The organism is Psychrosphaera haliotis (genome assembly GCF_009728465.1).
In the GTDB taxonomy this organism is placed as follows: Bacteria; Pseudomonadota; Gammaproteobacteria; order Enterobacterales; family Alteromonadaceae; genus Psychrosphaera; species Psychrosphaera haliotis.
Genome location: NZ_WOCD01000005.1, coordinates 1 through 115343, shown reverse-complemented (window position 1 = coordinate 115343; position 115343 = coordinate 1). Strand labels below are relative to the sequence as shown.

At 39.6% G+C, this 115343-nt stretch carries 85 protein-coding genes, 3 tRNA genes, 4 rRNA genes and 5 pseudogenes (1 of these 97 running past the window's edge); 61 read left to right on the top strand and 36 right to left on the bottom strand.

The features are described from left to right. From GNP35_RS11060 to GNP35_RS11015, 10 genes are all read left to right on the top strand, one after another. Positions 1 to 1322: the 3' portion of a PAS domain-containing sensor histidine kinase gene (locus GNP35_RS11060; RefSeq protein WP_155696176.1), read on the top strand. The gene continues 466 nt to the left of window position 1, outside the view; only the last 1322 of its 1788 coding nucleotides appear in the window; its start codon lies off the left edge, out of view; it ends in the stop codon at positions 1320 to 1322. A gap of 41 nt (positions 1323 to 1363) precedes the next feature. After that, entirely contained in the window at positions 1364 to 1567 is a 204-nt protein-coding gene (locus GNP35_RS11055) for a sensor histidine kinase (protein ID WP_196492497.1), read from the top strand. A 1-nt stretch (position 1568) separates the two neighbouring features. Further along, positions 1569 to 2222 (top strand): response regulator, encoded by a 654-nt coding sequence (locus GNP35_RS11050; protein WP_155696174.1) that lies wholly within the window; start codon positions 1569 to 1571, stop codon positions 2220 to 2222. Positions 2223 to 2500: 278 nt separating this feature from the next. Then, positions 2501 to 2866: a hypothetical protein gene (locus tag GNP35_RS11045; RefSeq protein WP_155696173.1), complete on the top strand. Its 366-nt coding sequence runs from the start codon at positions 2501 to 2503 to the stop codon at positions 2864 to 2866. A gap of 124 nt (positions 2867 to 2990) precedes the next feature. Then, positions 2991 to 5207: a bifunctional diguanylate cyclase/phosphodiesterase gene (locus GNP35_RS11040; RefSeq protein ID WP_155696172.1), complete on the top strand. Its 2217-nt coding sequence runs from the start codon at positions 2991 to 2993 to the stop codon at positions 5205 to 5207. Positions 5208 to 5373: 166 nt separating this feature from the next. Continuing rightward, positions 5374 to 6504, top strand: a complete 1131-nt coding sequence (locus tag GNP35_RS11035; RefSeq protein ID WP_155696171.1) for an S-(hydroxymethyl)glutathione dehydrogenase/class III alcohol dehydrogenase — start codon at positions 5374 to 5376, stop codon at positions 6502 to 6504. Positions 6505 to 6592: 88 nt separating this feature from the next. Further along, positions 6593 to 7345, top strand: a complete 753-nt coding sequence (fghA, locus tag GNP35_RS11030) for an S-formylglutathione hydrolase (protein ID WP_414153695.1) — start codon at positions 6593 to 6595, stop codon at positions 7343 to 7345. 103 nt (positions 7346 to 7448) lie between these two features. Next, on the top strand, positions 7449 to 8588 hold the full coding sequence (locus GNP35_RS11025) for an FIST signal transduction protein (protein ID WP_155696170.1): 1140 nt from the start codon (positions 7449 to 7451) through the stop codon (positions 8586 to 8588). A gap of 1 nt (position 8589) precedes the next feature. Further along, positions 8590 to 10473, top strand: a complete 1884-nt coding sequence (locus GNP35_RS11020) for a putative bifunctional diguanylate cyclase/phosphodiesterase (protein ID WP_155696169.1) — start codon at positions 8590 to 8592, stop codon at positions 10471 to 10473. Positions 10474 to 10608: 135 nt separating this feature from the next. Next, positions 10609 to 12417 (top strand): fasciclin domain-containing protein, encoded by a 1809-nt coding sequence (locus GNP35_RS11015; protein ID WP_330997795.1) that lies wholly within the window; start codon positions 10609 to 10611, stop codon positions 12415 to 12417. A 135-nt stretch (positions 12418 to 12552) separates the two neighbouring features. On the opposite strand, the gene GNP35_RS11010 is transcribed toward GNP35_RS11015, so the two are convergent. Next, positions 12553 to 12756: a DUF2986 domain-containing protein gene (locus tag GNP35_RS11010; RefSeq protein WP_155696167.1), complete on the bottom strand. Its 204-nt coding sequence runs from the start codon at positions 12754 to 12756 to the stop codon at positions 12553 to 12555. A 171-nt stretch (positions 12757 to 12927) separates the two neighbouring features. Between GNP35_RS11010 and GNP35_RS11005 the strand changes: the two genes are divergently transcribed. Both GNP35_RS11005 and GNP35_RS11000 read left to right on the top strand, forming a co-directional pair. After that, complete coding sequence (locus GNP35_RS11005) at positions 12928 to 13275, top strand: hypothetical protein (RefSeq protein WP_155696166.1); 348 nt, start codon at positions 12928 to 12930, stop codon at positions 13273 to 13275. Positions 13276 to 13347: 72 nt separating this feature from the next. After that, positions 13348 to 13911: a CBS domain-containing protein gene (locus tag GNP35_RS11000; RefSeq protein WP_155696165.1), complete on the top strand. Its 564-nt coding sequence runs from the start codon at positions 13348 to 13350 to the stop codon at positions 13909 to 13911. A 58-nt stretch (positions 13912 to 13969) separates the two neighbouring features. Here the strand turns inward: GNP35_RS11000 and GNP35_RS16330 are convergent. Both GNP35_RS16330 and GNP35_RS10995 read right to left on the bottom strand, forming a co-directional pair. Beyond that, positions 13970 to 14335 (bottom strand): annotated as a pseudogene (locus GNP35_RS16330) (methyl-accepting chemotaxis protein); the annotation flags it as partial. After that, positions 14263 to 15507, bottom strand: coding sequence for a methyl-accepting chemotaxis protein (locus GNP35_RS10995; RefSeq protein ID WP_330997794.1), 1245 nt, complete (start codon positions 15505 to 15507; stop codon positions 14263 to 14265). The gene GNP35_RS10995 and the pseudogene GNP35_RS16330, both read right to left, overlap by 73 nt. 277 nt (positions 15508 to 15784) lie before the next feature. Here GNP35_RS10995 and GNP35_RS10990 point away from each other — a divergent pair, with 277 nt between their 5' ends. Continuing rightward, the gene (locus GNP35_RS10990) at positions 15785 to 18139 is read left to right on the top strand and encodes a TonB-dependent receptor (RefSeq protein ID WP_155696164.1); all 2355 of its coding nucleotides are present in this window, start codon (positions 15785 to 15787) and stop codon (positions 18137 to 18139) included. A 5-nt stretch (positions 18140 to 18144) separates the two neighbouring features. Here GNP35_RS10990 and GNP35_RS10985 read toward each other — a convergent pair whose 3' ends face one another. Continuing rightward, positions 18145 to 19059 carry a LysR family transcriptional regulator gene (locus GNP35_RS10985; RefSeq protein ID WP_155696163.1) on the bottom strand — a complete coding sequence of 305 codons (915 nt, stop codon included), beginning with the start codon at positions 19057 to 19059 and terminating at the stop codon, positions 18145 to 18147. Between the two features lie 92 nt (positions 19060 to 19151). Here GNP35_RS10985 and GNP35_RS10980 point away from each other — a divergent pair, with 92 nt between their 5' ends. From GNP35_RS10980 to GNP35_RS10965, 4 genes are read left to right on the top strand one after another with little or no spacing between them, the layout of a single operon-like run. Continuing rightward, on the top strand, positions 19152 to 19961 hold the full coding sequence (locus GNP35_RS10980) for a class II aldolase/adducin family protein (RefSeq protein ID WP_155696162.1): 810 nt from the start codon (positions 19152 to 19154) through the stop codon (positions 19959 to 19961). A gap of 39 nt (positions 19962 to 20000) precedes the next feature. After that, positions 20001 to 20657, top strand: a complete 657-nt coding sequence (locus GNP35_RS16105) for an AMP-binding protein (RefSeq protein ID WP_155696161.1) — start codon at positions 20001 to 20003, stop codon at positions 20655 to 20657. Between the two features lie 32 nt (positions 20658 to 20689). Further along, positions 20690 to 22042, top strand: coding sequence for an AMP-binding protein (locus GNP35_RS16100; protein WP_196492496.1), 1353 nt, complete (start codon positions 20690 to 20692; stop codon positions 22040 to 22042). A gap of 11 nt (positions 22043 to 22053) precedes the next feature. Then, on the top strand, positions 22054 to 22932 hold the full coding sequence (locus tag GNP35_RS10965; protein WP_155696159.1) for a bile acid:sodium symporter family protein: 879 nt from the start codon (positions 22054 to 22056) through the stop codon (positions 22930 to 22932). Here the strand turns inward: GNP35_RS10965 and GNP35_RS10960 are convergent. Further along, positions 22929 to 23831, bottom strand: a complete 903-nt coding sequence (locus GNP35_RS10960) for a LysR family transcriptional regulator (protein ID WP_155696158.1) — start codon at positions 23829 to 23831, stop codon at positions 22929 to 22931. The genes GNP35_RS10965 and GNP35_RS10960 overlap by 4 nt on opposite strands. Positions 23832 to 23963: 132 nt before the next feature. Here GNP35_RS10960 and GNP35_RS10955 point away from each other — a divergent pair, with 132 nt between their 5' ends. The 5 genes and pseudogenes from GNP35_RS10955 to GNP35_RS10935 all read left to right on the top strand — a co-directional run bounded on the left by GNP35_RS10955 (position 23964) and on the right by GNP35_RS10935 (position 28593). Continuing rightward, complete coding sequence (locus GNP35_RS10955) at positions 23964 to 25184, top strand: acyl-CoA dehydrogenase family protein (RefSeq protein WP_155696157.1); 1221 nt, start codon at positions 23964 to 23966, stop codon at positions 25182 to 25184. Between the two features lie 9 nt (positions 25185 to 25193). After that, positions 25194 to 26016 (top strand): annotated as a pseudogene (locus GNP35_RS10950) (SDR family oxidoreductase). A 3-nt stretch (positions 26017 to 26019) separates the two neighbouring features. Further along, positions 26020 to 27090, top strand: coding sequence for a phosphotransferase family protein (locus tag GNP35_RS10945; protein ID WP_155696156.1), 1071 nt, complete (start codon positions 26020 to 26022; stop codon positions 27088 to 27090). 2 nt (positions 27091 to 27092) lie between these two features. After that, positions 27093 to 27791, top strand: a complete 699-nt coding sequence (locus GNP35_RS10940) for a histidine phosphatase family protein (protein WP_155696155.1) — start codon at positions 27093 to 27095, stop codon at positions 27789 to 27791. A gap of 52 nt (positions 27792 to 27843) precedes the next feature. After that, positions 27844 to 28593, top strand: coding sequence for an SDR family oxidoreductase (locus GNP35_RS10935; protein WP_155696154.1), 750 nt, complete (start codon positions 27844 to 27846; stop codon positions 28591 to 28593). A gap of 56 nt (positions 28594 to 28649) precedes the next feature. Here the strand turns inward: GNP35_RS10935 and GNP35_RS10930 are convergent, their stop codons facing one another. The 3 genes from GNP35_RS10930 to GNP35_RS10920 all read right to left on the bottom strand — a co-directional run bounded on the left by GNP35_RS10930 (position 28650) and on the right by GNP35_RS10920 (position 31362). Next, positions 28650 to 30260 (bottom strand): HAD family acid phosphatase, encoded by a 1611-nt coding sequence (locus GNP35_RS10930; RefSeq protein ID WP_155696153.1) that lies wholly within the window; start codon positions 30258 to 30260, stop codon positions 28650 to 28652. Positions 30261 to 30286: 26 nt separating this feature from the next. Further along, positions 30287 to 30955 (bottom strand): DUF3299 domain-containing protein, encoded by a 669-nt coding sequence (locus tag GNP35_RS10925; RefSeq protein ID WP_155696152.1) that lies wholly within the window; start codon positions 30953 to 30955, stop codon positions 30287 to 30289. Between the two features lie 322 nt (positions 30956 to 31277). Continuing rightward, positions 31278 to 31362, bottom strand: a tRNA-Leu gene (locus tag GNP35_RS10920). Between the two features lie 264 nt (positions 31363 to 31626). Here GNP35_RS10920 and GNP35_RS10915 point away from each other — a divergent pair. Continuing rightward, positions 31627 to 32094 carry an RDD family protein gene (locus GNP35_RS10915; RefSeq protein ID WP_269139955.1) on the top strand — a complete coding sequence of 156 codons (468 nt, stop codon included), beginning with the start codon at positions 31627 to 31629 and terminating at the stop codon, positions 32092 to 32094. Between the two features lie 88 nt (positions 32095 to 32182). Here GNP35_RS10915 and GNP35_RS16575 read toward each other — a convergent pair whose 3' ends face one another. Genes GNP35_RS16575 through lptF form a run of 3 tightly spaced genes read right to left on the bottom strand, consistent with a single transcriptional unit; the run spans position 32183 to position 34375 of the window. Next, on the bottom strand, positions 32183 to 32296 hold the full coding sequence (locus GNP35_RS16575; RefSeq protein ID WP_414153694.1) for a hypothetical protein: 114 nt from the start codon (positions 32294 to 32296) through the stop codon (positions 32183 to 32185). Then, positions 32268 to 33260, bottom strand: coding sequence for an LPS export ABC transporter permease LptG (gene lptG / locus GNP35_RS10910; RefSeq protein ID WP_155696150.1), 993 nt, complete (start codon positions 33258 to 33260; stop codon positions 32268 to 32270). Before lptG ends, GNP35_RS16575 begins: the two co-directional genes overlap by 29 nt. Next, positions 33260 to 34375: an LPS export ABC transporter permease LptF gene (gene lptF, locus GNP35_RS10905; protein WP_330997793.1), complete on the bottom strand. Its 1116-nt coding sequence runs from the start codon at positions 34373 to 34375 to the stop codon at positions 33260 to 33262. The genes lptG and lptF overlap by 1 nt, the downstream gene beginning before the upstream one ends. Before the next feature lie 245 nt (positions 34376 to 34620). On the opposite strand from lptF, the gene pepA reads away from it, so the two are divergent. Genes pepA through GNP35_RS10890 form a run of 3 tightly spaced genes read left to right on the top strand, consistent with a single transcriptional unit; the run spans position 34621 to position 39540 of the window. After that, on the top strand, positions 34621 to 36126 hold the full coding sequence (gene pepA / locus GNP35_RS10900; protein WP_155696149.1) for a leucyl aminopeptidase: 1506 nt from the start codon (positions 34621 to 34623) through the stop codon (positions 36124 to 36126). 37 nt (positions 36127 to 36163) lie between these two features. Further along, complete coding sequence (locus GNP35_RS10895; RefSeq protein WP_155696148.1) at positions 36164 to 36637, top strand: DNA polymerase III subunit chi; 474 nt, start codon at positions 36164 to 36166, stop codon at positions 36635 to 36637. A 32-nt stretch (positions 36638 to 36669) separates the two neighbouring features. Then, the gene (locus GNP35_RS10890; RefSeq protein ID WP_155696147.1) at positions 36670 to 39540 is read left to right on the top strand and encodes a valine--tRNA ligase; all 2871 of its coding nucleotides are present in this window, start codon (positions 36670 to 36672) and stop codon (positions 39538 to 39540) included. A 52-nt stretch (positions 39541 to 39592) separates the two neighbouring features. Here the strand turns inward: GNP35_RS10890 and GNP35_RS10885 are convergent, their stop codons facing one another. Continuing rightward, entirely contained in the window at positions 39593 to 40552 is a 960-nt protein-coding gene (locus GNP35_RS10885; RefSeq protein ID WP_155696146.1) for a GGDEF domain-containing protein, read from the bottom strand. A gap of 177 nt (positions 40553 to 40729) precedes the next feature. Between GNP35_RS10885 and GNP35_RS16325 the strand changes: the two genes are divergently transcribed. The 3 genes from GNP35_RS16325 (at position 40730) to GNP35_RS10875 (ending at position 41868) form a co-directional block, all read left to right on the top strand. Beyond that, entirely contained in the window at positions 40730 to 41350 is a 621-nt protein-coding gene (locus tag GNP35_RS16325; protein WP_330997792.1) for an SPFH domain-containing protein, read from the top strand. Further along, positions 41250 to 41582: an SPFH domain-containing protein gene (locus GNP35_RS15775; protein WP_330997849.1), complete on the top strand. Its 333-nt coding sequence runs from the start codon at positions 41250 to 41252 to the stop codon at positions 41580 to 41582. The genes GNP35_RS16325 and GNP35_RS15775 overlap by 101 nt, the downstream gene beginning before the upstream one ends. A gap of 85 nt (positions 41583 to 41667) precedes the next feature. Further along, on the top strand, positions 41668 to 41868 hold the full coding sequence (locus tag GNP35_RS10875; RefSeq protein ID WP_155696145.1) for a type II toxin-antitoxin system antitoxin: 201 nt from the start codon (positions 41668 to 41670) through the stop codon (positions 41866 to 41868). Between the two features lie 115 nt (positions 41869 to 41983). On the opposite strand, the gene mazG is transcribed toward GNP35_RS10875, so the two are convergent. From mazG to rlmD, 3 genes are read right to left on the bottom strand one after another with little or no spacing between them, the layout of a single operon-like run. Next, positions 41984 to 42823 (bottom strand): nucleoside triphosphate pyrophosphohydrolase, encoded by an 840-nt coding sequence (gene mazG / locus GNP35_RS10870; RefSeq protein WP_196492495.1) that lies wholly within the window; start codon positions 42821 to 42823, stop codon positions 41984 to 41986. A 46-nt stretch (positions 42824 to 42869) separates the two neighbouring features. Then, on the bottom strand, positions 42870 to 45098 hold the full coding sequence (gene relA, locus GNP35_RS10865) for a GTP diphosphokinase (RefSeq protein WP_330997791.1): 2229 nt from the start codon (positions 45096 to 45098) through the stop codon (positions 42870 to 42872). 14 nt (positions 45099 to 45112) lie between these two features. Beyond that, on the bottom strand, positions 45113 to 46477 hold the full coding sequence (rlmD, locus tag GNP35_RS10860; RefSeq protein WP_155696144.1) for a 23S rRNA (uracil(1939)-C(5))-methyltransferase RlmD: 1365 nt from the start codon (positions 46475 to 46477) through the stop codon (positions 45113 to 45115). Positions 46478 to 46549: 72 nt separating this feature from the next. Between rlmD and barA the strand changes: the two genes are divergently transcribed. Continuing rightward, complete coding sequence (barA, locus tag GNP35_RS10855; protein ID WP_155696143.1) at positions 46550 to 49336, top strand: two-component sensor histidine kinase BarA; 2787 nt, start codon at positions 46550 to 46552, stop codon at positions 49334 to 49336. A gap of 1 nt (position 49337) precedes the next feature. Here the strand turns inward: barA and GNP35_RS10850 are convergent, their stop codons facing one another. After that, positions 49338 to 49820, bottom strand: coding sequence for a DciA family protein (locus tag GNP35_RS10850; RefSeq protein ID WP_155696142.1), 483 nt, complete (start codon positions 49818 to 49820; stop codon positions 49338 to 49340). Positions 49821 to 49852: 32 nt separating this feature from the next. On the opposite strand from GNP35_RS10850, the gene GNP35_RS10845 reads away from it, so the two are divergent. The 8 genes and pseudogenes from GNP35_RS10845 to GNP35_RS10810 all read left to right on the top strand — a co-directional run bounded on the left by GNP35_RS10845 (position 49853) and on the right by GNP35_RS10810 (position 59771). After that, positions 49853 to 50776, top strand: a complete 924-nt coding sequence (locus GNP35_RS10845; RefSeq protein WP_155696141.1) for a M23 family metallopeptidase — start codon at positions 49853 to 49855, stop codon at positions 50774 to 50776. Positions 50777 to 50884: 108 nt separating this feature from the next. After that, a complete protein-coding gene (secA, locus tag GNP35_RS10840) occupies positions 50885 to 53587 on the top strand; it encodes a preprotein translocase subunit SecA (RefSeq protein ID WP_155696140.1) in 2703 nt (900 codons plus the stop codon). 84 nt (positions 53588 to 53671) lie between these two features. Continuing rightward, positions 53672 to 54094: an 8-oxo-dGTP diphosphatase MutT gene (gene mutT, locus GNP35_RS10835; protein WP_155696139.1), complete on the top strand. Its 423-nt coding sequence runs from the start codon at positions 53672 to 53674 to the stop codon at positions 54092 to 54094. 110 nt (positions 54095 to 54204) lie between these two features. Next, positions 54205 to 55303 (top strand): peptide chain release factor 2 gene (gene prfB / locus GNP35_RS10830; RefSeq protein ID WP_155696138.1). Its coding sequence is split into 2 segments (ribosomal slippage): positions 54205 to 54279 and positions 54281 to 55303, totalling 1098 coding nucleotides; the frame shifts between segments, so codons are not numbered across the junction. 123 nt (positions 55304 to 55426) lie between these two features. Continuing rightward, positions 55427 to 57008 (top strand): annotated as a pseudogene (gene lysS / locus GNP35_RS10825) (lysine--tRNA ligase). A 216-nt stretch (positions 57009 to 57224) separates the two neighbouring features. Beyond that, entirely contained in the window at positions 57225 to 57938 is a 714-nt protein-coding gene (locus GNP35_RS10820; RefSeq protein ID WP_155696137.1) for a tetratricopeptide repeat protein, read from the top strand. Between the two features lie 82 nt (positions 57939 to 58020). After that, the gene (locus GNP35_RS10815; RefSeq protein WP_155696136.1) at positions 58021 to 59157 is read left to right on the top strand and encodes a sensor histidine kinase; all 1137 of its coding nucleotides are present in this window, start codon (positions 58021 to 58023) and stop codon (positions 59155 to 59157) included. Next, positions 59154 to 59771: a response regulator transcription factor gene (locus tag GNP35_RS10810; protein WP_155696135.1), complete on the top strand. Its 618-nt coding sequence runs from the start codon at positions 59154 to 59156 to the stop codon at positions 59769 to 59771. The genes GNP35_RS10815 and GNP35_RS10810 overlap by 4 nt, the downstream gene beginning before the upstream one ends. A 19-nt stretch (positions 59772 to 59790) precedes the next feature. On the opposite strand, the gene GNP35_RS10805 is transcribed toward GNP35_RS10810, so the two are convergent. Beyond that, on the bottom strand, positions 59791 to 60273 hold the full coding sequence (locus GNP35_RS10805) for a thioredoxin family protein (RefSeq protein WP_155696134.1): 483 nt from the start codon (positions 60271 to 60273) through the stop codon (positions 59791 to 59793). 76 nt (positions 60274 to 60349) lie between these two features. Here GNP35_RS10805 and GNP35_RS10800 point away from each other — a divergent pair, with 76 nt between their 5' ends. Next, entirely contained in the window at positions 60350 to 61546 is a 1197-nt protein-coding gene (locus tag GNP35_RS10800) for a L,D-transpeptidase (protein ID WP_155696133.1), read from the top strand. On the opposite strand, the gene GNP35_RS10795 is transcribed toward GNP35_RS10800, so the two are convergent. The 3 genes from GNP35_RS10795 to mtnN are packed head-to-tail and all read right to left on the bottom strand — an operon-like array spanning position 61543 to position 63599. Beyond that, a complete protein-coding gene (locus GNP35_RS10795) occupies positions 61543 to 61926 on the bottom strand; it encodes a rhodanese-like domain-containing protein (protein ID WP_155696132.1) in 384 nt (127 codons plus the stop codon). The genes GNP35_RS10800 and GNP35_RS10795 overlap by 4 nt on opposite strands. Positions 61927 to 61935: 9 nt before the next feature. After that, positions 61936 to 62889: a cobalamin biosynthesis protein gene (locus tag GNP35_RS10790; protein WP_155696131.1), complete on the bottom strand. Its 954-nt coding sequence runs from the start codon at positions 62887 to 62889 to the stop codon at positions 61936 to 61938. Positions 62890 to 62903: 14 nt separating this feature from the next. Continuing rightward, positions 62904 to 63599 carry a 5'-methylthioadenosine/S-adenosylhomocysteine nucleosidase gene (gene mtnN, locus GNP35_RS10785; RefSeq protein WP_155696130.1) on the bottom strand — a complete coding sequence of 232 codons (696 nt, stop codon included), beginning with the start codon at positions 63597 to 63599 and terminating at the stop codon, positions 62904 to 62906. 199 nt (positions 63600 to 63798) lie between these two features. Between mtnN and GNP35_RS10780 the strand changes: the two genes are divergently transcribed. The 5 genes from GNP35_RS10780 to dnaJ all read left to right on the top strand — a co-directional run bounded on the left by GNP35_RS10780 (position 63799) and on the right by dnaJ (position 72667). Beyond that, complete coding sequence (locus GNP35_RS10780) at positions 63799 to 64407, top strand: DUF2726 domain-containing protein (protein ID WP_155696129.1); 609 nt, start codon at positions 63799 to 63801, stop codon at positions 64405 to 64407. 149 nt (positions 64408 to 64556) lie between these two features. Further along, a complete protein-coding gene (locus GNP35_RS10775; RefSeq protein WP_155696128.1) occupies positions 64557 to 66131 on the top strand; it encodes a CYTH domain-containing protein in 1575 nt (524 codons plus the stop codon). A 133-nt stretch (positions 66132 to 66264) separates the two neighbouring features. Then, on the top strand, positions 66265 to 69249 hold the full coding sequence (gene glnE, locus GNP35_RS10770; RefSeq protein ID WP_155696127.1) for a bifunctional [glutamate--ammonia ligase]-adenylyl-L-tyrosine phosphorylase/[glutamate--ammonia-ligase] adenylyltransferase: 2985 nt from the start codon (positions 66265 to 66267) through the stop codon (positions 69247 to 69249). A gap of 179 nt (positions 69250 to 69428) precedes the next feature. Beyond that, positions 69429 to 71354 (top strand): molecular chaperone DnaK, encoded by a 1926-nt coding sequence (gene dnaK, locus GNP35_RS10765; RefSeq protein ID WP_155696126.1) that lies wholly within the window; start codon positions 69429 to 69431, stop codon positions 71352 to 71354. A gap of 173 nt (positions 71355 to 71527) precedes the next feature. Further along, positions 71528 to 72667 (top strand): molecular chaperone DnaJ, encoded by a 1140-nt coding sequence (gene dnaJ / locus GNP35_RS10760; protein ID WP_155696125.1) that lies wholly within the window; start codon positions 71528 to 71530, stop codon positions 72665 to 72667. 104 nt (positions 72668 to 72771) lie between these two features. Here dnaJ and GNP35_RS10755 read toward each other — a convergent pair whose 3' ends face one another. The 8 genes and pseudogenes from GNP35_RS10755 to GNP35_RS15765 all read right to left on the bottom strand — a co-directional run bounded on the left by GNP35_RS10755 (position 72772) and on the right by GNP35_RS15765 (position 82936). Continuing rightward, positions 72772 to 73614, bottom strand: coding sequence for a tetratricopeptide repeat protein (locus GNP35_RS10755; protein ID WP_155696124.1), 843 nt, complete (start codon positions 73612 to 73614; stop codon positions 72772 to 72774). A 314-nt stretch (positions 73615 to 73928) separates the two neighbouring features. Next, positions 73929 to 75929 (bottom strand): methyl-accepting chemotaxis protein, encoded by a 2001-nt coding sequence (locus GNP35_RS10750; protein WP_155696123.1) that lies wholly within the window; start codon positions 75927 to 75929, stop codon positions 73929 to 73931. Between the two features lie 151 nt (positions 75930 to 76080). Next, positions 76081 to 76842 (bottom strand): sporulation protein, encoded by a 762-nt coding sequence (locus GNP35_RS10745; RefSeq protein ID WP_155696122.1) that lies wholly within the window; start codon positions 76840 to 76842, stop codon positions 76081 to 76083. Between the two features lie 119 nt (positions 76843 to 76961). Beyond that, entirely contained in the window at positions 76962 to 77903 is a 942-nt protein-coding gene (locus GNP35_RS10740; protein WP_155696121.1) for a sterol desaturase family protein, read from the bottom strand. A 15-nt stretch (positions 77904 to 77918) separates the two neighbouring features. Continuing rightward, the gene (locus GNP35_RS10735; protein ID WP_230961419.1) at positions 77919 to 80222 is read right to left on the bottom strand and encodes a TonB-dependent receptor family protein; all 2304 of its coding nucleotides are present in this window, start codon (positions 80220 to 80222) and stop codon (positions 77919 to 77921) included. Next, entirely contained in the window at positions 80222 to 81502 is a 1281-nt protein-coding gene (locus tag GNP35_RS10730; protein ID WP_155696120.1) for an imelysin family protein, read from the bottom strand. Before GNP35_RS10730 ends, GNP35_RS10735 begins: the two co-directional genes overlap by 1 nt. Before the next feature lie 94 nt (positions 81503 to 81596). Further along, positions 81597 to 82343: pseudogene (locus GNP35_RS15770) on the bottom strand (DUF4856 domain-containing protein); the annotation flags it as partial. Between the two features lie 38 nt (positions 82344 to 82381). Then, on the bottom strand, positions 82382 to 82936 hold the full coding sequence (locus GNP35_RS15765; RefSeq protein ID WP_230961418.1) for a hypothetical protein: 555 nt from the start codon (positions 82934 to 82936) through the stop codon (positions 82382 to 82384). A gap of 25 nt (positions 82937 to 82961) precedes the next feature. On the opposite strand from GNP35_RS15765, the gene GNP35_RS15760 reads away from it, so the two are divergent. Then, positions 82962 to 83231 (top strand): hypothetical protein, encoded by a 270-nt coding sequence (locus tag GNP35_RS15760; RefSeq protein WP_230961417.1) that lies wholly within the window; start codon positions 82962 to 82964, stop codon positions 83229 to 83231. Between the two features lie 173 nt (positions 83232 to 83404). Here the strand turns inward: GNP35_RS15760 and rluA are convergent, their stop codons facing one another. Beyond that, positions 83405 to 84073, bottom strand: a complete 669-nt coding sequence (rluA, locus tag GNP35_RS10720; RefSeq protein WP_330997790.1) for a bifunctional tRNA pseudouridine(32) synthase/23S rRNA pseudouridine(746) synthase RluA — start codon at positions 84071 to 84073, stop codon at positions 83405 to 83407. 113 nt (positions 84074 to 84186) lie between these two features. Continuing rightward, positions 84187 to 87062, bottom strand: a pseudogene (gene rapA / locus GNP35_RS10715) (RNA polymerase-associated protein RapA). Positions 87063 to 87328: 266 nt separating this feature from the next. Here rapA and GNP35_RS10710 point away from each other — a divergent pair. Genes GNP35_RS10710 through GNP35_RS10700 form a run of 3 tightly spaced genes read left to right on the top strand, consistent with a single transcriptional unit; the run spans position 87329 to position 92375 of the window. Beyond that, a complete protein-coding gene (locus tag GNP35_RS10710; RefSeq protein WP_155696119.1) occupies positions 87329 to 88756 on the top strand; it encodes a PhoH family protein in 1428 nt (475 codons plus the stop codon). A 39-nt stretch (positions 88757 to 88795) separates the two neighbouring features. Beyond that, positions 88796 to 90280: a PAS domain-containing protein gene (locus GNP35_RS10705; RefSeq protein WP_155696118.1), complete on the top strand. Its 1485-nt coding sequence runs from the start codon at positions 88796 to 88798 to the stop codon at positions 90278 to 90280. 19 nt (positions 90281 to 90299) lie between these two features. Next, the gene (locus tag GNP35_RS10700) at positions 90300 to 92375 is read left to right on the top strand and encodes an ATP-binding protein (RefSeq protein WP_155696117.1); all 2076 of its coding nucleotides are present in this window, start codon (positions 90300 to 90302) and stop codon (positions 92373 to 92375) included. Positions 92376 to 92435: 60 nt separating this feature from the next. Here GNP35_RS10700 and GNP35_RS10695 read toward each other — a convergent pair whose 3' ends face one another. The 3 genes from GNP35_RS10695 to nadK all read right to left on the bottom strand — a co-directional run bounded on the left by GNP35_RS10695 (position 92436) and on the right by nadK (position 96134). Further along, positions 92436 to 93416, bottom strand: a complete 981-nt coding sequence (locus GNP35_RS10695) for a hypothetical protein (protein ID WP_155696116.1) — start codon at positions 93414 to 93416, stop codon at positions 92436 to 92438. 71 nt (positions 93417 to 93487) lie between these two features. After that, positions 93488 to 95161: a DNA repair protein RecN gene (gene recN / locus GNP35_RS10690; protein WP_155696115.1), complete on the bottom strand. Its 1674-nt coding sequence runs from the start codon at positions 95159 to 95161 to the stop codon at positions 93488 to 93490. A gap of 91 nt (positions 95162 to 95252) precedes the next feature. Continuing rightward, the gene (nadK, locus tag GNP35_RS10685; RefSeq protein WP_155696114.1) at positions 95253 to 96134 is read right to left on the bottom strand and encodes an NAD(+) kinase; all 882 of its coding nucleotides are present in this window, start codon (positions 96132 to 96134) and stop codon (positions 95253 to 95255) included. Positions 96135 to 96232: 98 nt separating this feature from the next. Between nadK and hrcA the strand changes: the two genes are divergently transcribed. Beyond that, a complete protein-coding gene (gene hrcA, locus GNP35_RS10680) occupies positions 96233 to 97249 on the top strand; it encodes a heat-inducible transcriptional repressor HrcA (protein ID WP_330997848.1) in 1017 nt (338 codons plus the stop codon). A gap of 60 nt (positions 97250 to 97309) precedes the next feature. Continuing rightward, on the top strand, positions 97310 to 97912 hold the full coding sequence (gene grpE, locus GNP35_RS10675) for a nucleotide exchange factor GrpE (RefSeq protein ID WP_155696112.1): 603 nt from the start codon (positions 97310 to 97312) through the stop codon (positions 97910 to 97912). A 125-nt stretch (positions 97913 to 98037) separates the two neighbouring features. On the opposite strand, the gene GNP35_RS10670 is transcribed toward grpE, so the two are convergent. Next, positions 98038 to 98673: a DUF2959 domain-containing protein gene (locus GNP35_RS10670; RefSeq protein WP_330997847.1), complete on the bottom strand. Its 636-nt coding sequence runs from the start codon at positions 98671 to 98673 to the stop codon at positions 98038 to 98040. Between the two features lie 156 nt (positions 98674 to 98829). Here GNP35_RS10670 and dapB point away from each other — a divergent pair, with 156 nt between their 5' ends. The 5 genes from dapB to trxA all read left to right on the top strand — a co-directional run bounded on the left by dapB (position 98830) and on the right by trxA (position 105682). Next, positions 98830 to 99630: a 4-hydroxy-tetrahydrodipicolinate reductase gene (dapB, locus tag GNP35_RS10665; protein ID WP_155696111.1), complete on the top strand. Its 801-nt coding sequence runs from the start codon at positions 98830 to 98832 to the stop codon at positions 99628 to 99630. A 194-nt stretch (positions 99631 to 99824) separates the two neighbouring features. Further along, positions 99825 to 100961, top strand: a complete 1137-nt coding sequence (gene carA, locus GNP35_RS10660) for a glutamine-hydrolyzing carbamoyl-phosphate synthase small subunit (RefSeq protein ID WP_155696110.1) — start codon at positions 99825 to 99827, stop codon at positions 100959 to 100961. Between the two features lie 27 nt (positions 100962 to 100988). Further along, positions 100989 to 104207 carry a carbamoyl-phosphate synthase large subunit gene (gene carB, locus GNP35_RS10655; protein ID WP_155696109.1) on the top strand — a complete coding sequence of 1073 codons (3219 nt, stop codon included), beginning with the start codon at positions 100989 to 100991 and terminating at the stop codon, positions 104205 to 104207. A gap of 2 nt (positions 104208 to 104209) precedes the next feature. Continuing rightward, on the top strand, positions 104210 to 104689 hold the full coding sequence (gene greA, locus GNP35_RS10650) for a transcription elongation factor GreA (RefSeq protein ID WP_155696108.1): 480 nt from the start codon (positions 104210 to 104212) through the stop codon (positions 104687 to 104689). Positions 104690 to 104833: 144 nt separating this feature from the next. Next, a complete protein-coding gene (gene trxA, locus GNP35_RS10645) occupies positions 104834 to 105682 on the top strand; it encodes a thioredoxin (RefSeq protein ID WP_155696107.1) in 849 nt (282 codons plus the stop codon). Between the two features lie 52 nt (positions 105683 to 105734). Here the strand turns inward: trxA and GNP35_RS10640 are convergent, their stop codons facing one another. Together GNP35_RS10640 and GNP35_RS10635 are read right to left on the bottom strand one after the other, a co-directional pair. Then, on the bottom strand, positions 105735 to 107078 hold the full coding sequence (locus GNP35_RS10640) for an NAD(P)/FAD-dependent oxidoreductase (RefSeq protein ID WP_155696106.1): 1344 nt from the start codon (positions 107076 to 107078) through the stop codon (positions 105735 to 105737). Positions 107079 to 107081: 3 nt separating this feature from the next. Continuing rightward, complete coding sequence (locus GNP35_RS10635) at positions 107082 to 107645, bottom strand: GNAT family N-acetyltransferase (protein ID WP_155696105.1); 564 nt, start codon at positions 107643 to 107645, stop codon at positions 107082 to 107084. 670 nt (positions 107646 to 108315) lie between these two features. On the opposite strand from GNP35_RS10635, the gene GNP35_RS10630 reads away from it, so the two are divergent. From GNP35_RS10630 to GNP35_RS10605, 6 genes are all read left to right on the top strand, one after another. After that, positions 108316 to 109848, top strand: a 16S ribosomal RNA gene (locus GNP35_RS10630). 108 nt (positions 109849 to 109956) lie between these two features. Continuing rightward, positions 109957 to 110033: transfer RNA gene (locus tag GNP35_RS10625), tRNA-Ile, on the top strand. Between the two features lie 113 nt (positions 110034 to 110146). Then, positions 110147 to 110222: transfer RNA gene (locus tag GNP35_RS10620), tRNA-Ala, on the top strand. Positions 110223 to 110520: 298 nt separating this feature from the next. Further along, positions 110521 to 113399, top strand: a 23S ribosomal RNA gene (locus GNP35_RS10615). A gap of 131 nt (positions 113400 to 113530) precedes the next feature. Further along, a 5S ribosomal RNA gene (gene rrf / locus GNP35_RS10610) occupies positions 113531 to 113645 on the top strand. 1229 nt (positions 113646 to 114874) lie between these two features. Next, positions 114875 to 115343 (top strand): 16S ribosomal RNA (locus GNP35_RS10605); the annotation flags it as partial.

The window sequence follows — 115343 nt, the reverse complement described above, 5'->3', positions numbered from 1 at the left end:
GTCATGGGAAGTTAATTCCTAAAGTGTCAAAAGTTACCGCCATGCCAATAAAAACTTTTGATAATGAAATGGTTATTATCAAAATTGAACCAAAATCCAGGGTGCTCAACGTAGCGAATGAGTCTTACCACCTTCTTAAGAATATAGATATTACACGCCATGCAGCAGGCACAGCTTATTGGGAACTAGAAATCGACTCTAATTTACTCTTTTTTAGCAGTTTAGTTGCAGAGCTCTTGGGGCTAGATAATACATTATCGTCGCCTATGTTATTAAAGGATTTAGAAGAGGTTGCTGATTGTGCTGTATTTAAATTTGCTGAGCAAATGTTTGCAGGAGAACCCGGGAAACATTCGTTTCATTCCCAAAAAATGATAATTGACCGCAGTGGCAATCAAAAGTTTGTTGTTATGCAAGCTCATTACTATGAAACAGATAAAGTTATTCTAGGTACGTTGTATGACATGACGTCAATCAAAACAACTGAAATCAAGTTGAGACAACGAGAACAGCAAATGAACCAACTTATTGATTCAATACCGGAAAGCATTTTGGTGTTACAGAAATCAAAAGTTGTATTTTTAAACCGAGCCGCGGTTAAATTATTTGCTTTCTCCGACATATCTGACGCTAATGATATGCGACTATCGGAATTTGTATCGGACAATGATAAGTCGTTACTGAGAGATAGAATCAAATACATGCTAGCGGGTAAAAAGAGAAGTTATGGTTTTACATCATTCAGGTTACGCAAATCTACTGGCGAATTTTTTGATGCAGAAGTAGCAGTAAACTTGATCATTTATGAAGCGGTAGAGTCAATTCAGTTTGTAATCCGTGACCTCACAGAGGTATTGCGAGTTAAGAACGCCTTAGCAAAAGCAAACTTTAGGCTGAGTGCTTTATCCTCCAAAACATTACAATTGATAGAAGCAGAGCGAAAACAAATAGCAGGAGAACTGCACGATGATGTTGGTCAGTCACTAACGGCCATACTATTGGCAACAAAGTGGGTTAGTCGCCGACTAGAAGAAAAAGCGTTATTGGAAAAAGTATCTGATATCCATTTAATCGCTAGTCAAAGCTTGGATACAGTAAGAAATCTATCCCTATTATTAAGACCTGCTCAGTTAGATTCGCTAGGGTTTTCACCAGCCATAAAATGGCAAATGGATAAACTATTATCAATTGATGATATTCACTATGAAATTGATGATGCTGGATTTCGTGAGCTAAAAGATAAACAAGCTGAAATCGTTGGTTTTCGTATTGTGCAAGAATCTTTAACAAACATAGTTAAGCATGCAAAGCGAAATCTGTAAAGGTTAAGTTAAGTAGTGATCATGAAGTATTGATAATACAAGTGAGCGATGATGGTATAGGTTTTGATGTTCACGCCCAGAGTGATAGTGTGGGACTAATTAATATGAAAGAACGAGTTGAGCTTGCTGGTGGTGACTTTAAAATTTTTTCAAAACCACTATTAGGTACTGATATTAAAGTAGAAATACCGTTGCGAAATTCATTTTCAGAGCTAAAATCAACAGATGTCTACAGTGGAGAGTAATATGGCAGAAAAGAAAAAAGTGGTTTTGGTTGATGACCACCATCTTGTAAGAGCTGGCTTGAGAGCTTTGTTAGAAGATTTGAATTATTATGAGGTTGTTGCTGAAGGTGCTGACGGAAGTGAAGTGCTTGCTTTGATAGAGAAAACAAACCCTGATGTTGTTATTCTTGATATCGCTATGAAAATAAAGTCAGGGCTAGATGCCTTAATTGATATAAAAGCCTTATACCCAACGTTACCCGTTATATTACTAACGATGCACAACACGAGTGATTATTTACAAACAGCGATAGAAAGAGGCGCAAGTGCCTATTTATTAAAAGATTCAGCAGAAGTTGAGTTAGAGTTAGCTCTTAACGCTGTTTTAAAAAATGAAATTTATATAAGCCCTAAGTTGTCCGAGCAATTACTTGAGACTTTGAATGCTGACAGAAAGAGTGAAAAAGTCATTGTCTCTAAGGTCCTAACGCCAAGACAAACAGAGATTCTGAAAATGCTTGCCGATGGCAAAGGCACCAAGGAAATTGCTTTTGATCTTGGCTTAAGTGTAAAAACCATTGAGTCTCACCGTTCGCAGATCATGGAAAGGTTACAAATTAGAGACCTAGCGTCGTTAGTACGTTTTGCAATTAAAAACGGCGTCACCACATTATAGCTAACCTTTTACCTAATTAAGATACAGGCTAAGGGACTGGAGTATAACTTTTAAGAATACACCTGATATATAACTGATTAATAAAGCTTTAGTATCGTTGCATTAATCAAATACTCTCCAACCTGATACAGCCACTCGCGGTTTTGAGTGGCTTTTTTTTGCTTCAAATAGGGGAATGACCTAATAGTAATAGGCATTCCCTCATTCATAATTTCGGTGTAACAGCCATACTCAAATTCGATTCCAAATTTTATTGGATCGATTGGTGGAGATATAATATGAATGACTTTATGAGAACTCCTGATTCAAGCGAAATTATAAGGCAACCAAAGATTGAGCTGGATAGTGAAACAAAGAATCACCTGCTTTCTTTAACCTCAGCAAATAACTCATCAATGAGATCGTTGGCGGTGCGTAATTTACAATTCTATCCAGAACACCTAGACGTATTATTGGCATTGATAAAAACAGAATCTGAAGAAGTGGTTATAAATGAAGTACGAAACTCTTTACTCGCCTTACACAAAATCGATTCCATGAAAGATGTAATTGAGCATGAGTTACAAAAGCTTGCAGATAAATACAGTGATGACGCAGACATAACTAGGTTTTGTGGAGAGCTTTTAAATAATATAAATAATTGAACACCTAGAAGGACTTAGTAGAATAAATTCTAAGAATTAAGTTCGCTTTGTGCATTTGACGCACTATTATAGTAACTCGTTATAGTTTTTATAGAAGTGGCGTTTAAAGTGTATCGGGTGATCAATGGCGACAGATAAAGCAATAGAATCTAAATTTGGTTACTTAAAAAAAGAACTAAAAAACGCAAAAACACAACTTACATTTTCAATAATTGTCTTGTTTATTGTATCCATGTGGTACAGCCATAACACCATAAAAGTGCACAAAGACTATCAATCTTCATTAATGAGTTCAGTTTCCCAGCAAGTCGTTAATGAATACCAAAACCATATCGCGCATCGCAGGCAGCAAATTGATAGATTTCAATGGCGACATCAAACAGAATTGCTAGATTTATACCGTCAAGGTGCACTTACTGAACGCGAGGATTATTTATTTTTACTCAAAGAGCTCCGTAATGAAATTTCAGGCGTAAGACTTTTCTCTATTTTTGATAAACAAGGCGTTGGCGTTTTTCGCAAAATTACGGGTGACTTTTTAGATGACTGTCAGCAGGAAATAGATTCTACAATTAATAATAATGGCCAAGAAGCGATGTTCTTGCATAAAGACTCGTCATCTGTTCATTATGATATTTTACAATCATTGATAGGCGCACAAGACCTTTTGTACCTATTTGTCGCGTTTGAGCCTACTGCCCTCAAGTCCATTTTAGAGCGTTATAGATTGCCGCAACAAGAGTTATTCTTATTGCGTAATGACCGACACGTGGAAATTGAACTAAAGGAGTCAAGTAATAGTACATTTAGCAATGTTGTTATGAGCGAAGCTGAGTTTAGTAACTTTTCAAGTCTAGTAAAAATCCCTAAGACTCGTTGGAGTGTCGGGGTTAGACTATCTGATAATTATGCTAATGAACTATTTTGGAGCAATTACCAATGGTCTTTTATTGTTTGGGCTGTTGTATCTCTGGTTCTCTTTTTGAGTTATATCTCTCAAAAGAAAAAAAGTGTGGGGCAAATGACTGCACTTAAGCAGCTAGAGTTTTCTAAATCTCATGATACTTTAACTGGATTGATGACGAGGGATGTATTCTCTCAATATTTTAATAATAAACGCTCATCAATATCTGAAAATCAAGGCGTTGCTTTTGTTATTGATATTGACAAGTTTCAGGTTTTTAATAATTCATTAGGCTTTACTAAAGGCGATTCAGTTTTGCGTATGCTGGCTGAGGAAATTAGAAAAGTGATACCTATTGGAGCTAAAATATCTCGAATCAGTAATGATCAGTTTGCTGTTCTGGATTCAAATATGAACCATACCAAAGCTCAAGATTATGCCCATTTCTTAAAATCCCATATTGAAAATTTAGATCTGTCGAATATCGAAGAGAGCTTGTCACTTACGAGTTGTATCGGCGTTGTTAAAATCAATGCAGAAGTGGTTGATAGCGAGCATTTGATGAGCTCATTGCTGTTGACATTAAAACTAGCAAAAAACAAAGGCCGAAATCAGGTTTTATTGTATCAATCGGATGATCCCGAATTAGTCCAGCATGCACAAGAAATGGAGATTTATCATGCTATTCAGCGAGCTTTAAACGAAGATAGCTTCCAACTTTATAGGCAAGAAATTAGATCAAACTTGAGCAATTGCGAAAACAGTGTTTATGAAGTGTTGCTAAGAATGTTTGATTCAATGGGCAATATTGTCAGTCCGGCTTTATTTATTCCAATTGCCGAACAACACAGCCTAGCAGCAGAGCTAGATAAGTGGGTTATCGCTAGAGCCTTTAAAAATATGGCGATAAGTAAAACAAAAGACCACTATTGCATAAACCTTTCGGGGCAAACGTTGGCTGACCCAAGCATGGTTGGCTATGTAAAACAAAAAATTGAACAGTTTGGTGTGTTACCACAGCAAGTTACGTTTGAAATAACCGAGACCTTTGCAATTACTCATTTAGAGTCTGCTATTTATTTTATCGGTGAAATTACAAAGTATGGCTGTCAGTTTGCTCTTGATGACTTCGGTAGCGGCTTATCTTCATTTAGTTATTTGCAAAAACTGCCAGTACAAAAATTAAAAATTGATGGTGTTTTCATCAAAAATATCACTAAAAACTCAAGAAACCAGGCATTTGTCAGCACAATGGTAACGTTAGCAAAGTCAATGGAAATGGAAACTGTTGCAGAGTTTGTTGAAACCGAGGAAGAGTTTACTATGCTCAAGGAGCTGAACCTCGATTTCTGTCAAGGTTATTTCTTCCATAAACCCGATCGCTGGATTGTTAATGAAATGTTGGAATTGGCTTCGAATAACCATTTGCAACAATAGTGGCTCGATTGTTGTTATTGTTGCTACTGAGAAAAAGTGAATTGGATTAGCAGGCATTTTATTTTAATTTTTGATGGATATACTTACCACATAGTCACTTTCTAAATTACTTCAATGAATGAAAAGTTGAGGTAGTTACGTACATAAATTTAATTAAGGAATACAAATGACAGCGCAATTTATCAAGTCTAAAGCTGCAGTAGCATGGGGCCCAAATGAGCCGTTAAAAATTGAAGAAGTTGATGTAATGCTTCCTAAAGCAGGTGAAGTATTAGTAAAGATTGTTGCTAGCGGCGTATGCCATACTGATGCTTTTACACTGTCCGGCGAAGACCCGGAAGGTATATTTCCTGCGATACTAGGCCATGAAGGTGGTGGTATTGTTGAGCAAATTGGTGAGGGCGTAACAAGTGTATCTGTTGGCGACCATGTCATTCCTTTATACACACCAGAATGTGGTGAATGTAAGTTTTGTACTTCAGGTAAAACGAATCTTTGTCAAAAAATCCGTGAAACACAGGGTAAAGGCTTAATGCCAGATGGTACGACTCGTTTTTACAAAGACGGCCAGCCAATATTTCACTATATGGGTACTTCAACATTTTCAGAATACACCGTAATGCCAGAGATTTCGTTAGCTAAGGTGAATAAAGACGCGCCGCTAGAAGAGGTGTGTTTATTAGGTTGTGGTGTAACAACGGGAATGGGCGCTGTTATGAATACAGCTAAAGTAGAAGAAGGTGACACGGTTGCTATCTTCGGTCTTGGTGGTATTGGTTTGTCAGCAGTAATTGGTGCAACAATGGCAAAAGCAGGTCGTATTATTGCCATTGATATTAACGAAAGTAAATTTGATTTAGCCAAAAAGTTGGGCGCAACTGATTGTATTAATCCGAAAGATTACGATAAGCCAATTCAAGACGTAATTGTTGAGCTAACAGACGGTGGCGTGGACTACTCTTTTGAATGTATAGGCAACGTTGATGTAATGCGCTCTGCTCTTGAGTGTTGTCATAAAGGTTGGGGAGAGTCAGTAGTTATAGGTGTGGCTGGAGCTGGACAAGAAATTTCAACACGACCATTTCAACTGGTAACTGGACGTGTATGGCGTGGTTCAGCATTTGGCGGTGTAAAAGGGCGTTCTGAGTTACCTGATTACGTAGAGCGTTATTTGGCCGGTGAGTTTAAACTAAGTGACTTTATAACACATACAATGGGCTTAGATGGAATTAATGAAGCTTTTGATTTAATGCACGAAGGCAAAAGTATCCGCACTGTTATTCATTTTGATAAGTAGTCATCATGTTAAAAAATATTACTTCAACTAAAGTTTTGGTGGTTGGCACAAGCAATATAAACACCAATCTAGCTCAGTTTCAGGGGAAATGCAGTTTGCTGTGTTTCTTCCTCCTGGTGTTAGTGAGAACAACAAGATGCCGGTTTTGTATTGGTTATCAGGCTTAACCTGTACCGATGAAAACTTCATGCAAAAAGCAGGTGCTTTGAAGTTAGCGGCTGAGTTAGGCGTGGTTATTGTTGCACCAGATACGAGCCCTAGAGGCGAAGCAGTAGCTGACGATGATAGCTATGACCTGGGTCAAGGCGCCGGCTTTTATCTGAATGCGGTTAAGAAGCCCTGGGCAAAACATTACCAAATGTACGATTACGTTGTAAAAGAATTACCTAAATTAATAGAACGTGAGTTTCCAGTCACAAGTAAAAAGTCGATTTCGGGTCATTCAATGGGAGGGCATGGTGCGCTTACTATAGCCCTAAAGAATCCTACGGAATATGCATCTGTTTCGGCATTCAGTCCAATTTGTAATCCTAGTAATTGTCCTTGGGGTATTAAAGCCTTTAGTGCTTATTTAGGTGAAGAAAAAAGTCTTTGGGCACAATACGATGCTGTAGAGTTGATTAAAAGCTCTAATGACTTTGTTCCGACACTGATTGATCAGGGTTTAGATGATAACTTCTACCCTGAACAACTCAAAACGCTAGAACTGAAAAAAGTAGCAGACGAGTACGACTACGATGTAGAAGTGAATCTGCGAGAGGGTTATGACCACAGTTATTACTTTATTTCGAGTTTTATAGATGTACATTTACAGTTTCATTTAAAGCACTTGTTAATGTAAAACTTTACAATAGCGTCATTAAATTATAAAAAGTCGGTAATCACCGGCTTTTTTGTTTTGTACTAAACTTAGAAGGTCTGAACGAACTAAAAGAAAGTAAGTAATGAAATCAAGTCAGTACCATTATCAGAATCGTGTTTGGCAAACATCTAAAAGCCTCCCTTTAGCAAGTCCTGCGCAATTAGTATTAACTTTTGGTTGTCGCCAGTTAGCCAGTTCGAAAGAGTTTCAAAGTGAGCTCCGTTTGGCATTTCCTGATGCTGATATCATAGGTTGTAGCACCAGCGGAGAAATTATTGATACGGAAGTGTTTGATGAAACCATGGTGGTCAATGAACTAACTTTTGAACATACCGAAACACAATGCCGGAGTATAAACCTAGATGACTTTGCTAGTTTTGATGCCGCTATTTCTTCTCTCGCTGAAAGTTTACCTTTTGAGCACTTAAAGCATGTACTGGTTATATCCGATGGTCAAAATGTAAATGGTACTGATTTAGCTGAGAAGTTGATGACAAAGTTGCCTACCAAAGTGACTATTTCAGGCGGTTTAGCTGGCGATGGAGATAGGTTTAATGAAACGATTGTTTGGCATAATGACAAAGTAAGTGCAAAACAGATTGTGTTATGCGGCTTTTATGGTGATCAACTCCAGGTCGGTTTTGGTAGTGCTGGCGGGTGGGTTCCTTTTGGGCCAGAACGATTAATTACAAAATCAGAAGCAAATGAGCTTTATGAATTAGATGGCCAATCTGCGTTAGAACTTTATAAAGAGTACTTAGGTGAGTTTGCATCAGAATTGCCAGCCTCCGCTCTTCGGTTCCCTTTATGCCTTAAAAATGAGAACAATGGTGACTTTACTGTACGTACTATTTTGAATATCGACGAGTCATCAAACAGTTTAATTTTCGCTGGGGATATTCCAGAAGGGCAATATGTCACCTTAATGCGAGCAAATACTGGAAAATTAATAGATGGAGCGCAGCTATCAGCTCAACAATCTCTGGATATTGCTGGGTGTGATGATCCTGACTTCGCTCTGCTAATCAGTTGTGTTGGCCGAAGGCTAGTATTACAGCAAGAGTCTGAATACGAGCTTGAAAGTGTTCAAGAAGTGTTAGGAGAAGGTTGTACATTAGGTGGCTTTTACTCTTATGGAGAGCTATCGCCAAGAGGCTTCGAAAATCGTTGTTTACTGCACAATCAAACGATGACGGTTACTACATTTAAAGAACACAATTGATATGCACCGTTTACTAAAACGTCAAATTAAAAAATACTTGTTAACAAATGAACCCGACGAGGAATTAACTCGTTTTTTAGCTTCCATCGACCAAGCTTATCAACAGAATGAGCGCGAACTGTCTTTAATAGATCGCTCACTAGAATTGGCTTCTACCGAACTGTCTAGTCGAAATGAGTCTTTACGACGTGAAGTTGAAAAACAGCAATTGATTCAAAAAGAACTGTCGCTTTCTTTGGCCGCTTTAAATGCAACATTTGATTCAACGGGTGAAGCTATTCTTGCTATAAACCTAGAAGGAAACGTGACTAAGTATAACCAAATGGCGGGACAACTTTTTAACAGTAATATACTTACTCGTGAACCTTTGTCGCTAATCAAGTTAAAAACTGTGATTTCCCAATTAGACGACACCTCTCGGCTAGGTCATAAGTTTAGACAAATAAAACATAATCCATTAGTTGAATTATATGGGCAGTTAAGGTTGAAGGATGGACGTTTTTTTGAATATCACACATCTGCGCAAATCCAAGGGGAACAAATTTTAGGCCGAGTTTGGTGTTTTAGAGACATTAGTGAGCTTAAGCATAATGAGGCAATGGTTCAGCATCAAGCTTTTCATGACGCCCTTACTGGCCTGCCTAATAGAGCACTACTAGATGATCGATTATCGCACGGCATTACATACTGTAATCGCTTCAATACTCATTTGTCGGTTTTGTTTATTGACTTAGACGACTTTAAAAAAGTAAATGATAATGCTGGACACCAAGCTGGTGATGCAGTGTTAAAGGAAGTAACAAGACGCATAAAAACATGTATTAGGGATGTTGATACTATTGCCCGCTTAGGTGGCGATGAGTTTGTTGTACTACTCGAAAACCTTCAAGAGTCTAAAATATCTACTGTTATTAGCCATCGAATTATAGATGAAATTGTGAAGCCATTTGTTGTAGGTGATAGCGAATTTTATATCTCATCTAGCATTGGTATTAGCATGTACCCTAAAGATGGTATCGACAGCGAAGAGTTACTCCGTAAGGCCGATATGGCAATGTATCATGCTAAGGCGTTAGGTAAGAATAACCACCAGTATTTTGATAGTGAGCTTGAGCGTTCATCAAATCAGCAATTACAAGTTGAAAACCATTTAAGAGAAGCAATAGGAAACGACGAGTTTCATTTGAATTATCAACCAAAAATTGATTTGAAGAGCAATGCTATTATTGGTTTTGAAGCTTTATTACGTTGGAACAGAGCTGGTGGAATGAATACCCCTGATATATTTATTCCAGTAGCAGAACAAACTGGATTAATAAACGAAATAGGTGATTGGGTTTTGAAGCAAGTTTGTTCTGATGTCAAAAAATGGCTTGAACTTGGATATGGGTTATTACCAGTTGCGATAAACGTTTCACCTGTGGAATTCAGAAATAAAAAGCTGGTTGAGCAGATAAAAGCCACCATTATTGAATATGGCATACCGCCCGAAGCTATTGAAATTGAAATTACGGAATCATTATTCTTGGATAATATCTCGTTTGTGAAAGAGATATTAAAAGACTTGAGAGACTTTGGCATCAGTGTGGCGGTTGATGATTTTGGAACCGGTTATTCGTCTTTACAATACCTTCATGAGCTGCCAATCGATATACTTAAAATAGATAAATCGTTTATTTTGGATTTAAGTAATCAACCACATAATGCCGCGATAGCCGATAGTATTATTAATCTTGCCCACAACCTTGGGCTAAAAGTGGTGGCGGAAGGTATCGAAAACCAAGCCTCCATGTCATTTTTGAAACATCGGGGTTGTGATATTGGGCAAGGTTTTTTTATGTATAAACCTATGAGAAGTGAAGAGTTGATGGAACTTATTGTTTGATTTAACCAATATGCTACGGTTGTATTTTTGAAATAGTTCAAGTCTAAAAAATAGTCTTTTTTTTGAAAAAAAAGTTGATCGAACGGAAATAAGCTTGCGTAAAAATTGAGCAAACTAAGCATGAGGAATTTTAAAGTGATAAAAATAAAAGCTCTACTTCTAATAACATGCAGTATTTTTTTTATTCAAGCTTGTAATGATAGTGACGATGAAGTGCCAGTAGCAACAATAGTTGATGTGGCCAAAGCAAACGGGAATTTTACTACCCTAATAGCAGCACTCGAAGCTACAGGTCTAGACGAAACTCTTTCAGACACAGATAGCACATACACAGTATTTGCGCCTACCGACGCTGCATTTGCGTTGCTTGGTGATGATGCAATAACTTCTCTGCTCAACGATACCGACACCTTAAGCAATATTTTAACCTATCATGTTATCAGTGGAGAAGTCAGCTCAGTTGCTGCTGAAGCCGCTGTTGGAATCACCGTAGAGATGGTAAATGAGGATTCCATTGGTATTTCTCTAGACGGCGACAATTTGTTAGTGAATACAGCGACAGTCACTACTGTGGACATAGAGACGGACAACGGAATTATTCATGTAATTGATGCTGTGTTAATGCCACCCGCGGCAAAAGGTACACCAATGGATAATATTGTTGAAACCGCTGTAGCGGCAGGAAACTTTACAACGCTAGTATCAGTGCTTGAAGCCACTGAGCTGGATGACGTATTAGCGAGTGAAGATAGTACATTCACAGTATTTGCACCAACAGACGCTGCTTTCGCGATGATAGATGAAGAGACTTTGGGTCTTTTATTGGATAACCCGAACGTACTAGCTAGTATTCTTTTACAGCACGTTGTGGCCGGAGTGGAAGTAGATTCAGTTAATGCATATGCTTTAAATGGAACCTCAGTAACAACAGCATCTCAAGCGGCCATTGACGTTAGCATTAATGCTTCAACTGACATGCTGTTGTTTGGTGGTGCAAACGTTATTTCAAAAGATATTTATACATCAAACGGAGTAATACACGTTATCGATGCTGTTGTTATTGGTGATGTGGCGTTACCTGAACCACCAATTAGTTTGGTAGATGTAGCGAGAGAAAATGGTAGCTTTACAACACTTGTTGCAGCTATTGAAGCTACTGGTTTAGACATTGTATTGGCTGATACTGACTCAACTTATACTGTTTTTGCACCAAGTGATGCTGCGTTTGAGAAGCTTCCGGAGGGAACAGTAGCTGGCTTATTGGCAGATACAGAAACACTATCTGACATATTGCTTTACCACGTTTTAGCGGGAAATGTGACATCTGATACGGCAATTACAGTCGCGCAGTCAAATAGCAGCTTAATCACCATGGAGAATACTGATAACGTTGCCTTATCTTATGTGGACTCAACGTTGTTTGTTAATAATGCGTCAGTAGTGACAACAGACGTCATGGCAGACAACGGTACAATCCATGTGTTAGATACAGTAATCATGCCTCCAGTAGAAAAAGGGGAGCCTACTCAAAGCATTGTTGATGTTGCGGTAGCTGATGATCGTTTCACTACACTTGTTGACGCTCTAACTGCAGCTAACCTAGTTGATGTTTTGGCGAATGAGGAAAGTACATTCACGGTATTTGCACCAACGAATGATGCTTTTGACAAAATTGATAGTGCAGCGTTGAACGCGCTATTGGCTGACACTGAAGCGCTAAGAGAAGTATTGTTACAACACGTTATCACTGCTGAAGTTAACTCTGTGAGTGCCTACTCATTAAACGGAACAAATGTTGGAACTGCTTCGGGAAATGACGTAGGTATTTTAATAGATGCAAATACAGGCTCATTACAATTTGGTGGTGCAAACGTAATAATAACGGACATATATACTACAAATGGCATTATCCACGTTATTGATACTGTAGTGGTAGAACCATAAGGTTTAAATCAAGTTTAGGCGGGAGCTAGCTTTACGTTTACACTTATTACTAAAGCCGAAGTGCTTATTATACAAGTACTTCGGTTTTTAGCTTTTTGTAACCACCTACTTTACATTTGATATGCTACCAAATTTTTAATCTGCCTCTGTAGCCCTTTGGTCTTTGATACTATCAGCTTTGCCATCATTAGCTTCTGCGCCAGACGCAGGCTCTTCCGGTACTAAATTCTCTCTGTCGGCTTTACTAATATATTTTTCTTTCTTCTTGGGATTTCGCTTTTCGTTACGCTTTTTTGCTTTGCGTTTAAGTGTTTCGTTAATTTTCTTTTTTCGATTCATTTTTGCGGGCTACCAAGTCTAAAGATCAATGGCATTATAATGCTAATGTAGCGTAATGGTAATGAACTTTTCACTTTACAGTTAATCAAAGAATAGACTAATCTTTAAAATAAGATTGAATACTAACAAAACAGCCCCACTTAAATAGATAGTGAATTGTTTGAGTTAATTATGAAAAAAACCTCATTGTTTCTGTTAATTGTTTTTGTCAGTAATTTTATTACTGCTTTAGCTTTTGCACAGGCTGACATTAATGAGGCCGCGGCAGAACGCTATAGTCAAACATTTAACCAACAACTAACACTGAACAGTGCAGCTAGCCAAAATCTAATAAATCTAGTTGAGCAAATCAACAGCGAATCAAATGATGATTTTGAACAAGACTCACATTTAGCGCATAGCTCAAGTTTAATAGCGAAACGTAATGCCATTGCTCCTCTTTCGTTTTTAAACGATTCCTCCAGTGCAACCAAACATCTATATTACATTGCAAGAGCACCACCTCACGTCATTGACTAAAAATCAAACTTTTAAAACTACAAACATATTTTAATTAGTCAAATTGCACTCTAAGAGTGCGAGAGGTAAGCAATGAAAGAATTACAATTATATAATGTTGATCAAAGTGACAACGTTTTTATTCACGCTCTTGATAAAAAATTAACAATTACATCTCCAGCCACAGAAGTTTTTAATGACTTTCAGGAGCATGAGCCTGTAAAAGTAAATGGTGACGTAAAGGCAAAAGATGCTTTGATTTTAATGAAAAGAGCAGATACTGAAATGAAGCTTGTTGTATCTAGTCATGGTGATTTTTTAGGGTTGATTAGTAGCAATGAGCTCAATGAGCAAAATATTATCTCTGAGGTATCTCGTGGAGTTAGTAGGGATGACGTGTTAGTCCAAGATTTGATGATATCTAAGTACAAGTTACATGCCTTTGACTATGAAGAACTATCACGCGCTAATGTAAGCGATGTTGTCTCTTCGTTACGTAACTATGGTTTGAGGCACTGTTTAGTGGTTGAGAGAAACCAACATCAAATTAAGGGTGTTATATCGGCTAATGATATTGCGAGAGCCTTGCAAGTACCTTTGAGCTTAAACGAAAGATCCTCATTTGGGCACCTGTATAACGCTATTGCCAATCATTAATTAATAAATAGAGTAAAAGTAGGATTGTCTACTTTTACTCTGGTTTAGCATAGCCGTTTTATTCTCTGAATGTTAATACCATAGATTGCAATTTGTCTGTTCTATTGGTTATTTCCGAGCTTGAATTTAAAACCGATTCCGCTTGCTGTAAATTGTTCTGAGATGCATCGCTAATGTTAACAATGTTTTTACTGATTTCTTGTGAAACTAAGCTTTGTTCTTCTGTGGCTGTGGATATTTGCATGGCCAAATCTGCAATTTCTGCTATTGATTGATAAACATCTTGAACCATTTTCTGAGATTGTTCAGCCTTAAGTACGCAAACATCCGCTGAATCCTTTCCTTTATCCATCATGTCCGACCAAGAAAGTAGAACAGATTGAATTTCAGATATAGATTTTTGAATCTGCTCTGTCGCTCCATGGGTCCGGCTAGATAGCGCCCGAACTTCATCAGCAACAACGGAGAAACCTCTGCCGTGTTTTCGCCTGCTCGTGCCGCTTCGATAGCAGCGTTTAGCGCCAGTAAGTTTGTTTGGTCAGCAATACCTTGAATCTCTTGCATGATATCGCCAATTTTTTCTGCCTCACTAGCTAACTCTGTGGCAGAGTTTGCCGACTTGGATACTTCCGCGGCTAGTATATTAACTTGTACCATGGTTTCACCCATCACTGAGCTAGCTGTTTCACAATTCTTGTGGGCAAATTTGACTCTGTCATTTGTGCTCGTTGTATTTTTAGCGACTTCCTCTATGGTTGCCACCATTTCCTCTACGGCGGTAGCGACTAAATGTAGCTCTTCCGTTTCACGCTCTACGCCGTCTTTAGAGGTATTGGCAGCCTGTTGAAGCTCAACTGTTTTTTGATTTAGCTCAGCGCTATTGTCAACTACACGACCCAAAATCGTTTTTACCTTTCCTTGCAAAATCTTATTCCGAAAATCGAAAGGGCTTAAGGTGCCGTTACCGGAATATATCAATCGAGAAATGCTATCTAATTCTTCTTTCGCTTTTTGACTGGCTTTAGGAATATCAACGAGTTCTTGCTTAAATAATACAAATGGACTCACAACAAAGCCAAGTACAAAAGCCGGGTGTAATGTAGCTAAATAAGCAAATAACAGGGTTACTAACCCAAAAAGTATCAGGCGAGTCTTGTAGCTATCGAACGGCCGAGTCACTGATTTTCCTGCTCTAAGCGAGTTATAAGCAGATTGGGCCTTCACTTTAAGTTCAGGTTTTAAATTGGTGCGGACAGATTGAAAGCCAATAACCTGTTTGTTTTCATAAATAGGCGTTACAAAAGCATCTACCCAATAATAGCGACCATCTTTACAGCGGTTTTTTACAGCACCTCGCCAAGAACGGCCAGCCTGTACGCTATTCCAAAGGTCCGCAAATGCTTCTTTTGGCATATCTGGGTGTCTAACAATATTATGATTCTTACCGACCAGCTCACTATACTCAAACCCGGCAACTCTACAAAAAGCAGGATTTGCATAAGTTATTACGCCACGAAGGTCTGTGGTAGAAACTAATTCTTCAGATTCGGCAAAACCGACTTCTTTATCAATGATGTCTGCATTTCGTTTATTCATAAAAATTAAATATTTGGCTTTAAGAAGTTTAGGTTAAACCAAAGTGTAGACTTTTTTTAGGATCTTGCAGACAATCACTAATAATTACAGATTACAATTATTGCTTAATTGGACCCCTGTGTACTTAGACTATTAATCTAATTCATGTATTTTTATAACTAATCATCATTTTTAATTTCCTATTTAAACCGCAACTATGATTTGCGCAAAAAAAGCGCAGTTAAGTACAAAAATTAAAATAATCATAAGTACGAACATATAAGAAAGGGGAAGAGTGATGTTAAGGAACTCTAAAATAGCAATTGCAGTGCAAATTGCGTTGTTAAGTTCAGTAGTGCAAGCAAAAGATACAAAATTAGAAAAGTCAGACAAAGTTGATTCAGGCTTAGAAAGAATCACGGTAACTTCAAATAAGCGTATTCAATCCATTCAAGATATTCCAACCTCCATACTAGCCTTTTCAGGTGAAACTCTCGAAGAAAATAACATCAGCAACTTGCTCGACATGTCGGAGAGTCTGCCAAACGTACATATCGCGGAAACTTCTAGTAGTAAACGAATTGTAATACGAGGAATTGGCTCTGGTACAAATGCGGGATTTGAACAATCTGTTGCTATGTATAAAGACGGTATCTATCTTGGCAGGGGTCATCAAGCTAAATTTCCATTGTTAGACATGCAGCGTGTGGAATTAATAAAAGGTCCACAAGCAATAATGTTTGGTAAAAACGCAATAGGAGGTGCAATTAGTATGATTACTCATTCGCCAACTGATGAGTTTGAAGGCGCAGTAAACCTCGGTTTAGGTTCTGAAAATGAACGGAGGCTATCTGCAATACTTAATTTACCTTTAACGAGCGATGTGGCGTTACGTTTTGCTGCATTTAGTCACCAAGATGATGGTTACCTTTATAATCAAGCTAGAGATGAAGACGAGGTTTCAAATAACTCAAAAGGATTTAAGTTGGCTGCCAAATGGGCAATAAACGACGAGTTAAGTTCAGAGTTTAGATTTGAAAGTGGTAATTTCGAATCAAAAGGCTCTAGGTATCAATATATAGTGGATACCGAGAATAGAGACGCACAAATTGCCGACGCTCCAGCAAATCCAAATAATGTTGGCTACCGAAGCTTCTTATTGTCCGATATGGGCGGCTTAGATTATGTAAGTTCTGTGTCTGGTTCACAACACCCAGAGGGTTTAGACGAACGAAATGATACTGACATGAGCAATGCTTCACTGCAGTTTACTTATGTCAAAAGTGGTTATGAATTTCAGTCAATTACTACCTTTAGCGAATATGATTGGAGTGCTGTTTTTGATGCGGATTATTCAGAGGTTTCTTTAATCAAACAGACTTATATAGAAGATTTTGAGCAGTTTAGTCAAGAGTTTAGAGTTTCATCACCTTTAGGTGAAACCTTAGAATATGTTGCCGGTGTTTATTTTGCTTCCAATGAGTTAACTCATCCAAATGATGTGTTACTAGGTGCATCAATATTGATTCCAACTTTGCCGGGTACTTCAATAGGTACCAATGCTTTATTCGAGCAAGAACAAACCAGCTACTCGGGTTTTGCTTCATTAGGTTGGAACTTTGACAACAATTGGAAAGCGACATTTGGATTACGCTACCAAAATGAGGAAAAAGAAGTTTCTAGTGAACAGGGCGTTTATGCACTTTTTGAAGCCAATACACCAATAGAAGTACAAGGCTTTGCCACTGCAGCTGCGCCTTTGTTGGCGACAAGTTTAGCTGGTTCGGGCCAACATAAATTTGAAACCTCTCGCTCAGAGTCACACTTGTCACCTAGCTTAAGTCTAGAATATAGAGGCTTTCAAGACACAATGATGTTCGCTTCAGTAAGTCAGGGAGTTAAAGCGGGTGGCTTTGATGGTTCGGGACTCAACTCCTCAATGGGAAATTCACCTGACGCGGAGTCTGGGTTTGAATATGATGAAGAGGAGGCAACTAATTTTGAATTTGGAATAAAGTCTCAAGTGATAAAAAACAAACTAGAACTTAATGCAACTATATTTAATACTAATTATGAAAACCTTCAGGTGTCAGAGTTTAATGGTAATGCGTTTATAGTAAAAAATGCGGCTGAAGCGACGGCAAAAGGCATTGAAATTGATTCACGCTGGCATATTAGTGATGCGTTTGAATTTCAGATGTCAGTTGCATTGTTAGATTTTAAATATGATAAATATGAGGGAGCGTCGCCAACAGTAAAACAAGCTGAGCTTCTTGGTTTGGATACGCAAAACTTAAGTGGTCAAACAGGAGCTTATGCCCCTGATTATTCTGGAAACTTAACATTAAATCACCATACAACAGTAATGGGGAACTATCAGTTGAAAACAAGCTTGTCAGTGGCCTTTACTGATGATTTTTACTTAGAGCAGGATCTTGATCCTATTGCGGTACAAAAAAGTTACCAAAAGATAAATGCGAGAATAGAGCTAACTCACCCAAATGACCTGTTCTCAATTGCGTTGTTTGCAAAAAACATTTCAGATGAACAAACTTATTCGTTAGCAAACGATGTGCCGGTAATAAGTTACGCTCATCGTTTCTTAGTAGAGCCGCCTCGAAGTATTCACTTGCAAGCTTCGTATCGATTCTAGTGTTATTAGCGAGGCAGGTCTAGTTGTTCAGCAATGGCAAATAGTTTGTCTCGCATCCACCGGTTCACCAGATCATGGTCTGATTGTTTATGCCAATACATATGGACAGGTAAAACGGGCACAGAAAATGGCAGAGGGACAACACAAACGGGCATTTTTTCTTTTAAAATATTGGCATAGGCATTTGGCATCGTGAGCAACATATCGCAACGACTAATAACACTGGTTGCTGCAAAAAAGTGCTCGCATTGCAAAACAATGTTTCGTCTAGTTCCTAATTTAGCGAGTGTAATGTCCACTAAGTCTACGGCTGAGTCTTTCAGCGTCACCAACACATGTTTTGCCTCAACATACTGTTCAAGAGTTGGCTTTTTTAATATTGGGTGATCCTGCCTACAAATTAACGAAAAGCTCTCATTACAAACCAATTCATGATGAATATTTTCACTAGTTGGCGTAAGGACGTCGATAACAATATCTAACTCACCTTGCTCCAGTGCATGCTCCATTTCAACACGGCTAGTTTGTCTGCTATGAACGGTAATTTTTGGCGTGTTTGTCACTAGATCTGTTATTAGATCGGGAAAAAAAATAGATTCAAGAATATCTCTAAAACCAAACTTTATATTTCTAGAGTGATTGCGGATATCAAAATCAGATTGAGGCATCAAGGTAGAATTAAGTGCCGTTAAAGCCTTTTCAATTTGAGGGAAAATGTTTTGACAATAAGCCGAAGGAACCATTTTTCTGCCATGGCGAATGAATAACGGATCGTTAAACCTATCTCTTAGGCGAGCCATTGCATGACTAACGGCAGGTTGTGTTAAATGTAGCTTTGTTGCCGCTGCGGTAATAGAGCCTTCTGTGTATACCGCTCTGAGCACTATAAACAAATTTAAGTCAATTTTACTATGAAGCATATTTATAGTATTCCATGAAATTACATCACTTTTATTAGTCTTGTTGATATTTAAACTGAAGTCAATATTACTTTTAACGACGAGATAAAAAAATGACACAAGACTCAATAAACCAAGATATTAGTAAAATGACGATAGGAGCCGACAAATTCAAAATCCCTATGCCACCTCAGTTTGACGATCTAAAGAGTCAACAGCTGTACGAAAAACAACGCTTAGCCGCTAGTTTTAGGGTGTTTTCACTAAAGGGGTTTGATGAGGGGTTAGCTGGCCATATTTCACAGCGTGATTGTATTGATGAGGATACATTTTGGGTTAACCCACTGGCGATGCATTTTTCAAAAATTAAAGCATCTGATTTAGTGCGCGTTGATCACAGTGGGAAAATAGTTGAAGGCAACTTTGCAATTAACAATGCAGCTTTTGCTATTCATTCTAGGATTCATGCTGCTAGGCCAGACGTAAAAGCTATAGCTCATGCTCACACAACCTTTGGTAGAGCATTTTCCTCGTTGGGGCAACTACTAAAGCCTATTTCTCAAGATGCATGCCTATTTTATGAAAATCATGGCTTGTTTGAAGAGTTCACGGGGGTTGTCGCAGAGCTCGATGAGGGCGATCAGATAGCGAGGGCTTTAGGTGATTATACGGCTGTTATATTGCAAAACCATGGTTTATTGACGGTAGGAAAAAGTGTTGATGCGACGGTAGCGACCTTCTGCTCAATGGAGGCATGTTGCCAAAGCCAGTTACTAGCACAAGCTGCTGGAGACGTGAAATTAATAGACCATGAAGTCGCTTTAAAAACCAGACAGGCGAATGGTGCAGATATTGTCACTTGGGGAAATTTTCAACCTATATATCAAGTGATTGAAAATCAGGATGACAGTTTTCTAGAGTAAAATATTGATTATTAGGCGGTTTTCAGAGGAGAGTGAACAATGAAACCACAGACGGTTAACGACTTGAGTATAGATGTAGCATTAATTCAAACTGCACGAGATATCGCGAAATTAGACGCATCGTGCATTGATGAGAAAAATTTACCTGCCAGTTTATATGATGCTGTTTCACAAGCATCAGAGAACTTCCCTAATGAGATTGCAATTAAGTATATATTGGATGGTGACTGTTTATCCCAAGACCAGATCCCGTTTAGCAAAAAAGTCATTCACCATATTTTTAGAGTTTTTAAAAATAGTAATGTGGCGAACCCTTACAGGGAAATAACTTATAGAAATTTGGCTGAACAAGTTACGCAACTCGCGAATGGGCTACGTTCTTTAGGCATTCAGAAGCGTGATGTTACTTCTTTAGTGATGCCAAACTTTCCTGAAGCTTATATTTCGTTATGGGGAGCGGCGACAGCGGGAGTTGTCAGTCCTATCAATCCTCTTTTGGACTCGTCTATTATCCGAGAAATAATGCTTGCCTCAAAAACCAAGGTAATTATTGCACTTGGCCCGGTACCTGGCAGTGATATTTGGGAAAAAGTATTAGAAATAAAAGACCATATTCCAAACTTGAGAGCCGTAATTAGTGTTTTTGGCCCGTCGATTCCAGTTGGCAAAACAACAAAGTTCAGATCATTAGCTTGATGGATTTGTTAAGCACACAGAATAGGGAGTTTTTGGATTTTGATCCTCCAAGCCAACAAGATACTTGTGCTTATTTCCATACTGGAGGCACGACAGGCTTACCAAAGTTAGCAAAGCATAGCCATTTAAACCAATTAACAAATGGAGCGCAGGTCAATTTAATTTCTCCTGCTGAGCCCGGCGACACTATTTTTGTTGGCTTGCCTATTTTCCACGTAAATGCAGCGGTAGCAACAGGTATCGCGCCTATAATGAATCGCTCTAAAATATTACTGGCTAGCCCAGCAGGGTATAGAGGTAAAAATATTATTTCTCACCTGCCCGATTTAATTGAGGGTTTTCAAGTCGGCTTAATGATGGCTGTACCAACTGTTTATTCGAGTTTATTACTGGAGCTCGAGAAAAATTCGTTAGCAAGTGAAAAATTGCAATCATTAAAGTTGGCTATCAGTGGCGCGGCTCCCTTGTCTAGCGAGCTAAAAAAGCAATTCATAAGTAAGTCTGGAGTTAACTTAATTGAAGGTTACGGGCTAACAGAAAGCTCATCAGTTTGTACATTAATGCCGGTAAAAAATATCAACAAAAAAGAGTCTGTGGGTTTGAAAATACCTGGTATGACATTAAAGATACTAAGTTTTTCAGAGCAAAATAACGAAGTAATGGAATGTTCAAACGATCAAGTGGGTGAAATAGTAATAAATGGCAATAACGTATTTAGCGGATATGTAGAGAATATTCATAATGAGAACCTGTTTGTAGAGTATGAGGGCCGTCGTTATATTAGAACTGGCGATTTAGGCTCATTAGATGAACATGGTTATCTGTCTTTGGCGGGCCGTCAAAAAGAAATAATTATTCGAGGGGGTCACAATATCGATCCAAAAATGATTGAAGACATAGCGTATCAGCATCCACTTGTGTCATTAGCTGCCGCAGTCCCTAAGCCTGATACATATGCTGGTGAGGTTCCCGTTCTTTACGTAACGCCTACGAGTGATTCAGATAAAGAAAGGCTGCAGAAAGAAATTACTGTATTTATGAAAGATAGGACGCCTGAACGCGCTGCTATACCAAAAGAAGTATTGGTAATTGGTGAAATGCCATTAACGGCAGTGGGTAAAATATTTAAGCCAAAACTAGTCTGTGACCAAATTACAGCGGTTATCAATGCTCACTTGACTGATATTCTAAAGAGTGAAGATTATATAGTGCAAACCTCACCAACAAAAAAACGGGGAATATTCTCGGTTATTCATTTGCAAGCATATTTAAGTAAGGAGCTTGTTGAAAAGGTTGAGGATAAATTGACACCATTTGCTTTCCAGTATCAAATAGAAATTCAAAATAATAATAAAAGCACTCATATAGAGGCTACGACACTTTAAGGTGTAAATTTATGTCAAACTCGGTATTTATAGATTTGTTATTACCTTTTTCTTTAGCATTAATAATGTTTGGAATGGGCCTAGGTTTAACGAAACAAGATTTTAGTAGGTTATGGCAGACACCTAAGTCTGTATTTGTAGGCTTAATTGGCCAACTTCTATTGTTACCGCTTTTGGCATTACTAATATGTATATTATTTGAACTGCCAGCCCCTTTGGCCGTTGGCTTGATGATTTTGGCAGCTAGTCCGGGGGGCACCACTTCCAATGTATTAAGCCAGCTAGCGAATGCCAATTTGGCATTGTCAGTAACGCTAACGTCTATTTGTACACTAGTTTGTGTTTTCTCTACTCCTTGGATAATCCACTTTTCACTACAATATTTTGTTAGTACAGGGGCGCCTGAATTTTCACTTTTAGGCACATCTATGGGACTGATCTTGATTACGCTGCTGCCTGTGTTGGTGGGGATTTGGGTTCGTCAAACTTACTCTAGCTTTGCTATACGATACGAAGTCTATTTTCGTCGATTTTCATTAGGGTTTATGATCACAATGATTTTAGCTCTTTTAATAAAAGAACGAGAGATGCTAGTAGATGCGTTTCAACAAGTGTTTTGGGCTTGTATGGCACTCAGTCTAGGTTCAATTTTACTAGGTGTTTTAATTGCTAAAGTAACTAAAATGTCAGATAAAGATGCAGTGACATTAGGCATAGAGGTGGGAATACAAAATGCGACAATGTCTATCTTAATCGCAATTAGCTTCTTGCACGAACCAACGTATGCTATCACCGCAAGTGTTTATGGCTTATGTATGTATTTAGCACCTCTACCACTTATTTTTTGGTATAAAAATAAACTTAAAAAGGGCATAGCGGTTAGCAGTTAAAACGCTAACCTTATTTGATCTCGCAACCAGGCAATTGCCTCGTCATCCTCTGTATTTTGATGCCAATATAAATGAGTCTTCACGGGCGGCAAGGGTATTGGCATTCGACAAATCATTAAGGTGTCGTCAACGAGTTGCCTAGCCAAAATTCCCGGAAGTGTAAGTAGATAATTACTGCCCTTAAGAAACTCTTTTGCAGTGCTATAGCTTTGGCAACGAACGTCAATTTCTCTATTTTCACCAAGCTCTAATATAGCGAAATCCTCAAGGACCTTTCCGGTCGCTCTACTAGAAACACTTACATGTGGACAATTTAAATATTGCTCAGTAGATAAGGAGCCTCCACTGTTGTGGTGTTTAGACATAAGAACACAATATTCGTCACTAGATAGCTCCAAGTGTTTAATTGGCAGTTTTTTCGGTAAGGCAATGTCGATTGCTACGTCTATCTGTTTTGTTGCTAGATGGCGAGACATCTCGTGCCTACTCAATTTGACGCTGGTTATTTTTATTTTAGGTGCTTGTGCTGTTATACGTTGATAAATTTTAGTTAGGACAAGTGGTTCTAGGGCTTCTGGCATTGCAAGTTTAAACGTCTGTTTTGAAGAAGATAAACTAAATTCTCCACAGGATTGAAGTATACGCCGCAGTTGATTTAACGTTTCAATTAGCTGAGGAGCCATGCGTTCGCACGCCGTTGTCGGTTGCATTTGGCTGCCTTGACGGATAAACAAGTCATCGCTGAGAGCCGTACGTAATCGCTTAATTGCATGGCTTACCGCTGAAGGGCTAATAAATAGCGATTTAGCTACTAAAGTCATGTTTCGTTCTAAATATAGAGTTTCAAAAACCTTAAGTAGATTTAAATCTAATTGTTGAATTGTCTTTGTATCTAACATACGCCTCTTCAGAGTTTACTAGTGTGAATTAAATTCATACTATGCTATCAGTTAAGTTCACTTCATTCATCTTTGTATTTGTTTTAATCTCAATGAATACTTTTTAACGATGATCTTAAGATCTAGGAAAATATGAACTTTGAACAGAATACAAAAAGCCAAGCCTATTTAATTAAACTAAAAGAGTTTATGAATGCTCACGTCTATCCTCTAGAGAGTGAAATTTTAAAGACGAATCAGCAACTCAATGAAACATCTGACTGGCACCAGTGGCAAGTTCCTCACCAAATTGAAGAGTTAAAAGTAAAAGCTAAAGAAGCTGGGTTATGGAATTTATTTTTGCCAGACAAAGATCTTGCTGAAGGCTTGACCTGTTTAGAGTACGCACCATTGGCAGAAGAAACTGGTCGATTTATGTTTGCTCCAGAGATTTTCAATTGTAATGCGCCGGACACGGGCAATATGGAAGTACTTTATCATTTTGGTAACAAGCAACAAAAAGACCAGTGGTTAACACCATTATTAGCTGGAGATATAAGATCTGTTTTTGCTATGACTGAGCCTGACGTAGCTTCTTCTGATGCAACAAATATGGAAGCAACTATAGAAACTTCGGGATCTAATCTAATTTTGAATGGTAAAAAGTGGTGGACGACGGGATTAGGTCACCCCAATGTAAAGATTGCTATTTTCATGGGATTGTCGAATCCCGAAAATGATAAGCATAACCAACACTCCATGGTTTTAGTTCCATTAGATACAAAAGGGGTAAAAATCAAACGAATGCTAAGTGCTTATGGCGATTTTGATGCCCCTTATGGTCATGGCGAAATAGAATTTAATGACGTTATTGTACCTAAAGAAAACCTTATTATGGGGTTAGGCAAAGGTTTTGCTATTGCTCAGGGGAGATTAGGGCCTGGTCGTATTCATCATTGTATGAGAGCGATTGGTGCGGCTGAGCGATCATTAGAGTTGATGATTAAAAGAGGATTATCAAGAGTTGCTTTTGGTAAGCCAATTATAAAGTTAGGCGGAAATTTGGAGCGAGTTGCTAAGGCCAGAATGGCTATAGAACAAGCCCGTTTATTAACGTTACACGCAGCTTGGAAGATAGATACTTTAGGCGTAAAAGCCGCGATGACGGAAATCTCAAGCATTAAGGTTGTTGTTCCAAATATGCTTCAAGAAGTAACCGATATTGCTATTCAGATGTTTGGCGGCGCGGGTGTTGGCTCTGATTATCCAATAGCTAGTTTTAACCAAATGGGTCGTATTTTAAGATTGGCAGACGGTCCAGATGAAGTGCATATGGGTATGGTTTCTAGACTTGAATTGGCAAAATATAAATAGGTATTGCGTATGAGATATTTAATTACCGGTGGGGCTTCGGGGCTGGGGAAGTCGCTCGCAATAAGTATAGCTAATCAAAAAAAGCCAAATACAAAAATTTGTATAGCCGATATCCATAGCGCAAGGGCTAATGAAACTGTGCAGCACTTGATGCACTTGGGTGTAGAGGCGTTCTATCAACCTTGTGATATAACGGAAATAAGTGATATTCAAACACTTAGAGTTGCCCTTTCAGAGCGGTGGCAAGGTGTTGACGTCATTTATAATAATGCAGGTGTTGCTACTGGTGGTTCATTGGAAAGTGAATCGATAGAGCAGTGGCAATGGATATTGGATATAAACTTACTTGGGATGGTAAGAATAAGCCAAGTTTTTTTAGATGATTTTAAACAGCAAGGTCATGGTTATTTTGTAAATATTGCATCGCAAGCTGGTTTAACACCGATCCCTTTAATGAGCAGCTATAACGCCGTAAAAGCAGCAGTAGTTGGCTTGTCAGAAACAATGAAACTGGAGCTCAGCCAGTATAATGTTGATGTCAGTGTTGTGTGCCCTAGCTTTTTTAAGACTAACCTAGAAGAGTCTTTGCGTACCACTGAGCCGTCAGTACGAAAGTTCATGTCAAAGGTATTTGATCGAGCAGAAACTTACCTCTCAACAAATTGCGGATAAAGTTGTTACCCAAGTTGAACAAAAGCGTTTCTTAATCATCACTCACAAAGAGGGCATTAAAGCCTTTCGTCTTAAACGATGGTTACCGAATCAGTTATATATAAAAATTTTGTTAAAACAAACGGCTGGCTTTTTAAAAAATAACAGTAAGAAGAGATAAGTCATGGATAAAAGCATTATAGACAAAGGCAACGATGTAAGGGCTGGTGAAGAGTTACCTCTTTCGACTGTGAATGTTTGGTTAAAAAGTGAAATAGCCGATTTAAGTGGAAACGCAGAAGTCACTCAGTTTTCCGGAGGGGCTTCTAACTGGACCTATTGTTTAGATTACCCTGATAAATCCTTAATATTGCGTCGCGCACCTAAAGGCACTAAGGCTAAAGGTGCCCACGATATGGGACGAGAGTTTAGGTTGCAGTCGGCATTAAAACCTGTTTATAAGTATGTACCGAATATGATTGCTTTTTGTGAAGATGAGAGCGTTTTAGGTACAGACTTTTATGTAATGGAAAAGTTAACAGGAATTATTCCAAGAAAAAATTTACCTAGAGGTTTGGCAACAAGCAAGCTACAAACTGAACAACTTTGTAAAAACGTTCTAGATTGCCTTATAGAGTTACATCAAGTTGATTATAAAGCAGCAGGTCTCGAGCATTTAGCTAAAGGGGATGGATATATAAAGCGACAAGTTCAAGGTTGGAGTAGCCGGTATCGTCAGGCAAAAACATGGAATGTTCCTAGTGGGAATTGGATCATGGAATGGCTAGAAAACAATATGCCAGCGCGGGAAACTATTTGCTTAACTCATAACGATTTTCGCTTTGACAATGTAGTACTAGACCCCGCGGACTACACAAAAGTTGTTGGAGTATTAGACTGGGAACTAGCTACCTTAGGTGATCCGCTCATGGATTTAGGAAATACTTTAGCCTATTGGGTAGAGCCGGGTGACGATTTTCTTGCTCAAGCTACTAGACGTCAACCTACACACTTAGAGGGAATGTTGACTCGCAACGAAGTAATTGAATATTACACAAGAAAAATGGGGCTTAAAGTTGATGACTTCACATTTTACGAAGTTTATGGACTGTTTCGATTAGCTGCGATTGTTCAACAAATTTATTTTCGCTATCACAACGGGCAAACAGATAACCCGGCGTTCAAAAATTTCTGGATATTTGTTCATTATTTAATGCATCGCTGTAAAAAGGCAATTAAAAAAAAGGGTAAATAACAGTGTCTACGATTTATTTAATTAGGCATGGGCAAGCAAGTGCTAAATCGGAAAACTACGATTGCTTATCTGCGTTAGGTGAAGAGCAGTCTCAATTGCTAGCGCCTCATTTAAAAAGTTGTGTTGGCAATCTCAAAATTATTGTTCGCGGTGACATGCAAAGACACCTACAAACAGCGGCGCACTTTGAAAACTTATTAGAAACAGGAAGTGCAGAAATAAGAATAAACCCTGGTTGGAATGAATATGACCACCAAGACATTTTGGCCGCTTATAACCCACAACTAAGAACACCAGCAGGTATTAAAGCCTATCTTGAAGCCAACAAGCTTACCAAAAAGGAATTTAAGAGTGTGTTTTTAGATGCGATGAAGCAATGGTTAGATGGCAACTCATCAACAACCTATGCTGAATCTTGGATACAGTTTAAGGCTAGAGTGCTAAGCAGTTTTGAGGATATTAGGCTAAACGGAAACGGTGACATTGTTGTATTTACGTCTGGAGGCCCAATAAGTCTAATAACAAGCCATTTGCTAGGCTTGCCGCACGAAAAATTTATGAATATAAACTGGAGTTTAGTAAATGCAGGTGTAACTAAAATTTTAGTTAATTCTAAAACTGGCCATTGCACACTGTCGTCTTTAAATGAGCATAGTATTTTTGATGTTGAGTCGACAAGAAACAGGATAACTTACACCTAGTTTGAAGATTGAGAATTTGTAAAGAGACCAATCAAAACATAAGAGAATAATAATGATAAGAAAAAACATTTTGATTACAGGGGCTAGTTCGGGTTTGGGTATGGGAATGGCCCTTGAATTCGCGAAGCAAGGAGCAAATTTAGCACTTTGTGCCAGACGAATAGAGCGTTTAGAGGAGCTTAAGGAAACACTTTTAAATGTTAACCCAAACATTAATGTGTATTTAGCAACATTAGATGTTAACGACCACGAGCAGGTTTTTAGTGTTTTTGAAAACTTTAAAGTATCAATGGGACAAATTGACCGAGTGATCATAAATGCAGGGATGGGCAAAGGGGCGTCAATAGGCACAGGTTACTTTGAGGCAAATAAACAAACAGCGGAAACTAACTTTGTAGCTGCATTAGCGCAAAGTGAAGCTGCGATGACTATTTTTAGGAAACAAAATGCGGGTCATCTGGTTACAATCTCTTCAATTAGTGCAGTTAGAGGCTTTAGACGAGCAATGACGGTTTATGCTGCAACTAAAGCTGCAATTACCTCTTTGAGTGAGGGAATAAGAATAGATGTAATGAATACGCCTATAAAAATAAGTTGTATACACCCTGGTTTTATCCGCACAGAAATCAATGAAAAGGTGAAGAATGTACCTTTTATCGTTGACTTAGAAACGGGTTGTAAGGCACTTGTTAAATCAATAAACAAAGAGCCAAAAAATAGCTATGTACCATCCTGGCCATGGTCAATTTTGCATTGGGTATTGAGAGTTGCGCCGCTTTCTGTAATAAAAAAAATGAGCTGATATTCGTGTGTGCCTGCTAAATCCAAAAGAGGGTTTAACAGGCATTTAAATGTTTGCTACCAAGAGCCATACATTGCGTTAGGTAGTAAAATAAGGTCACCTTTTGATTTAGCTATCAAGTCTTGAACATTCACTTTGTGTTGAACAACACCACGAAAGTCTTCGATATTATCACCAATTTGCATCAATATAGTTTGATTAGAGAATTGGCTACTACGCTTGCCTTTAGAGGCATAACAACTTGCTGTGCCTTGTTCAATTTGCTGGCGACGTAAGTCCTTATCATTTTTTATATGTTGATGATCAATTGCTTTCTTATCTGCGGCAGTTCTTCCTATTAAACAGGTGTTTTCAGCAGACACAGGTAAGCCAAGGCTTCGCATGTTTTGCCATGTGTGAGCGTCTAACTTTCTATCGCGATTAGTAATCAAGGCTAGTTTTCCGCCCTTTGCTATTACTGTATCAATAAACTCTTTTACGCCAGGGACTAACGTCGCTTTTTCTGAACGAACCCAGTTTGCCCAAGACAACGGAGTATAGTTACTGCCTGTGCGATCGAGGTTTGCCTGGTAAGCGCTATTGTCTAAAACCGTTTCATCAATATCCATAACTACCGACCATGAGCCATTCGGTAAGTCACGAACGTTCAAATGTTTACTTGCTTGTTGATAAATTGTACTTGTTAAATAGGCGTACTCTTTACTTGTTGTATGCCACTTTACTGAGTTTGTCAGCTCACGTTTTTCTTTAGTTAGTTTTAATGAAACGGCACAATGGTCGCTTAACATCGCCTTTGGATCCATATTTTTATATGAAGCTACACTCGCTTTTTTGGCTATGTTTGAAGACAGATTACCAACCCAAATATGATCGATAGGTGCTGGATAGTATGGATGACAACCAATTAGGTCAGCAGTTGTATTTTCTAACGTTGAGGCGCTATTGTCAGTATTTACCGTTAATTGACCGGTTAATTTATTGTAAGGCGCTGAAAGTCTGTGATTAAAGTCACCAACCATGACATAAGGAAGCCCTGCTTTTTCTTTTGACTCGACCCAGCTATCTAAAATAGGAGCCTGTTTAGAGAACACTTGGCAAGATCTTGAATCTGAACGACTATAATCATCAACAAAACAGCCACTTTTCATATGAACATTTAATATCGATAAAAGGCCATGCGGAGACTCAATGGTAAGCTCAAGACCGTAACGTAAGCCTCTCGAATCTAATGCAAGTTCAGGTAGAGATTTAACTTGTTGTACCTCAATTCCTTTTCGTACTGCAAAGCCGACCTTTTGTTGACTAGACATGCGGCCAGACTCTCTGCATTTGTATGATTCACTGTCTGGTCTATCAGAAATAAAGACTTGCCAGTTTTCTTTAGGGAATATCTGTTCAATTGCTTCTTTTGATGCGACTTCCTGCAATCCTACAACGTCAGTGTTTAATGACTGTGCGTAGGCTTTCATTTCGTTAAGTTCACTCTCGCTTCTTGGCCTACAACCGTCACTAATTGGATATGCTAAGTGTTCGATATTCCATGAACTAATTGTTAATTCTTTGTTTCCCATACTTGAAGAGGCGGCGTTCGGCATAGTTTCTGGTGCTGGTTTAGCGATGGCAGAATACGCACCAAAAAGAAGAGCAATTGCAGTTAAATGTTTCAATTTAGTTCCTTAAAAAAAGTAATTGGCTAGTGAGATCTAAAATCATCGGGTTGCCCCTGATAAGTCTCTATTTTTGTTATGTCCATTTTATAAGCTGAAGTGCCTACAATATCTTCAAATAAACCTTGCTGTAGAATACCACTGAAACTGTACGCCTGTTCTAAACTAGAACTGGTAAAACCCGGCGTTAATCTAGCAAAGATAATTTGATTTGGTGGAGGGGGTGGAAAATGTATGCAAGCGCCGTAATAAGGCACAATAAAGATAAGACTTGGGGTTTTATCTTCGTGAAATTCAATTGGCACATAAAAACCGTCAATACTGACTGACTGTTGTTCAAAACTTGCAATAGTATTAGTTGAAAACATAGCATCGTGGTATTTCTCATCAGTAGAGGCTTCAATAGAACGCAAAACTTGAGCGCTGACCTGACCGATGGTTTCAGACCCTTGTGATGCAGGTTGTTGATAACGCTTAAGGATCGACTTTTCTAGTTTTGGTAATAAATCTGTCCATTTTAAACGCTGTAATGGCTGCGAATTGAACCTTTTTAATAACTCGGTTTGATCTGTCGAGTACAACAAATGTGTGCCTAACGAAGCTTTTATAGTTTCTGTTAAATTTGGAAGTTGCACATAACTTTTGCCCACAAAAAAAACACCTAAAAAGAATAAAACAACTGCGGCTATTTTCATTGATTAGAAATATTCCAGTTCAATAGATTGTAAAATGATATGTTATATCATAAGGTGTCAGCATTAGGAATTGAAGACCAATAACTCATTGGTGACAGTTTTTGCACAGGTTACACTTTTCCTTGTAAATCCAGCTTAAAAGTCTGGTAAACCCTTTGTTTGGGCTCTGTATGAGCCCAAAGCTTTTTCTTATTACCTTTCTGAAAGTCATTAAGTGTGAGTTCTTAGGTGAGTGTCACTAGGTGTGCGTCGCCAAATAGGACAAAAGCTAAATTTCAGGCACAAAAAACCGACTATTGAGTCGGTTATTGTTTTCAAAGAATGGTACCGGTGGGCGGACTTGAACCGCCACTCCCGAAGGAAACGGATTTTGAATCCGTCGTGTATACCAATTTCACCACACCGGCAGTACGTATTCTTTGATAGATTATGAATCTATTATATTTAAATCTTCAGAGCAATGGTATTGCGTTGAAGCGAGAGGATTATAACTAGCCTAATTGCACATGCAAGTTATTTGTTTATATGAAGGTTTAATTGAATAGATATTATGCAACTTGAATAAAAGGTTTTTGCAAATATGCTTTGTTGATACACTTTCAGAATTATCAGATGAAATATTTGGACGTAAATAGTTTGGAAACGAATAATAGAGCAGGTTTTTTAAACGACTGGCCGCAATGGTTTATGATTGGTTAGCCGTGATTGCGTTATCAATGTTAGTCACTATTATCAATTTAATCATTGTCTCTTACGGAGCCGATTTTGGGCTATTTGATTTGACGTCGTATGATGATCCTTCCGCTTATTTAAATGATCAAACGTGGTTTCAAGTAGAGTTAGTCTTGTGGGTTTGGCTCTTTTACGCCTGGTTTTGGCATGATGGCGGGCAAACAATTGGCATGAGAGCGTGGCGTTTAAAGTTACAGCGCTTAGATGGTCAGCCTTTAGAGCTAACAAGAAGTTTTAAAAGGGCGGCATACTCACTGTTTGGACTTGGCAATCTCATGTTGCTGGTTAATCCAAAGAAAAAGCTATCGGTTCAAGATGCATTAACAAAAACTGAGATGATAGTATTAACGAAAGAACAAAATAAGCAGATATACCTACGTGGTATTGAAGATCCCGAAGAGCGCTAATAACTGTAGCAAATAAACCGAATGCGATGGACCTTTTGGAATTGGAACATCGCATAAACGTTTCTTGTTTTTCTTCTTAGTTCTTTAGTTACTTTTGCTTTTTTGTAAGCAGGTGCAAGGATATTAAAAAGAATACAAAGGTTGGGGCAAATGCTCCTAATACTGCCGGAAGTTCATAAACTAGGGCCATTGAGCCAAACACTCTGTCCACTAAAAAGAACGAAAATCCAGTGAGAATACCGAGTATGATTCTTGCGCCCATCGTGACAGAAACGCAGAGGACCAAAAATAAACGATAACGCCAAAAGTAGCATTACAGCAACATTAAATGGCTGAAAAATCTTACGCCAAAACGCTAATTCATATCGACTCGCATTTTGACCATTATTATTGAGGTAGTTTAGATAATCGGTTAATTCAGATAGTGCCATACGCTCAGGCTTGACCGATACAATGCCAAGTTTATTAGGCGCTAAGTCCGTTGGCCAAGGTAGCTCGGCTTTAAAAGAAGTTGTAACGTCTCGGTCGTTCCATTCTTTGATTTGTACATTTGCAAGTAACCATTGGTTATTTTCAAACTTGCCAGTGTCCGCTTTTAGTTGACGCGTTAATTTTAAATCGCTGTTAAAGTCGAATACAGAAACACCAAGTAGCTCACCAGATTCTGTTACTTCCCTGATATTAACGAATGTGTCTGCTTCTTTTGCCCATATTCCTTCATCGGCTGCATATATATCACCGCCACTTATCGCTTGGGTCTTTAATTCATTCGCTTTTTTTATCGATGCAGGTACACCCCATTCAGAAAATACCATCATCGCCAGGATTAAAATTGTACTTGTTTTTAAAACGGCACCAACCACATTGCCTTTTGACAGTCCAACAGCCTGCATAACAACAAGCTCTGAACTAGACGCTAAAGCTCCCAATCCAACTAAGCCACCTATCATGGCCGCCATTGGGAAAAAGGCTTCAAAATCTTGAGGTATTAAAAACAAAGAATATAAAGCCGCTGTAACAGCCGTAAAGTCGGCACGACCGATATACTTTAATTGCTCGATAAAACGAAAAAGTGAACTTATCCCCACTAAAATACCAAGCGTAACCATGATAGAACTAATTACAGTGCGGCCTACGTAGCGCTCAATTATAGACATGCCTAACATCAATTAGCTTCCTTTCGTTGTTTACTCTTTGTGGCTAACCAGAACTGCCTTAACTTACCACCGCTAGACCTATCCCGAAGTAGCAATAACGTAGCGGTAAATATGCCAATAATATGAATCCACCATAAACCAACTGACAGCGGGATACGACCATCTTCAAGGGCTGACTTTGCTAGTAGTAGTAAAATGTAATAGGCAAAGAAAATAACAAGTCCTGGTAGAATCTTACCAAAGCGACCTTGTCTTGGGTTTACTGAGCTAAGTGGCACTGCGATTAGCGCTAAAATTGGAATGGTCAACGGAATAGCAATTCGCCACTGGAATTCCGCTTGCGCTTCAACATCATCAGAGTTCATTAATTCTATCGTGCTCTTTGCTGCTAAATTGCGACTTCTTCGCTCAACAGCTTGTTCTTCCATTAATATTTGGTATTTTGAAAAGTTAAGGCGTTGTAGGTCTGAGCGCTCATTAAAATAATAGCGGTGTCCCGCAGAGAGAATCAAATCTTGCTGGCCATTTGGCAGGTCTTGTAATTTTCCAGATTGTGCAAAAACAACGCTCTCTACACCCGATTCACTGGCTTGCGCTACAAAAACCTTTTTCATTTCTGATGTGCTGCGCTCAATGTCATGAACAAAAACAACGGAGTCGCCTTTCCCGGCTTTTTGAAATCGCCCGGCGGTAAGTGTTGATAACACGCCTTCTGCGGCAGCATTCTCTCTAACTTGGTATTCGTATTCAGCTGAAATAGGCGCTAGGTATAGAGTGATCGCACCACCAACTATTGCAAGCATAGTGGCAAACAAAAGAGCAACTCTAGCTACATACCACTCGGAAACGCCCGTCGCCTTTAAAACACTCATTTCTTGGTCAGCGTATAGTCGACCATAGGCTAGCATTACGCCTAAAAAGGCGCTTAGGGGAAGGATTACAGCCGCAAGTTGTGGGAAGCGTAAGCCAATGATTGATGCCACTAAATAACCGGGGATTTTGCCTTCTGTTGCGTCAGCTAAAACGCGAACAAAAGTTTGGCTCATGAATATACTCATAAGAACTATAAAAACCGCAAACTGAGACTTAAAAATTTCTGCAGTTAAGTAACGTAAAATTATCACTCACAAACCTTATAAAACTTGTACTTTTACTGGAATAATGCCGATTTTTGAGTAAACTTCTTATTTTCGCAAGAAATCTTTTTTATAGCAGGCTAAACTCATGCTATAACAATCGGACAACAAGCCTTTTTCTAGACTTAAACTTTTGTGCAAGGCTAGATTATAATGGTAAATCAGTGAAACACCGATAAAAATTTTAAATTTAAGTGGAATACTAAAGGTTCACTTATGTTTTTGGAGAGATCATGGAATTTAGTGTAAAAAGCGGCAGTCCCGAAAAACAACGCAGTGCATGCATTGTTGTAGGTGTTTACGAACCTCGTCGACTTTCTCCGGTAGCGGAACAGTTAGATCAAATTAGTGAAGGATATATTAGTAACCTTTTACGTCGTGGCGACTTAGAAGGCAAACCTGGTCAAGTTCTATTATTACATCATGTACCTAACGTTCTTAGCGAACGTGTATTATTAGTAGGTTGTGGTAAAGAACGTGAACTAAACGAGCGTCAATATCGTCAAATCATTAAGAAAACTATAGATACATTAAACGAAACCGGCTCAATGGAGTCAGTTTGCTTCTTAACTGAGATGCATGTAAAAGGTCGCGATACTTATTGGAAAGTTAGGCAAGCAGTTGAAGCAACCATGCATAGCTTGTATAGCTTTAACCAGCTTAAAAGCAAAAAAGACGAAGCTCGCCGTCCACTACGTAAACTTGTATTCAACGTACCTACGCGTCGTGAATTGGCGTTAGGTGAGTCTGCTATTGAACATAGTTTGGCAATATCAAATGGTTCAAAAATGTGTCGTGACGTTGCTAATATGCCACCAAACATTTGTAATCCTGCTTACCTTGCTGACCAAGGTAAAACGTTAGAAGAATTTGATAACGTATCGGTTTCTACTGTTGGCGAAAAAGAAATGGCTGAACTAGGAATGAACTCCTACTTAGCGGTTGGTCGTGGCAGTGATAATGAATCTATAATGACCATCATTGATTACAAAGGTGGTAACGAAGGCGATGCACCAATTGTCCTTGTTGGTAAAGGCTTAACATTTGACTCAGGTGGTATTTCAATTAAACCATCTGCTCAAATGGACGAAATGAAATATGACATGGGTGGAGCCGCTGGTGTTTTAGGCGCAATGCGCTCACTAGTAGAACTAGGGCTTCCTCTAAATGTTGTCGGTATTTTAGCGGGCTGTGAAAACATGCCAAGCTCAAACGCTTATCGTCCGGGTGATGTTTTAACAACGATGTCAGGCAAAACGGTAGAAGTTTTAAATACTGATGCAGAAGGGCGCTTAGTGTTATGCGACGCGTTAACTTATGTTGAACGTTATGACCCTGAGTTAGTTATAGATGTTGCTACGTTAACGGGTGCTTGTGTTGTTGCGTTAGGCAAGCACGCAACTGGTTTATTAAGCAGCCATAACCCGTTAGCGCACGAGCTATTAAATGCATCAGAGCAATCTGGTGATAGAGCATGGCGTTTACCATTATGGGACGAGTATCAAGACCAATTAGAAAGTCCGTTTGCAGACTTTACTAACTTAGGTGGTCGAGATGCAGGAACCATCACAGCTGCATGTTTCTTGTCTAGATTTACTAAGAAGTATAACTGGGCACACTTAGACATTGCAGGAACAGCTTGGGTAAGTGGAGGTCCTAATAAAGGGGCAACCGGTCGTCCAGTTCCTATGCTTACACAGTTCTTAATGAACCGTGCAGGTATCGCGGTTGAGCAATAAGCTCAATCGTTTTTATAATTTATAAAGTTGGGCCGTTATGAACGTAATTTTTTGGTTGTTGTCAGACAAACATAGTTTGCCTCAAACCGATGAAGCCAAAAATATTTTGCCTCACTGGCATTATGCCTGTGTTCTAACGGCAGACTTATATCGACAGCACAAAAAAGTGTTGTTAGGCGCGCAGGATCAAGATCATGCTCATCAATTAGATGAGTGGCTCTGGCAATTTGAAGCAAACCGCTTCATACCTCATAATTTACCAGGAGAAGGCCCACATTATGGTACTCCGGTAGAAATAAATTGGCAGCCAAGTCCTCAACGCCGTCAGTGTTTTGTAAATACGAACAATCACATTCCTGATTTTTATCAGCAGTTAAAAGGGATAACTGAGTGGCACGACTTTGTGCCAGCTGATGATGTTGGTAAAGCCGCAGCACGCGAACGTTATAAAACACTTAAGCAAGCAGGTTTTGAAATCACAACCTCGCCTATCCCTGACTCAATCGTTTAATCGAAACAAAATAATTCAAGGCTCTTCTTAAAATGGATAAAACCTATAATCCAAGCGACATCGAACAAACCCTATATCAAGAATGGGAAAACAAAGGTTACTTTAAGCCAAGTGGCGAAGGTGACAGCTACAGTATTGTTATCCCACCACCAAATGTCACTGGTAGTTTGCATATGGGGCACGCATTCCAACATACGATTATGGACGCGTTAACTCGATACAAGCGCATGGATGGTTTTAATACATTATGGCAAGTTGGTACAGACCACGCTGGTATCGCAACTCAAATGGTTGTAGAGCGTAAACTTGCTGCAGAAAATAAACCAACTCGTACTGAAATGGGACGTGAATCATTCATTGATAAGGTATGGGAATGGAAAGGCGAGTCTGGCGGTAATATTACTAAGCAGATGCGTCGACTAGGTAACTCAGTAGATTGGGAACGTGAACGCTTCACAATGGACCCTGGTTTATCAAAAGCCGTTGAAAAAGTATTTGTTGATTTATACAACGACGATTTAATTTATCGTGGTAAGCGACTTGTAAACTGGGATCCAAAACTTCAAACGGCGATTTCTGATTTAGAAGTTGAGAATAAAGATAAAAAAGGCCACATGTGGCATTTCCGTTATCCATTAGCTGACGGCCAGAAAACCGCAGACGGAAAAGACTACGTAGTAGTTGCTACTACACGCCCAGAGACTTTATTAGGTGATACGGCGGTAGCGGTAAACCCAGAAGATCCTCGCTATAAAGACTTAATCGGTAAGTTCATTGAATTGCCATTTGTTGCGCGTCGTATTCCAATTGTGGGTGATGAACACGCAGACATGGAAAAAGGCACAGGTTGTGTAAAAATCACGCCAGCCCACGACTTTAATGACTATGAAGTAGGTAAGCGTAATCAATTGCCTATGATTAATGTTTTAGACTTTACTGGTCATATTCGAAAAGAAGCGAATGTTTACAATACCAATGGCGAAGAAAGCGACGAGTATAGTACAGAACTCCCTGAGCAATTTCATGGCTTAGAGCGCTTTGCTGCTCGTAAAGCGATTGTTGCCGCAATGGATGAAATTGGTTTATTAGAAGAAATAAAAGAACATGACTTAACGGTGCCTTATGGCGACCGTGGTGGTGTTGTTATTGAACCAATGTTGACAGACCAATGGTACGTGCGTGTTGAATCTATGGCTAAAGTAGCCACAGAAGCTGTGCAAAATGGCGACATTGAGTTTGTGCCTAAGCAATATGAAAACATGTATTTTGCTTGGATGCGTGAGTTGCAAGACTGGTGCATTTCACGTCAATTGTGGTGGGGACATAGAATCCCGGCATGGTATGACAATGACGGCAAAGTTTATGTTGGTGCTAGCGAAGCGGAAGTTAGAAAAGCAAATAACTTAGGTGATGATGTTGCACTAAGACAAGACGACGATGTTCTTGATACTTGGTTCTCATCAGCACTTTGGACCTTCTCTACAATGGGTTGGCCAGACAATATTGAAGATCTTAAAACCTTCCACCCAACTGACGTATTGGTAACCGGTTTTGACATTATTTTCTTCTGGGTTGCTCGTATGATCATGATGACCATGCACTTCATTAAAGATGAAGACGGTAAACCACAAGTACCATTTAAAACAGTTTATGTGACGGGTCTAATCCGTGACGAAAACGGCGACAAAATGTCAAAATCTAAGGGTAACGTAATTGACCCATTAGATATTATTGACGGCATTGAATTAGAAACGTTAGTTGAAAAACGCACTGGTAACATGATGCAGCCTCAATTAGCAGCAAAAATTGAGAAAAGCACTCGTAAGCAATTCCCTGAAGGAATGACGTCTAGTGGCACTGACGCTTTACGATTTACTTTGTCTGCATTGGCGTCTACTGGCCGTGATATTAGTTGGGACATGAAGCGTTTAGAAGGTTATAGAAACTTCTGTAACAAGCTTTGGAATGCCAGCCGCTATGTTCTAATGAATACTGAAGAGCATGATTGCGGCAAAGACTTACCAGCAAACAGCCCAGAGTTAGAATACTCACTGGCCGATCGCTGGATTCAAAGTCAGTTACAAAAAACAGTTGAAACAGTGCGTGGTCACTTAGACGCTTATCGTTTTGATTTAGCATCAAGCGCTATGTATGAGTTCACGTGGAATCAATTCTGTGATTGGTACTTAGAATTAACTAAGCCAGTTATCTTTAAAGGAACTGAAGCGCAACAAAAAGCGACACGTAAAACGCTTGTTGATGTGCTAGAAGCTCTGCTTAGATTAATGCATCCAATTATGCCATTTATCACAGAAACGATATGGCAGCGTGTTGTTCCACTAACGTCTTTAGGCGAGTCTAAAGCTGACAGCATCATGTTAAGTCCGTTCCCTCAATATAATGAGAGTGCGGTTGATGAAAAAGCTTTAGCTGACGTAGAGTGGTTAAAGCAGTTCATTTTAGTAATTCGTAATATTCGTGGCGAAATGGACTTATCACCAAATAAACCGATTAGCGTTATTTTAAGAAACACGTCTGAGCAAGATCTCTCTAGACTTGAAGAAAATAAAGCCTTCTTAATTGCATTAGCAAAATTAGAAGACATTAGTGTTTTAGCTGACGGCGAAAAAGCACCAGCTTCAGCAAGTGGTGTTGTTGGTAGCATGGATGTATTAATCCCAATGGCTGGCCTAATTGATAAAGAAGCTGAAATGGCGCGTTTGAATAAAGCCATTGATAAAAACAAAGGTGAGTTGAAGCGTGTTACAGGCAAGCTATCAAACCAAAAGTTTGTTGATAATGCGCCGCAAGAAGTGCTTGAGAAAGAACAAGCTAAACTTGCAGAATACCAGCAGAGCCTTGAGAAATTAGAGCAACAGTTGGTAGAAATTGAGAATATTTAAATAAAATAGACTTAGTTTAAAAACCTAAAAACGATTAAAGCCAGTATGAATTTTATTCTGCTGGCTTTTTGTTTGCCTTATTTTCAAACATAATTGTTTTAGCTTCATGAATCCAATCATTACTTGTTTGAATGTGCTCTGCAATTTGGCTGGCACCAATAGAAAGCTCCACGGATTTAACTGAACCGTCAGCCAATCTAAAGGTAATGTCGCTATTGATTCTCTGTATGTAATCTAACGCGGGTCTAAACTCTGTATTTGGTAAAACAATAATAAACTCATCTTCAAAATAGCGAGCAACGGCATCGTTGTTTCTAATTTCATCAAGCAACCTTGAAGCGACGGCTCTTAGAGCTCTATCGCCATACTCTTTGCCATAAAACTTGTTGATCGACTTCAACTGTTCAATATTCGTTAAAATTAAAGTGGCAGGGACTTTATGTCTATTAAACTGCTCAATACTAAATCCGATTTGTTTTCTCAACGCGTCATATTTTAGTGCACCACTAACTGCATCTATTGAAGACAGTTTGTCTATCTCTTTATAGGCGTTTCTAAGTTTTACTAAAGCAACATCTAATGCATCTTCCGTTTCTTTTAACTCAAACACATCTTGTATCGAAAAAATAAAAAAGCTTGGTTTATTAAGTTCATCTCTTACTAGTGAAGCCGTCAGTTTTGCCCAAACTAAATGTCCTAATTTATGTCGGTAGCGCTTAACACGAATGAAGTTTTTTCGAGTATGACCAGCCAAAATGGATTTTGACCATGCCAATCGCTCTTTAATATCTTCAGGCATCGTTAAGTCTTCAAACGTGAGATCAATTAATTCGTTGTAGCTATACCCTAAAATTTCACAAAGTTGACGGTTAATCTTTATAAACTTGCCGGAAAGTGAAACAACGGCGATACCAACGGCAATATGATCAAACCCCAGCCTGTAAACACTGTCTATATTTGTTGAATCAATAGAATTATTGTAAGGACTATCGTTAGAAAAATTTGTTTTCATTTAGTTATTATTATCCATGAGTTGATTTATAAGCATAGTGCGATAATTGAAAAACCTCCAGTGTAATTACCTAATTAAGGTAAAAGTTAAAGCAAACAAAATGATCATTGATCATTTGCAATTCATAAAAATAGATACTAAAGTGATATCAAAATGATATCTATTTAAGGAAGTGATATGAATGAAAAAAGTGGTTTTTCAGTAAATGGTTTTGTAGCCGCGCCAGTGCTGGCTTTATTAACCATCGGAGCGGTAAAGTCAATCAGCATCCCTTTTCAAGTAGCAGACCTATTGTTAATTGTTACGGCAGCTATACTGATTTTAAGTTGGGCCGGTTTTTTTATGGTGCAACCCAAACAAGCGCGAGTGTTAACCATGTTTGGTTCATATATGGGAACGGTTAAGGAAACAGGCTTGAGATGGACCATTCCATTTTTTATACGCCGAAATATCTCATTACGCATTCGTAACTTTGAAAGCGGCAAACTTAAAGTTAATGATAACCAAGGTAACCCGATAGAAATAGCGACTGTGGTAGTTTGGTCAGTAGAAGACAGTGCCAAAGCCGTGTTTGAAGTTGATGACTATGAAAGTTACGTGAGCATTCAGTCGGAAGCTGCGTTAAGGAATTTGGCGACGTCTTACCCTTATGATATTTATGAAAAAGACGAAGTCGCATTGCGTTTCTCATCCTCAAATTATCTCAGATGCGCTATCCAAAGAAGTACAAAGCCGATTAGAAGATGCAGGCGTAAAAGTCATAGAAGCTCGAATAAGCCATTTGGCTTACTCACCTGAAATTGCCAATGCGATGTTACAAAGACAACAAGCAACAGCCATTATCGCAGCGCGTGAGAAAATAGTGGAAGGCGCCGTTGGTATGGTTGACATGGCATTAGAGCAACTGTCTGAAAAAGGTATTGTTGAGCTTGATGAAGAACGAAAAGCGGCAATGGTGAGTAACCTATTAGTTGTATTATGTGGTGATCAAAATACTCAGCCAATTATAAACGCAGGCTCACTGTATTAGTAGCTAAGTTTAAACTTAGAAAGAAGAGTGATAGTGTATTTATTGCTCTTCAAAATGCTAAAAAGTACAAACTAAAAGGTATATAGTGACTAAAAAAAAGAGCTTCCCACTACGAATTAATGAAGACGTATTTCTTGCCATGCAGCGCTGGTCAGATGATGAGTTACGTAGTTTAAATGCGCAAATTGAGTTTGTTTTGCGAAAAGCATTAGTTGACAGTGGACGAGTAAAGCTAACCCAAAAAGTAGTTACAGAGTTAGTTGATGACGTGGAAAAGAAATCATAAAGTTAAGGAATAGTAATGAAACACCTCATTATACTGTTTTGCCCAATTTTAATGGAGTTTGAACCTGCAAGAAACAGGTTCACTTTAAATCAAGGTGGTGGCAAGTTTAACTTTACTAAGATTTAGGCTCACTAGCCTTAACTCTCAACCAAAGTTCTTCCATTTCATCTAGAGACATATCTGACAGAGGTGTTGAGTGCTCTTCAGCGAGCTGCTCAACGCCTTTAAAGCGTCTTGAGAACTTGTCATTTGCCTGCCGAGTTATTTGTTCAGGGTTTAGCCCTAAATGCCTAGATACATTTGTTAAAGCAAAAAACAAATCGCCAAGCTCATCTGCAATACGCTCTTTGTTGGTATTACTGTTATTTTTCTCTTTGTTCTTTTCTATTTCAACACGAAGCTCAGCAATCTCTTCTTCTACTTTATCCAGCGCTCCGTTTACATCGGGCCAATCAAAACCAACATGAGCAACACGTTTTTGAATTTTATAAGCTCTATTTAGGGCAGGCAATGCATTAGGAATATCATCGAGAACTGAGGTTTTACTCTGTTTAGAATTAGCATTTCGTTCTTGTGTTTTTATCTGTTCCCAGTTGTATTTTATTTCACTGTCATTCAGGGTTTGGTTTGAAAGTTCACCAAAAACATGAGGATGACGGCGAATAAGCTTTTCGCACATGAGGCTGGCAATTTTTTCAAAATCAAAAAGTTCTTGTTCTTTTCCAAGCTGAGCATAAAACACCACTTGGAATAAAAGATCGCCAAGCTCTTTTGGCAACTCTTCAAAGTCTTCCTGCTCTATCGCTTCAGCAACTTCATATGCCTCTTCTAATGTATGCGGGACAATGGTTTTAAAGGACTGTTTTAAATCCCAAGGACAACCGCCGTTTGGATCTCGCAGTTGAGACATGATCCATATAAGTTTGTCGATAGCGGGCTTGTCGGTGTTCATCATATTTTTTAATTCTCTGTATTTGCTAAAAGTGCTAGTACTTATAGCCCTATGACCTTTTAACTTTCATGACTTCTTCTACTTGGCTTATTTTATCTAGTACTCTATTAAACGCACTCAAATTATAAACCTCTAACTTTAAGCCCATTGTCACTACTTGATTATTTACGTCTGAGTCGGTGCTCATTGCCAACACGTTTACTTTGTCATTGGCTAAAATAGTGGTGATGTCGCGTAATAATCCGCTTCGGTCGTTGGCAAATATTTTTACGTTAGCAACAAAGCCACCAGAGTATTGTTCCGCCCAAGATGCTTCAATAAATCGCTCAGGGTGCTCATCCATCACTATCTTAAATTGTTCACAATCCGAGCGATGTATTACTACGCCTCTACCTTGTGTAATATAACCAACAATGTCATCACCCATGATTGGATTACAACAGCCGGCCAGTTGATTCATTAAATTACCAACACCATGCAAAACCACGCCATTTTGGTTTTTCTTAGACTTTTTCCGAGGCTTTTGAATTAACCTAGGATCAATTTCAGGTTTAGGTTGATTGGTTGCCTTGGACTCGATGTAATTAATAACTTGGTATAAGCGAACGTCACCGGCGCCTATCGCGGCAAGGAGATCATCTAGTGAGTTCATATTAAAGCGCACAACCGCGTGGGACGTTTCGCTCCAATCAATATCTAAACGGTTAAGCTCGTGCTCAACCATTTGTTTACCTTCAACAATATTCTTGTCTTTGTCTTGCTGTTTAAACCAGGTTTGAATTTTTGCTCGCGCTCTAGAAGAGTGAACATAATCTAAGTTAGGGTTTAGCCAATCACGTTTAGGGTTTGGCTCTTTGCCGGTAATGATCTCTATTTGATCGCCGGTTTTAAGCTGGTAAGTAAAAGGAACGATTCGGTTAAATACTTTAGCGCCAATGCAACGGTGGCCAACATTTGTATGCACATAATAAGCAAAGTCTAACGGTGTTGAGCCACTTGGTAAGTCAACAACATCACCGTCTGGTGTAAATACATAAACCCGATCTTCAACAACCTGATTATGAAGCTCTTCGGCAAAGTCGTTGGTATCGGCCATCTCCTCTTGCCATTGCAGTAACTTTCTTAGCCACGCAATTTTCTCTTCATAACTCGACATCTTAACGTGTTTGTTTTTGCTGTCGCTTTCTTTGTATTGCCAATGTGCAGCAACACCTAACTCGGCCTCTTCGTGCATTTCTTGCGTTCGAATCTGAATTTCTATTGGTTTACCGTGTGGACCAATAATCACTGTATGAATAGACTGATAACCATTTGGCTTAGGCGTTGCTACATAGTCATCAAACTCAGAAGGAATATGTCGCCAGTTCGTATGTATAACACCTAATGCACCATAACAGTCTTGTAGTTTGTGAGTAACCACTCGCACTGCGCGGATGTCAAATAGTTGAGAAAAATCGTAGTCTTTCTTTTGCATCTTTTTATAGATGCTATAAATGTGTTTTGGACGGCCATAAACCACAGCCTCGACGCCAATGTCCGTCATTTTTTCAGACAGGCTATTCACAAAGTCTTCTAAGTACTGTTGTCTGTCAGCACGTTTTTCTTCAAGGCTAGAAGCAATGTTTTTATAAACCGTAGGCTGCAGATATCTAAATGAATAGTCTTCCAGTTCCCACTTTAACTGACCAATACCAAGCCGATTAGCAAGTGGCGCAAATATGGTTTGAGTTTCTTTGGCGGCTAAGACACGAGTTTCCTCATCGCCACTTTTAATGTCTCTTAGATAAACAACTTGCTGACTTAACTTAATTACAACCGCTCGTACATCTTCCACCATTGCCGTTAGCATGCGACGGATTTTTTCAGCTTGAGCTGCAGAGTGTTTTATACGAGATGACAACAAGCCTAAGTTTGCCATTTTACGCACTGAGTCAAGCAGCGCTAAGGTAGAGCTACCAAACTTGTTAGTGATTTTTTCTTTGAGTTTTTTGTCAGTGGCTTGAGGGCCATAATACGGATACAGCAGAGCAGCAATTAGGCTTTCATCATCCATGCTTAGCTCAAGCATGATCTCAACAATTTGTAAGCCATGGCGGACAAAGTCAGTATCATGGACTTTATGCGCTTTTGGCGATTGTTGCTCGGCAAGTAGCCAATTTACGCCATTGCCAATTACCTCTACCGTGTGTGATTCGAGGCCCGTGTTCATCAGCCACTCATTTATGTCGTGACTGGATAATACGTTTTCTAAATTGTGAACTCGGGTAACTGAAACCACACCTATTCCTTACTTCATTTTTCTAATAACACCATAGCTTCCATATGAGCCGTATTTGGAAACATATTAAGAATGCCGGCTTTTTTCAACTGATAATCTGCCGCTAGCAATATTTTTAAGTCTCTTACCATAGTAGTTGGATTACAAGATATATATAAGATTTGTTTAGGTTTTATTTTAGGGATAGTTTGCATAACGGCCAAAGCGCCATCTCGCGCTGGGTCTAGCAATAATTTATCTATCGGTTTAAGCCAGGTTGGCGGGCGTTTTTCGTCAAAGACAGAAAGGTCAGCTTGATAAGCTTCAACATTCGTTAAGTCATTTAATTGAGCGTTATGTTTAAGCTGTTTTACCATGTTGCTCACACCTTCCACGCCAATTACTTGTTTACTGCGTTTTGCTAGCGGCAAAGTAAAGTTACCTACACCACTAAATAAGTCTAAAACCGTGTCATTTGCAGTTGGTTTTAGCCAATCCATTGCTTGTTGAACCATTTGGTCATTGACGGCTTGGTTTACCTGAATAAAATCTTTAGGCGAAAACTCAAATTTTACGTTATCCGTTGAATAATGAAGTTGTTCACCATTGGCCGCGGTATGTTGATGTAAAACGTCATAGCGACTATCACTATATTCCACAATCAGGTGCACATTAAGGCCAACAGCAAAGTCGATAAGGCGTTGCTGGTCAGCAAGGGAAAGCACTTCAGTAGCGCGTAAAATAGCGCATTGATAATCATCTAAGTCAAAGAGTTGGATATGCGTAAGGTTTTGTCCAGTTTCTAGCTCCAATAACGTTGGTTTAATGGTTAAGGCTATTTTTTCCAGTGCAGGAGCTAAAATTGCGCAACTGTTGATGTCTACAATATGTTTAGATTTAGACTCTCTAAAACCTAACGTTAGCTTTTTCTTGCCCGTCCACCACAATGCAAGCCTTGCTGCACGGCGGTAACCCCAAGATTCGCTTGTAATAGCTGGTTGCCAAACACCTTCAATAGAGCCTAACTGTTTTTCCATTAACTGTTTTAATACGTTTTCTTTTTCAGTAACTTGATCTTCATTAGCTAAATACTGCAACTGACAACCGCCACAAGTGCCAAAATGCTCACATTCTGGGGCGATGCGTTTTTCACTTTCTTCGATAATTTCTATGATTTGCCCCTGAAGGACCTTATCAGTATAAGTAAGAGGTTTTATTTTGGCTGTTTCACCAGTTAATAAGCCGGGAACAAAAGCAACTTTGCCATGCGGGTTAGACACAATTGACTTCAAACTTAAGTCATATTTTTCGGCGACACCACTAAATTGAGCGAGCTGTTTACCAGCGGAAGCGTGCTTTCTTGATTTAAGTTGTTTAGTCGGCTTGAAAAATTTCGCCATTGTTTGTGTACCCGCTTTGAGTTAAGTTAGATAAATACTAAAAAGAAACGTTATTATACTCGAAAAAACCTAATGAAATCTCACCTTTCCATGCGTCATTGGGCGTTTGTTGTCATTATTTTACCAACTCTGTTCATCAGCCTGATTTTAGGCAGTATTTTAATTTATAAAAGACATACAGAACTTGAGAATGTATTAATCGAAAGAGGTTTATCTCTTGCAGAGCCACTGGCTATGTTAGCGGGAAAATCTATTCAGCAACAAGACAACGAATTTTTAAGTCGTTCCCTTGATTTAGCTCATCGACGAGGTAGCCCTGCAGTCAATAATATCTCTGTTTTTACAGCGGACCATAGTTTACTTGTATCTACCAATGAACACGTTGATATTAGAGAAACTAAGTTATCAAAAGGTAAAACGGTTTCCTCTAAAAGTACCGTTGAGCGTTATGGCGATATTGTATTTGTTAGAACGCCAATTTGGGGGGAGAACTTAGACAGCTCAAAAGCCTTTGTTATTAAAGGCGATGACCGCACTCTCTATGGCTACTTGGTTTTAGAATTGAGTAGGAACAAGGTATTACTTCAGCAACAGTCTTCACTCCTGCTTATGATCAGTATTTTGATCATCGCTTTATTTGTTAGCTTCGCGTTTGCGCAATACTTTATTAAACGACTAATCAATCCTATTCATAGAATAAACAACGTAATCGCCAAAATTGTTCAAGGCGATACAAAAGTACGCTCAACAGAACTTTACCTAGCCGAACTGAACACCTTGAGAGACGGCATTAATACATTGGGTAAAAAAATACATTTGGCTAATGAACAGGCTGAACATAATATCAGTGAGCATACTCAAGAACTGACGCAAACGGTTGAGTTACTCGAGATTCAAAATGTAGAACTGAGCATTGCGAGAAAAGACGCCCAAACCGCAAATAATGTTAAATCTCAATTTTTAGCCAATATGTCACATGAATTGAGAACACCATTAAATGGGGTTCTTGGGTTTACTCGACAGCTGAAAAAAACGCCGTTAAATGATAATCAGAGTGACTTTTTAGAAACCATTGAATCATCCGCGAAAAATTTACTCAGAATTATTAATGACATACTCGATTTTTCGAAGCTAGATGCGGGGAAAATGGAGCTAGAATCTATTCCATTTTCTCTAAGAGATACTGTCAATGATGTCATGACACTGATGGCGCCTACTATTTTTGACCGCGGAATTGATGTTCATTTAGGAGTAGAGTCATCTACACCAGATTCTTTAAGAGGAGACCCAGACCGAATTAAACAGGTTCTCCTAAACCTTATGGGTAACGCTTTAAAATTTACTCATCAAGGCTTTATCCGTTTAGATGTTCAATATAAAGGCGGTGATGAACATGGACACAAAATTAAATTTGTTGTTTCTGATACTGGAATTGGCATAGATAAAACCGTTATCCAAAAGTTGTTCTCTGTGTTTGAACAGGCTGATAGTTCAGTCACCCGTCGTTTTGGCGGAACAGGTTTAGGTTTAAACATTTGTAAGAAACTCATTGAAGCTATGGGCGGAAATATCAGTGTTAAGAGTGAAAAAGACCAGGGCAGTAGCTTCTATTTTGACATCGTTGTTAAAGAAAATAACATAAGCGTTGCCGAACCCATTGATGTTGCGGACATCGCAGGGAAACGAATTTTAGTATTTGACAATAATGACCAGTCGTTAAATGACATTAATTTATTATTGTCGGATTTTACTGAGCTTCAAATCACAACCTGTGAAAACCAAGCTAACTTCTCTAAATGGCTAAAAGAGCCTTTTGATGTGGTTTTAATCTCTAGGAACGTTTCTCCAAGTACAATCGGACTGTTACAACAGTTTGTATCTGAAGCAAAAGAGAACTGCGAAAATGTTATCGCAATGATAGGTAGTATTTCGCCTAATTTAAAAGAAGCCCTCATTGGTTCTGGCGCAACAGCTTGTGTAAGTAAACCTATAAACCACAAAAAGTTGATAGATAGCCTAAGCGCACCTTTTAGAACTTATCAACAAACTGAGCAAACCAAGTCTATTTCTTTTAACGGCTTGAAGGTTTTAGCGGTTGATGACAATAAGTCTAACTTAAAATTGTTAACCACTATTTTGACAGAGATGTCGGTCGTCGCAGATACAGCATATGATGGTTTGCAGGCAGTTGAAATGGCGAAAAAGTATCGTTATGACGCAATTTTTATGGATGTGCAAATGCCTATAATGGACGGTATTACAGCTTGCCGTGAAATTAGATCTTCGTCATTAAATGAAGATATACCTATTATTTCAGTTACTGCGCATGCAACTGCCGATGAGCAGGTCACTATTTCTGAATGTGGCTTTAACGACTATTTAGCTAAACCCATCGACGAACAGGTTTTACGCCAGATACTTATTGAGTTCTCCGGTGACGCATATAATGTTTCAAACAATAAAGCGGCAAAGCAAGACGCAGTCTTAAAAAGTGGTGCAGCGCCAGATTTTGCAGGGTTCCATCACATTAACTGGCCAATGGCATTAGAAAGAGCAGCTGGCAAACGAGACTTAGCAGTACAGATGCTTGATATGTTGATTAAGAGTATCCCTGACACAGTTGATCAAATTAATGGTGGTTTAGCGTCTAACTCTGTTGATGATGTGCTTACCGCCGTTCACAAATTTCATGGCGCTTGTTGTTATACTGGGTTGCCAAAAATAAAGAGTTTAGCTGAGCAAATAGAAATTAATTTAAAAGCAAATCGACAAATTAAGAATGTAGAGCCTGAATTGTTTGAATTGTTAGATGAGATTGAGTTATTAAGAAATGAATCAATGAGCTGGCAACTCAGCTAAATTATTTTTTCCTATGGCTCATCAGGCGTTCAAGAGACTGTCTTAGCTTTTCGTCACTTGATTTTGAAATGGTTAAAATAGAATTTGCCGCGTCATCTGGAATAAAAGAAGACTTAGTAACCTTTGTTTCAACTGCGCTTTTAGATTTTGCAGTAGACTTTAAGTTACTTAAAAGAGTACTTCTTGGACTCACTTTCATTTCAACGGTAACGGTACCGGGATTGATTTCGCGTCTCACGTGCGAGAGAATGTTAGATTGGTGCATTTTAAACGCCGTTGCTATAGTTGCAGATGGTGTTTCTAAATAAAGTATTGAGTTTTTAAAGTTGCTTACAATGATATTTTGCGCGATATTGTCGCCCAAAATAGAAACAAGTAGCGTTTGAATGGCTCGAAAATTGCTGGTTTGTTGTTGGTAATTAACTAAATTTGAACTGGCTTTATCATGCGACATTAAATCAGATAGAGATTTTGGTGATTTCACAACAATTAATCCATAAAACTAGGTAGTATTTAATGAGTTTAACACTTATTTACAAAGGAAAGAATGTTAGCTTTAAGGTCAAAATGCCTAAAGCGCAATGGCTTCCTATTGCCGCTATTTTCCTGATTGCTACTGTTTGGTTTATAAGTTCTTCGTTAATGAACAATAACGACACTGATCATGTAAGGGAGCAGTTGCTCCTAGCTCAAAAAGAATATAGCGATGAAAAACAGCAGCTCATGGGCTTAAAACGCCAGGCAGAGCACCAATTAAGTGCGTTGACGCTAAAGCTGGGTGAAATAAAAGGTCAGGTTAATAGGCTAGATGCCGTGGCTAGTCGAGTTGCTACACAAGCAAATATTCCTGCAGAAGAATTTAATTTTGATTTAGAGTCGAGTGTTGGCGGACCAAACTCAGAAACCGCTAGTGATGTTATGACCAGCGTTGATGGCTTGTTTTCAGAGATGGAAGAGATGCTTGTTAAGCTTGACGGTCAAGAAAGACGAATGGCAGTACTTGAATCCATATTAATGAATACCCATATAGAAGAGGAAATATTTGTTTCTGGCCGACCGATAAAGTCTGGTTGGTTATCCTCTTATTTTGGCGTCCGTAAAGACCCGTTTACTAGTATGCCTGCAATGCACAAAGGCTTAGATTTTGCCGGCGATGAAGATGCAGATGTTGTAGCAACAGGGGCAGGCGTGGTAACGTGGGCAGATAGTCGCTTCGGTTACGGAAATTTGGTCGAAATTGACCACGGTGATGGCGTGGTTACTCGATATGGTCACAATAAATCTTTATTGGTTAGTGTAGGTGACATAGTTACTAAAGGCCAAACGGTTGGAAAAATGGGCAGTACGGGTCGTTCAACAGGCCCCCATGTTCATTACGAAGTGTTAAAACGCGGTAAACAAATTGACCCATTGCCTTATGTTTACCGAAAAGCAGACTAGTTAAATTTATAAACCAGGATTGGTAACTATCTAGTTGAACAGGAACTAAACAGTCGGCATAGCCGATTGTTTTCATTATAAGAACAGTCAGAAGTAAAGCTGAAAAATATGATCTCTTCACTATTAACAAAATTATTCGGTAGCCGAAATCAACGTACGCTAAAATCCTTAAATAAAATCGTAAAAGCGATTAATGCTCTTGAGCCTCAATTTGAGAGTTTATCAGATGCTGAATTAAAAAATAAAACCGTTGAGTTTCGTACTCGACTTGCTGAAAACGAATCCCTAGATGATATCTTGCCAGAAGCTTTTGCTACTGTGCGTGAAGCTAGCCGACGAGTTTTTGAAATGCGTCATTTTGACGTGCAAATGATTGGTGGTATGGTTTTAAATTCAGGTAGTATTGCTGAAATGCGTACTGGTGAAGGTAAAACGTTAACTGCAACCTTACCTGCATATCTAAACGGCTTAACCGGCAAAGGCGTTCACGTTATTACCGTGAATGACTATCTTGCAAGCCGTGACTCTGAGTATAACCGTCCACTTTTCGAATTCTTAGGAATGAGCGTTGGTTGTAACATTCCTGGAATGAACCACGAAGAGAAAAAAGCCGCTTACCAAGCAGATATTACGTATGGTACCAACAACGAATTCGGTTTTGATTACCTGCGCGACAACATGGCATTCAGTGCCGATGAACGTGTTCAGAAAAGCCTTAACTTTGCCTTAATTGATGAAGTTGATTCAATCTTAATTGATGAAGCTCGTACGCCGCTTATTATTTCTGGACCTGCTGAAGATAATTCAGAGATTTACATTGAAATTAATAAAATTGTTCCGCTACTTGAACGTCAAGAAAAAGAAGACGAAGAAGGTGTTGAAGGCGATGGCGATTACACCGCCGATGAAAAGTCTAAACAAGTTTATCTAACTGAGCGTGGTCAAATCCGTGTAGAAGAAATTTTACGTGAAGCGGGTGTGATTGCAGAAGATGATTCACTATTCAGTGCAACTAACATTCCTTTACTACATAATGTTTATGCGGCTTTACGTGCTCACATTATGTATCAAAAAGATGTGGATTATATTGTTAACGGCGACGAAGTTGTCATTATCGATGAACACACCGGTCGTACAATGGAAGGGCGTCGTTGGTCTGAAGGTTTACACCAAGCCGTAGAAGCAAAAGAAGGTGTAAAAATTCAAAATGAAAACCAAACTTTAGCGTCTATTACTTTCCAGAACTTCTTCAGAATGTACGACAAGCTATCTGGTATGACGGGTACAGCTGATACAGAAGCATTCGAATTCCAACAAATTTATGGGCTAGATACAGTTGTAATACCAACCAATAAACCAATGGTTCGTAATGACATGACTGATTTAGTTTATCTAACTCAGCTAGAAAAATATCGTGCGATTATTACCGATATTAAAGACTGCCAAGAGCGTGGCCAGCCTGTACTTGTAGGTACGGTTTCTATTGAATCTTCAGAGTTACTTTCTCAGCTACTGAAGAAAGATAAAATAAAACACTCGGTATTAAACGCAAAACAGCACGAAAAAGAAGCTCAAATTGTTGAAGATGCTGGTCGTTCAGGCTCAGTTACAATTGCGACTAACATGGCCGGTCGTGGTACCGATATTGTTTTAGGTGGCAACTGGAATGCTGAAGTTGCACGTCTTAAGAATCCAACAGACCAACAGATTGAACATATTAAATCTGAGTGGAAAAAACGCCATGATGATGTAATCACCGCGGGTGGTTTACATATTATTGGTACTGAACGTCACGAATCTCGCCGTATCGATAATCAGTTACGTGGTCGTTCTGGTCGTCAAGGTGACGCAGGTTCATCACGTTTCTATCTTTCAATGGAAGATACGTTAATGCGTTTATTCGCATCAGACAGAGTAACTGGCATGATGCGTAAGCTAGGTATGGAAGAGGGTGAAGCGATTGAGCATCCTTGGGTAAACAAAGCCATTGAAAATGCACAGCGCAAAGTAGAAGCCCGTAACTTTGATATTCGTAAGCAATTACTTGAGTACGATGATGTTGCTAACGATCAGCGTAAAGTTATTTACTCACAGCGTGATGAATTACTTGAAGATGGTGATATTGGTGAAGTGATTGAAAGCATTCGTCGCGACGTAGTTGCAACAGTACTTGATAGTCATATCCCGCCGCACTCTCTTGAAGAAATGTGGAGCTTAGAAGCATTAGAAGAACAGTTATCAGCTGACTTTGGCGTTGATATGCCAGTGCGTAAATGGTTAGAAGAAGACAAGAATCTACACGAAGAAACGCTGAAGCAACGTATTAGCGAAGAAATTGACGCTATGTATGCTGAAAAAGAACAGCATGTTGGCGCTGAAGTTATTCGCCACTTTGAAAAAGCGGTTATGCTTCAAAGCTTAGACCAACACTGGAAAGAGCATTTAGCTGCTATGGATCACCTTCGTCAAGGTATTCACTTACGTGGTTATGCCCAAAAGAACCCTAAACAAGAATATAAGCGCGAATCGTTTGAGCTATTTAGCACAATGTTAGAGCAGCTTAAAATTGAAGTAATTAAAGTTCTTTGTCGAGTTCAAGTTAAAGCGGAAGAAGATGTTGAAGCCGTTGAAGAACAGCGTAGACAAGCAGAAGCTGCAGACCTTGAGTTCCAGCACGAGTCGTCAAATCAGTTAGCCTCTGAAGAAAAAACAGAAGTTAATGTAAGCAGCCGAGTTAAAGTTGGCCGTAATGACCCTTGTCCTTGTGGTTCAGGTAAAAAATATAAACAATGTCACGGTAAGTTAAGCTAACGCTCATCTCGCTTAACAACATTGATAAAAAGGTGAGCTTAGCTCGCCTTTTTTGTTTATGACATTTAATAAAAGAGTTAAAAAATGACAATTGTTAACGGTAAAACTAAAACCGAACAAAAGGTAATTAGAGTCGCGGCTGCCATCATTCAGCAAGGCGACCGCTTTTTGCTAAGCAAGCGGCTTGACCATTTACACCAAGGTGGCAAGTGGGAATTCCCAGGCGGTAAAATTGAGTCAACTGAAAGTGTTGCAACAGCACTAGTTCGCGAGTTACAAGAAGAGCTTGGTATTACGGCCACTCATCAATCTGATTTTCATGAGCTAGTCTTTGATTACCCGGAAAAGCGAGTTCAGCTTTATTTTCAACTGGTTACCGAGTTTAACGGCGAGCCAGAGGGTAAAGAAGGCCAAGCAGTGCAGTGGTTTAGTAAAAGAGAGCTGTTAACCTTGCCATTTCCTGATGCGAATAAACCAGTATTAGCTATGCTAGAAACACAATTATAACCCTATGTTTTGACCTAATTAGCAAACCATTAATTGAGTAGATACACTAATATTGTTACACTTCGGCGCAATTTTGCGTCGTTTTAAATTTAAAGGTTATTATAAAATTCATGTTTGAGATCAACCCGGTTCTAAATCAATTAGCTGATATTCGCGAACGTACTGAAGTACTTCGGGGGTACCTTTGACTACGCTGCTAAAAAAGAGCAGTTAGAAGAAGTTAGTGGCGAGTTAGAAGATCCAAATGTATGGAACGATCCTGCTAAAGCGCAAGCATTAGGCAAAGAGCGCTCTATGCTAGAGGCTATTGTTAAAACCATAGATGACCTAGATCAAGGTTGTGAAGACGTTGATGGCCTTATTGAATTAGCGCAAGAAGCAGAAGATGAAGAAACTTTTGAAGAAGCGCAGTCTGAATTAAACGACTTAGAACAAAAATTAGAGCAATTAGAATTCAGAAGAATGTTCTCTGGTGAACTTGATGGCAGCGACGCCTATATAGATTTACAGGCGGGTTCTGGCGGCACAGAAGCGCAAGACTGGTGTAATATTTTACTGCGTATGTATTTACGCTGGTGTGAAGCTAAAGGCTTTAAGACAGAACTTATTGAAGTAACTGATGGTGATGTTGCCGGTATTAAAGGCGCAACTATCCGTATTAGCGGTGAGTACGCATTTGGTTGGGCAAGAACAGAAACGGGTGTGCATCGCTTAGTGCGAAAGTCGCCATTTGATTCAAACTCTCGTCGCCATACTTCTTTTGCGTCTGCTTTTGTTTATCCTGAAGTAGATGACAATATTGATATCGATATCAATACGTCAGATTTGAAAATAGACACTTATCGAGCGTCAGGTGCAGGTGGTCAGCACGTAAACACCACCGATTCAGCGGTTCGTATTACTCACGTACCTACTAATACAGTAGTGCAATGTCAAAACGAGCGCTCACAGCATAAAAACAAAGATCAAGCCATGAAGCAGTTAAAAGCAAAGCTTTATGAGTTGGAAATGCTTAAGCAAAACGAACAAAAACAAGCAGCTGAGGACAACAAGTCTGATATAGGCTGGGGTAGTCAAATTCGTTCATACGTATTAGATGACTCGCGTATAAAAGATTTAAGAACAGGTGTTGAAAGTCGAAACACGCAAGCTGTATTGGACGGTGGCTTGGACAAATTTATTGAAGCTAGTCTAAAAGCAGGGCTATAAGACTTTAGATAGAACGTGATACGTAAGTTTCTTCTGTTAATTAGACAGTAGTACAGATTTACACTAAAAATAAATAGTACATAAATCATTAGATTAATCATTTTACGGTAATTGAGAACATAAATGACTGAACAAACTCAAGACGCGAACAAACTCATTGCAGAGCGTCGTGCAAAGTTAGAAAACATCCGCGAAAACTGCTCGGCTAATGCACACCCAAACAAATTTCGTCGTGAACATTACAGTGACGACCTTCAACAAGAGTTTGGTGAGTTCGAAAAAGAAAAGCTAATTGAAATGGATACAAAAGTATCTATTGCTGGCCGTATTATGGCAAAGCGTGGTCCGTTCATGTTATTACAAGACATGAAAGGGCGCATTCAAGCCTATGCCGCAAAAGACGTTCAGAAAGATTTAAAAGAAAAATACGGCGTACTAGACATTGGTGACATCATTGGTGTTTCTGGTGCTTTACATAAATCTGGAAAAGGCGACTTATACGTAAATATGGAAAGCTACGAGCTTCTGACTAAGTCTCTTCGCCCACTACCAGAAAAGTTTCATGGTCTAACGGATCAAGAAGCTAAGTATCGTCAACGTTATGTAGATTTGATCACAAACCAAGATACTCGTAAAACATTCATGATCCGTTCTAAAGTAGTAGAAGGCATCCGCCGCTTCTTAGCAGAAACGTGAATTCATGGAAGTAGAAACACCAATGCTTCAAGTTATCCCTGGTGGTGCAACTGCGCGTCCATTTATTACTCATCATAATGCAATGAGCCGTGACATGTATCTTCGTATCGCGCCAGAGCTTTATTTAAAGCGTTTAGTTGTTGGTGGTTTTGAGCGTGTGTTTGAAATAAACCGTAACTTCAGAAACGAAGGTCTTTCAACTCGCCATAACCCTGAATTCACAATGATTGAATTCTATCAGGCGTATGCTGATTACAATGACTTGATGGACTTAACAGAAGAAATGTTACGTACCGTTGCTAACAACGTATTAGGTTCAGCCGTTGTAATTAACACGGTTAAAGACTCAGAAGGTAACGTTGTTGAAACAAAAGAGTATGACTTCGGACAGCCGTTTACTCGCTTAACAATGTCTGATGCGGTTCTTAAATATTATGATGAAGCGGCAAATAACCCGGAATGGGCTGCGGCAATTAAAGATCCAGAAAACAACCTAGACACGTTAAAAGTTATTGCTAAAAAGCTTCATATTAAAGAGCCTGAAGTTGACGGTATTTGGGGTGCAGGTAAATACCTTTGTGAAATTTTTGAAGCAACAGCGGAAGAGCAACTAGATCAACCAACGTTTATTACAGGCTACCCGTGGGAAGTATCTCCATTAGCTCGTCGTAATGATGAAAACGCGTTTATCACAGACCGTTTTGAATTCTTTGTTGGTGGCCGTGAGCTTGCAAATGGTTTCTCGGAGCTAAATGACGCTGAAGACCAAGCAAACCGCTTTAAGAAACAAGTTGAAGAAAAAGATGCCGGTGACATTGAAGCAATGCACTTTGACGAAGATTACATTCAAGCTCTTGAGTATGGTTTACCGCCAACGGCGGGTGAAGGTATTGGTATCGATCGTTTAGTAATGTTGTTTACTGATTCACCAACCATTAAAGACGTTATCTTGTTCCCGCACATGAAACCAGTTGCGAACAATGATCAAAACGAAGAAGACGCTGAATAAGTCGTTTATTTAGCCGAACAAACTTAGCCATAAGGGTTTAATTATCATTTAGTTAAACTCTTAGAGGCTCGATATGAAAGGAGCGCTTGTTGCTCTTTTTTTGTTTAACGCAAAAAAGTCATGACATTTGTCATATCAAATTGGTGACAAACCTCTCTAATAATATCTCCGCTTTTCTTCAATACTAATCCTGAACTTAAAAACAGGAGAAACACCATGAAAGCAATTAATAAAAATACAAAAATCGCTGTGACATGTTTATCAATATTTGCCAGCTTAGTTATGTCGACTAAAGCATTTTCAGGCCAAGTAGAAATAAACCAAATTGAAGAAGCAGCTAGTGTACTGAATGTAGCAGAGCTTAAAGTAATGAGTGAAAGCTTTGCAGGATACGACAAAGCGTTGGGGCTTTACCGTTTGGGACTAAGTCACAGTTTAATGGGTGACAACGAATCAGCGAAAGTTGCTATTGATGCATCTATGGTTGTTCTTGAAAAACTAGCTGAAGAAGAGTCAAACAATGTTGAAGTAAAAGCATTATTGGCACAGGTATATGGATTTAAAATATCTTTAGAGCCGTTAAAGGGTGCTTATTATGGAATGAAATCGAGTAGCTTGCTTAACGAAGCTGAGTCACTAGCCGCATCCAACCCAAGAGTACAATTAGTAAAAGGTATTGCTAAGTACAATACTCCACCTATGTTTGGTGGCGGACAAGATGACGCTAAAGAAGCCTTTGAAAAAGCAATAGTCGCATTTGAACAAGATGAATATTCAAACTTTCATTGGGGTGAGGCAGAAGCTTACACTTGGTTAGGGCTTATCAAACATCAACAAGGTGACAAAGCATCTGCTCAAGCTGATTGGGAGAAGGCGCTTACAATCAACCCTAATTATGGTTGGCCAAAAATGTTGTTGGAAAAAAAATAAGTAAATAAATTGGTGACTTACTGATAGGGTAAGTCACTGAATTAAAATTAATAAAGAGATTACCTTAAGTGAGTATAACGATATGAACTCTGAAGCCAGCAAGTCATTCATCATTCCTCCAATAGCTAATACGGCAGTAGCAAAATGGTCCTACTTTTCTCTTATATTTTCGGTTTTCTATTTTTTTAATGTGATTGCAAATTTTGAGGCTTATAGCGTTGCTAACTTAGCTGTAATAGCATTTATATATTTAACATTTATCGCTTTGTTTATACTTATAACTAGAGCTAATGAAGGCAAAGCAGCGCTGCTTATATTGTTAGTTATACTGCTATCAGGCATGGGGGCTTATTTTACGCCAGGCACTAGTGCTCTTTTCGGGTATGCTGCATTTTTTAGTGGCTTTTATTTCTCTAAATCACAAGGGCTGATTTTATTTTTGGCCAATATAGTCACTCAATTCTTAGCTGCTTATATATTTAATTACTGGAGCCCGTTTTTTCTTGGGCCAACATTAGTCATTTCATCAAGTTTGTTTGTTTATGGTGTGTTTAGCCAAAAAGAGTTTGTTTTCAACGCAGAGCAAGATGAGAAAAATCAACAAATCGAGCAAATCTCTACCATTGCTGAACGAGAGCGAATTGCACGAGATATGCATGACTTACTTGGGCATACACTATCTTCGTTAGCACTTAAGAGTGAGTTGTCGCAAAAGCTTATGGAGAAAAAACAATTCGAAATGGCAGCACAAGAAATTGGCGAAGTAGCATCATTGGCAAGGAGTTGCTTGTCTGAAGTTCGGCACGCGGTGTCGGGGTTAAAACAAACGGGCTTATCTGCAAAAATTATTAGCCTGGGTAAAGAGCTAGATGCGATGAATTTTAATGTGACCACTGATATTCAATATAAAAAGTTAGATGCTAAAACAGAGTCAGCGCTGATTATGATTTTCAAAGAAGCGACGACAAATATTTTAAAGCATAGTAATGGTAATGAGGTACATTTTGCCATAAAACAGACTGATGATGATTTGAAAGTTACGATTTCAGATAACGGCACAGTAAGTAATATTAAAATAGGAAATGGTTTGCAAGGCATAAAAAGCAGAGTTGAAGAGTTAGACGGGACGTTTTACTGCAATAAAAACAAAGAAAACCAAAATTTTACGCTTAGTATTAACTTAAAAAACGATGTAAACAGGGATGGGCTGGTTCAATGATAAACGTGGTGGTTGTAGAAGATCAGGCAATGGTGCGGGGGGCTATTAGTCGCCTTTTAACATTGGAAGATAATATTGATGTTGTTGGTGAAGCCGAAAACGGAGAAGCGGCCATAGAATTATTAAGCCAGTTGCAAAACAGTAATCAGCGCGTAGATATCGTTCTTACGGATATAGAAATGCCTAACATGACCGGCATTGAATTAGCAGAAACCATTAAGGTAGAGAAACCAGATATAAAAGTGGTGATAATGACTACGTTCTCTAAGTCCGGTTATATTAAACGTTCACTTAAGTTAGGAGTAATGGGGTTTGTTTTGAAGGAGTCTCCAATAGACGATCTTGTTCATGCATTAGAACAGGTTCACCTTGGTAGAAAAATTATAAATCCAGAATTAGCACTTATGGCTCTAGACGATAATGACCCATTGACGGACAAAGAACGCAAAGCAATTAAACTTGCTGGTGAAGGCCTTAAAACATCAGAGATTGCTAAAAAGTTGTATTTGTCTGAGGGCACTATAAGGAACTATTTATCCGAGGCAATTGCAAAGTTGAATGCGACCAACCGAATAGAGGCCGCACGAATTGCTAAGCAAAAAGGGTGGATTTAAGCTTAGTTCTTTAACTGAGTTAGTCACCCGCACTTTTTATTAACTGAGCTATATCATTAGCCCAATCGGTTTTTGGAAACTCTAAAAAACGACCTAGTTCAGTACCATCTTTATAAACAATAACGGTAGGTGTTTTTCTTATCGAATGTTTTATAGCTTCGTCTTTTGGATCCGACTTTGCTGTGTCTAAAGCATAAAAAGTAGGTTTTATATTTTGATTATTTACTTGTTCAAATAGTGAAATCAAGCGAGGGACTTCCCTTACACTGTCATGACACCACTCTCCAAAAAAGACCTTTACCTCAACAGGTGTAGCAACTGCTCGTAACGGCGCTAAATCTGCCGTGCTATAGCTGATGTCATCTTTATGTTTAGCAAATGATTTGAATTCTTTAAGGATAGTTGGGCCTGTAATTTCCCCCACATAAAATTCACTACTTTTGGCGTTGCAGCCTGTAGCCATAATTGATAGTAAAAGTGCAATAAGTGTTTTATTCTTCATGGATTAAACCTGATGTAATTTATACTGTGCTAACCGTATTAAAACACATGGCACTGAAATGGTGGAATAAAAACTGATGAAAAATAGTATCACGTTATGGATAACGGCAACATTGTTGGTGTTTTTTAGCTCATTTGCTTGGTCAGCTAAAACTTACCTTACAACGGCTAAAGTTGATGTTTATGATGAGCCTAATGGTAATGTTATTCAATCATGGCCTAGTCATACATTATTTACTTCTAATCAAGAAGATAACTTATGGATTAGAGTATCAGGTCACTTCCCTGAGGGCGAGTGGCAGTCAGTTTTTCCTATGTGGTACGTAAAAGTTTCAGAAAACTTATCTCTTCAAAAACCTCAATCATCTAACGCGCCAGCAACTATTTTTCACGTAGAAGAGGATGAACTGGATAGAAACAAAAAAGGCGCGCAAGCTTATCGTTTGCTTGAGCAGGCGACTGTTTTTAATAGACTTGGTGAAGCGCTTGAAGTTTGGCCTAAAGGTAAAAGTTTTACTAGTGCCTATGAAAATGAAGATGCACTTAAAGTAACCGGGCACTTTCCTAACGGTTCTAGTTGGCAGGCAATGGCTGAGCCAGTTTGGATCATTAAACCTATACGATTACAAAATAGAACGCAGCCGAAACCTATTGTTAGAAAGGAAAATACCAAGCGTCTTGTTATTATCGATAAGTCGGCATTTAATATGACGGTTTATGAACAGACTCCGGATTCACTTGAGGCAATCTTGACAACTCCTGTAGCGCTTGGATACGACCGTTGCTTGCCTAAGAGCCAAGGCGGCAAGTGTTACTACACTCCAGAAGGTGAGTTTGAAGTTGAATTCAAGCTGTTTGATTCAGACGGAATAAAGTGGTGCATACCTAAAAAAATGGAGGCTGAATTTACCGATAAAATTGCACGTGGCGAAAGGTGTTGGCGTGGAATTATGGGGCAACATGCTCTTCATTTTGGGGATTCATTGTTTTTGCATGGTACTTCAAACCCAGACTCAATTGGGAGCCGGACAACTCACGGGTGTGTAAGACTTCGTAATAGTGATATTGAATGGGTATATCGCTTGTTAGAAAACGGTGACAAGGTCATTATTACTTCAAACAAAGTAGAAATGGTGGCTAACCTAAAAGAGAAGCAACTAGAGACGCTAGCGAATGCCAATGCCTCTAAAAAAGCGACGGAAATTACGAAAGCCAAGGCTGCTGAGGTTAACGCACTAGAAGCTTCTAAAAACTCAAGTCCGCAGGAAAATTAAGGTTTAACCACTGGAAGCTGTTTTGCTTTCCAACCTAACATGTCTCCGTCTAAATGGATGAAGCCTTTAATGCCATTCTTTCTCATCATTGCTTCAGCTTTTTCAGCTCGGCGGCCACTGCGACAATAAACAACAATGGTTTTATTAATAGATTTTAGTTTGTCTAATTCATCAATAATCGCGTGATGCGGGATATTAATCGCACCTTCAATGTGACCTTCTGCATATTCACTTGGCGAACGAACATCAAGAACTTGATAATTTGTTTTGTTTTTTAAGTATTGTTCAGCGGAAATCTTAGGTGTGCTATTGGCGAAAATAGCACTACTGAATAAGCTTAAAATAAGTGAAACCATGACTAAAACTGTTTTATTAAACATGTCTAAACCTTAATTGTTAAAATTTCCAATAAACCAAAATAACAGAATAAGAAGAAGCAAAAAACCGGTAAAGCGTGCAAGCCAATGACGCAGCTGAGCAATAGCACCGTGATTAGGCTTTTGTCCTTCATTTATTCTAAGTCTTGGTACTTTAACATCATTAAACATAGTTGGCCCGGCCATTTCAATACGACAACCTGCCGCTACAATACTCATCCAAACTAAATCAACAAGGCTCTGCTCTGCAGGCCATCTGTTTTTATTGCGTTGGAATAATGACCACCACCCGGGACTTGATTTAAAAACGGAAAAAATTGGAGCTATTAAAGCGCTTAACAGCCAATCAAGCGAAGTTTTTATGGCCGTTGTAGGTAGACCAAAATCGCTGTATTTGGGATTTAAAGCAAGCCACTGTTTTGTCACTATATCCAACACTCTATACGCTAGGCTAGCTAAACCGCCAAGGGCAATAAACAGTGCAACAGGCATTAACCAGGTCGTAACCCACGCATTAATTTCTATTTCCAGCGCACCCTTTGTTAATCCTAGAGAGGACAATCGTTTGGTATCAAAGCTAGCCGTTTCGCTTAAATAATCTTTTGCTAAGGTATTCTGTTTATTGGCTAGAGCTTCTTCTAATGCTTTGTTTACTTTAGAGACTGAGTGATAACTGAGACTAATGTACAATAATACGGATTCAGTCCATATGTCATAAGGCATTACAAAAAGTAACGACCAAACAATCACAGCGACAAAGACAAAATAAGTGAGCAACGACATAAAACCTGAGATTCTGCGTTGCCGCTCTGTACCTGGTTTATTAACCTTGAGAGCAATGGCGTCTGCTAATAACGCGCAAAGGCGAAGAGGAGAGTATTTAAATGGAAGTGGGATCAGCCATTCAATAACAATAACAATGGCTGCTGCCAATAGATGTGGAAGTTCAGCCATTGTTTCTAACATAGTAATAGTCGCTTTTATTTAATTTTATTTAAAAGCTTCATCACTAAATCCGAAGAGTTTTTAGATGCGATTTCTAAATATGCATCAAAACTCATTGGCGATTCTTCACCAGCAATATCTGAAAGAGAACGAATAACCAAAAACGGCGTGTCCATTTGATGACAAGTTTGTGCAATGGCCGCACCTTCCATCTCTACTGCTAACATATCTGGGAATTGCTGACGCGTTGCTTCAATTCTAACAGGATCGCACATGAAGCTGTCACCTGTGGCAACTAAACCAACTTTGCAGGTAATGTCAGACATTTCTTCAATTGACTCTTTTGTTAACGACACAAGCTTTTCATCTGCAGCAAAGCGCGCTGGCATATTTGGTACTTGACCAAATTCGTAATTAAAAGCCGTCACGTCTACGTCGTGGTGAACCACTTGATCGCCTACAGCTACGTCGCCAACTTTTAATTCTTTGTCAAAACCGCCAGCTGAACCCGTGTTAATTACGTAGTCAGGTTTAAAGTTGTTAATTAAAAGGGCGGTGGCAATGGCTGAAGCTACTTTGCCTATACCAGATTGAACTAAAACAACTTCTTGGCCATTTAATTCACCAGAAAAATACTCGTAGTTAGCAATTTTAGTGGTTTTTAAGTTGTTAATATTATTCTTTAAAATGGCTACTTCTGGTTCCATTGCGCCAATTATCGCAATTGTCATATCAAGCTCTCTATATAAGTTAGGATAGTTATCTATCAATCTGAAATTATAAGAAATTATAATAGAGCAATGGCGGCTTGGCTATGTAAAAGGAGCAAAAACAATTCACTTATCTCAGTGTCAAAATTAATACCATTTAAATGGCACACTATCTGCTTAGTAACGGTAGAGAATTATCTATCGTTCACTGGAGAATAGTATGGAATGGGTTTTAGTATTGCTAGTCGGTTTAATTTTGACCATTGCCTTAGTAGCAAGTCACTTTATTGACACCAACAATCCTTATCCTTTTAAAAAGAAAACGCAGCTTTTTACTAATGTAGAGCGCGGTTTTTTGGCGTTGTTAGATAAAGCGGTGGGTAACGACTACCGAATAGTGAATAGAGTAAGATTACAAGACATCATCGAAACAAAAGAGAGTGTTAAAGGCCGTGCCAAACGCTCTGCAATGATCAAAGCGTCAAGCAAAGTGATTGATTATGTGTTGTGCGACCCGCAAACTTATCGAATTATTGCAGCGGTAGATTTAGTTAACCAATCAAATGGTGGACACAAATCAAAGCAAGATTGGTTTGTGACTGGGGCTTTAGAAGCCGCCGGTATTCCACATATTCGTATTAAGGTAAAAGCGGGTTATAAAGTAGATGAAATTCGAAATGGCATTCTTTATAAAATAGGTAAAAAAGAGCGCGCATTCCCACCTGAGCCTATCTTTAAAGGTAATATCCCTCGTAGGCCTGTAGGTGCTTTGTCTGCAGGACAAGTTAAGGCTCAATTGGGCGGCCTAGGCATAGCTAAGGCGTCTTAACTAGATATTTTACAACCATTTAAGCCAGCCTATTAAAATCAATGTTTATCTAGCATATCGGTTTGAGTAGACAAAAGTTGGCTAATCGTTGAGTTTGTGGAGTGACTTAGGTAACCTGAGCACTCCAATCGAAAACAGAACGTTAATTAATGGAAATAGAGTTAAAGTTTCTTATCCAACCAGACTTAGTGAATAAGTTTACCGCTGCACTAAGCGCTTCACATTTTAAAATCACCAATACTCATAAAAAGCAGTTGAGAAATGGCTATTTTGATACCGCTAATCAAGCCCTCAGAGATTTTGATATGGGCCTTCGGATCCGTTCTAGCGAGTTTTCTGATGGTCAAATTGAAGCTGAACAAACGGTAAAATTAGCTGGCCAAGACATTGGTGGTTTGCATCGCAGACCGGAATTTAATGTTGACCTACCTACGCCCGTAAGTTTAATGGCAGACCTGTCTTTATTTGACCAAAAAATTTGGCCAATAGGATTTGCAGTAAGTGATATTCAAGCCGAATTAAAATTACTATTTGAAACAGACTTTGAACGAACCACATGGTTAATAGAAATGCCATCGGGCACTGTAATTGAGTGTGTTCTTGATCAAGGTGTGATTAAGTCTGGCGGTCATCAAACCATTATCAGCGAAATTGAATTAGAGTTCGTTTCTGGCCAAGAAAAAGATTTATTTAACCTAGCTCAGTTTGTTAGTAGCCAAGTAGATGTGCGATTAGGCTTTTTAAGTAAGGCAGCACGAGGGTATCAACTACTTACAGGCTCATCGCTTAAATGCACAGAGTTAAACGGTATTGAGCTTAAAAGTAATATTGAGTTTGAGCCAGCGCTTATTCAAGCAGCCTCTGAAGCTTTAAAGTTTGTACAACACAATGAGCAAGTGTTTTGCTCTTCAATGTCACCAAAGGCATTGCGAAAAGTCATTGATGGCTGGTCGCTTATTATTCATATTCTTAAACTGTTTTCTGTTACCTTGGCACAAAGCCAGATTGATCAGTTCATCGAGTCTTTTGAAACTATACGTCAGCAGCACAAGTGGGTTGATGGTTTTTATCAACTAAATCAGCTAGTCAGCAGAAAAAGCCCTTACCGGAAAGAAATTGAAAATAGTGAACATCTACCAGAGTTGATGGCACAGTATCAATTGCCGGAACACAAATTAATGAAAGCGGTGGGCTTTTTTAGTACTAACGAATACAACCGACTTATTTTGAATTTTGTTCAGTGGTTAACGCAAAAGCAATGGCGAAATGCACTACCACTGAATGAGTTATGCACATTAAAAGAGCCTTTAACTGAGTTTTCAAACTTATGGTTAGAGTCGGCGTGGCAAAACCTTCAGGTAGCGTTAGCCAACTACAAAAATCACACTGACAAAGAAAGCTTAGTAGCACTATATTGGCCTCTGGTTGAATCTATTTTAACGGGCATTACGGTGGGCAATTTATACGGCGAACAAAGCCAGTCAATGCACAATGGGCAACTTGACTTGTTGGTTGGTTGCGAAGAATTTTTGCTTTTAACTCGATTAGAAAAGCTTATTGTGCGTGATACAGAAGCGTGCAGTGAAAGTAATGATGCAACGGCAATTATTCCTGAGTCAGAAAACGCGGATTATTTATCTTGGGTAAAGGGCAAACAACAAAGCTTAAATACGGCGTTGTCAGCTTCAATAGGAAGCGTTAGCCAAATTAAACCATTCTGGTAAAAACGTGATACTAAAATAGTGATAGTTAAACCTTAAACCTTAAACCTTAAACCTTAAACCTTAAACCTTAAAATTAAACTTTAAAATAAACCGTAATATCAAAATAAAGATATTTAAGTAGTGAAATTAAACCGTGAATACATTCCAATCATCGAACAATGATTCAAACTCTATAGAGGCATTAGGAGCTAAGCGTCTTTCCGCGCTTGTAAATGCACATAATGTAGACGTCGATTTTGATGATGCTTCTGCTTTGCAGTATCTGCTGGCGATGAGTGATTTTATTTTTAGGATGTGCGGTAGATATCAATTTATTTTTGAAGATTTGGCTGCAAGCTGCGTGGTCAAAGAAGTTCAACTTGTGTTGCCTCAGTGGTCTATTTCAGAAACGGAATGGCTGTCTTTATCAGAAGCAGATGCATTAAAAGCCCTCAGAGATTTTAGGCATCATTTAATGGTCGTTATTGCCAGTCAGCACTTTCTAAAACAAATAGACATAAAAACCAGTATGCGATACTTGTCTGAATCAGCTGATTTGTTTTATGTATTGGCTAGGCAGTGGGCTGAATGCCATTTAGCTCCTCGATGGGGAAAGGCGATAAATGAATGCGGGCAACCTGTTCCTTTAATTGCCCTGGGCATGGGTAAGTTGGGCGGTTACGAACTTAACTTTTCATCAGATATTGATCTTATATTTTGTTATGAGAGCAAAGGCACAACGGCTGGTGGTCGTAAGCAAGAAGACTTCCAAACTTACTTTACTAAGCTCGCTCAAAAAATTATTCAGCTATTGGATTCTGTCACCCCTGATGGTCAGGTATTTCGAGTCGATATGCGTTTGAGGCCATTTGGCGATAGTGGCCCTTTGGTAAGCAGTTTTGCCGCTCTTGAAGATTATTACCAAGAGCAAGGCCGGGAGTGGGAGCGATATGCTCTTTTAAAGGCAAGGCCGTTAGCCTACAGCAAATTTATTACGGCCGAGGAACAACAGTCACATACACAACTTATTAGCATGCTTAAGCCTTTTGTTTATCGTCGCTATATCGACTTTAGTGTGATCGAGTCTTTGCGCACCATGAAGCGCCAGATTGAACAGGAAGTTGTCAGACGAAACTTGGTTAATAATATAAAGCTGGGCTCTGGCGGTATAAGAGAAGCGGAATTTATTCTTCAAGCGTTACAAATGTTACGCGGCGGTAAAGAGCCACAATTACAGTTGCCCAGCTTTTTATCAGTTTTACCTGAGTTAGTTCGGCTCAATGTATTTACTGAGCAAGAAGGCATTAATATTGAACAAAGTTACTTGTGGTTAAGAGATTGCGAACAATATTTACAAGCCTTTGACGACAAGCAGACCCAAACACTGCCAAGTACTGAGCTGGATAAAAAACGATTATTAACGCTATTTAATGTGCCAACCTGGGACGTGTTTTTAACAACAGTAGAGGCCGTTTCCACGCAAATTCACGACATATTTGATGAGCTGATTGGTGAATCACCGGAACATCAAAGTAACCCAAACAATGAGTTAGTAGAAAAGTGGCAAGCAATATGGCAGTTAGACCTACAGGTAAAACTACAAGTAGACCTTCAAGAAAGCACAGAGTTAGAACCTTCTCTACAGAGCCCTAACGACCTATCGGCTTCTGCTGAACATTTAACAACTGAGGAAGCCACTAATTTAACTAATAACGTAGCTACTAATTTAACTACTAATAATTTAATTAGCTGTTTGATGGATCAAAAGGCGGACTTAATTAAAGCGGTTTTAAGCAGTAAAGGCCGAGACCGACTCGACTTATTAATTCCGCATTTAATGGCAGAGTGTGACGTTCAAAAAATATCGGTATCGCAATGTGCTGATATCTTGAAAATCATTAAACGTATTACGGCTAGAACAACTTATCTAGCGTTATTAGTTGAACATCCTGGAGCATTAAAGCAATTAGTGAAGCTAGTGTCGTCTTGTCACTTTATAGGCCAAGAATTAAAGCACTTTCCACTTTTACTCGATCAGTTAATCGACCCAAAGCTTTTATATACTATCCCTAAATTAACCGACTACGCCGCTGACTTAAGACGCAACCTGCTGCGAGTAGATGCAGACGATCTAGAATTGCAGATGGAGATCTTACGACAGTTTAAGTTGTCGTCGCAGTTAATTATTGCAGCGTGTGATGTGTCGCAAATTATTGACTTACCCACTGTGAGTAATCATTTAACCGCATTGTCTGAGGCAATTTTGCATCAAGTGGTTAACTTATCTTGGCAACAAATGATCAGTCGATATGGTTATCCTGAAGGTGCTTCAGATCAAGATAAGAACTTTGCTGTATTAGGTTATGGAAAACTAGGAGGTTATGAGCTTGGTTATGGTTCTGACCTCGATGTGGTTTTTGTCCATGGCTGTGCATCAAGTAGCCCAACTAATGGCAAAAAACAAATAGATTCAAGACAGTTTTACTTAAAATTAGCGCAGCGAATTCTCCACGTTTTTACTACTAGAACGCCCAGCGGTATTTTATACGAGTTAGATACCAGACTTAGACCTTCAGGTGCGAGTGGCTTGCTCGCTATTAATATTAATACCTTTGCAGAGTATCAAAGCACCGAAGCTTGGACATGGGAGCATCAAGCTCTTGTGCGTGCAAGAGCAGTTATGGGAAGCAGAGCATTAACGGTGCAGTTTGAAGAGATTAGAAAGGCGATACTTAAGTCAAAGCGTGATACAGAGTTGTTAAAGGCAGACATCTCTAAAATGCGAGAAAAAATGTGTGCGAACTTGTCCAAAGAAACTTCAGAGTTATTTGATCTTAAGCAGAGCCGCGGAGGCATTGCCGATATCGAGTTTGTTACGCAACTTTTGGTATTACAATATAGCGGGAAGTACGCAGGGTTAGCTGACTATTCTGACAATAAACGATTGTTGGAAATTAGTTCAGAGCTAGGGTTGATAACAAAGGTTGAGTGTAATGGTCTTTGGGAAGCTTACCAGGAATACCGTAAGTTATATCACCAGCAGTCATTAAACTTGCAAGAAAAGTTGGTAGGGCGAAGCTCAATTGAGCTTCATAAAAACGTGGTACAACAGGTTTGGCAGCGCTTATCTTTGAAATAATGGGTGCCAATAATAGTTATTTTTTTAGCCCTATTTACATTAGAAAGTAAATTCAAAAAAAAATTCAAAAAATTGTAAAAAAATTTATCTATTTCAGTTGAAAACCTCATTAGTACCCCCACTAATAGTGCAAGAATTAATTTAACCCCTTTTAATAAGTTGTTTTCGGAGTAAATCTCATGGGTAGAATCATTGGTATCGATTTAGGTACAACAAACTCTTGTGTTGCTGTTTTAGATGGTGACAAGCCTCGTGTAATTGAAAACGCGGAAGGCGATCGCACAACTCCTTCTATTATTGCATACACAGACGAAGGCGAAATCTTAGTTGGTCAACCAGCTAAGCGCCAAGCGGTAACAAATCCTCAAAACACACTATTCGCTATCAAGCGTTTAATTGGTCGTCGTTTTGAAGACAAAGAAGTTCAACGTGATATCGACATCATGCCATTTAGCATTGTTAAAGCTGACAATGGTGATGCATGGGTTGAAGTTAAGGGCGAAAAAATGGCGGCACCTCAGGTGTCAGCTGAAGTTCTTAAGAAAATGAAAAAGACAGCGGAAGACTTCCTAGGCGAAAAAGTAACGGGTGCTGTAATTACCGTTCCTGCTTACTTCAATGACTCACAACGTCAAGCAACAAAAGACGCTGGTCGTATTGCTGGTCTAGACGTAAAACGTATTATCAACGAACCAACTGCAGCTGCATTAGCATACGGTGTTGGTAGAAAAGGAAGCGACAACGTTGTAGCTGTTTACGACTTAGGTGGCGGTACATTCGATATCTCAATCATCGAAATTGATGAAGTAGATGGCGAGCAAACGTTTGAAGTATTAGCGACAAACGGTGACACACACTTAGGTGGTGAAGACTTTGATAACCGTGTGATCAACTACTTAGTAGAAGAGTTCAACAAAGATCAAGGCGTAAATCTTAAAAACGACCCGCTAGCAATGCAGCGTGTTAAAGAAGCCGCTGAAAAAGCTAAAATTGAATTATCTTCAGCGCAACAAACGGAAGTTAACTTACCATATGTGACAGCGGATGCTTCAGGTCCTAAGCACATGAACATCAAGATTACTCGTGCGAAGCTAGAGTCTCTTGTTGAAGATATGATCCAAGCAACGTTAGAGCCGTTAAAAATGGCGCTTAAAGATGCGGACTTATCAGTAAGCGACGTACATGACATCATCTTAGTTGGTGGTCAAACACGTATGCCTAAAGTTCAAGCGGCTGTTACTGAGTTCTTCGGTAAAGAGCCTCGTAAAGACGTTAACCCTGATGAAGCGGTAGCAATTGGTGCAGCAATTCAAGGTGGTGTTCTTTCTGGTGATGTTAAAGACGTATTACTACTAGACGTTACTCCATTATCTCTAGGTATTGAGACAATGGGCGGAGTGATGACTTCTGTAATTGAAAAGAACACTACGATTCCTACTAAGCAATCGCAAACGTTCTCTACAGCAGAAGACAATCAGTCAGCGGTAACAATTCATGTTCTTCAAGGTGAGCGTAAGCAAGCATCAAGCAACAAATCGCTTGGTCAGTTTAACCTAGAAGGTATTCGTCCAGCTCAACGTGGCGCACCACAAATCGAAGTAACATTTGATGTTGATGCCGACGGTATCTTGCATGTATCTGCTAAAGACAAAGATACAGGGAAAGAGCAAAAGATCACTATCCAAGCATCTTCAGGCTTATCAGATGATGAGATTGATGCAATGGTACGTGATGCAGAAGCGAATGCTGAAGAAGATAAGAAGTTTGAAGAATTAGCACAAGCACGTAACCAAGCTGATGCATTAGCTCACGCAACTGAAAAGCAAGTGACTGAAGCAGGCGACGACCTTCCAGCTGAAGATAAAGATGCTATCGAAAAAGCGATTAATGAGCTTAAAGATGCATCTAAGTCAGGCACAAAAGATGAGATTGAAGCTAAGTCTCAAGCGTTAATGGAAGCATCTCAAAAGCTGATGGAAATTGCGCAAGCAAAAGCCCAAGCTCAAGGTGGTGCCGGCGCTGAAGGTGCTGAACAAGCAACAAACGCTGCAGACGACGATGTTGTTGATGCTGAGTTTGAAGAAGTGAACGACGATAAAAAATAATCGTTAACACTTTGTAAAGTTTGAAAAATTAACATGGGCGTTTTATACGCCCATGTTTGTTACTTAAATATGGTTAATTTACGTTTAATTTCTTGCCTTTTTTATCTTAGTTTTTAAATAAACCAAAGTGATAAAAAGCGAAGTAATTAAAATAACAAGGTACTTTTTTTATTATGTCTAAACGCGATTATTATGAAGTTCTAGGTGTCGACAAGAGCGCATCAGAGCGTGACATCAAAAAAGCGTACAAGCGCCTAGCGATGAAGTATCACCCAGACCGTACCGCTGGTGATAAAGACTTAGAAGTTAAATTCAAAGAAGTGAAAGAAGCTTACGAGATTCTTTCCGACGAAGATAAGCGTCATAAATACGACCAGCATGGTCATGCTGCGTTTGAACACGGTCATGGCGGAGGCGGCGGTTTCGGCGGCGGTCATGGCGACTTTTCAGATGTATTTGGCGACGTTTTTGGTGACATCTTCGGTGGTGGTCGCAGAGGCGGTGGCGGTCAACGTCAGCAACGTGGTTCGGACCTGCGATATAACTTAGAAATGAGTTTAGAAGACGCAGTACGTGGCAAAGAGCTTGAGATAAAGGTGCCTACTTGGGTTTCTTGTAAACCATGTGATGGTTCAGGTGCAAAAGCTGGATCTAAGCCAAAAACCTGTGGTACTTGTCACGGAGCTGGTCAAGTTCAAATGCGTCAGGGCTTTTTTGCTGTACAACAGCCATGTCCAACGTGTCATGGTCAAGGTCAAATTATTTCTGACCCTTGTAATAGCTGTCATGGTCAAGGTCGAGTTGAAAAGACTAAGACGTTATCTGTGAAAATACCAGCAGGTGTAGACACAGGTGACAGAATCCGATTGGCGGGTGAAGGTGAAGCGGGAGCAAATAGTGCACCAGCGGGTGACCTGTTTGTTCAAGTACATGTAAAAGACCACCCTATTTTTGTTCGCGACGGCAGCAACTTATATTGTGAAGTACCAATTGGCTTTACAACTGCGGCGTTAGGTGGAGAAATTGAAGTTCCAACACTTGATGGTCGAGCAAAGCTTAAAGTGCCATCTGAAACTCAAACTGGCAAGATGTTCCGCTTGCGTGGTAAAGGTGTTAAGTCTGTTCGTGGTGGTGCGGTTGGTGATTTACTTTGTAAAGTAATGATTGAAACACCAGTCAACTTAAATGACTCACAAAAAGACTTACTACGAAAGTTTGAAGAAACAATGTCAGGTAAAACGTCAAAGTACCGTCCAAAAGAGCAGGGATTTTTTGACGGTGTTAAGAAGTTTTTTGATGACTTAACTGGTTAATATTTATAGTTAAGTCATACAGTCGACCTACTCGAACATAAAAAGCCAGCATCACTGCTGGCTTTTTTTAACCTGAACCTTAAGTTAAAGCCAAAGTTAAACCACTATTTTTCAGAAATATAAGTCGTTAATTGATCCCACGTATTAACTTGATAATCGTTTAAGTAGGAAGGGTTGATAAGACTCATCACCTTTTTAGTCTTCTGTTTGTTTTTTTGATTGAAATAGAAATTAGCTAAATGCAACCTTGATGTTGTGACTGAAATATTATGGCCATCTAAATTAGCGTAATCTAGCGCTTTTTTAAACATCAATTCAGCGTTCTGCGGATTATCCAAGTAGATATAGGCATGTCCAATATGCCCATAAATTACCATTATTTGTTGGTTATGACGGAGTGCCTTAGCGTATGGCAGGGCAGAAAGGTAAGCGGCTAAAGACTGCTGATGATCACCCGTTTGCCTGTATAAGTGCCCAAGATTGCCATATAGCTCTAACTTAAAATGATCATCTTTACTATTTTTAAAACGCCTCTCTAGTGACAATAGAATACTCAATGACTCATCATATCTTTTAAGATCTAACAAAAGATTAGCGATACGAATGCTTCGAAGTGGGGCATAAAAAGAGTTGTTAATCTCAATAAGATTTAATTTTGCTTCTTCTATTAACTTTAGTGCTTGGCTGCGTCGTTCACTAACTATTAAAACCTTAGCTTTATATATCGTAAGGTAACTTGAAAATAGCGGAGGCGTGTTCTCTATTTTTATAGCCGCAATTGCTTTTTCTGCGGCTGTAAATTCCTTTATGCTTATTAATGACTCAATCTGTAAAAGTTTTAAATTGAACCAAGGTAAAGTGTAAGGTGTGGAGTGCGCTATTTTCTGATTTGCTTCAGCTAGACATTCTTTTGATGGCACAGAACAATGCTCAAAGTTTTTGAACATGTTACTTGCAGATACTTTGAGCGAACATATGCACAGAAAACTGCTTATTAACGCTAAACGGACAAGGTTCACCTAAACTCTCTTTTAACTCGTAGTGTGGCAAGTTATTTAATAAAGTTGATAATACTATTAAGTTTTTTCAAATCAAGGAGGATAATGAGAGCGTGTTTCTACAAAACTAGAGTTTAATGGCAAGTGTGAAGTTAACTCACTGAATTTGCTTAATTTAAAGAAAGTTGCTTAATTTAAAGAAGATTATTGAATTTAAAGAAAAAGCCAGCAAGGCTGGCTTATTAGTTTTTTATATTTAGTTTTTATACTTTGAATTGCCCCATTACTCTTGAAAGTTGGTCTGCCGCAACAATCATGGCATTAATAGAGTCCGTAGCGCCTTGGGTTTCTGTAACAGAATCATCCGCTAATGACTTCAAGTGTCCAACGTTTTTAGATACGGAATGTGCAGTTGCAGTCTGTTCTGTACTAGCCTGAGAGATCGATTCAGTTTGTTGCTGTATCTCATGAATTGCAGTGGTAATCTCTCGCAACGTCTCTTCAATCTTTTGAGTTTGACTGATGCTTCGTTGAGCGTAGTCACGACTTTCTTCCATAACACTCTCAGCCTGAGACGCACTACTACGAAGACCTTCAATGATATTTTGAATATTGGCGGTAGACTCTTGAGTTCGACTAGCCAATGTTCTGACTTCATCAGCTACAACCGCAAAACCCCTGCCTTGCTCGCCGGCTCTCGCTGCTTCAATGGCCGCATTTAGTGCAAGTAAGTTAGTTTGTTCTGCGATAGTGCGGATAACATCTAGTACTTCACCTACGTTCTCTGAGTCTTGTCTTAGATTTCTTACCACATCGGCTGCGCCCAATACATTTTTAGACAAGGCTGTGATATCGGTAATAGCGCTGTTAACGACTTTAGCTCCATTCACCACTTGTTCTTCGGCAAGTGCGGCGTGCGTCATCGCTTGGGACGTATTTTTTGCCATTTGTTCACTGGTATACGCCAGCTCTTCCGAAGCACTTGCCACTTGAACAATTTCAGACTTTTCTTTATCAACTAGTCTTATGATCTCAGTTGAAGTTTCTTCCACCTGCGCCGACCTATCATGCACGTGATGTGAAATCTCGATGGACTCTTTAACTAACAACTGAATTTTGCTGATAAAGCCGTTGAACTCAGCTGCTAATGTACCAATTTCATCGTGCCTAGAGTCGTCAATTCGTTTTGTTAAATCGCCATCACCTCTTGAGATGTCTTTCATCGCAGAAACAAGGTTTTTAATTGGTTTAATAATTGGTTTTGTTGCTGCATAAACTAAAGCACAAACCACTAGCATTGTTATTACAACCCAGGCTGTGTTTTTAGCAATGGCGTCATTTACAGGTTCATCAATGACAGTGTCTGGTACTACAAAGCCAAGTCTCCACCTCATTTTTGGGTAGTCACTTTCAATAGAGGTATATAAAACCGTATGCGGTGTGTTATTCCAGGTAACAGACGACTTACCTTTTGATCTTTTTGTTACTAGCTTTGAAAAGTCACCAAAGCCTTCCGCACTTCTAAAATTATCATCTACATCTTGAATAAGTGAGCCTGGAGGAAAGTCTTCACTAAAGCTTGGGAAATAAACGAGCTTACCTTCATCGGTGACCAAAAAAGCAAAACCTTCGCCTTCATACTTTATTTTGCTTAGTAGCTCTTCACCAATAGTTGTAACCAAAATATCCATGCCAGCTATACCAATAAGTTTTCGTTTACTGTCATAAAGCGGTGTTTTTACGGTGGCGCTAATAGAACCATCATTGGCATCGATGGCAGGATCAGAAACGTACAGTGAGCCTTTTTGTTGAGCTTCACCCCACCAAGGGCGCTTGCTTGTGTAGTAATTTAAATCGTTGTGTCGACCTTCGAGGTCAAAGTATTCAAAGGTATTGCCTGAACCAAAAAAGATGCTTTTTATCGTAGGGTCTTGGTCAGAAAAATACTTAAAGTATCGGGTAATCTCTCGATGTTCTTCGTCAGAGCTTAAGTCGCCACCGCGATCATTATAATTGCTAAACCAGTCCAACACTTGAGGACTAGCAAAAACACTATGAATAACTTGGCCTTTGGCTTCGAAGAAGCTTTTTATTTCCATTGCATTACTTTCTACGATGTTGCCAATGCCGGATTCAACCCGCTTAACAGTATCTTCTTTGACACTGAAAACATGGTTTGTACCAACAATTATAGACAAAATAAATAATGGAAGAACGGTCCAAAAGACCAATTGACGAGCAATAGATTGGTTTATAAAGCGCATATTTTACTACCTAACTACGTAAGTTTTATTATTATTATTCCTTTCGAATCTAATGTACCGTATGTAGATAAAATGCACAAAACTTTATATAAGAAAAAGGCCTACCAGTTAGTAAGCCTTTGTTTAATATTGGTATATACTGAATTTCAAATTAGAGCCATTGCTCCAATTTAGATTTTATTTGTTGATAATTAGCACTATTTGGCAAAATTTCACTAAAGTAGGCATCACCACCTAGGAATCTATCTTTCTCAACTAAGATACCTACAGCACCATCTAGGTTTACAAAACTAAGCTCGGCTTCGCTACTTGAAAATAGCCCAGCTTGACGTTTAAATTCAAACTCTTGGTAGCAGTTAACGCTCGACTGAAACCCGTTACCACGTAGGTAGCCCTTTTCAACATCCACTTTTAAGATTTTATAGCCTAGCTCGTACATGGCTTCTACAGCGTGTTTTTGAAAAGAGGTAGGGTGAATGTCTAAATAATCCTTATCTGAACTATCTAAACCTTTATCAATATCCAGCCCTGTGGCGATCCAAACTTTAGACAGGCTGTTGGCAACAGCGGTAACTGGGGTTTCCGGATGAAGAGAAATAGTCAGATCATATTCTATTGTTTGGCCAGCCTCTAAAATTGAATTACTTAGACCGAGTTCCTGTGGAGTCATCGCCCAACGACTTAAAATAACAGTCTCGTTAACTTTAATTTCGCTATCGCCCAAGTCCTTTTCCGACTTAGCACTGGTGCATAGCGCTAACTCTAAGCCATTAATATCTTGCTCAACGGAATCACTTGCCTGAATAACAATCCTTAAGTTGCATTCACTTCCTGGATTAAGTTGCTCAGATAAAATGAACGTATCCACTTTTGCGCTACCAATACCGACACTTGCTAATAATTTTTTAAACATGTTTAAGCCCTAACTATCCTTATGATTATTTTATATATAAGGTATTTAGCGAAAGATTCAAGTAGCGTTATATTTTGTTACAAGATAAGTGTTTAAAGGAAAGGGTCTAAAGGAAGGGGTTAGTCTCTATCAAAAGGGCTTAAATAAGCTTGCATAACACTTCGTAACTTTGTGCCCTTCACACCAAATGTAAGGTCTTGTGTTGTGGTATTGCTAGTAATTAAAGTACCCGCCATGCGATCCCATATAGCCAATGCAGTGCCAAAGTTCTTATCGATATGAGGCGTTGCCTGACTATGATGTATTTGATGCTGAGCAGGTGAAATAAACCATTTTTCTATCCGTTTATTCCAACATAACCAAACTTGAGAATGTCTTAAATTTGCACCAAGCATGTTAAATATAAATACCGCAACATTCGCACCTGCAATATCGTAAAAACTCAATTTCGATTTAAATAAGTACACGCCTAAACCTATTGTGATTGCGTTAACTAATAAAAGTCGTGAGGCATATAAAAAGCTTTCTATAGGATGAGTCCGATAAACGGTTAAAGGAGTCATCACTTCAGCACTGTGGTGTAGCCTATGGAAACGCCATAAAAACGGAACCTTGTGCATTAGTGCATGTAAAAGGAATCGTGTGAGGTCATCTAATACAAATAGAAAGGCGGTGAAACTAGTAAGTACAACCCACTCTGGTGCGGCAATAGTGATTTCGCCAAAGACTGCAGTTAAGGTTTTATGAGTTGCAATCGCAACAGGAGCAACAGCAAATAGCAGCGGCGTGATTATCCATGCTTTTATCAGTAGGTTTATAAACCAAATTTTACTATCTAGAATTGATGAGGGGTGAAAAAGCACTTCCCGACCAAATGACTTGCGCCAATTCCACACTCCCGTTTTTTTGTATTCTGTGCGGTAGACTAAAAAAACTAATACAAATGTTGATACTAAATAACCCCAATAAAGCCTTTTATTAGGGCTAAGCAAATGAACGTTGGCGTCTTGCCACAAGAGTGACAAAACGTTGTTCAATTCATTAAACACTTCTATTAGCATTTTAGATATTACTTACTAAAAATTATATTTATAACCAATAAACGCTTGTTGAGGTTTACTTGGTCTAGCGCCAAATGGTCGCCTACTAACTAACGCAACTTTGTCGGTAATATTATCGACTTTAAAGTAAACCGTATGGTTGGCATTAATATAATAGTTTGCAGATAAATCGATAACTGTATAACTGTCAGTTTCTAAACCAGATAACGCGACATTGTCACCAGCCGCTTCCGGCATACTGCCTACATATTTAACTAGTAAGTTTAGTTGCCAGTCATTGCTTTCTAAACCTAAGTTAACCGTTAATTGATCTTCTGGTAAATAAGGCACTGAATCACCAGCGCTTACATCACCCCACAACTCAAAGTCAGAAGCAAAGTCAGATTTAAACTCCGAATGTGTTCGTGTATAGGTAACGGACCATGGTAGGTCTAATTCAGAAGTTAAGGTTTCACGGCGCTGTAAGTTAAACTCAAGACCAGTAACATCAACCTCTCCACCGTTATACTCTTGATCCAACTTAGCTGTGTTAGTACAAGAAGCAGAGGTAGAAAAAGAACAGCTTTCTTTTAAGTTATCGAAATCATTAAAAAATAGAACGGTTTCAAGTTGGGTCTTTTGATCGTTGTATCTTAGGCCAAGCTCATAGTTCACACTACTCTCAGGTTTAATCTCTGCATTTTGTTTAGGGCTTGTTGGTACAAAACCTTCATGAACGCCACCAAAAATACCAAGTTCAGAGGTTAATGTGTAAAACGCAGATGCACTGTAAAGCCAAGTTTTAGACTCTTTTTCTTGCCAATCGGTATTTTTTCCTTCGGCTTCATTTTGATAACGGCTGTCAATAATTTCACCGCGCCCGCCTATGGTGATATTCAGATCATCAATTTGAATTGTATCCGCTAGATAAATAGACACGGCTTCTGTTTCTTCATAATCAACGGTAGTGAATTTGGTGCCAATTTGATCTGGTGTCATCACACTATCTAGCATCAGATAGTTTTGCTCAAAATGATCGCGATCAATTCTATCTTTATGGAATCGAATTCCAGTGCTAATGAGATTTTCAAAACCGGCCAGTTCAAATGATAGTTTTAAATCACTCTGTAAACCCTTTGAATAATAAGAACGGTCATTAGTCCCTACAACAATTTGCTCATAAATTTCTTCAGAGTTTTTTTGTCCTGTTAGCACTTGATAGTAGTTTTGGTTAACTTCTGTATTTGGATTGGCAACAATTTCCTGCAACGTACGATCAATGGCACCATTGCCTATTTGATTAAAACCATTCACTTTGCGCCAAGCACGCTCAAAAGTATTGTTATACAAACGCGTGGTTACGTTAAGGCTATCATTGGATAGGCGATGAGTGAATTGGACTTGTTCGTGATCCCAATCCATATTGCCCACTTGGCTAGCAGCGTAACGACGATATGGACTCTCTTTAAAGTCAGTATCCGTTAAGCCCATGTAAGTCTCATTTGAAACTTCATCTGCGGCGGCTAACTTAAGCTCAAAAGACTGCTCAAGGTTTGTGTTAAATAAGCTAATTTGATGATCAAAAACAACTTTGGCCATCACGTCATTTTTATCAAAGCCAGTATCTTTTTCAAAAAGACTGTTTTCAACGAAGTCGATGTCCTTAAAACCATCAGCTTGTGTATGCAAGGCTTCAATAACAAAACCAAGGTTACCGCTATCTAACGATACTGAGTTACCAACATGTCCGTGGAGCTTCTTATAACCGTTAGAGCCTAGCCCAACTTCGACTTGACCCTCAAAGCTGTCAGGTACAGCACGCGTTGTCATATTTAAGGTGCCAGCTACGGTATTCGGTCCAAATTTTATAGCCGCAGGCCCTTTTACTACTTCTACAGATGTCATTCGAGCAACCGTTGGGAAGTAATATGCCGCTGGCGCAGAGTAGGGTGCAGGACCAATTAATACGCCGTCTTCAAGAATATTAATTTTTTTAGAGCGCTCAGGCGTCACACCCCTAAAACCAATGTTAGGTCTTAATCCGTAACCGTCTTCTTGACGAATATTTACACCAGGGACATTAGCCAACACACGATGGATGTCGTCATATTCGTACTTTTCTAAAATAAGCTCATCAAGCAAGGTGGCAGAACCAGACTCTTTACGCAGCTTGTTGTCTCGGCCAATTATTTGAATGTGTTCAATGTTTTTTGATTTTTCTGCGCTGTTTGGCGCTTCATTATTTGTTTCACTTTGATTAGCCAAAACTGGAGAAGAGGCAATACTTAAAGCGGACAAAACACTTAAGGTGATCAGTGATTTCATAGCTTGATTTTTCATTAATCAGCGTCTCCTGCAGATGAGCTTGGCAGTTGTAGTGATAAAAATACGATAAAGGCAGACTTTAAATTATCAGTGACTTTTTTAGTTTGAGCGTAAAGCTCTTGCACTCTTGCTGGGTTATTTTGCACGGCGTCGGCAAAGCTACCTTCAGTCTCAAAAGATTCTATTGCGGCGATAGCAGCGGTAATATCGGCACGCATTTCATTCGCTAATGATTCGGCGTCAACAGCAGTCAAGTAATCGTCAAATGCAAGTTGAGTCGCAGGGTCGCTTCCTTGGAAAATTAACAGCATGGCTTCTAAGTTAGATTGTACATTTGCAAGTGAGTGCTCGCTAATGTTTGACTCTATATCGTTTAGGCAGGTTGATGTACCGCAGCTATTTGTTATAAGGCCAATCGGCGAACCTAGTTTAGCGTCCTTAGTAATAGTATCTAAATAAAACAGCCCATCGGTTAAATGGTTAATAGCAGCATCAATATTCTCAAAACTAGAATTGCTGTTTGAGTCATTTGCTGTTTTTAAACTCGTTTCAAAATCAATAATAGTGTTGCTTCCGTTTTCACTACTCCAAGCTGAACTTAGCTCACCAGCAGTTGCAACTAAATCTGATGCAACTTCGGTAGCAAACTTACAACGTGCAACTTTGCGTTCAAGTTCAGGTCTATCATTCCAACCTTTTGGCCCGAGGCTATCGGTTTTACAGCTATGCGCTAATGACTCAGTAAATAGTAAGTGCTCCAAGGCGTCTAGGCCTTTACGGTTTGCGGTTCTGTTTTTAATGTCGTAAGGACTGCCTGAGACGTTGCCGTTTTCAAAATAACTAACATCTAAATCAACGGCGCATTGGCTATCAACAGGCCATGAGTAGATTTGGTTTCGCAAATAACTCTCATCAGTACCCACAGGGCCAACTTGCATCATTTCTACTTGTTGCCAGCGGTACATGGTGTTTTTCCATGCTTCTTGCGCTGTCGTTTTTAGAGTGGGGTCTTCTGCTTGATTCGTTTGTAACGCTTCACAATAAGATTCAACCGCGACTAGTTGATTCTGAGCGTTTACTAAAACATCTTCAATTGCAGGTAAATAAACGTGATCAACCAAATCATTAACCATTTGCTGTTTATCAAATGTAGTATTGTTACTCCCAGAGCCTGATTGTGCGCCACTAAATCCTGTTCCAGACGTACTGTCTTGTGAGTCGCTGCATGCTGCGGTGATTGAAAGAGTGCATGCTATGAGAATTGCTTGCTTAACATGCTTTAAATTTGTATTCATTTAAGTTGAACCCCATTACAAGATGTAATTGTTTTAATCTGTAAAAACGCAAAAAGGCCGACAAAAGTCAGCCTTATTATTTTAATGTCAGTTGTTACCAACTTGTAGTATTTTCTGCATTAAATTCATAAGCTTGTTGAAGTACAAGCCTAACTTCAGCTAAATCTAATAAATATTGAACAACGCCGTCACCTGATAGTACGGGAGCGTCTTGTAAAAGTTCATTAATTTTAGTGTATTGGGCATCAGTTAACTTTTTATGCGGGTTAAACTGAAGGCTAATAGCAAAGCCTTTTAGTTCAGACCAGTGCTTGGCTAAATCTGCATAGTTAAAGTCTTCTGTGCCTAAGTCAGCATAATCAGCTAGAACGTCATTTACATAGTGCACAACGGTTGCTGCAATAGCATATTCCCAATTAGCAACGGCCTCGTCACGGAACTCTAAAAGTGAAGCCATTTGAGCATCAGTTAACTCAGCACCAACATTTTCATTAATTAATGCGCGGCCTTGTAAAAAGGCTTGCATTGCGGCTTCAGTAAAGTCGGTCGGCATTGAGTTTGAAGCGGTGCCAAGATCACGTTTTGCTGCGTTTTGTGAATGACCAAAATTATATTCTGAATTTAAATCAATCATACCGCTTGTATCTGTATCGTACATGCCTTGGTAATTGTCACGCCCACCTTTGCTTGCGATTTCTTCATCCGTATAGCTAAGGTAATCGCGAGCTGCACCAAAGTAACCAAAACCTTCATCATATTGATGTTCTAAGTTTGTATAACTTTTACCGTCAACTAACATTTCGTTACTAGTGTTTAGGCCTTTGTTCTCAACATTTGCATCAAGATAGTCATCTGTACCTTGCGAATATGCAACCGCTCCTAATAGCGTTTTTGTATTAACTGTTTGTAGTCTAGTCCGTTTTCACTAAGGTAAACTTTAGTAATAACGTCGCCATTAATGTCTTCACGGGTTGCACCAGAGGCTGCGATTTCTGCATTCTCTGCGACTTTTTCGAAGAAAAATTGAATAAGCTCTTCAGGAGTTTGGCTGCCTTTTTCTCCAAATGCGTAAAACTCTGTGCTCCAGTCTTTATGTTGACCTGTAGCATCGTTACCGGCAATTTTGCCTGATAAGTCTTTTGTACTGCCAGATATATCAGAAAGTAGTTTCTGCTCAGCTTCGCCATAAATGCTTAATGTGAGCGCTCTGTCGCTGTAAACTGCATATTCTTCGTCAGTTGTTTTGTAATATGAGTTTAAAGCAGTCATTGCTTGTGCTTTAGTTGTCACATCTAAGTTATCAATATCGTTTTGTAAGCCAGAATCAATATAGTTATTCAGTTCTGCGATTAACACGTGACGAGCTACTTGGCCTGAATATGAAACACTATTTTCATTACTTAACTTGTTTGTAAATGCGTATACGTCAAGCACGTCTTCAATATCAATAGTTAGTGTTTTGGTAAAAGATAAGTTGCCAGAGTCTGTAACGGTAACTTCAACATCAATAGAAGTCGCGAACTCAAAATCAACGGCGAAATCAGGTGATAACGATAGAGTATTGCCATCAATTACAAACGATTGGCTTGATGTGGTGAATGTAAACGTATCAGAGTTGTTTACATCAGTCGCGGATAGAGTACCAACTTCAGCACCTAGGCTGTTTTCAATAACGCTATTGCTAGAGATAGTTATATTGGTTGGCGCTTCATTTTATCGCTGTCGCTAGATGAACATGCCGTTAACTGAGTTGCTGCAATTACAACAAGACTAAGAATTGACTTTTTAAACATTTAAACACCCACGTAATGTTAATGAGAATTGTTATCATTATTTGAGTGGACTATAATCTAAAGTCAAATGCGAATCAATCGCATTTGCTTAAAACTTAGAAATAATTATCTAAAAGTCACATTTTTTGTAAAAGGTGAGCCATTCTTCTGTTTTTGGGTGCTGTATCTGCAATTGCTCTGCATGCAAGTTGAGTCTGTCGGCAAGAGCAACAATATCATCTGGCGCGTAGAGTCTATCACCAATGATTGGGTGACCTAACTGCTGCATATGAACACGGAGTTGATGACTGCGGCCTGTGATAGGCGTTAATTTTACACGAGTAACGGGGTGACCATTAATGTCGTATCGGTTAAGTACCTCATAATACGTCATACTCGCTTTGCCGGTTTCGTAACACACCTTTTGTTTTGGACGATTTGGCCAATCAACAATTAGTGGGAAATCTATATGCCCATTGTCATCCTTTAAGTGACCGTCAACCACCGCAATGTAGTACTTTCCTGTTGTGCGCTCCGCAAACTGTCTATTTAAATGACGCGTCGCGTCAATGTGCATCGACATTACCATTACACCTGAGGTCATCATGTCTAAACGATGAACTACGCAAGACAATGGCCATACGGCTTGAACGCGGCTCATTAGAGAGTCGAAGTGATCTTTTTTACGGCCTGGAACACTAAGCAAACCACTAGGTTTATTAAGCACAACAATATCTTCATCTTGATAAAGAATGTCTAAATATGGGGTTGTTGGAGGTTGGTAATGTAATATGGCCACAAGGAATCAATATAAAAAATGGGATAAACCTAAGTTTACCCCATTTTATTGGTTAGGATAATTGCCTTAACAAATTAAATCCTAAATACCGCTATGTTTTATACAACTCAATATTAACTGTTGTCTGCAACCAATAGTCTAATTGCGTCTAATTGAACCTGTGCTGAGTCAATTTCTGCAACGCTGTGCTCTAGTTGCAACTCTAAAAATTCAATTTCTTCGTCTCGAATACTAGGGTTAATTGCCTGCAACGCTCGCATACGATCAAGTTCACTTTGACGATCTGCAATTAGCTTTTCTTTTGCTGCTTTTACAATGCTATCAACTTGAGGTTGAACATTGCTATTCGCGATTTCCAAAAGCTTAATAACTTCTGGCTTTAATGCGCCAATAAGCTGCGTAGCCATGGTTTTCTTAACGTTCTTTAAACTTGCATCCATTGAGCCTTGTTTTACTTTAGGAGCTAAGTCATTACCATTTTTATCTAACATCATTCTTACCGGTGTATTCGGTAAGTAGCGGTGTAATTGCAAGTTACGAGGTGCGTTAGTGGTAATCAAAAAGTTAAGCTCTAAGAAGTATGTACCGGCTGGCAACTTCTTATTCTTTAGTAAACATACCGATGTATTTCCCAAGTCAGAGCTGGTTAACATATCAAGCACGCCTGTTGTCATTGGATGTTCCCAGCTTAAGAAGTGCTGGTCTTCTTGCGAAAGTGCAGTATCTCGCTCAAAACAAACTGTCATTCCGTCATTCTGAAGAGCAGGGAAATGCTCCGTCATCATGTGTTCGCCAGGTTTAAGTATAAAGCTATAAGCAGACTTCTCTTCAGTGTTAACACCAAAGTGATCCCAAATCTGCGTCATGAATGACATGAGCTCGGTACTATCATCTATCTCATCAATGGTTTCGCAAATTTCTGTTGCTCGCTCTCCACCGCTAGAGTTAATTTCAAGTAAACGGTCTCGGCCTTGTTCCACTTCTAACTTAAGGGCTTGGTTTGCTACTTCGCATTGGTTAATTAGGTCCTGTAAGACTTCATCATCTTGAGAGTTCAAAACCGTTTGTTGAATAGCATTTAGGTTTTGCTCAAAAACAACTCGTGCAGTGGTACTTGTTTGCTCAAAAGCGTTAAACGCGTTGTGATAAAACTTAAATAAGTTCTCTGCTGCACTGCCTTCAATGTATGGCACATGAATCTTCACTGTTTCAGTTTGACCTATACGGTCTAATCGACCGATTCTTTGTTCCAACAAGTCCGGGTTGGCTGGTAAGTCAAACAATACTAAGTGGTGAGCAAATTGAAAGTTTCGGCCTTCTGAACCAATTTCTGAACATACTAGTGCTTGTGCACTTTTTTCTTCATCAGCAAAATAGGCTGCGGCTTTATCTCGCTCTACAATTGTCATTCCTTCATGGAAAACCGTAGAACGTAAACCTTCTTGCTCAAATAATGCATCATCTAATTGCATAGCCGTGTTGGCATGGGCACAAATAACCAATACCTTTTCATCTTTGTTAGCAATTAAAAACTCACAAAGCCACTTCACTCGCGGATCGACCTGTGACCAAGTAGAAAGACTTTCAGAGTTAGGTTTATGGCGAAGTTCAGGGTGCATACCAAGCAGTTCAATTCCTGGAGCAAACAATTCTGGTCGAGGCAGCGGATATGATGTCACTTTACGTTCCGGGAACCCCTTTATTCCTTGGCGGCTATTGCGGAACATTATGCGCCCAGTCCCGTGTCTATCTAGTAAGTCTGTAATTAAACGGCTGGCTATTTGAGCCTTGTCTTGCTCTGATTGGTATTGACTAATAGAAGCTAAACTACTTTCGTCATCAAGTAATACAGATAACGATTCGACTTCTTTGCTAGTTAACTCTTGTTGCTCAAGTAATTTATTCGCTATGTCGGCAACAGCTTTGTACTCAAGTTCTTCTTTTGATAAGTTGCGTAATCATGAAATCGATTAGGGTCTAAAAGTTGCAGACGAGTAAAGTGACCATAATGTCCTAGTTGATCTGGTGTTGCGGTTAGAAGAATTAGCCCTTTTGTCGCCTGGCCAATTTCTTGAATATGCTCATATAACGCATTAGCGGCGTCATCATTGTTGTCGTTTTCTGGTGGAGAGATGTGGTGTGCTTCATCAACTACAACAAGGTCCCAGTTGGTGCCTGTTAGTGTTGACTGCCATTTACCACTTCGAGATAACCATTCTTGACTAACAAAAACAAGTTGTTCATTTTCAAATACGTTTTTAGTTGGATCTGATTCGGCTTCCGCTTCACAGCGTTGGTCATCAAATAAGGCAAACTTCAAATTAAAACGTCGTAACATTTCAACAAGCCACTGATGCTGAAGACTTTCAGGTAATACAATTAACACACGAGATGCGCGCCCTGAAATAAGCTGCTGGTGGATTATAAGACCCGCTTCTATCGTTTTACCTAAACCAACTTCATCGGATAACAAAACTCTTGGTGCAAAACGCTTACCAACGGTATCTGCAATATAAAGCTGATGGGGAATAAGACTTACTCGAGCACCTAACAAACCATGTAAAGAGAAAGTTTCTAATTCCGCTTTTTTCTGATGAGCTTCCAGTCGCAAGCTAAACCAGTGTTTTCGGTCGTATGCGCCAGTATATAAACGTGATTCTGGGTTGTTTAACTTAACGTGGTGGTCCAACATTATTTCTTTAACGCTAACCACTTCTTCATTATCAATTCTTTGGCCATGATAAACCAAAGTCTCACCCACGGTTTCAACGTCCGAAACCTTAAACTCAAAACCTTCCATACTGGTAATCGTATCGCCAACAGAGTATTCAACACGCATTAAAGGCGCTTGATCTATGGCATACTGACGAGTTTCTTCGGCACCCGAAAATAGGACCTGCACAAATCTATTATCAACCTTGATAACGGTACCTAATCCTAAATCAAACTCAGCTTGGCTAACCCAACGCTGGCCTATCGAAAAACTCATATAATCTCCAATGGTTAAAAGCCGAAAAAAAGGCGCGTAGTCTACTCCCTTCTGCGTCAAAAATCGTTGTTAAATTCAAAAAATCCTTATTCGGTATTAAACATAGGCCACCTTTGATTATTTGTTGAGTGATCTGTTTTATTTTTATTCAATCATTTAGTAGTGCGTTGTTTGTTCTAATGAAATAATTTTCATCAAATTGTCATCAATGATGTGAAATATTAACTACAGTTAAAGTAGGGACGATAATTTAAAAGGTGCACTGAATGGTTAATGTTAGTAGCAACATAAGTAGCGATAAAAAAGATAATAAAGCTAAGTTATTTGTATTAGATACCAATATATTACTGCATGACCCTCATGCTTATTTCAACTTCCAAGAGCATGATGTGGTGATCCCCATGACTGTTCTTGAAGAGCTAGACCATATTAAAGACAGGCACAAAGATGTGTCGCGAGATGCACGCGTTGCTATTCGCTCTTTAGAAACGACTCTGCATGATGTTGAACCAGAAGAAATGATAGAAGGCGTTCCTTTAAATCGTGGTGAATTAAAGGACAGTAGCGTTACCGGCCATCTAATCATCATGAATGACCATCACATTACTAGTGAAATTTCGGGTTTACCTGGCGGCGAAAATGATAATCGTATAATCAATGCGGCTTTGCACCTTCAAAAAGAACGTCCAAAGGTTACCGTTGTTTTAGTCACTAAAGACATAAACATGCGGTTAAAAGCCAAAGGTGCAGGTTTAAAGCGAGTTGAAGACTACACGACAGATCAGCTCATAGATGACATAGAGTTTTTAACAAAAGGTTTTGAACAAGTTGAAGGTGACTTTTGGGCAAATGTAAAAAATGTAGAAACGGTGAAAGATGGCCGTGATGCAAAACATACGGTAGACCGAAGTGCTTTAGAAAATGTATTTATAAATGAGTACGTCTTAGATACGGATACTGACTTTGCTGGCCGTGTGTCAGCAATCTCACCAGATAAAGCAGAATTAATGGATTTAAGCCGTACAAGACTTATGTCTCGAAAAGCTTGGGGAATATCACCAAAAAACATATATCAGGCAATGGCATTTAATGCACTGTTGGATCCAAATATTGAACTCGTTATTTTGACTGGCCCAGCGGGTTGCGGTAAAACTTTGTTAGCGTTAGCGTTAGCGTCTGCATTGGAAATGGTAATAGAACAAGGTATTTACGATAAAGTATTGGTCACTAGAAATACGCCTGAGATAGCAGAGTCCATAGGCTTTTTACCTGGCACGGAAGAAGAAAAAATGGCGCCTTGGTTAGCGGCGATTACAGACTCACTTGAAGTACTTCATAAACAAGATGAAAACCCAAGTTCCAGTCTTAATTACATCATGGAAAAGGCTAATATTCAGTTTAAGTCAGTTAATTTTATGCGTGGCCGAAGTATTCAAAATGCCATTGTATTACTCGACGAATGCCAAAATTTAACTGCATCCCAGCTTAAAACCATTATTACTCGTTGCGGAGAGGGCACTAAACTGGTGTGTTCAGGAAATTTGTCACAAATTGATAGTAACTATTTAACTGCGGTCACTTCTGGTTTAACCTATATCGTTGAGAGGTTTAAGGACTTTGAAGGTAGTGCTACTGTTAATTTGAATGGGGTAGTGCGCAGCCGCTTAGCGCAGTTTGCAGAGGAAAACCTTTAGTCTTTAAATCACATGCAGTGATTTTCATAAGGCATAAATTTGAATCCTTTTATAAAAGGCAAAGTAGATAAAATAGTGATCGCAGGGATTATTCTTGTGATCCTATTTGTTTGCCTTGTTATTTCTCCCTTTTATTTAAAGGAAAGAGAAATCAATCGTGAACAAGCGTTTGCGAAAGAGAAGTTAAACCTTGAGCTTCTTCAACTTCGAACATCATCAATAAAAACAGTGTTGCACGATACCGCTGAAACACTCGTTGAAGGGTTGGAAAAGCAAAGTAAAAAGTTTTCATCACTGGCAGATTTAACCGTTTCAACCGCCGGGCTTAACGAAACCGATTTTGGTGAGTTTCAATTGAAACGCTATTCACTGCTTTCCTCCGCTACCAATAAACAAACTAATATTCCTGCCAAAGACGATTTGCACTACGTATTAGCGCAGTCTTCTTCATTTTTGTCGACATTCAATGTGCTAAGCAAAAACAACTCCATAGAGGCAATGTATATTGTTGCTGATATGGGAGAGTACACTTACCAAGTACTACAAAATCAAAACGATACATTTTCTATTTCACTTCTAGAATGGCTTAGTTTAAATAAAAGCAAGTTTAGCGGAAACGGAAGCATTAGTAATATGGTTCTTACTCCTCCGTTAGCCAACCGTAGTACGTTAGAAAACTTTATACTTGTATCACTCCCAGTTACCAACCAAAAACCAGTGTATCTAATAATTGAATTAGATCTGTCGGAGTTGTCTCTTGAGGTGGGCGGTTCGACTAAATACGTGTTATGGCAAAAAGAAAACGCTAGAGTGGTGAGCTCAAATATCGAAATTGGCGCAGAAACAACTTCAAATGTTCAAAGCTTTTTACTTTCTAAATATATCCCCAAGCCTTGGCACGATATATTGTTTGCTGGTGAAGCAACAGACAGTATTTACACATCAATTGATAAAAACGAATATGTCATTAAAGTCGCTCACGTTTATAACTCCGACTATTTAGCGTTTTTCTATAAAAATACTCAAAGCATGCAAGCCGCTTTGTGGCAAACCGTGATGATAGAGGGGTTTAAAATAATTGCAGTAGGTGTTGTGGGGTTAGCAATTTTATACCTATTGGTTTACTACTTATTTGCGAAACCTATTTCCAACTTTCTTAATTTTGTTGAACAACAAAATAGCCTGTATGAACGTGACTCAACCCAAAAGCCAAAAGGTTGGGAGCCTTGGTTTGAGAAAATCGCGGTTTCCTATGATGACAATCGTAAGTTGTTTAACTCACTAGTAGCAAAAAATAAGCAACTCGACGACAAAATTAGACGACGAACCCATGAGTTGCAACTACAAACAATATCTAAAGATAGGAACCTTGCTCTAAACAGAGCCATCATCAACTCTATTCCAGATATGATCTATTACAAAAACATAGATGGTAGCTTTGTGGGATGCAATAAGTCCTTCGAGTCTCTATGTGGAATAAATGAAGACCAACTGGTAACGAGAAACTGTAGAAGATGTCTTTGAAGAGCGGTTAGCTCAAGAATTGTCGAATTTTGATTTTCAGGCTTTACGTTCTAAACGTTTGTTCTCGGCAAAGGTGTGGCAAAAAGTAGGAGATGAAGATGTTTTCATTAATTGGCTTGTCGCCCCTATTAGTAATAGCGAAGGTGAGGTGTTAGGTACGGTAGGTTTAGGCAGGGACATTACGGAACAGGATGCAAACTTACGACAAATAGAGCAGGCTCGATATGACGCTGAACAGGCAAACTTAGCTAAAAGTGAATTTATTGCCAATATGAGCCATGAAATTCGAACTCCAATGAACGCAATCATTGGCATGCTGGAGTTGCTGAATAATACGGCGCCTACTGCATTGCAATCAACCTACCTTGGTGTGGCCGAATCTTCATCTCGTCATCTTTTACAGGTTATAAACGACATCTTAGACTTCTCTAAAATGAATGCAGGGATGTTGGAGCTTACCTATGAAGAAGTTAATTTGAATGATGTTTTAGACATTTCCTTTGCTAATAGCTTAGCTACGGCAATGGAAAAAGATCTAATTTTAGATATCCAACTACCCCCAAAATTTCCTGAGTTGTTTAATACCGACAAGATTAGGCTGAGCCAAATATTTACCAATTTAATTAACAACGCAGTTAAGTTCACCAAAGAAGGCCAAGTGCTATTCAAAGCTAAAGTACTCGCGGAAAACAATGATGACGTAATGGTTATGTTTACAGTAACGGATACGGGGATTGGGATACCAAAAGACAGGCAGCGTATTATATTTGATGCTTTTTCCCAAGCTGATACGTCTATTACGAGGCAGTACGGTGGTACTGGTCTTGGTTTAGCTATTGTATTCCAGTTAGTTGAACTTATGAATGGTGAAATAAGGGTTGAAAGTACGGAAGGCAGTGGTACTAGCTTTCATGTTGTATTGCCGCTTCAAAAAATTGCAGAGCAAGCTAAAGTCCATACGAGTGAAAAGCATTGGGTTGTATTTGCGACTAATCCAATGCTTGAACAGTTTTTATTGAATAAGCTAATTACATTTCATCAGGATGCAAAAGTATTAAATAGAGAACTACCATCCTCGATGTTAATTAAAGAAAATACGGTTTTAATCTGTCAGCCAGCACTTGTTGAACTGCTCCCTAGTGACTGGAAAGAGGCAATAAAGTCCGGTGTAATTGAATATCAACCGATAATTTTTAATTTGTCTACTTTTACAAAAACTATGCTTGGTGATTTGCCTTATAGACCTATTTTATCAATGCCATTTAGCACAAGTGCACTTGTCGCTAACTTCCACGAATTAAGTAACGACGAAAAACACCAAAACTTTTGCCAAGGTGCGCATATATTAATCGTAGAAGATAACGTAGTTAACCAGCAGGTAACTGCTCTAATCTTAGATTCACTTGGTGCAACATATGATATTGCTGACAATGGTTTAGAAGGTTTGAGGAAAGTAAATAAAAATCAGTTTGATGCTGTGCTGGTGGATATTCAAATGCCAGTTATGGATGGCCTTACCTTTGCTAAAAAGGTTCGGGCGCAAAACAGATTTGAAACATTGCCTTTAATTGCGATGACTGCACATACCAGACCAGAAGATCAGAAGCGATCAATTGAGGCGGGTATGTCTCTTCATATCAATAAGCCTATTGAAAGAACTCGATTGGTGAATGCTCTGATGACTTATGTAACATTCGATAATAAAGAGCCCACCCAAGGTGCTAAAGGGTTACAAGAAGTGCACGCTAGCTTGCCAGCAAAAGTATTGGATACGGAAAGCTTATTAAAACAAGTTGGTGGTAACTTTGGCTTAATGTTAAAGCTTCTTACCTTGTTTAAAGACTCAAAACTTGCAGAGTTAAAAAGTATAAGCACAGAGGTCAATGATATGGAAAGCGTAGTGCTCTTTTCTAAGTTTCATAACGTTGAAGGTATGTTGGCCAATATTAGAGCAAGCGCAAGCGTAATTGCTATTCAACAATTGCGTGCTGCAGTTAAAGCGGAAGAAGGCCAGGTGATTCGCCAGTCTGTGATTAACTGGGACAATGCAATAAAAAGACTAGAGAAAGAAATTTGTTCATTGGTTTCCCAATAAGTTCCTAATGGTTTACTCAATGAGTACCTAAAGGTTTCTTAATAAAAATCCAATAAGGACTCAATAAAGTTTCTCAATATTATAAATACCTGAATCGATGTAGCGTAAAGAGCTGTCAGCGGCATCAGCAAAAGGTATTAAAGCAGGCCCCACTGGTTCTGTTAGGACGAAGTTTAAGCCATCAACTTCTATTGATTTATCATCGGACAATACCGACACGTTCATTCCTAGGAGTGCATGCTCTGGAAGGAAGATCATCACCATTCTCAACTTCGGGTAAAGTTGTTTCATAATATGAGCAAAAAGAGTTGCTTTGCTATCACAATCTCCTTTGTTGTGATTTAAAACATGAATAGGAGGCAAGTAACCAGCACCATTGCTAGTGGTTCTACTTTCCATTTCATCATATGGGATTGTTTGTATCCAACTCAACAAAAACTTAGCCATTACGCGGGCAGTTGCATTAGGCATTTTTTCTTTCAATGCTTTTATAATGGGTGCGGTGGCGTCGGTTCCTTCATTAACAAACCGTTGGTGATCAGGCTTAAAATGAATTGTGTTACTTTGCTCAGAGCCGATGATGCCATTAAATTCAATATAGTATTCTTGCCTTAAATACTCTTTGAGGGAATCTAAATAAACTTGGTTTAACTTTGCTTCTGTTTTAGCAGGCCATTTAGGGTCTTGGCTTTGCAATGTAAATTCAATGTTAGTTTGAGACGGTAAGATTTTTACTTTACCAGCTCTGGGATCTAGCTCACTAATCGCTATTTTAAGCTGCTTTAAAGAAAACATTCTGAGTAAAGAAGGGCGCAACGCTTTAAAATGACGATACTCATTACTCAGATCTTTTTTTGTAAGTTGGAAAGCAAAGGTTTGTTGCATTTCGTTTTCATCAAGCCAAACATAATTAAACTCAATTGAATTGCCTTGGTTATATTTATTAAAGTTAAGCTGTTTAGCACATAGACCAAAAGAGCTAATGACTAACATGGAGATCAAAAGTTTAAGGGGGAATTTAATACTCACTAATTGTGTCATCAGTAATTTTGACCTTTTGTCATGTAAGCTCTGCTTTATGCGCTTAATTCCGAACCTAGCTCGATACCTAACTATGCTGCTTGAGCAATAGCTAAGAGCTCTTTAGCATTCGCTCTTGTTGTATCAGAAATAATATCGCCACCTAATAATCTTGCTAGCTCATCAACTCTTTCTGTTTCTGTCAATAATGCCATTTTTGTTTCCGTGGCGTTATTAACATTAAACTTGTTTACAAATTGTTGCTGCTGCCCAAAACTCGCTACTTGGGGTAAATGAGTCACACAAATAACTTGTGTGTTTTTACTCAACGATTTCATTAACCGCCCTACAGCAGAAGCGGTTGGTCCAGATACACCAACATCAACTTCGTCAAATAATAGCGTCGGGGTAGTTACCTTTTCAGCAATAATAACTTGAATCGCTAGGCTAATACGGCTTAGCTCACCACCGGATGCAACTTTTGCTAGTGGCTGTAATGCTTGCCCTTGGTTTGCGCTTACTAAAAACTCAACTGAATCGAAACCAAACTTGGAGAATGACGATTCATCACTTTTTATTGCAAGTTCAAATTGAGCGCCAGCCATATTTAGGCTTTGCATACTCTTTGTGATTTCAATGGTAAGTTTAGCGGCATTTTTTGTTCGAACTGTAGTTAATTTTAGAGCCAGTTCAAAATATTGTACTTTCGCTTGGTCAATCTCAACTTCGAGTGCATCTAGTTTTTCATCCGTTATAGACAGACTCTCTAACTCTTCGGTTAAAGACTGTAATTTAGCTGGTAAGTCGTTTGGTTCAACTTGATGCTTTCGGGCTAGATCCACTAAAGTAGATAAACGAATTTCTATTTCACTTAAACGTTGAGGGTTAATGTCTAAGTTATCTGAGTAATTTCTTAGTTCCCCCGCACCTTCTTCTAGTTGTATCAAAGCTGTATTTAGCAGTTCAACCGTTTGCGAAAGTTGTTCATCAATCGCCGCTGAGCGGTTTAGAGTAGACATTACGTTTTGCAAAACTGAATAGGCATTACCGTCTTCATTTTCATAAAGAAGGTCTAACGCCTGAAGGCTACTAGAAAGTAACTCCTGACCATGGTGTAAACGTTGATGCTCTTTTTCTATTTCCGAATATTCGTCAATAATCAAATTGGCTTCAACAAGTTCATCAACTTGGTATTGGAGTAATTGCTTTTGAGCGCTGAATTCTTCTTGTTGTTGTTTTAGCGTTTCTAACTGACGGCTTTTTTCATGCCACTGTTTATAAGCGTAAGACACTTGTTGGGATAACTTAGTAGAACCACCAAACTCATCAAGTAGGTTTCGCTGGAAGTCAGGTTTTGTTAGTAAAGTATGTGCATGTTGACCGTGAATACTTACTAACTGGGAACCCAAAGATTTTAATTGAGAGGCTGGTACGGGAGTACCATTAATATAGGCTTTTGAACGACCCTCTTTAGAGATGACTCTACGAAGTATGCAATCATTATCGCTTAAGAGGTCTTGGTCTTTTAACCATTCTATTGCCAACGGTAGGTTTTCTACATCAAAACTGGCAATTACTTCAGCTTTATCAGCCCCAGTTCGTACCATTGATGCATCACTTCGTTCACCAAGCGCTTGTGCTAAAGCGTCAATAGCAATTGATTTACCGGCACCTGTTTCACCGGTAATTGTGGTCATAGCTTGATGCCAATTGACTTCGAGTTGACGAACAATGGCAAAATTTTTAATGGCAATAGAAACTAGCATAAATTTATCATTCAATTAAACAACTGTTGTTACATACAGTAATTGGTTTTCGCTAATCTGTCCAATTTTAATTCAATTGAAAATAAAAAATTTAGTAGTTTTGTCTGCCCCAGTTCAATTTTTTTCTAAGAACATCGTAGTAGTCATAGGCAACTGGGTGAATTAGCCTTAAACCGAGTGGGTGCTTTTTAATGATCACTTCGTCACCAGGCATTACAGAAAGCATAATATGGCTATCACAGCTTATTTGTAGTTGCGCGTCATTTGAATTTGATACAACAATACGTACTTCACTATCTGCATCAACGACTAAAGGCCTGCTACTTAATGTATGTGGAAACATAGGGATTAATGAAATAGCGTTTAAGTCTGGATGAACAATAGGTCCGCCGCCCGATAAAGAGTAAGCTGTTGATCCCGTAGGGGTGCTTACTATTAAACCGTCCGAGCGTTGGTGGAATACAAAGCTGTTATTAATATAGGCTTCAAACTCAATCATATGGGCAATTTTATCAGCATGCAGAACAACTTCGTTAACGGCGGAGTTACTTGCTTTGACTGTTTGGTGTCTGTGAACGCTCACATCAAGCAAAAAACGCATTTCAGTTTTGAACTCACCTGCAATGACTGACTTTAACGTTGATTTGAAGTTTTCTGGGTCTAGGTCCGTTAAAAATCCAAGGTTACCACGGTTAACACCAATGACCGCAACATCAAAACGGCTCAGCACTCGAGCTGCCCCCAACATGTTGCCATCACCACCAACAACAATTGCTAAGTCACATCGCTTTCCGAGGTCAACTAAACTAGCAGATTCTATTTGACTATCAGATACATATTCCTCAATCTGCTCATCAACAATGACAATAACTTCTTCGTTTATTAAAAACTGATAAAGCTCGTTTACGGTTTGCATTGTCTCTTCATGATTTGCTTTGCCAATCAAACCAATTGTTTTAAAGTGTTTGTCCATTGATTAATTCCGAATCGCCCAAATAATAGCATTAACGCGTTATAGCTTGTTTCACCCTGAAAATGAAGTCAGAGTATTAATTTAGATGATAAAAATAAATAAAAATCAAAGAAACTGAAGCGGTACTTGAGTTGGTGATCAAGAGTTACTTGTCACTTGGCGTGCCAATATCATCTAAGTTTATCGTGGCAGAGTCTGGCATTAATGCAAGCCCAGCAACAATTCGAAACGTAATGATGGGGCTTGAGCGAGATGGCTTCATTTATTCTCCGCATACTAGCGCAGGCCGAATACCAACTACCGCCGGATTGCGTCACTATGTAAATCAATTGCTAAGTTTTGAATCTGCCGACGAGGGTATGCTTCAACAGCTAAGCGCCAGTTTAGAAAAGTCTAAAACGCCACCTGAAATGTGTAACAAAGCTGCTCGAATGATTGCTGATATGACAAATCTAACGGGCCTTGTTGCCATGCCAAAAACAAACAATGTAATGATCCGTCAGTTAGAGCTTGTTCGTCTAGCTGATCAACGTTTGTTGTGCGTGCTAATTGACCAACATGACGAAGTTCAAAACCGAGTGGTGGATTTACCGTTTGTTGTGACGGACGTTTTACTGCAAAACACGTTACAAATGTTGAACTCAGCCTTAGCTGGTTTCTCATTAGAAGAAGGGCAGCAGCGGCTTTCTTATTTTATGAAACAATCGAGCGATGAGGTGCAAGCCTTAGTTAAGGCCGCGCTGTTTGGCGATGCGGTAGAATTAAATGAACAGGTGCTTTTTAGAGCCGGGGAAACAAGATTATTAAACGATGAGATTGCGACCGATACTGCAAACTTGAGAAATGTGCTAAAAAGCGTTTCAAATATCTCAGTGCTACAACCTCTTTTCTCGTCATGTTGTACAAGTCAGAATGTTCATGTATTTATCGGTGACGAAATTGGCATCGATTCTTTAAAGAATTGCTCTATTGTTGCTAAGTCGTTTTACAAGGACAATAAAGTGGCTGGTGTCATGGCTGTGGTAGGTCCTAAACGTATGGACTATCAGTCGGTCATATTATCTGTCGATTTATCGACGAATATTCTAACATCGGCCTTGAATCATCAGCAGTAATCCCCATAATACGCACCATACACATTTTATTTAACACATCAGTTTGGAGTAGTAAGACTCATGTCTGAACAAGAGACTAATAAACAAGCAGAAAATGCCCAAGAAGTAGAGATTAACGAAGCAGAAGTTGTTACTGAAGAAGTAAACACTGAAAACGTTGATGCGTCTATAGAGACTGTTGATGATCAAATTGCAAAGTTACAAGCTGACTTAGCGGCTGCGAATGCTCAAATTGATGCTCAAAAAGAATCGGTTGTTCGAGCAGCAGCAGACGTTGAAAATATTCGTCGACGCGCAGCACAAGATGTTGAGAAAGCGAGAAAGTTTGCGCTTGAAAAGTTTGTAAATGAATTGTTGCCTGTTATTGATAATATGGAACGTGCGATTGAGTTTTCTGACAAAGAAAATGAAACGTTAAAGCCTGTATTGGAAGGTGTTGAATTAACTCAAAAGTCATTTGTTGATGCAGTATCAAAGTTTGGCGTTGAGATTGTTGATCCTCAAGGTCAAAAATTTAATGCTGAATTTCACCAAGCAATGGCAATGCAACCATCTGCCGACGTAGAGCCAAATACCGTTATTGCAGTTATGCAAAAAGGTTTCACCTTAAATGGCCGTTTATTGCGTCCAGCTATGGTTATGGTATCTAAAGCAGCTGAATAAAAGTAAATTCACTGCAACAAAAAAGCACCGAAAGGTGCTTTTTTAATGTCTTCTATTTAACCGCTGTATTTTGTTGGCGATGTCATTCGTAAAATTAACATCACGCAAGCATTAATATTTTCAGACTACTTCTTTAATGTTGCAATAAACTGATTCGATTCATCTACTGCTTTACCCATGTCGGCAATGAGCGCTGAAATTTCAGTTTTTAACGAGTCAAACTCGCCTTTGATTGCAGATACCGCCGCAGCGTTAAGGTTGTGCTTAAGGTAAAGTACATTGTCTTTAAGCGTTGCTAATATTGGGTCCATTTTAGACTCAGCTCTGCGCATGCTTCTTAACAGTTGTGAAAATTGACGCTCAGTTTGTTTTAACTTTTTTTCACTAGCACTTCTAAGGTTCGCATTGCTGTATTGCGTTAGCTCTTCTTGCCACTCATCAAATAAGTCTTCTGCAACATCTTCTACGTCATCAATTTTTTTACTAACTAAAGCTGCCGATTTGAAACTAGATTCATAATCATCGTTAAGTTGATTATAAACTTTCTCAATTTCGCCACCTTCAAAATTGGTTAATAAAACCAATCGCTCATATGCTGATTTAAACTCTTCTTGAGTTTCTGTTTGCGCATCTCTTGCCTCTTCTACTCTATCAACCAAGATTTCACGTTTGTGAACGCCTACTTTTTCCATCGCAGCATAATAAGCAGATTGACACGCCGATAGTAAAATTAGCGTGGATATAACGGTTAACGTTTTAATTAACTTCACATTAAACTCTCTTTTATAAGTTTTAGTTTTATCCAGTATATGAAAAGTATCGGCAAAAACTACTTTTTATTGAAACTGTTTTATTTAAGTTTTAATGGTTTACTGTATTATTTCATCATAAACACAACAAGCAGTAGAGAGCAGGCAATGACAAACGTTGGAATATTTGGCGCCAATGGCCGAATGGGTAAAAAATTAATTGAAGCAGGTATTGAGAGTGACGTTGTTAATATCTCTGCGGCATTTGTAAGAAGCAGCTCTTCGTTAATTGGAGCAGATATTGGTGAGCTTATTGGTCAAGCTAAATACGGCGTTAGTTTAATTTCAGAGTCTGAAGAATCTGTATCGGATAGTAATGTCTGGATCGATTTTACATTACCAGAAGCTCTGGAAAACCACATAAACTGGTGTGTTAATAATAAATGTAATTTGGTTATTGGGGTAACCGGACTATCAGAACAACAAAAAGTCCTCATTGAAAAGGCCGCGGAAAAGATTGCCATTGTCTACGCGACTAATTTTAGTACTGGTGTTAACTTAATGAATAGCCTATTAAAAACAGCGGCACAGGTTATGGGTGCGCAATCTGATATTGAAATAGTGGAGTCGCATCACCGTCATAAAAAAGATGCACCTTCAGGCACTGCTATCACTATGGGTGAATATATTGCGGATGGGCTAGGCGTGAATCTCGCAGACGTTGCCGAGTACGATAGAAATAACATAGTAGGTGAAAGAAATCAGGGCAGTATTGGCTTTGCCAGTCTTAGGGCAGGCGATATAGTAGGTGAACATACCGCTTTATTCGTAGATATAGGCGAAAGACTTGAAATAACCCACAAAGCAACAGATAGACTTACCTTTGCGAAAGGTGCAATAAGGGCTGCAGCTTGGGTAAGCAAAAAGCAAAAAGGCTTGTTTGATATGCAGGATGTGCTTGGTTTTTAAGTTTTAGGCACGGTTAATAGTATCTAGAGAGCTAATTTGATACAAAGTGCCTATTTTTACAATTTTATATAATTTTCCTAGCCTAAAGTCGATCTCTTAGCTACAATAACCGGAATTTGCCTAATGTTTTTAAGGCTAAGGTTAACCGATAGCAGAAATACCCCGTTTCTGCTCATTAATGCTAGGAGGTTATCTTGACTCAACCCGCGCTATTAGTTCTGGAAGACGGAACTATATTCCGAGGAACCGCCATCGGTGCAGAAGGTATTTCTGTTGGAGAAGTTGTCTTTAATACTTCAATGACAGGATATCAAGAAATACTCACCGACCCCTCATACGCAGAACAAATCATCACCCTCACTTATCCCCATATCGGCAATTACGGCACCAATTCAGAAGACGAAGAAAATGACACTATCTGGGCAAAAGGCCTAGTTATTCGTGATCTTCCTTTATTGGCAAGTAATTTTCGAAGTGAACAAGATTTAAGTAGTTATCTGAAAGCTAAGAATGTGGTTGCAATTGCAGACATTGATACGCGTAAATTAACGCGAATTCTTAGAGATAAAGGTGCGCAAAAGGGCTGCATAGTGACACTTGCTGAGTTTGACGAGCAAGCAGAAACTAAAGCATTAGAAGATGCAAAGGCATTTCCTGGTTTAAAAGGAATGGATTTGGCGAAAGTGGTTTCTTGTAAAGGATCATTCTCGTGGACTTCGCAAAGTTGGCAACTAGGTAAAGGTTTTTCTGAATTAGAAGATCCAAAGTTCCATGTTGTTGCTTATGACTTCGGTGTTAAAAGAAATATACTTCGTATGTTAGCAGACCGCGGTTGTAAACTAACTGTTGTGCCAGCACAAACATCTGCGGCAGAAGTATTAGCATTAAAACCTGACGGTATATTCCTCTCTAACGGACCTGGTGATCCAGAGCCATGTGATTACGCAATCACAGCAATTAAAGAGTTTTTAACAACCGACATTCCTATTTTCGGAATTTGTTTAGGGCACCAGCTATTAGCTTTAGCAAGTGGTGCTCAAACAGAAAAAATGAAATTTGGTCATCACGGTGGTAACCACCCAGTTCAAGATCTATCGAATAAGAAAGTAATGATCACAGCTCAAAACCACGGTTTTGCAGTTAAAGAAAGTTCGCTACCAAGTAATTTAGTAGCAACGCATAAGTCATTATTTGATGGAACACTACAAGGCATAAAACGTACGGATAAACCGGCATTTAGTTTTCAAGGTCACCCTGAAGCTAGCCCAGGTCCACACGATGCTGCGCCGTTATTCGATCATTTCATTGAATTAATGAACGAACGTAACTAATTTCACCGAATTTAAGAGACTTACACTATGCCTAAACGTTCCGACTTAAAAAGTATCTTATTATTGGGTGCGGGCCCAATAGTTATTGGTCAAGCTTGTGAATTTGACTATTCAGGTGCGCAAGCCTGTAAAGCATTAAAAGAAGAAGGTTATCGAGTTATCCTAGTAAACTCGAATCCTGCGACTATTATGACTGACCCAGAGATGGCAGATGCGACTTATATCGAGCCTATTCATTGGGAAGTAGTTGAAAAAATTATAGAAAAAGAACGTCCGGATGCAGTATTACCTACAATGGGTGGCCAAACAGCGCTGAACTGTGCATTAGATTTGGAAAAGCATGGCGTACTTGAAAAGTATAACGTTGAAATGATTGGTGCATCTGCCGACGCAATTGACAAGGCAGAAGACCGCAGTCGTTTTGACAAGGCGATGAAAAAGATTGGATTGGAATGCCCAAGAGCAGAAACATGTAACACTATCGATGGTGCTTATGATGTTCTAACTCGAATTGGCTTTCCTTGTATTATTCGACCTTCGTTCACTATGGGGGGAAGCGGTGGCGGTATCGCTTACAACAAAGAAGAGTTTGACGAAATCTGTCGTCGCGGCTTGGACTTATCCCCAACGAGCGAGTTATTAATTGATGAGTCTTTAATTGGCTGGAAAGAATATGAAATGGAAGTGGTTCGCGACAAGAACGACAACTGTATCATTATTTGTTCAATCGAAAACTTCGATGCCATGGGTGTTCACACCGGTGACTCAATTACGGTTGCGCCTGCACAGACCCTAACGGACAAAGAATTCCAAATCATGCGAAATGCGTCTTGCGCAGTTTTACGTGAAATTGGTGTTGAAACTGGTGGTTCAAACGTACAGTTTGGTGTTAACCCAGTTGATGGCCGTATGGTTATCATCGAAATGAACCCACGTGTTTCTCGTTCATCTGCGTTAGCGTCAAAAGCGACGGGTTTCCCAATCGCAAAAATTGCCGCTAAGTTAGCAGTAGGTTATACGTTAGACGAATTAAGCAATGACATTACCGGCGGTGCAACACCTGCGTCATTTGAACCGACTATTGACTATGTAGTTACAAAAATCCCTCGCTTCAACTTTGAAAAGTTTGCTGGCGCTGACGATAGATTAACAACTCAAATGAAGTCGGTTGGTGAAGTAATGGCAATTGGCCGTAACCAACAAGAATCACTTCAAAAAGCATTACGTGGACTAGAAGTTGGCGTATCAGGCTTTGATCCAATTATTGATTTATCAAGTGAAGACGCTCACGAAAAAATAATTCGTGAGTTAAAAGAGCCAGGTGCTGAACGTATTTGGTATATAGGCGATGCCTTCAGACACGGTATGGACTTAGAAGCCGTATTTAAGTTAACTAATGTTGACCCATGGTTCTTAGTTCAAATTGAAGACTTGATAAAACAAGAGCAATTAGTTGCTGAACGTGGATTTGCAGGTCTAGACGAGCACTTCCTTCGTTCGCTAAAACGTAAAGGTTTTGCTGATCAACGTATCGCGGACGTACTAGCGGTAAGCGAAAAAGAAATTCGTAAAAAACGTCAAGCGTTTGGAATACTGCCTGTTTACAAACGTGTTGATACTTGTGCTGCTGAATTTAGTTCAGATACAGCATACATGTATTCAAGTTATGATGACGAGTGTGAGTCTTTACCGTCTGATAAAGACAAAATCATGGTTATCGGTGGCGGCCCTAACCGAATAGGTCAAGGTATTGAGTTTGACTATTGTTGTGTTCACGCCTCTCTTGCACTGCGCGAAGATGGTTACGAGACAATCATGGTGAACTGTAACCCAGAAACGGTTTCTACCGATTACGATACGTCAGACCGTTTGTATTTTGAACCAATTACGCTTGAAGATGTGCTTGAGATTGTTCGAGTTGAAAAACCAAAAGGTGTCATCGTTCAGTATGGTGGTCAAACACCACTTAAATTGGCTCGTGAGCTTGAAGCTAACGGAGTTCCAATTATTGGTACTTCTCCAGATGCAATTGACCGCGCTGAAGACCGTGAGCGTTTCCAACAAATGGTTGAACGTTTAGACTTGCTACAGCCTGAAAACTCTACGGTCACTTCTGTTGAACAAGCTATTAGTAAATCAAAAGAAATCGGTTTCCCACTCGTTGTTCGTCCATCTTATGTATTAGGCGGCCGTGCAATGGAAATCGTTTATGATGAAAATGATTTACGTCGTTATATGACCGAAGCGGTATCTGTTTCAAATGAAGCACCAGTTTTATTAGACCGTTTCTTAGATGATGCGATTGAAGTAGACGTTGATGCGATTTGTGACGGTAAAGATGTCGTGATTGCAGGTATTATGGAACACATTGAGCAAGCGGGTGTTCACTCAGGTGACTCGGCATGTTCATTGCCTGCATATACTCTATCTAACCAAATTCAAGACGTAATGCGTAAGCAAGTTCGTGATATGGCATTAGAGCTGGGTGTTATTGGTTTGATGAATACGCAGTTTGCCGTTAAAGATGGCGAAGTTTATTTAATCGAAGTTAACCCTCGTGCTGCTCGTACAGTTCCTTTTGTTTCAAAAGCGACAGGTATGCCAGTTGCTAAAATTGCTGCACGCGTTATGGCAGGTCAAAGCTTAGCATCTCAAGGTATTACTAAAGAAATTATTCCACCTTATTACTCTGTGAAAGAAGTTGTTATTCCATTTAACAAATTCCATGGTGTAGATCCAATGCGAGGCCCTGAAATGAGGTCTACTGGTGAAGTAATGGGTGTAGGTAATACGTTTGAAGAAGCCTACGCAAAAGCTCAACTTGGTGCGAGTATTGAATTAGCACGTGACGGTAGAGCATTGATTTCAGTTCGCGATACGGATAAAGTGCGTGTAATCGATTTAGCTAGAAAGCTAATTGAAGCTGGCTTTGAGCTAGACGCAACACGTGGTTCACATAAAGTGTTAAGTGAAGCAGGGATCTCTTGTCGTAAAGTAAACAAAGTTTACGAAGGCCGACCTCATATTCTAGACCGTATTAAAAATGGCGAATATAGCTATATCATTAATACTGTTGAAGGTCGCCAAGCAATTGAAGACTCTAAAGTGTTACGTCGTGGTGCATTGCGCTATAAGGCGAATTATACAACTACGTTAAATGCGGCGTTTGCAACATGTTTGGCAAATACAGCGGATGATCGTGGTACAGTAGATTCAGTACAAAACTTACATAAGAGAATTCAATAATTATGAGTACTCAAGTTCCAATGACAGTGAAGGGCGCGGAAGCCCTTCGCGAGGAATTAAATGAGCTTAAAACAGTAGTCCGCCCACGTATCGTTGCTGATATTGCATCTGCACGTGAGCACGGCGACTTAAAAGAAAATGCTGAATATCATGCAGCGCGTGAACAGCAGGGCTTTTGTGAAGGTCGAATTCAAGAGATTGAAGCGAAACTTTCAAATGTTCAAATCATCGACGTAACCAAAATGCCAAATACTGGCAAAGTAATTTTTGGTACAACAGTAACAATTGTTAACTGTGATACTGATGACGAAACGACTTACCATATTGTTGGCGAAGATGAAGCTGACATTAAAAAAGGTAAAATATCAATTGGCTCTCCTATCGCGAGAGGCTTAATTGGTAAAAGCTTAGATGATGTTGTTACAATCACAACACCAGCTGGTAATGTTGAATTCGAAATTATCGAAGTTCAATATATCTAGTCCATAAGACTTGATAGCAAATTATAGAAGCCAGTTAATCACTGGCTTTTTTTTGCTTGAAAAATGCGATTCCATACCTATATAAAGGGTAAGTTGCTCGCAACTATCATTCATTTTAACGTTTCAATTTTCAATGTGAGTACTATGTCTCCTAATATATTCAATCTAACGGCTGAAAACATTCAAGCGGATCTTTTAGAACCTTCAAAAGACACTTTATTCATTATCGATTTTTGGGCGGACTGGTGCGAACCTTGTAAACAGTTAATGCCGGTACTTGATAAAATCGCATCTGAAAATATAGGTAAAGTGGTTTTAGCTAAAGTAAATTGTGACGAACAGCAACAATTAGCAGTGCAGTTTGGCATTAAAAGCTTGCCAACCGTTATGTTATTTAAAGATGGTCAGCCAATTGATGGTTTTGCAGGGGTTCAGTCAGAGTCAGAAATAAACGCGATGTTAGAAAAGCATTTGCCAAAACCTGAGCATGAGCTTTTTCAACAAGCGATTGCAGCGCACCAAACTGGAGATAAGCCTTCAGCGTATACTTTTATAAAACAAGCATTAGAATTTGATCCAGAAAATCCTGACTTTACCATTCTATTAGCTGATATTTGCGTAGACATTGGCAAAATGGATGAAGCTAAAGCTATTTTAGAGCAGGTCAAACTGGCGAATCAAAATACTCAATATCAACATGTATTAGCAAAATACGAATTAGCGGAGCAAGCTGCCGATACTCCAGAGATTCAGGCGCTTCAAAGTGCACTAAAAGCTGAACCCGACTCTTTAGAGTTAAAGTGTCAATTGGCTATTGCTTATCATCAAGTCAAAAAACAGGAAGACGCTTTACAGTTGTTACTGACGGTTCTTAAAAAGGATTTAGGGTTTGGTGAAGCTAAAAAGCTTTATCTAGATGTTATTGCGAGTCTTCCTGATGGGGATGAGCTAGCGACAAAGTATCGTCGCCAGTTATATACTCTTTTATATTAAACGTTGTGATTGTTTAGCGCAGTCTGTGATTGTGTAAGATCAACGACTGAAGTTATTGAGCCCAGTCTTTTAAACGACCATATTGATAGAAAAACCTTTGTCCCATTCTTCTAAATGGGGCAAATGGAAATGAAGGCAGTTCTGTCATGAGTGGTGAACTTGCTTCTTGTTCAGAAATTAAATCAGCAAGTTGTTTACCGGCCCATGCACTAAAGGATACACCTGAGCCGCAATAACCAGTGGCATAAAATATATCGTCTTCGGTTTTGTATATATGTGGCATTTGATCGAATGCGACAGAAATCCAGCCACTCCAACCATGATCAATAGTCACTGTATCTAAACCAACAAAACTTGATTGTAACTCTTGAAGAAGTCTTTGTTGGTATTTAGGGTTTGATGCCGCTTTTCCTGTAATCGCGCTTCGTCCACCAAAAAGTATTCTATTGTCGGGTAGGAGACGGTAGTAATATTTTAATTCCCTGGTATCCATCATCACTTGATGAGTTTTAAAGTTACTTTGTTCTATTTCACTTTGTGTCAAAGGGCGAGTCACAATCACACTGGTTAAAACTGGCAGAACTTTTCCATTTAATGGTGTGTTCAAACTTTTTGGCGTATAGCCATTTGTTGCAATGACAAGCTTATTGGTTTTAATTGAACCAGTTGGCGTAATAACATGGTGAGTATTATTTCCGGATTTTGTTATTTCATTAGCAGGGGAGTGAGTGTAAATATTAACGCCTAAATCCAGCGCTAGTTGAGCATAGTGATTAACAAGTTTAAGTGGATTAAGACCAAAACCGTTTTTATAACGAATTGCTCCATATACATGCTGGTGGTTTACAAAGTTTTTATTGAAGTCACTCTTTGTTATCACTTCAACATCATAGTTGAAGTTACTTTGTAAATAGGCTGCACTAGAGTTGAGCTTTTCAAACCAGGATTTGCTGTGTGCCAGCTTTAAATACCCCTGCTCTGTTTTATCTGCATTGCCGGGTAAGCTAGATAGCCGAGTTTCAAGTAAATCTATTGCGCTAATAAACTGATCATGGAGCTTTAAAGTTTGAGCGGTTCCAAAACGTGATTCCAACTCTTTATAGCTTAGGCGACCACTACCTGGTAATACAAAACCTGCGTTTCTGCTACTGCATCCCCAACCAATTTGGTTTGCGTCTATGACAGTTATATTTTTAATTCCTGCCTTCGCTAATTCGATAGCGCAACTCAACCCAGTATAACCAGCCCCAACAATAAGAACATCAGTTTGAATATCTGTATCTAATGTTGTAGTTGTTATTGGTTGAGTATTAGCGCTCCAGTATGAATCTGTCGAAGGTTGATTAAATGGAATCTGATTTTCAACAAAAGGATCGTACATATTCGACTTGTACATTTATTAAAAGACCAACATCATTTCAGATGCATCACAATGACAATCATTACCACACAAAATACAAATGTAGTCTGGAATGGTTGGATCGTCATTCCACCTGCGTGCATGAGTCTTTATTAATTGTCCGCCTGCTTTTGTAAAATACTTAAAAGAAGCATTACCTGGACTTTGCATCCATATATGACTTAACCCTGCTTTTGCACCCATTTCTTTTAAGGTAGTTATAGAGGTTTGTAATAATTGTCCGCCTAACCCTTTGCCCTGGTAGTCAGGATGTATGGTATTACATTTAAAGTAAGCAACATGTTCTTTATTAACCGGCCACTTGTCTGAAGTACACCATTTATCTAGTGGCCATTTATTAGGGGCGTAGGATAATCTAAAGCCTACTAATGTTTGATCGTGATACATAACGTAACTAGCATTTAATGAACCTACCGTACTTTGATCTAAGATCTTGCCTATAGACGTTTCATCTAAATAGCCATCTCCATGAACTTTATTGCCCAGTTCTATTACTGCTGCAAAGTCTTCGTTACTTAAGTTCTTAATTAAATAATCAGTCAATGTATCTCTCCATTGTTAAATATGAACTGTATCTGTTTTCCCTATTGTACTTTATTAGCGTATTTCCATACACATTCTATAAGGAGATATTTATACGCTAGACCCATTTCTGTCATAGTTCTAGTTATTTTGAGGTTGGCCGAATATTAAGTACTAAAGTTTTTACCCTAAATTAACTAAAAAAGAGGTGTTTCAGTTTGCATTTTAAACGACTTGTTTAATCTTTGTTCGGTCGGTTTATTTTAGTGGTTATATTTAACAAAAGCGCTTGCGCAACGTAATTAGATCTCTATAATGCGTCCTCGTTGTCAGGGAGACATCAAACGGCTTGAAACGTTAAGTGAAGGTGGTTTGGATTGACTCAAAACGGTTTAGAAAACTTCTTCGCTATTACCTCCAAGAGGTCGAAAAAGATTTACTAAAAACGTTGACAACGAATTAGGGAAGTGTAGAATGCGCATCCCGGTTGAGACAGAGTCGAGACCAAGAGCAGAAAGGCTCTAAACGTTCTTTAACAATTTGTAATTAATTATTTGTGTGGGCACTCCGATGAGTGGTAACAAACACACTAAGGTTCTTCTTCGGAAGGCAGCTTAGTACTTGTAACTATCAATTGAGTGTCTGAACGAAATTTATTTGAACAGAATTCAATGGGTAGCGATTAAACTTTTAAGTGAAGAGTTTGATCATGGCTCAGATTGAACGCTGGCGGCAGGCCTAACACATGCAAGTCGAACGGTAACAGAACTAGCTTGCTAGTTGCTGACGAGTGGCGGACGGGTGAGTAATGCTTGGGAATTTGCCTTTAGGTGGGGGACAACAGTTGGAAACGACTGCTAATACCGCATGATAGCTACGGCTCAAAGGGGGCTTCGGCTCCCGCCTTTAGAGAAGCCCAAGTGGGATTAGGTAGTTGGTGAGGTAAAGGCTCACCAAGCCCACGATCCCTAGCTGGTCTGAGAGGATGATCAGCCACACTGGAACTGAGACACGGTCCAGACTCCTACGGGAGGCAGCAGTGGGGAATATTGCACAATGGGCGAAAGCCTGATGCAGCCATGCCGCGTGTGTGAAGAAGGCCTTCGGGTTGTAAAGCACTTTCAGCGAGGAGGAAAGCTTAGTGTTAATACCAGCTAGGTGTGACGTTACTCGCAGAAGAAGCACCGGCTAACTCCGTGCCAGCAGCCGCGGTAATACGGAGGGTGCGAGCGTTAATCGGAATTACTGGGCGTAAAGCGTACGCAGGCGGCCATTTAAGTCAGATGTGAAAGCCCCGGGCTCAACCTGGGAACTGCATTTGAAACTGGATGGCTAGAGTGCGACAGAGGGTGGTAGAATTTCAGGTGTAGCGGTGAAATGCGTAGAGATCTGAAGGAATACCAATGGCGAAGGCAGCCACCTGGGTCGACACTGACGCTCATGTACGAAAGCGTGGGTAGCAAACAGGATTAGATACCCTGGTAGTCCACGCCGTAAACGATGTCTACTAGCAGTTTGGAGCTTAAGCTCTGTCTTGCGCAGCTAACGCATTAAGTAGACCGCCTGGGGAGTACGGCCGCAAGGTTAAAACTCAAATGAATTGACGGGGGCCCGCACAAGCGGTGGAGCATGTGGTTTAATTCGATGCAACGCGAAGAACCTTACCATCTCTTGACATCCAGAGAATTTAGCAGAGACGCTTTAGTGCCTTCGGGAACTCTGAGACAGGTGCTGCATGGCTGTCGTCAGCTCGTGTTGTGAAATGTTGGGTTAAGTCCCGCAACGAGCGCAACCCTTATCCTTAGTTGCCAGCACGTAATGGTGGGAACTCTAAGGAGACTGCCGGTGACAAACCGGAGGAAGGTGGGGACGACGTCAAGTCATCATGGCCCTTACGAGATGGGCTACACACGTGCTACAATGGCAAGTACAAAGGGTTGCAAACTCGCGAGAGTAAGCGGATCCCATAAAGCTTGTCGTAGTCCGGATTGGAGTCTGCAACTCGACTCCATGAAGTCGGAATCGCTAGTAATCGTGGATCAGAATGCCACGGTGAATACGTTCCCGGGCCTTGTACACACCGCCCGTCACACCATGGGAGTGGGCTGCAAAAGAAGTGGATAGCTTAACCTTCGGGAGGGCGTTCACCACTTTGTGGTTCATGACTGGGGTGAAGTCGTAACAAGGTAGCCGTAGGGGAACCTGCGGCTGGATCACCTCCTTATATACGAAGTTACACCTTCGAAGTGTTCACACAAATAATTAATTACGAATAATGAGCGAGAAAGCTGCAAGCTGTTAGCTGCATTCGAGAGTTTGTAGCATAAACGATAGGCCTGTAGCTCAGCTGGTTAGAGCGCACCCCTGATAAGGGTGAGGTCGGCAGTTCAAGTCTGCCCAGGCCTACCAAAATCTCACCTGACTGCGTTATTTCGTTACTTGTTTAGATAGTCTAAACCGCGTAACAAAATGCCTTGTCAAATGTGATTTGGACAATCGTTTTAATGACGTGACTTCAGTATGGGGCTATAGCTCAGCTGGGAGAGCGCTTGATTTGCATTCAAGAGGTCCGCGGTTCGATCCCGCGTAGCTCCACCATACTGACACTCAGTTTCTCGATTCAAAACCCTAAACCATACACATTAGTTAGTGTGCATCGTTTAGAGTTTTTTATAAACTCATGCTCTTTAACAATTTGGAAAGCTGATAAAAAAATAAGGTAAACATTATTGTTTATTTATTTGTTATTCAACAACTAAAAAATAATTTTGATTATCACTGTAAGAGAAAACTCAAGCGTTATTTATGTCAGGTTCTTGGCCTTATACAAGTCAAGTAACCAATAAATATGACACATAATATACTACTGAATCTGCGAGAGCATTTAAGGTTGTATGGTTAAGTGAATAAGCGTATACGGTGGATGCCTTGGCAATTGGAGGCGATGAAGGACGTGTTAATCTGCGATAAGTCTGGTTAAGGTGATAAAAACCGTTATAAACCAGAATTTCCGAATGGGGAAACCCACCCTTTTTAGGGTATCGTATAGTGAATACATAGCTATACGAAGCGAACCCGGAGAACTGAAACATCTAAGTACCCGGAGGAAAAGAAATCAACCGAGATTTCCTAAGTAGCGGCGAGCGAACGGGAAACAGCCGAATCAGCATGGTTTAGTGGAATGCTCTGGAAAGTGCAACGATAGTGGGTGATAGTCCCGTACACGACAAGCCATGTTGGACATATTAAGTAGGTCGGAGCACGAGAAACTTTGACTGAAGATAGGGGGACCATCCTCTAAGGCTAAATACTCCCAATTGACCGATAGTGAACCAGTACCGTGAGGGAAAGGCGAAAAGAACCCCTGTGAGGGGAGTGAAATAGAACCTGAAACCGTATACGTACAAGCAGTAGGAGCAGACTTGTTCTGTGACTGCGTACCTTTTGTATAATGGGTCAACGACTTATATTTTGTAGCAAGGTTAACCGAATAGGGGAGCCGTAGGGAAACCGAGTCTTAACTGGGCGAATAAGTTGCAAGGTATAGACCCGAAACCCGGTGATCTAGCCATGGGCAGGTTGAAGGTTGAGTAACATCAACTGGAGGACCGAACCCACTAACGTTGAAAAGTTAGGGGATGACCTGTGGCTAGGAGTGAAAGGCTAATCAAACCGGGAGATAGCTGGTTCTCCCCGAAATCTATTTAGGTAGAGCCTCGGACGAATACTTACGGGGGTAGAGCACTGTTTGGGCTAGGGGGCCATCCCGGCTTACCAACCCCATGCAAACTCCGAATACCGTAAAGTAATATCCGGGAGACACACGGCGGGTGCTAACGTTCGTCGTGGAGAGGGAAACAACCCAGACCGCCAGCTAAGGTCCCAAAGTTTATGCTAAGTGGGAAACGATGTGGGAAGGCTTAGACAGCTAGGAGGTTGGCTTAGAAGCAGCCACCCTTTAAAGAAAGCGTAATAGCTCACTAGTCGAGTCGGCCTGCGCGGAAGATGTAACGGGGCTAAGCATAACACCGAAGCTGCGGTAGCGAATTTATTCGCTAGGTAGGGGAGCGTTCTGTAAGTGGTTGAAGGTGGATTGAGAAGTCTGCTGGACATATCAGAAGTGCGAATGTTGACATGAGTAACGATAATGGGGGTGAAAAACCCCCACGCCGAAAGACCAAGGGTTCCTATCCCATGCTAATCAGGGTAGGGTAAGTCGGCCCCTAAGGCGAGGCAGAAATGCGTAGTCGATGGGAAACAGATTAATATTTCTGTACTTTTAATCATTGCGATGGGGGGACGGAGAAGGCTAGGTGAGCACGGCGATGGTTGTCCGTGTGAAAGTGTGTAGGTAGGCTGCTTAGGTAAATCCGGGCGGCTAATACTGAGACACGAGACGAGTCACTAAGGTGATGAAGTCATTGATGCCATACTTCCAGGAAAAGCCTCTAAGCTTCAGATGATTAAGAACCGTACCCCAAACCGACACAGGTGGTCAGGTAGAGAATACTAAGGCGCTTGAGAGAACTCGGGTGAAGGAACTAGGCAAAATGGTACCGTAACTTCGGGAGAAGGTACGCCCACGTTAGGTGAAGGCACTTGCTGCCGGAGCTGAAGTGGGTCGCAGTGACCTGGTGGCTGCAACTGTTTATTAAAAACACAGCACTGTGCTAAATCGAAAGATGACGTATACGGTGTGACACCTGCCCGGTGCCGGAAGGTTAATTGATTGGGTTATCTTCGGAGAAGCTCATGATCGAAGCCCCGGTAAACGGCGGCCGTAACTATAACGGTCCTAAGGTAGCGAAATTCCTTGTCGGGTAAGTTCCGACCTGCACGAATGGTGTAATGATGGCCACGCTGTCTCCACCCGAGACTCAGTGAAATTGAAATCGCAGTGAAGATGCTGTGTACCCGCGGCTAGACGGAAAGACCCCGTGAACCTTTACTACAGCTTGACACTGAACATTGAACCTACATGTGTAGGATAGGTGGGAGGCTATGAAACTTGGACGCCAGTTCAGGTGGAGCCATCCTTGAAATACCACCCTTGTATGTTTGATGTTCTAACATTGGCCCCTTATCGGGGTTGTGGACAGTGTCTGGTGGGTAGTTTGACTGGGGCGGTCTCCTCCCAAAGAGTAACGGAGGAGCACGAAGGTTTGCTAAGTACGGTCGGACATCGTACGGTTAGTGTAATGGTAGAAGCAAGCTTAACTGCGAGACGGACATGTCGAGCAGGTACGAAAGTAGGTCATAGTGATCCGGTGGCTCTGTATGGAAGGGCCATCGCTCAACGGATAAAAGGTACTCCGGGGATAACAGGCTGATACCGCCCAAGAGTTCATATCGACGGCGGTGTTTGGCACCTCGATGTCGGCTCATCACATCCTGGGGCTGAAGTCGGTCCCAAGGGTATGGCTGTTCGCCATTTAAAGTGGTACGCGAGCTGGGTTTAGAACGTCGTGAGACAGTTCGGTCCCTATCTGCCGTGGGCGTTGGATGATTGAGAGGGGCTGCTCCTAGTACGAGAGGACCGGAGTGGACGAACCGCTGGTGTTCGGGTTGTCATGCCAATGGCATTGCCCGGTAGCTACGTTCGGAATCGATAACCGCTGAAAGCATCTAAGCGGGAAGCGAGCCTCGAGATGAGTCATCCCTGACAGTTTAACTGTCCTAAAGGGTCGTTGAAGACTACAACGTTGATAGGTAAGGTGTGGAAGTGCTGTGAGGCATTAAGCTAACTTATACTAATTGCCCGTGAGGCTTAACCATACAACGCTTAAGTGTTCTTGAGCACTGATGGTCAGAATTATTACAAACAATATTACCTTATTTCAGCTTTCTAATTGTTAAGACAATTTAAGTAAGCGGTGTTTATAAAACATCGATTACAAACAGCTTTGCCTGGTGGCAATAGCGCTGTGGACCCACCTGATTCCATTTCGAACTCAGAAGTGAAACGCAGCTGCGGCGATGGTAGTGTAGCATTTGCTATGCGAGAGTAGCTCACCGCCAGGCTCCCAATTGAATAATCCCTCGTACATATGTGCGGGGGATTTTTTCGTTCTAGGCGTTAAGCAATTAAGGCGGCTCGCTAAAGCTCTAGATTGCTCGTTCCCGACGCAATCAACCGACTGCATCCATGCAGTCGACCGGCAGGCTCCCATACTGACCCCTTGCACGTTGTGCGAGGGGTTTTTATTGCCTGCGATTTATCCAATTCACTCGAAATGCGCTCTCCCTCGGTCGCTCCTAGGCATCCATGCCTTCGCAGCACTTGAGTACCCTGTTTTGCGTCGGGGTTTTATTGCTTGGAATTCGACTGACGTCTCTGTTATCTCGTTTTTTTGGTTTATTGTTTCTACAACGTTCTTCCAACGAACGCTTCCTTCCTATGAACTTTTTTAAAAATCATGAATAATTGCGCAATAACTTTGGAAATTAGCGCTTTTTATGTCTACTTTTATCACTAAGCCATGCGTGGTTTTATTCTTGTAGCGTTTTTAAGCTAATTAATAACTGTGAATGATGGCTATTTTACTTTGAATAGATTCGAACACGGAAAAGCTTTGTGAGATGACTGGGGCGGAATAAAAACCAGTAGAAAAAGAGGTTGTCCTATAGTCTAGTTTTTTTAGTTTATACCCATAAAAGCGTCAAACACGCTTGTATTTGCAGTCCCAAGCGGCCAAACACTCGGTATCTATAAACGCTGGCAATACATTGCAGCTGGTTCCAAACAGCATTAAGTAGAGTGATTTTTTAATCAAAACTGACAGTTGTCGTATGAAAACAACCCATATCGATACATATTTAGCCGAACAACAAGAAAAACACACTTTTTTAACAAAAGCGCTTGCGCAACGTAATTAGATCTCTATAATGCGTCCTCGTTGTCAGGGAGACATCAAACGGCTTGAAACGTTAAGTGAAGGTGGTTTGGATTGACTCAAAACGGTTTAGAAAACTTCTTCAAAATAACGAAAAAGATTTACTAAAAACGTTGACAACGAATTAGGGAAGTGTAGAATGCGCATCCCGGTTGAGACAGAGTCGAGACCAAGAGCAGAAAGGCTCTAAACGTTCTTTAACAATTTGTAATTAATTATTTGTGTGGGCACTCCGATGAGTAGTAACAAAACACACTAAGGTTCTTCTTCGGAAGGCAGCTTAGTACTTGTAACTATCAATTGAGTGTCTGAACGAAATTTATTTGAACAGAATTCAATGGGTAGCGATTAAACTTTTAAGTGAAGAGTTTGATCATGGCTCAGATTGAACGCTGGCGGCAGGCCTAACACATGCAAGTCGAACGGTAACAGAACTAGCTTGCTAGTTGCTGACGAGTGGCGGACGGGTGAGTAATGCTTGGGAATTTGCTTTAGGTGGGGGACAAACAGTTGGAAACGACTGCTAATACCGCATGATAGCTACGGCTCAAAGGGGGCTTCGGCTCCCGCCTTAGAGAGCCAAGTGGGATTAGGTAGTGGTGAGGTAAAGGCTCACCAAGCCCACGATCCCTAGCTGGTCTGAGAGGATGATCAGCCACACTGGAACTGAGACACGGTCCAGACTCCTACGGGAGGCAGCAGTGGGGAATATTGCACAATGGGCGAAAGCCTGATGCAGCCATGCCGCGTGTGTGAAGAAGGCCTTCGGGTTGTAAAGCACTTCAGCGAGGAGGAAAGCTAGTCGTTAATACCGGCTAGGTGTGAC

Excerpts from the sequence above, each read along its gene's own strand:
- GNP35_RS10960 (WP_155696158.1), bottom strand. The coding sequence starts at position 23,831 with ATGTTAGATACAAAGACAATTCAACAATTAGATTTAAATCTACTTAAG.
- GNP35_RS11025 (WP_155696170.1), top strand. The coding sequence starts at position 7,449 with ATGAAATCAAGTCAGTACCATTATCAGAATCGTGTTTGGCAAACATCT.
- secA (WP_155696140.1), top strand. The coding sequence starts at position 50,885 with ATGATCTCTTCACTATTAACAAAATTATTCGGTAGCCGAAATCAACGT.
- GNP35_RS10640 (WP_155696106.1), bottom strand. The coding sequence starts at position 107,078 with ATGTACAAGTCGAATATGTACGATCCTTTTGTTGAAAATCAGATTCCA.
- GNP35_RS11040 (WP_155696172.1), top strand. The coding sequence starts at position 2,991 with ATGGCGACAGATAAAGCAATAGAATCTAAATTTGGTTACTTAAAAAAA.
- GNP35_RS10820 (WP_155696137.1), top strand. The coding sequence starts at position 57,225 with ATGAAAGCAATTAATAAAAATACAAAAATCGCTGTGACATGTTTATCA.
- GNP35_RS16325 (WP_330997792.1), top strand. The coding sequence starts at position 40,730 with ATGAATGAAAAAAGTGGTTTTTCAGTAAATGGTTTTGTAGCCGCGCCA.
- GNP35_RS10925 (WP_155696152.1), bottom strand. The coding sequence starts at position 30,955 with ATGAAAATAGCCGCAGTTGTTTTATTCTTTTTAGGTGTTTTTTTTGTG.
- GNP35_RS10695 (WP_155696116.1), bottom strand. The coding sequence starts at position 93,416 with ATGACACAATTAGTGAGTATTAAATTCCCCCTTAAACTTTTGATCTCC.
- GNP35_RS10735 (WP_230961419.1), bottom strand. The coding sequence starts at position 80,222 with ATGAAAAATCAAGCTATGAAATCACTGATCACCTTAAGTGTTTTGTCC.
- barA (WP_155696143.1), top strand. The coding sequence starts at position 46,550 with ATGAAATCTCACCTTTCCATGCGTCATTGGGCGTTTGTTGTCATTATT.
- GNP35_RS10745 (WP_155696122.1), bottom strand. The coding sequence starts at position 76,842 with ATGTTTAAAAAATTATTAGCAAGTGTCGGTATTGGTAGCGCAAAAGTG.
- GNP35_RS11020 (WP_155696169.1), top strand. The coding sequence starts at position 8,590 with ATGCACCGTTTACTAAAACGTCAAATTAAAAAATACTTGTTAACAAAT.
- GNP35_RS10980 (WP_155696162.1), top strand. The coding sequence starts at position 19,152 with ATGACACAAGACTCAATAAACCAAGATATTAGTAAAATGACGATAGGA.
- dapB (WP_155696111.1), top strand. The coding sequence starts at position 98,830 with ATGACAAACGTTGGAATATTTGGCGCCAATGGCCGAATGGGTAAAAAA.
- GNP35_RS10780 (WP_155696129.1), top strand. The coding sequence starts at position 63,799 with ATGGAATGGGTTTTAGTATTGCTAGTCGGTTTAATTTTGACCATTGCC.
- GNP35_RS10935 (WP_155696154.1), top strand. The coding sequence starts at position 27,844 with ATGATAAGAAAAAACATTTTGATTACAGGGGCTAGTTCGGGTTTGGGT.
- recN (WP_155696115.1), bottom strand. The coding sequence starts at position 95,161 with ATGCTAGTTTCTATTGCCATTAAAAATTTTGCCATTGTTCGTCAACTC.
- fghA (WP_414153695.1), top strand. The coding sequence starts at position 6,593 with ATGCAGTTTGCTGTGTTTCTTCCTCCTGGTGTTAGTGAGAACAACAAG.
- GNP35_RS11000 (WP_155696165.1), top strand. The coding sequence starts at position 13,348 with ATGAAAGAATTACAATTATATAATGTTGATCAAAGTGACAACGTTTTT.
- GNP35_RS10885 (WP_155696146.1), bottom strand. The coding sequence starts at position 40,552 with ATGAAAACAAATTTTTCTAACGATAGTCCTTACAATAATTCTATTGAT.
- GNP35_RS10995 (WP_330997794.1), bottom strand. The coding sequence starts at position 15,507 with ATGAATAAACGAAATGCAGACATCATTGATAAAGAAGTCGGTTTTGCC.
- dnaK (WP_155696126.1), top strand. The coding sequence starts at position 69,429 with ATGGGTAGAATCATTGGTATCGATTTAGGTACAACAAACTCTTGTGTT.
- GNP35_RS10990 (WP_155696164.1), top strand. The coding sequence starts at position 15,785 with ATGTTAAGGAACTCTAAAATAGCAATTGCAGTGCAAATTGCGTTGTTA.
- mtnN (WP_155696130.1), bottom strand. The coding sequence starts at position 63,599 with ATGACAATTGCGATAATTGGCGCAATGGAACCAGAAGTAGCCATTTTA.
- GNP35_RS11050 (WP_155696174.1), top strand. The coding sequence starts at position 1,569 with ATGGCAGAAAAGAAAAAAGTGGTTTTGGTTGATGACCACCATCTTGTA.
- GNP35_RS10965 (WP_155696159.1), top strand. The coding sequence starts at position 22,054 with ATGTCAAACTCGGTATTTATAGATTTGTTATTACCTTTTTCTTTAGCA.
- GNP35_RS10985 (WP_155696163.1), bottom strand. The coding sequence starts at position 19,059 with ATGCTTCATAGTAAAATTGACTTAAATTTGTTTATAGTGCTCAGAGCG.
- GNP35_RS10790 (WP_155696131.1), bottom strand. The coding sequence starts at position 62,889 with ATGTTAGAAACAATGGCTGAACTTCCACATCTATTGGCAGCAGCCATT.
- carB (WP_155696109.1), top strand. The coding sequence starts at position 100,989 with ATGCCTAAACGTTCCGACTTAAAAAGTATCTTATTATTGGGTGCGGGC.
- mazG (WP_196492495.1), bottom strand. The coding sequence starts at position 42,823 with ATGATGAACACCGACAAGCCCGCTATCGACAAACTTATATGGATCATG.
- GNP35_RS16105 (WP_155696161.1), top strand. The coding sequence starts at position 20,001 with ATGAAACCACAGACGGTTAACGACTTGAGTATAGATGTAGCATTAATT.
- GNP35_RS10895 (WP_155696148.1), top strand. The coding sequence starts at position 36,164 with ATGAACGTAATTTTTTGGTTGTTGTCAGACAAACATAGTTTGCCTCAA.
- GNP35_RS10750 (WP_155696123.1), bottom strand. The coding sequence starts at position 75,929 with ATGCGCTTTATAAACCAATCTATTGCTCGTCAATTGGTCTTTTGGACC.
- rlmD (WP_155696144.1), bottom strand. The coding sequence starts at position 46,477 with ATGGCGAAATTTTTCAAGCCGACTAAACAACTTAAATCAAGAAAGCAC.
- GNP35_RS10810 (WP_155696135.1), top strand. The coding sequence starts at position 59,154 with ATGATAAACGTGGTGGTTGTAGAAGATCAGGCAATGGTGCGGGGGGCT.
- GNP35_RS10845 (WP_155696141.1), top strand. The coding sequence starts at position 49,853 with ATGAGTTTAACACTTATTTACAAAGGAAAGAATGTTAGCTTTAAGGTC.
- lptG (WP_155696150.1), bottom strand. The coding sequence starts at position 33,260 with ATGTTAGGCATGTCTATAATTGAGCGCTACGTAGGCCGCACTGTAATT.
- GNP35_RS10775 (WP_155696128.1), top strand. The coding sequence starts at position 64,557 with ATGGAAATAGAGTTAAAGTTTCTTATCCAACCAGACTTAGTGAATAAG.
- pepA (WP_155696149.1), top strand. The coding sequence starts at position 34,621 with ATGGAATTTAGTGTAAAAAGCGGCAGTCCCGAAAAACAACGCAGTGCA.
- GNP35_RS10730 (WP_155696120.1), bottom strand. The coding sequence starts at position 81,502 with ATGAATACAAATTTAAAGCATGTTAAGCAAGCAATTCTCATAGCATGC.
- mutT (WP_155696139.1), top strand. The coding sequence starts at position 53,672 with ATGACAATTGTTAACGGTAAAACTAAAACCGAACAAAAGGTAATTAGA.
- GNP35_RS10955 (WP_155696157.1), top strand. The coding sequence starts at position 23,964 with ATGAACTTTGAACAGAATACAAAAAGCCAAGCCTATTTAATTAAACTA.
- dnaJ (WP_155696125.1), top strand. The coding sequence starts at position 71,528 with ATGTCTAAACGCGATTATTATGAAGTTCTAGGTGTCGACAAGAGCGCA.
- GNP35_RS11010 (WP_155696167.1), bottom strand. The coding sequence starts at position 12,756 with ATGAATCGAAAAAAGAAAATTAACGAAACACTTAAACGCAAAGCAAAA.
- GNP35_RS10710 (WP_155696119.1), top strand. The coding sequence starts at position 87,329 with ATGGTTAATGTTAGTAGCAACATAAGTAGCGATAAAAAAGATAATAAA.
- nadK (WP_155696114.1), bottom strand. The coding sequence starts at position 96,134 with ATGGACAAACACTTTAAAACAATTGGTTTGATTGGCAAAGCAAATCAT.
- GNP35_RS10795 (WP_155696132.1), bottom strand. The coding sequence starts at position 61,926 with ATGTTTAATAAAACAGTTTTAGTCATGGTTTCACTTATTTTAAGCTTA.
- GNP35_RS11005 (WP_155696166.1), top strand. The coding sequence starts at position 12,928 with ATGAAAAAAACCTCATTGTTTCTGTTAATTGTTTTTGTCAGTAATTTT.
- GNP35_RS10890 (WP_155696147.1), top strand. The coding sequence starts at position 36,670 with ATGGATAAAACCTATAATCCAAGCGACATCGAACAAACCCTATATCAA.
- GNP35_RS10800 (WP_155696133.1), top strand. The coding sequence starts at position 60,350 with ATGAAAAATAGTATCACGTTATGGATAACGGCAACATTGTTGGTGTTT.
- GNP35_RS10945 (WP_155696156.1), top strand. The coding sequence starts at position 26,020 with ATGGATAAAAGCATTATAGACAAAGGCAACGATGTAAGGGCTGGTGAA.
- GNP35_RS11035 (WP_155696171.1), top strand. The coding sequence starts at position 5,374 with ATGACAGCGCAATTTATCAAGTCTAAAGCTGCAGTAGCATGGGGCCCA.
- grpE (WP_155696112.1), top strand. The coding sequence starts at position 97,310 with ATGTCTGAACAAGAGACTAATAAACAAGCAGAAAATGCCCAAGAAGTA.
- GNP35_RS10755 (WP_155696124.1), bottom strand. The coding sequence starts at position 73,614 with ATGTTCAAAAACTTTGAGCATTGTTCTGTGCCATCAAAAGAATGTCTA.
- GNP35_RS11045 (WP_155696173.1), top strand. The coding sequence starts at position 2,501 with ATGAATGACTTTATGAGAACTCCTGATTCAAGCGAAATTATAAGGCAA.
- GNP35_RS10740 (WP_155696121.1), bottom strand. The coding sequence starts at position 77,903 with ATGCTAATAGAAGTGTTTAATGAATTGAACAACGTTTTGTCACTCTTG.
- greA (WP_155696108.1), top strand. The coding sequence starts at position 104,210 with ATGAGTACTCAAGTTCCAATGACAGTGAAGGGCGCGGAAGCCCTTCGC.
- GNP35_RS10815 (WP_155696136.1), top strand. The coding sequence starts at position 58,021 with ATGAACTCTGAAGCCAGCAAGTCATTCATCATTCCTCCAATAGCTAAT.
- GNP35_RS10805 (WP_155696134.1), bottom strand. The coding sequence starts at position 60,273 with ATGAAGAATAAAACACTTATTGCACTTTTACTATCAATTATGGCTACA.
- trxA (WP_155696107.1), top strand. The coding sequence starts at position 104,834 with ATGTCTCCTAATATATTCAATCTAACGGCTGAAAACATTCAAGCGGAT.